This window comes from Marinomonas sp. G8-14, from assembly GCF_055808935.1.
Genome location: NZ_CM147891.1, coordinates 2,494,930 through 2,610,272, shown reverse-complemented (window position 1 = coordinate 2,610,272; position 115,343 = coordinate 2,494,930). Strand labels below are relative to the sequence as shown.

Below are 115,343 nucleotides of genomic sequence, written 5' to 3'. Positions count from 1 at the left end.
AGGTGGGCAAGATCCCGTTGAGTGGATGACGAAATATCGAGATCGTATTTGTGCCGTGCATTTAAAAGACATTGCGCCAGAAGGGGAGTGTTTAGATGAAGACGGTTGGGCGGATTTTACTCATGGCACTTTGCCATGGAAAGAATGGTGGCCTGTGGTGCGTTCCACTCCGGCGAATGCCTTTGTGATGGAGCATGATAACCCTAACGATTTATCACGTTTTGCCACTCGTGCGTTAAGCGGTGCAAAAGCCTTAGTAAAAGGAGCAGCAGCATGAAAACCATTTTGAATGTCGGTCTAATTGGCTGTGGCAATATTTCGGACAGTTATTTGTCTTTAGCACCACAATTTCGTGGTTTCAAAATAGTCGCTTGTGCGGATTTAAACGCTGAATTAGCGGCAGCCAAAGCACAGAAATATGGCATTGAATCGCGCAGTGTGGATGCTTTATTAGCGTCTGAAGATATTGATATTGTTGTTAATTTAACCATTCCAGCTGCGCACTGTGCGGTAAGTATGCAAGCACTGGAAGCGAGTAAGCATGTTTACTCGGAGAAGCCTTTGGTTTTGAGCCTAGAAGAAGGGCAAAAAATGAAAGCGCTTTCACTAAAAAAAGGACTCAAAGTGGGCAGTGCGCCCGATACCTTTATGGGCGGTTCTCACCAGTTTGCTCGACATTTATTAGACAGGGGAGAGATTGGTGAGGTGTATTCGGGTACCTGCCATGTGATGAGTGCAGGCATGGAAAGTTGGCATCCTAACCCGGATTTTTTCTTTAAAGCGGGTGGTGGCCCAATCTTAGATTTAGGGCCGTATTACATTGCCAATTTGATCCAGCTGTTAGGGCCAGTAGCGTCTGTGATTGCCAAAACGTCGATTCCACGTAAGCAACGTAAAATCACCAGTCAGCCAAGGTCTGGCGAGATGATAGAGGTTGAAACACCGACAACGATTCATGGCATTCTGACCTTCCAAAATGGCGCGGTTATTACCTTGGGTGCCAGTTGGGATGTGCACGCTCATCAGCACTCCCATATGGAGTTATATGGCAGCAAGGGTTCTATGTATTTGCCCGACCCTAATTTTTTTGGTGGGAAAGTGTCGTTGATCCAAGAAGGCCGTGAAACCCCTGTGGCAATGTGGAATCACCCATTTGGGACGCCAAATCAAATCCATGGCGAGTTAGCTAAGGCAAATTATCGCACGGCGGGTTTAGCGGAAATGGTGATGGCCATTCATATGGGTCGCGATCACATGTGTTCGCTCGACCGAGCGTTACACGGTGTCGAGGTGATGACGGCTATTTTAGCGTCAGGTGAGAGCGGTCAAGCCATCAATATGACGACTCATTGTGATCGCCCTCGCGCACTTGACCCTGAGGCAGCTAAAGCCTTGCTTGCAGCTTGTTTTTAGGAGGACATTATGAAGACGATAAAAGGACCGGCGATTTTTTTGGCGCAGTTTGTCGGTGATGACGCGCCTTTTAATAGTTTCGATACGATTTGTGGCTGGGTGGCTTCTTTGGGTTACAAGGGGGTACAAGTCCCCACTTGGGACAAACGCCTGATGGATTTAGAACGTGCCGCAAACAGCCAAGAGTATTGTAACGAACTGATCGCAACGGCGGCAAAACATGGCGTGGTGATATCAGAGTTATCAACGCATTTACAAGGTCAACTGGTGGCAGTGCATCCTGCTTATGACGAAGCGTTTGATGGCTTTGCCGATCCGAGTGTGCGGGGGAATCCGAGAACTCGACAGGCTTGGGCCGTTGAACAATTAAAAATGGCCGCTAAGGCGTCAAAACGTCTTGGTCTTAATGCTCATGCGACCTTTTCCGGCGCATTAGCATGGCCGTATTTTTACCCTTGGCCACAGCGCCCAGCGGGCTTAGTTAAAGAAGCGTTTGCAGAGTTGGGTCGACGTTGGAAGCCCATTCTAGATGCTTTTGATGCGGCTGGCGTGGATCTTTGTTATGAAATTCATCCCGGTGAAGACCTTCACGATGGCGTGACTTTTGAGCGTTTTCTAGAGGAAGTCGGTCATCATCCTAGGGCGAATATTCTCTATGATCCGAGCCATTTCGTGCTACAGCATTTGGACTACTTGGCCTTTATTGATCATTACCATGAGCGCATCAAGATGTTCCATGTCAAAGACGCGGAGCTAAATTTGAATGGTAAATGCGGTGTCTATGGTGGTTTTCAAAACTGGGTCGATCGTCCGGGGCGTTTTCGTTCTATTGGTGATGGTCAGGTGGATTTCAAAGCGATTTTCGCCAAGCTTACCGCCTATGATTTTGCGGGTTGGGCGGTATTGGAGTGGGAATGTTGTTTGAAGCATCCTGAAGACGGTGCCCGTGAAGGCGCGCAACATATCCAAGACTTTATTATCCGTGTGACGGACAAAGCCTTTGATGATTTTGCTGACAGTGGCGTTGACGCGCAAGCGAATCGCCGCATGCTGGGATTGGAGTAATACCATGAGTGAAATAACAAAACGTCGCTTACGTCTTGGTATGGTAGGTGGTGGTGAAGGGGCATTTATCGGTGAAGTACATCGCTTTGCGGCGCGTCTAGATGACCATTATGAGCTGGTGGCGGGGGCGTTATCGAGTCAGCATGACAAGGCTGAGCGTTCGGCCAAGGCGCTTGGTATTGCGCGGTCCTACGTGGATTTTGAAGCCATGGCGCAACAAGAAAGCGAGCGTGAAGACGGCATTGAAGTGGTGTCTATTGTGACCCCCAATCATTTGCATGCACCGGTGGCAATGGCGTTTCTACAACGAGACATTCATGTCATTTGCGATAAACCTCTCACAGCAACCCTTGCTGAGGCAAAAGCGTTGTCTCAAGTGGCAGAAGCAAGTCAAGCGCAGTTTTTATTAACTCATAATTATTCTGCCTATCCCATGGTGCGCGAAGCACGTGCCATGGTGAAAGAAGGCAAGCTAGGTAACATTCGTTCTATTCAAGTGGAATATGCGCAGGATTGGTTAACGCATTCATTAGAGCAAACGGGCAACAAGCAAGCGGTTTGGCGTTCGGACCCGGCGCAAGCGGGGTTGGCTGGCTGTGTAGGGGACATTGGTAGTCATGCCTATCAGCTAGCCTGTTTTGTGGCGAATACACAGGCAAAAGAAGTGTTAGCGGACTTATCCAGTTGGGTTGACGGAAGATTGTTGGATGATGAAGCGAATATTCTGCTGCGTTTTGAAAATGGCGCAAAAGGGCATCTTTGGGCCAGCCAAGTCGCACCTGGCAATGAGAATGCGTTGACGCTACGGGTTTATGGCGATCAAGCGGGGATAGAGTGGCATCAGGAGACGCCGAATGAATTGATATATTCTGTGTTAGGAGAACCAAGCCAACGTCTTAGACGCGGCAATGGTTATTTGAGTGACGCGGCGGCGTCGGTGTCGCGTATTCCTTCCGGTCATCCCGAAGGTTATTTAGAGGCGTTCGCGAATCTATATTGTGAATTTGCCGAGCAACTGCTGACCGCCACGACTAATCCCCATTTACCTACTCTGGCGACCGGGTTGCACGGCATGCGCTTTATCACGGCCAGTGTGTATTCGAGCCAAAACAATGGTCTCTGGGTTCCGATTGGTCATTAGGTTTATATGCGGCTTTTCTTAGCTTGCTGTATACTCTCAGTTACATTGCTAATTGAGTCATAGGAACACATTAATATGGTCGGAACACAAGTAAATAACCCTTTGCATGGCGTGAAACTGGAGAAGATAGTGACGGATCTAGTGGCGCATTATGGTTGGGAAGAGCTGGCGATTCGCATCAATATTAATTGTTTTAAAAGTGACCCATCGGTTAAGTCGAGTTTGAAGTTTTTGCGTAAAACGCCGTGGGCGAGAGACAAAGTGGAGGCGCTCTTTCTAGAGACATTTCATTAGAAGCACACTTTGTTTCGGCCTTCGCGCTTGGCTTGATAAAGTTTTTCGTCTGCAGCCCGAAGAAAGTCATTGAACTCCTGTTCGGGTTGCAGTGAACTGATGCCGATACTAACAGTAAGCTTGATGTCTTCTTGGTGGCTATGGAAGGTTTCATCCTCGATCGCTTGCCTTATTTTTTCCGCTTCTTCACTCACTTGTTGATGATCCATGTTTTTCAATAAGATAATAAACTCTTCACCGCCTAGGCGGTAGACTTCTTGGACTTGCTTAGATTGGCCAAGGATGTTCGCTACTGTGATCAGCACGGCGTCACCAATATCATGGCCGAATTTGTCATTGATGTTTTTGAAACGATCAATGTCAATGAGTAGCATATGTATATGGATAAACTGCTTTTGGATGAGAGCAAAGTCGTTTTCGAGTGCGTGACGATTACACACTCCCGTTAAAGCATCTTGTAAGGCAAGAGAGTGCAGAAAAGAACTGACTTTTCGACGTTGTACTTCGTAGAGATGGCACACCAGCCAGATGGCAATGTAGACCAAGCTAAAATTAAACAAAGTTCGATAGGGCATGTAGAGGTTGGTGTCTGCACGTGTAAACAATATTGCTGCCGATAGCGCCATTACAAGCGCACTGAAGTAAAAGCCTTTTCTTAAACCAAATAAACTGTAATACCAGATGGGTAACGCCATACACCAAAAAATAGAGCCCGCAACCAGATCCATCATCGATGCTGAGAGTAAAATATTAACGGTTAATATCACCATTAAGGCGTATCTATGCCAAGATCTGTATTGCTGTTTCAAGGAAGCGTAAAAACAATAACCACCAAATAGCGCAGCAAAAAGCTGAATAACCCCAAGGTCTAGCTTTTGCATTAACAGCATATTGAGCAAAAAATAAACACTGTGCAGTGCACAGAGAAGGGCGCTGAGCCATTTATGTAATACTTCTGGAGGGACTGAAGTGTGTGGGTACTGCCTAGCACTCATGGATAGACTCGTTCAAAAAAGTAGAATTGACAAAGCACTAAATGGCCTCAGTAATACTCATCGATCCATAATGAACTAAATTACGCCCTTTATTTTTTGCCGAGTAAAGGTTTTTATCTGCGGTACGTAAAAATTCTCGGAAAGTCTGTCCTTTTTTAAGCTGAGCGATACCAATGCTGACTGTGATTTTGATATTTTGTTGGTACGTCCTAAATACCGCATTTTCAACACTTTTACGGATGGACTCGGCAAAGTCGAAAGCTTGTGTAGCGGAATGGCCTTTAAGAACAATAAGAAACTCTTCCCCACCAATACGATAAACATTGTGGCTTTGAATACAATCTTGCAGTAATTCGGCAATTTCAACCAATACTTGGTCGCCAATATCATGCCCAAATTCATCGTTTACGCTTTTAAAATGATCGATATCAAGGATTAATAAGCGTGTTTCTTCTTGTTTCGTTTGAAACGAGTCGTCTGATTGTTTATTGAACCCGTCAAAAAAAATCTTTAACGCATGGCGATTTTGTGTGCCAGTTAGAGGGTCTTGAAAAGCCATCTTGTAGAGTAATAAGCTACTTTTTGTGTACTGAGTTTCGTATAAATAGCAAATGGCATAAGAAAAGAAATAGGCAAGTACGAAGTTAAGAACCGAACGATATGGAATATAATTTTCTGTTTCAGATTTTACAAATAGCATCATCAGTATGGGAAACGACAAGAGTATGGTGAAGACTAATCCCTGTTTGGCTCCAACTAATAAGCAGTACAAGGGCGGTAATAGTAGCAGCCAGTAGATGGATCCAGCTCTTAAATCAGCCAAGTAAAAGGTGGAGAATGTTGTCACGGTCAGTGAAAGGATCAGTGAAAAACGGTGCCATTTTTCGATCTTTTTTTGGTGGGCAGCGGCAAAAAAATAAAGACTCAAGGCTCCGAAAATACCATCCACCATACCGATGATGATTTGGTTTAACAGGGCAATGTTCAGAAAACAGAAGAAAAACATGAGACCGCTACTGGTTAGACTTAACCATTTGTGCAGGGTGTCTCTGGTTTCCAACAGTAAGAAGTTTGTTTGAGTCGTCATATTGCCATTTTCTGCATATAAAATAATCAGTAAAGGATTTTGAGCGACATATTCTCTCTCAAAAATATAGACGAGTTAGATTTATTTAAGTAACAATTTGTTACCGATCGGGGTGAACTCATTGGCAGCATGAATCAAAGATTGCGCAGTTAACATTTCAACACCATACACTTCGACTTTGGTGTGATATTTGTCTCTGAGAGTTTTAGCAAGAATGTCAAAATCGCCATCGCCAGACAACAAAACCAATACATCACTATCTTTGCCATACTCTATGCCATCAATAGCGATACCCACATCCCAATCGCCTTTGGCAGAGCCATCAGAGCGCTGGATAAACGGCTTTAATTTTACCTCGAAGCCAATGGCTCTAAGAATGTTTTGAAACTGACGCTGTTTGTCATCTCCTCTATCTATGGCATAGGCGATGGCTTTAGTGACATTTCTTCCTTCCGTCGCCTGTTGCCAAAAAGCGTTGTAGTCAAAAGAGCGCCCAAAGGCTTGTCTTGTTGTGTAATAGACATTTTGAACATCGACTAAAATAGTCACATTGGTCATGGTATTCCTATGGCTGTATGAGTAAAAAAGAGAAGAAAGTAACACGTTACAAGTATTTGTATTGAAAAGAAATCATAAAACGAGATAGGGCAGGGGCGATAAATCTAAAAATATCCCCACTATGCTCATTAGACTCATTTTTATTGAATAACGGAGTGACGCATTATGTCTGGATTTGACCCCGATCATCAGTTTGGGTCCCTTACGCCAAGGGAAGAGAACGCCAAAAGCAATGTGGTGATCGCTTATATTTTTATGCTGTTAGGTATCTTTACTGGTATATTTTGGCTGATTGGTGCTATCTGGGCCATGGTAAAAGTAAGCGACGCTCGCAGCACAAAGTTTGAAGACCATTACGCCAATATTATCAGTACTTTTTGGTGGGGGATTTTCTGGGGGATTATTGGGGTAGTACTCGCCTTATTTTTTATTGGTTACATTATCTTATTTGCTGTCTGGGTTTGGTCGATTTTTAGAATGGTAAAAGGGATTGCCAGAGCCACATCGAATCAGTCATACCGTGACATGTTCAATCCCTTTTAAGCTAAGCGAATCATTGGTGGCTTTGTATGGTGATTCGGCTATTTTTATAAAGCGAGCCTTCGTTTGCCAATAAGGTCAGCTCTTTCACACTGGTGGGAGTAGAAGGCAACAAAGACAGGGTTAGTTGCTTAGGGGTCTCTATAAAAGTTTGTAAAGACGTTGCAATCTGTTTGGCTTCTGGTGAGTTGGCAGGCGCGAATCCTACGGTTTGACTGGCTAATAGCAAGGCATCTTCTAGGTTGATCCGATTTTTTTGATTAGAAGAAGATAGAGAAAACAAGCGATGGATTAAACCAGACTCTTCGTATTTTATATCTAAAGAACGCAATTCAATGGCTTCACCATAAATAATCGGTAGCGCTTCTGGTTGACCCAATGCGAAAGAGGCGAGTATGTCAGAACGAAGGTCTGATAGCGTAAAATGCTGATCTAAAAGTCGAATGTTAGACATTAACGTTAGCTTGCCTGCATCCTTTATATCTAGTTTGAGTTCAGAGACAATGCCTTCGTCTTGAATCGTTGAAGAAAAAGAGCCTTTACCCAATAGCGTGTTCATTCCTGCTGAACGCATTAATGTGCCCGTTTTTCTTGATAGGCTATCAATGGGGCTTTCCTGTATCCAAAAATCTATGTCTAAGTTCGGATGTTTAACAAGGTAGCTATTGAAGGAAATACGCGCGAAGATAAGGAGTGGTGAATCTTCAGCGCCAACTTTAACGCCTTCAAGCGACGGTGTTAGAGTGAAAGGGTTAAAATAGACTTGCTGATAATGCACAAACTCTGTCAGTCCAGAGTGTTCTAATTGTTCCTGGATTTTTTGTTCGGCGTATTGTGCTCCGAAGCGCTGAACCGCATACAGCCCTAGTATTGCAAAACAAGACAGTAAGATAAAATACGTTAGGAACTTGCCTAAAATAGTTTGAAACTTTGAAGTTCTATTCAATGTCATAGTCCAGTCAGAAAGTTAACGGGCGAAGCGGGTCAACCAATCCATGATAGTGATTTGTCGTTAGGCAAGATTCTAACGGAAAATGCGTATCATGGACAAAATTTACTCTTATTTATTCACAAGGAGTGCGTTATTTCATCTTTGATTCCCTCACAAGAGGATTTATGGTTTCTGCCGTTAGGTGGTACGGGCGAGATCGGCATGAACATGAATCTGTATGGCCATGATGGTCAATGGTTAATGGTTGATTGTGGCGTGTCATTTAATGAACCGTTGACCCCTGATGATCTGCGCACATCCGAAATAGTGTGTGCTGATCCGCGTTTTATTAGCGAGCAGAAAGAGCGTTTGGTTGGCATCGTTATTACGCACGCCCATGAAGATCATGTGGGCGCTTTGCCATTTTTGTGGCGACGTTTCAAATGTCCCGTTTATACCACTGCGTTTACGGCCGAAGTGTTGCGACGTAAATTGGTTCAAGTGGGCTTAACGGATCAAGTCCCCATTATTGAAGTGGCAGAAAATGAGAGCAAAAAAATCGGTGTATTCAACGTCAAATGGTTGGGGCTGACTCACTCGATACCAGAACCTTTCGGTATGACGATAGCAACGTCAGCGGGCAAGGTATTTCATACAGGGGATTGGAAGATTGATAAAAAGCCCCTGTTGGGTGACGCTTTCTCCCCCACTGCATTTAAAGCCTTGGCTAAAGATAATATTCTTGCCATGGTCTGTGATTCAACGAATGCTTTAAAAGAAGGCTTTTCGCCCTCTGAAAGTGATTGTTACGATGGCTTGCTAAACACCATCGCCGCAGAAAAGAACCGCGTGGTAGTCGGGTGTTTCAGTAGTAACGTGGCACGTTTGGTCGCACTGGGTCGCGTGGCAAAAGAAACTGGTCGTTATCTTGCCTTAATAGGACGCTCTCTCACCAACATGGTCAGTGCCGCACGTGTCACAGGGCATTGGCCGGATGACTTGCCTATTATCGAGGCGGCTCATCTTGGTTATTTGCCAAAAGAAGAAGTATTGGCGGTGGTGACTGGAAGTCAAGGTGAGCCAAGAGCCACCTTAAATCGTTTGGCAGCAGACAATTGTTTTGATCTAAGCTTGGACGCGGATGACTTGGTGATTTTCAGCGCCATGCGTATTCCCGGTAATGAACAAGCGATCGATAGATTAGTGGCGCAATTCAAGGGGCGAAAAATACGCACATTACAGGCCCATGAAACAAACTTAATGATCCATGTAAGTGGTCATCCATGCCGTGAAGAGCTTAAGCAACTTTATGCTTGGGTTCAGCCACAAATTGCCATTCCAGTCCATGGCGAGCCAAAACATTTGGACGCCAATGCAGACGTGGCGAGACTTAGCCATGTTCCTCAACAGCTTGTTGGTCGCAATGGCGATTTGTATCAACTAGCGCCAAGCGTTAGTGTACGTCGTCAGCAAGTAAAAGTGGGACGTATTGCATTGCTTAGATAGAAGGTGCCTGATTATATTTTCGTGCTGATATCGTGCCAATTATAAAAAAGTTTCTGCCTGGCCTTGGCTTTCGAAAATAGAGGCACCTTGTTCTACCAATAGATTTTTTAGGTTCTTGACGGGCAGAGATAAGTAACTGTCTTTGCGGCTAATGACATTATATTGCCTTTGCATGTTTAGCTCTTTGATTGGGACTTCTTTTAGGTATTGTCCTGATGTATCTGGAAAGCTTAAATTACGTCTTGATATGAAGCTGAGTAGATCTGTTTGCATGATGACGGATGGAATCATCAAGAGTAAATTGGTTTCAATCTGTACTTCTGGTTTGGGTAAGCCGTTTAATTCAAAGGCTCGGTCTAACCATTGCCTACTCATAACAGATGGCGGCGCTAACACCCATTTATGCTGACTGAGTTTATTTAAACTAACTTTTTCTTGAAATACTTTGTGGGAACTATTGGCTACAACAACCATGGTGTCTTGGTAGAAAGGTATCCACTCAAAGTTTTCGTGTAAATCAGCGTTTAGTCCAATCACTAAATCAATTTCGCGTTTTTCTAGTTGTTCATATAGAACGTCTGTTTGTCCTATTACGGCTTTCAACTGCACATCAGGAAAGTTTTTTGTCAGTATTTTGGTGATCGGTAATATGAGGTGGTGTGCTGCGGTAGGCACCACGCCAAGTCTAATTTGTCCATGCTCGTTACTATCGAACTCCTTAATTTCCTTAACGATATCGTTGGCGTTGTTGAGTATTTTGTGGGACCTAAGGAGCAGCAGTTCCCCAGAAGGGCTGAGTTTTATGTTTCTTCCATTTTTAATAAATAGTTGTGTATTTAGGCTTCTTTCTAGGCGACGAATGCTTTCTGTTAAGGCGGGTTGTGTTTTGTGGAGCTGAGCAGCGGCCTTGCCAACATGACCTAATGTCGCAATACATTGAAAGTAATAAAGGTCTCGTAAATCTAATTGATCAAATATATTTATCATTTATTAAAAAATAACGATTAGTATTTATCGATGATATCTAATATTAATTCTTTAAGACAGCTTAAAGAGATATTTCTCTTTACTGTTAAACTTATAAAAATAATGTTTAAAAAGGTCACACCATTATGTCATTGCTTAAAACTGTCCTCACAGGAGCAGTCATTTCGTCTATGTTTGTCTCCTTAGGCGCTAATGCTGTAGATTATCCAACACATCCTATCACTATGGTTGTTCCTTACGGCGCTGGCGGAACTACGGATATTTCTGCCCGTAAGCTTTCCAGTTTGGCGGAAGCCGAATTAGGGCAACCTATCGTTATTGAGAACCGCCCAGGTGGCAGTGGTACTAACGCTATGCGTGCTGTTACTAAAGCCAAAAAAGATGGTTATACGCTGATCGCAACAACCTCTTCTCCTTTGTTTGTTACACCTGCTGTTCGTCCTGTTGGCTATGACTCTGTTAAAGATTTTACACCAATCCTCAATTACTCAGGCCCATATCATGGTGTGTTAGTGCAAGCTGATAGTCCGTACCAATCTTTTGATGAATTAATGGCCGCTGCTAAGTCTGGCACATCTATTAGCTATGGTACGGCTGGCGCTATGGGCGGACCGCATCTGTCCTTTGAATTAATTGCCCGTGAAACCAGAGCCAAACTTAAACATGTCCCTTTTAACGGTGCGGGATCGGCAACAGCCGCATTGCTTGGTGGTCATGTTGATGTGGCACTAGTACCTGCTTATCGGGATCTGGTCTTAGATTCAAAGCTCAGATTGTTAGGTGTGTTAGATGATAGTCGTGACCCAGACTTTGCATCCGTTCCAACTCTAAAAGAGGCTGGATATGATGTCGAGTTTCCGTCTGTGGTTGGTGTGATGGCACCAGCTGGAACAGATCCTAAAATCGTAGCCAAGCTTGAAGCGACGTTTACGAAAGTAGCTAACTCTGACGAATTTAAAGAGTTTATGACGAAGTTAAATCAGCCAGTTAGGGTGATGACGGGTAAGAAACTCGGGGAAACCATTAAGATGAACCTTGAGAATTTTCGTGAAGTTGCTAAAGAGTTGAGTCAGAAGTAATGAATTTGTACATGTCAAAGCTATTGGCAAGAAGTGGATTGCAGTCTCTTATTTGTCTGATGTTAGCTGTTTTCGCTGGGGTTGGACTTTGCTTGCTTGATTCACAAGTGCAAGTCTTTGGCTTTGGTGATTCCTTATTCGATGCGCGGTTTTTTCCGCGCATCGTGCTTGTTTTCATTTTGGTTTTAGCTTTGTTGTCAGGCATGGCTAGAGCGAAAAAAATGGATGAGCCAATTGGCTCTCTTGTTGGATGGGGACGGGTGTTTCTTGTTGTTGGGGTTATTAGCTTGGTATTATGGTTTATGCTGAGTGTTGGTTTTTTACTTAGCTCATTTGTGGTCGCTAGTGTGACAGCGTTTATCCTTGGTGAGCGAGATATTAAGCTATGTGTCGGCCTCCCTCTTCTTATTGCTGCAATCATAACCTTTGGTGCCCAATATGGGCTGATCATTCCTTTACCATAATCCTGTAAGTGGAGTTTTCTTAACATGTTACTTGATGCTTTGAATGCATTAATGGATATCTGGGTATTGGTTGCGGCTGTTGTCGGAATAGTAACGGGTATTATTATTGGCGCGATTCCAGGACTTGGGCCGACAATGGCCATAGCTCTTTTGATTCCAGTTACTTTTACTATGCCTCCCATACCAGCGATTACCTTGTTACTTGGAGTCTATCAAGGCGCCATCTTTGGTGGTTCCATCTCTGCTATTTTGTTAAATGTACCAGGCACACCTTCTTCTGCTGCGACCGCCATTGATGGCCATGCTATGGCCAAAAGAGGTGAGGGCGGACGTGCTTTACGTATTGCGCTTTATGCCAGTGTAGCGGGCAATATATTTAGTTGTCTTGTTTTGATTGTATTGGCGGAGCCACTTGCCTCCATGGCTTTGAACTTTGGCCCAGCTGAAATGGCCGCGCTGATGTTTTTTGCCCTTCTTGTCATTGTCTTGTTTGGTGGTGGGGTTCGTTTAGATGCGGCCTTGATGGTGTTACTAGGCGTGTTTGCTGGCATCGTAGGGTTAGACCCAATTGAAGGTACACCACGTTTTACCTTTGATAGTTTTGCGATGGAGAACGGTTTGCAGCTAATTCCTGTATTGGTTGGGCTGTTTGCTATGTCGGAGGTGTTTCTGAAGTTATTTGAGCGTCGCAGTGCAAATCAAGGGGACATGGACATACCGGAAATCTTGCCAAGCAAGGTGCGCTTTATTGATATGTGGCGCATGCGTGCAACCTTGCTTTGGTCTTCAGTAATAGGAACCTTTGTGGGAATTTTGCCTGGGATAGGTTCAACGGTACCTGCATTTATGAGCTATAGCTTAGCACGAGGCTCGTTCAAAGGAACCGAATAAATTTGGTGAAGGGGCGGACGAAGGTGTTGCGGCTCCAGAAGCAGCCAATAATGCGGTTACGGGTGGTGCGCTGATACCAACATTGGCTTTGGGTATTCCAGGTGATGCAGTGACAGCGGTTATTCTTGGGGCTTTTATGTTGCAAGGGTTGGCGCCAGGACCATTTTTATTCCGTGATTATGGGATTGAAGTGTATGCCATCTTCGAAGCTCTGATCTTGTCTTCAATTCCAACCATTATATTTGGTTTGTTGCTGTTTAAAATTGCCGTGCATGTAATACGAATTCAGCCACGCCATTTGTTTCCAACCATCACCATATTGGCTTTATTGGGCGCCTTTTCCGTGAATAATAGTCTAGTTGATGTTTGGGTTATGTTAGGGGCAGGTTTTGTTGGATTCCTATTGCGTCGAGGTGGTTTTCCATTGCCTCCTCTTCTTATAGGTTTGATTCTTGGTACACCTCTTGAACGGAGTGTTCGTCAGGCATTGCTAACGAGTAATGGTAGTTTGGATATTTTCTGGCACTCAAATATTGCTTTATCAATATTTGGTTTAACCACAATCTGTATAGTGATCAGTGTGGCGATTTCAGTATTTAAAAATAAGCCTCAAAAAGGATCGTCTGATGTCTGATGCTGATTTCATCCTATGCGATAGCCACATGCATGTTTTTAGTCATGACGAAGTGATCCAATCTTCCAAGTATGTCGCACCTGCTAAAGATCTGTCTGATTTCATTGTAGAGGCAACCACAAAAGACATTGGTCGAGCCGTGGTAATACAAGCTTCTATCGATGGGACGGATAATTCTAGGTTACTGGAGACGCTGTTACATCACGATCAGTTGTCGTTACGTGGTGTCGCTATGATTGATGAGCAAAGCGGCGATCTTGAGACACTTGCCCATGCCGGAGTGCGGGCGCTGAGGATTCAGGATAGGACACGGCTTGGTATTAATGATCTAGACCGCTTGCCAGAGCTTGCTGCAAAAGGGGCTGAAGTAGATTGGCATGTGGAGATTAATACCGAACCAGCTCGTTACGAACGCTTGAGATCACTTTTGAACACGCTTCCTACTGGTCAATCGGTCATACTCGATCATTTTGGACATTGCGATCCGTATAACCTCGAGCAACGCATTCAGCTATGTCGTTTGCTAGATACGGGGCGCGTATGGATCAAGCTGGCGCCGACTCGGGTGAGTCAGCAAGTTGGTCACTACCAAGATTTAACCTCCATCGTTCAGACTTTAGCGGGACAGTATACGGAACGTTGTCTGTGGGGCAGTGACTGGCCTCATGTGATGACGGCGGAACCCTTGCCAAAAACCACTGATATGCTGAATTTTTATAAAGATGTGCTGACGACTGAGCAGTTTGTTGCCTGTTTTAGTCGCAATCCAGCAAGGCTTTATCGATTTTAGTCAGCTGAAAGCGCGGTTGCGTTTAAAGGAATCGAATGTCTCATTCTTCTAATTCAACTTATCAAGACAAAATGTTGGAAGCTTGGCAGCAACGAATGTTGGTTAACTCGCCAAACCCTAATCCTAATAAAGAATGGCTGTCACAAGTGGAAGAAGCGCCATTATTTCCTGAATTAGCGATTGTCGATGCGCATCATCATCTATGGGATCGTTCTGGTTTTCGGTATTTATTGGAAGAATACGCGGATGACATTGGTTTTAGTGGCCGCAATGTGGTGGCTTCTGTCTTTGTGCAATGCCGCTCCATGTATCGCCAAGATGGGCCAGAAATGATGAGGCCTGTTGGGGAAGTGGAATTTGTCCGTGGCATAGCAGCGCAAGCTCGCAGTGGATATTACGGCAAAACAAAGGTTGCGGCGGCCATTGTGGGTGGTGCTGATTTGTTATTAGGGCGAGAAGTCGCGTCCGTATTGGATGCCATGCAAGAGGCCGGAGGGCGTTTGTTTAAAGGGGTGCGAACGCCAGTTGCCGCCCACCCTGACCCTGTTATTCGCTCCAACCCTGTGCCAGTGTCCGAAGGGCTTATGCTCACAAAGGCGTTTATTGCAGGGGCGGAGCAGTTAGTACAGCGAGGCCTGTTATTGGATTTGTGGGTGTATCAAACCCAGCTGATGGAAGTGGCTAGGCTAGCACAAGCCCTGCCTAACCTACGGATTGTCATCAACCATGCGGGTGGCCCGTTAGGTCTTGGAGCTTATCAATTTGATCGAGAGCGCCACTTTGCTGATTGGCGAGCCGCTCTTACTGCATTGGCGGATTGCCCTAATGTGTTTATTAAATTAGGTGGGTTCGGTATGCCGATAATGGGATTCGAACTCTACTCAAAATCGCAGCCACCCACTTCTGCTGAGTTGGCTCGTTGTATCTCTCCTTATATCAATACCTGTATTGAGCTGTTTGGTTATGAGCGTTGTATGTTTGAGAGTAATTTTCCTGTTGATAAAGGCAGTTATTCCTATGGCGTGCTGTGGAATGCATTTTGTCGAGTAGCTGAATACTGGACTGCTCAAGATCGCGATCAAGTGTTTCATGCAACGGCAAGTCGCCTGTATCAAATCGATAGGGAAAAGTGACTCAAAAAGTGTTTTGTAACAAGGTAAAACTGCAAAAAAAGGCGTGAATGAAGTCATTTATAGCCTAGTTATTCACATAAAATAAATCTAAAAGGTGAAAAATGAAAAAACGGAAACCAACCTCAATAATCTCTGCAATAGTATTGGCCACCTCGCTCTCTGCATCTTTGAGTGTTGCGAGCGAATACCCTGAAAAATCGGTGGAAGTGATGGTGGGCTATTCTGCTGGCGGTGGAACCGATGTCATGGCACGAACCATTGCTACGCATTTGGAGAGTTATCTTGGCAAAGACGCGGCATTGGTGGTGAAAAATTACCCTGGTGCAGGTGGTCAAATCGGTTTCACAAAAGTGGCGACAGCAGATGCCGATGGTTATACCTTGAGTACGATGAATCTACCGGCGGCATTGGCTCTAACCTATGACCGCAAGGCTGATTACAATGCTGACAGTTTTACTTGGTTGGCGAATCTTGTCTCCGACCCTAATACCTTGGTGGTTAGTAAAGACTCTGGCATCACTTCGGTTGAGCAGTTAATTCAAGTTGCGCAGAAAAAGCAGGGGGCGATGACAGTCGGCTTGGCCGCATTGGGGGGAACGATCATTTTTCAGCAATCCAATTTGCTAAAGCTGCTAACATTAAGTTAACACATGTTCCTTTTAAAGGGGCCGCCATGGCTCGTACTTCGATCATGGGTGAGCATGTGGATATGGGAACCATGGCATTTAGTCAAACGGTGGGTTTTGATGACGAGCTACGTGTATTGGCAATCCTGTCTGATAAGCGTTTGCCTCAAGCACCAAATGTTCCAACAGCTAAGGAACTTGGTTACAACGTGGTCATGGGGTCGTACCGTGGCTTGGTAGCTCCTGCTGGTTTACCAGAAGCTACCCTGAAAAAGTTAAAAGTAGCGCTTGATAAACTTTCAGAGGACCCTGATTTTCTTGAGGATATGAAGAACCGCGGCACGCCTGTTCAGTACAATAGTGGTGTTGCTTATGAATTTTTAGCGCAAGAGCAAAATGAAATCGCTAAAAAGATTTGGCAAGAAACGCCTTGGAAATAATTAACCGTTAAAGCTAGACGAGGGGTTTTATCTAAAGCCCTCGTTGTGCAATTCAGCTCTTTTTTAAGCTGTCCCTTTGACTCGAGGAATGCCATGCGAGCCGCACTGTTCGGCTAGATGATTGTGTAATTCTTCGATAATAACTTTTCGAGGGTTATTGATGCGCTCCACAATGCCTATTTTTCGTGAAATCTGAGGGGAGCCAAACTCAATTTTTTTAGGCTGGCCATTTCTGGTTCCTGAAGAAACATATGTGGAACAATGGTGATGCCTAAGCCGCTACGAACACAGGTTATGAGAGCATTGATAGTATCCACTTCTGCGACATCACTGGTAATGACTCCCAAAGATGAAAGTTCCGTATCAATCACATTTGCTAAGGGAACGGCGCTTTTAAAGCGAATGAAAGGGTACTCATTGAGCATTTCTTTCAGTGGAAGTACTTCCATGTCTTCTGGTAAAACCACCCAAAGCGGTTCATCTAAAAATGGTTGCCAATTTAAATGCTGAGGAATGCTAATGTGCTCAGCGATGATAGCGGCGTCCAAATGTCCTGATGCCACATCCGACACTAATTGTGAAGACAGTCCGATACGCAGGTTTGTTTTTAAATCTGGGTATTTTGAACGCATTTTGACCATAGCACCCGGTACGACATTGACCGCGCTTGAGCGCACAGAGCCAATCATCAAGGTCCCAGAGATTAAATCTCCTCGTAAAGAGAGTTTAGTGTCCTCTTCCAATCGTATGATCTTGTTTGCCATCTCAACCACTTGCAAGCCTTGTGGTGTGAAAGTGGGTGGCCGAGTGCTTCGATCAAATAACTCTGTTCTAAGTTCTTGTTCTAAAGAAACAACTTGTTGTCCAACCGCCGCGGCCGTCAAATTTACTTTCTCTGCAGCTTGAGAAAAAGTGCCGTACTTGTGGATAGCAAGCAAAGTTTTCAGATGTCTTGTGTTCATATATAAAGAAAATCTTTATTAAATGTAAATAATTATTCGATATATTAAAGCAAATCTTTTTTGTAGTCTATTTGTATAAATTTTAAAGCGTTTTTACATAACGTTCTGACGTTTTCTCTAATAGCTTTTCTATACGATGATAAAAACAATATGACAAAGAAAAATATTCTTGTTACAGGTCCTAGCTTGGCGCCTAGTGCGATAAAATTTTTAGAGGAAAAGGGTTATAGCCCTATTCATACTCCTCCTTATGCGGACAGCGAAGTGATTGCTGGTCTACTCCGTGAAACGCAAGCGGTCGGTATTATCTCCCGGATGGGACGACTAGATGCTGATACTCTCGATGCGGGTCTTCCTCACTTAAAAGTCATTGCCAAACATGGTGTCGGTGTAGACAACATCGATATTGAAGCCGCTGCGCAACGCAACATTCCTGTAGTGGTGGCAACGGGGGCAAATGCCGTATCGGTAGCTGAACATACCATCGCCTTAATGTTTTCTACCGTTAAACGCGTGTTGTCTCTTGATAGTAGTCTTCGTGCTGGCCGCTGGGAAAAGCCTGGGTTCTCTGGGGTTGAGCTGGCGAATAAAAACATGGGCTTGTTCGGCATGGGAGCGATTGCTCAAGCGACAGCCAAAATGGCGAAAGGCTTTGGTTTGAACTTATTTGGTTATGACCCATACGCGAGTGATACCGTGTTTGCAGAGTATGGCGTTACTCGTTGCGACAGTATCGAAGCTTTGTTGGCGAAGAGCCATGTGTTAAGTCTACATTGCCCTCTAACCGAGCAAACTCGCGAGATTATTAATGCCGAAAATATTGCTCGTATGCCAAAGGGCAGTTACATCGTGAATACCGCTCGTGGTGGTTTGATTGATGAAGCGGCCTTAGTTGTAGCCATTCAATCAGGTCATCTTGCTGGTGCAGGACTTGATACCTTTGCGGTAGAGCCACCAACAGCTGATCACCCATTCCTAAAAGAAGACACTATAGTTGTGACCCCACATATTGGTGGCGTAACCACGGAAGGTAGTACTCGTGTCAGTGAAGATGCCGTTGCTGGTGTCGTGGCTATTGTTGAAGGTGAGCGCCTACCTGCACATCGCATTATTAACCGCAAATTGTTAGCAGACCCAGCACAGTTTGTGCAGCAAGGAGAATAAAAAATGTCCATTGGTTTTCAAATATTAAAACGCCAACGCAAAGCGTCAGAGGAAATGATTAAAGCCTTTACAGGCCTTCCTGTAGCAAACGTTTCAGACTCAATGAATCGTGTTTTTGCGGCGGGTCCGACACTTCGTCCAATGCACGCGTCTGGTGCCATGATTGGTTCCGCAATTACGGTCAAATCTCGTCCTGGCGATAACTTGATGCTGCATAAAGCCATTGATATGGCAGAACCAGGTGATGTGATTGTTGTGGATGCGGGTGGTGATTTAAGTAATGCCTTAATGGGTGAACTTATGTTGGCACATGCCATTAACCGTGGTGTTGCTGGTTTTGTTTTGAACGGTGCTATTCGTGATTTGGATGCTTTCGTGGCAACCAACCTACCTACATTCGCAGCAGGTGTAACCCACCGTGGGCCGTACAAAGATGGTCCTGGCGAAATCAATGTGCCGATCAGTATTGATGGCATGGTAATTAACCCAGGCGACATCGTGATTGGTGATTGTGATGGTGTTTTAGCGGTGCCACTTGAGCACGCTGAAGCGATTCTAGCCAGCACAATGGAAAAACAAGACAAAGAAGTGAAGCAAATGGCCGCAATCAAAGCGGGTACGAATGATCGTAGCTGGGTTGATGTTGCTCTAAAAGAAAAAGGCTGCAAATTCCCAGAATAAGCAGCAAGTATTTAGCCAGTCGTTTGTATTTAAATGGCTGGTTATCGACGTGTTTGAACTTTAGTCGAGGTTCAAACATACAGGGGGATCGCTCCTAATTAAATTTATAAATCTCGGAGAAGACGCATGTTCAATTATAAAAAGAAAGTTGCGCTTATGGGTGCATTGTTATTCGCATCGGGTGCTGCATTGGCTGATTACCCAGAAAAACCTATCACATTAATCGTTGGTTTTTCTGCGGGTGGTGGCACTGATGTGATGGCCCGTAATATTGCCCCGTACATTGAAAAATATCTTGGAAATGATGCCAGTATTGTCGTTAAAAACGTTCCTGGTGCTAGTGGACAGATTGGTATTACCGAAGTCGCACATTCAGATCCAGATGGTTACACCATAGGTACGTATAATCTTCCAGGTATGATGGCGCGCACATTAGATAGAGAGGCTAAATATTCAGTAGACAGTTTTACTTACCTTGCCAATATCGTTAGCGATCCAAACGTTATCGTGACGTCTAAAAAATCTGGGATTACCAATGCCAATGAATTTATCGAAGCGGCTAAAAAAGCGCCTAAATCTATTACCGTTGGCATGTCAAGTCTAGGGGGTGATGATCATCTTGGTCTAACTAAGTTTCAAAATATCACCGATACAGAATACACCATCATTCCTTTTAAAGGCTCTTCTGGAGCACGTACCGCGGTAATGGGTGGACATGTTGCGGCTGCCGTTTTGAATATTTCTGAAGTGGCGGCTTTTAAAGATGAGTTGAATGTTATTGGTGTTGCTCAGGCAAAACGTTCTGAATTTGCTCCAGATGTTGAAACCTTTAAAGAACAAGGCGTGGAGTTTTTCAACGGCGCATTGCGTGGTTTTGTTGCACCGGCAGGTTTACCAAAAGAGGTAGAGTTAAAACTTCTAGAGGCGTTTAACCGTGCCGCTAACGATCCTGAATTGTTGGCGAAAATGAAGGCAACCGCGAACCCTGTTGAGGCGTCTATCGGATCTGATTTTAAACAGTTAAATGATGAATTGTATAAATTGGCGAAACAAGTGTGGGAAACCACGCCTTGGAAATAACGTACAGAGTGCGGAGGATTGCCTCCGCACCATAATTTACCTAATAGGTAGTGGCTTGTGATGAATAATAACAATACAAATCCATTGTTGCGGCCGATGATAGTAATTGCATTTTGCATTTTTATCGCATCAGCTGCGTTCCTCCTTCCAGCGTTGGAACTGACAGGTAATGCTTCCTTGTTACCCGTTGCTATGCTTATTGCGCTGATGGTGTTGTCGGTTATTTTAGTTATAACAGATATTAAAAAGGCTAGAACGAATAAAGCGCTTACTAAACCTGCTCTTCAATCCCCAGGACGTGTATTTGGTGCACTACTATCGGTTTTTGTATTCGTCGTCAGTGTCGATCTTTTCGGATTTTATTTCGCTACCGCTATTTTTGTTCCTGTGGCAGCGTATCTTTTTGGTTGTCGAAGTCTAAAAGTTTTGGTGGTTGCTGATGTGATCGTTGTAGCCGGTATTTATTTAATCTTTGGCATGGCGATGGCTAAAGATTTTCCTATGGACTCCATTTGGTAGAGGTGACAGATTATGTATATGGATCTAATTTCAGCTCTTCCGAGCGTACTCACGTTTGATAATTTTTTTGCCGTTGTTATTGGTGTGCTATCTGGTATTGCTGTAGGGGCTATGCCAGGCCTTAGTGCAACGATGGCTATCTCTGTTTTGGTGCCTTTTACATTTGGCCTAGATCCATTAGTGGCATTGGGATTGATGGCCGGTATTTACAATGGTGCTATGTACGGTGGTGCGATTCCAGCCGTATTACTGCGTATACCAGGCACACCTGCTGCGGTAGCGACCAGCTTTGATGGATACCCTATGGCTCAACAAGGTCGTGGCGGTTTTGCTTTACAGGTTGCGGTAGTTTCTTCCGCCATTGGTGGTATTGCTAGTGCTCTAGCTTTGATGTTGCTTGCACCACCACTGGCAAAAGTCACATTACTATTTGGGCCATCAGAAGTATTTTGGATCGCTGTGTTCGGTCTATGCAGTATTATCTTTTTGCTAGGTGAAAGCCCAATAAAAGGTTTGATTAGTGCTTGTTTCGGTATTTTTGTCTCCATGGTGGGGGCTGATCCTATTACCAGTGAAGACCGTTTTACTTTCGGGCAGCTTGAGTTGCTAGATGGTATCAACATGGTTATCTTGTTGGTTGGTCTTTATGCTATGCCGCCGGTAATAGATTTGCTTGAGCAGCCATTAGAAACGAAAGAAGCGGGTAAAGCGCTAAAAACAGAGTCCTTGTTACGTAGCTTGCCGAAGATGTTCCGCTTTTGGAAAACTTGGCTTCGTTCCTCTTTCATTGGAATCTGGATTGGTATTTTGCCAGGTGCTGGCGGTTCAATGGCAGCCTTCATGGCTTACAATGAAGCACGCCGTACCAGCAACAATCCAAGCGAGTGGGGACAAGGTGAACCTGAAGGCGTTGCCGCAGCTGAAACGGCGAATAATGCTGATACGGCATCGGCACTTATTCCTGCATTAACGCTAGGTATTCCTGGTACTGCAGTAGCTGCAGTCATGCTCGGTGGTCTATTAGTGCATGGTTTGCAACCTGGACCAATGTTATTCCGCGATAATCCGGATATTGTTTTCGGTTTTATGTGGCAGTTCTTGTTCGGCGCTATTTTGTTGATTTTCCTTGGAGGATCATTAGCAACCAATAGCTTCTCCCATCTATTAAAACTTCCTCGTCCAGTATTGGGATCTATCATCATTGTGTTGATGTTTATCGGAGTGTATTCGATTAACGAACGGATGTTCGATGTCTACCTAATGTTGGGATTTGGCTTAATTGGCTATGTCATGGACAAGTTCAAATTTCCATTACCTCCTGTGGTATTGGGTTTGATCTTAGGTGGCTTTGCTGAAGAAAACCTACGCTTAACTCTGTTGATTGGTCAGGGGCAATGGTCTGCATTATTTGCTAACACTACAAGCTTAGTGTTGGTGGCTATGACTATTGCGGTTGTGGTTGGCCCTATGATCAAACGCCGTCTTGTCAAAAATCGTCAATCTAAGGGGTAATGAACATTGAACTGGTAAGGGCTAGCTTCTAAGTGAGGTAGCCCTTTCTTTAGTAAGTGGTCAAGCACCTTTCCTAGTTTTGTTAACAATAATAAATAGAGCGAAAATGCTACGGAGACTTATATGACTTTAAAAATGATTGTTGCCAGTGCCATTATGGCTTGTACAGTTGTCGTACATGCAACTAGTTGGACTGGTTATACTTATTCTTCAGTATCTACGACGGCAGCGGTGAAAGGTATGTACCGTATTAGTGAGCGCGTTGCTGCCGAAACCAATGGTGATGTAGATATCAAAATTCACCTTGGTAAAACCTTGCAAATTAAATCCTCTGATATTACTCAAGCAGTAGGTGACGGTATTGTTGATTTCGCCGCGGATTTCTTCTTTTCTGGTAACGTACCGATTGCTCGGGTACTGAATCTGCCAATGTTAATTAATAATGATCAAGAGTGGCAAAAAGCCTACGCAGCTATGCAACCTATGCTTGAAGACGCCTTTGCACGGCAAGATGTTGTGTTGTTAGGGGGCTACCGTTATCCACAACAGGTCTTTTTTACCACTTTTCCGGTTAATCAACTGAGTGACATCAAAGGTCATAAAATCCGTGTAACTTCCCCTGAGCAAGGTCACTTTGTTGAGGCCTTTGGTGGTTTACCTATCACGCTTTCTGGTAGTGAAGTACCAACTGCGCTTGAACGTGGTGTGATTGATGGGGTGTTAACGGCCAGTGCTGGTGGGGCGAAGAAGTGGCATGAATTTTTGCCAAACAATTATCGCTTTGCGGTGAACTATGGTAACTCCATGATCATTGCGAACATAGATTCGTTTGAAGATTTAGATAAGAAAGATCAAGCAACACTTCGTGCCATTGTTTCTGAAGAAGGCGAGAATATCTCAGCTGAATTCATTGAAGATGAAAAAGCACAAATGGCTTTTCAGCAATCGAAAGGTATGACCATCGCCATGCCTGCTGAGAGCGATGCTAAAAAGGCCAATGATTTACTTCGCCCTTACTGGTTTGAGTGGGCAAAAGACAATGGTCCTGAATACGAAGAAGCATTGGCATTAGTCCTAAAAGCGATTGGTAAGTAATTATGCACTCTGAGCAACCTTTGAAAGGTGTGGCGCCCGCTGCACCTCTTTTTAATTTTTTGGGTAAAAGCATCGGCGTACTTTCATCCGTTATGTTGTGTGCGTTAGTCACTTTTGTGTCATTAGAAGTTTTCTTGCGATCGGCATTTGGCTACTCACTTGGTTTTGTTGAAGAAGTGACGGGGTATTTAGTGGTTGCACTCACCTTATTTGGGGCGGCAATGGCTGTGCGAGCAAATTCTTTATTCCAAGTACAAGTGGTGTTTGATGTTTTACCGCTTAAGTTAAGAAGGTTGCTTGGCACGCTATTCACTCTCGTTGCCATTGTTATTTGTGTTGTGTTGGCTTGGAAAACCTTTAGCTTAGTCGAAAGCTCTTTTGGTCGTGGGAAGTTTGCGCCAACCGTATTGCGTACGCCTTTATGGATACCACAAACGCTTTTACCTTTAGGTTTTATTGTCATTGGGGTGTTCCTAATGGAGCATCTCCTTATTCTGTTACGCATGAAAGAAGGCCATAACTAATGGAAGGCATTTTAATATTTGGTCTTCTTGTAGGACTTATTATTGGTGGGATGTGGGTGCAGTTTGCTGTTGCCAGTGCTGGGCTTGCATACCTGTGGGCAATAAAGGGCTTTGCTGGTTGGAAAGCTTTAGGCATAGTAAGTTGGGGCTCTGCGAATAGCTTTACTCTTGCTGCTATTCCCTTATTTATTTTAATGGCGGAAATCTTATTAGGGTCAGGATTAAGTTCTCGACTTTACAACGGTGTTTCGCCATTCGTGCGTCGCTTACCTGGTGGTTTGTTGCATACTAATATTGCTGGTAGCGGTATATTCGCTGCCATTTCAGGAGGTAGTGCACCAACAGCGGCGGCGATGTCAACTGTCGCGTTACCAGAGTTGTCATCACGTGGCTATAACGTCCGTTTGGTTTCTGGATCTTTGGCAGCAGGGGGGACCTTAGGGATTTTGATTCCGCCTTCGATCACAATGATCATTTATTCAACCTTTACTGAAACATCCATCGCGCAACTATTTTCCGCAGGTTTATTGCCAGGGATTTTGTTGGCTGTGTTTTATATGGGCTTGATTATGATTCGTTGCATTATGAATCCAAGCTTTGCGCCAGCTGATAAAAGTACGTTAACTTTTAAAGAGCTTTATACCGCCGCGCTGGATGTGCTGCCGTTCTTAATGCTGATCTTTATTGTTTTGGGCAGTATTTATGGTGGTATTGCCACACCAACAGAAGCAGGAGCAGTAGGCGTTTTGGGTGCCATGTTAATTGCGGGCATATACAAACGTTTGAATCTTGCTCTGCTGCAGAATGCGCTATCCCGCACGATCAAAATGAGCGGTAATATCCTGTTCATCGTTTTCACTTCGATGATTTTTGCTTACGCCACAGCCTTGTCTGGAGCGGGTGAAACCTTGGTGAACTACTTACAAGATGCTGATGTTTCACGTATTGCGTTTCTCATTATTGTTATGGTGATCTTTGCTATCTTAGGTTGCTTTATGGAAGGTCTAGGGATGATAGCGATTATTGTACCCGTGATTTTCCCTGCTTTGATCGCATTGGATATTAACCTTATTTGGTTCGGTGTGTTTGTTGTTATTTTGGTAGAGCTGGGGCAGCTCACGCCACCATTGGGGGTGATCTTGTTTGTGGTCGCCAGTTCATCCGAAAAGGTAAAAGTAGAAGATGTCGTTCTAGGGACGCTGCCATTTTTTATTGTGATAGTAGGGTTTCTTTTCCTATTAATGGCGTTTCCTGAGATTGCTTTGTATTTACCCTCATTAACAACAGGTTGATAACATGACGTATCCTCTTCCAGAACCCGCGGTATTTGATGCCGAAGTTTTTACTCAGTTACCTGAATCCTTACGTCGTCCAAATGTGACTTCTTATTGGGCGGCTCGTAATAAACGTGGTGCTACGGTAGATAGTTTCATTGAAGGTCCATCATTTGATCGAGATGGAAATTTATATTTTGTTGATATTCCGTTTGGACGCATTATGCGGGCAGATCTCGCTGGAAATGTTTCGCAAATTGCGGAATACGATGGTCAGCCTAACGGCTTAAAAATCCACAAAGATGGCCGCATTTTTATCGCTGATTTTCAGAATGGCATCATGCAACTTGATCCGAAGACGGGGGACGTTAAGTCTGTCTTGAAGGACTGTGATTCTGAAGGTTTTAAAGGCTGCAATGATTTGCACTTTGGCCCTGATGGTACCCTTTACTTTACGGATCAAGGCCAGACGGGACTGCATGACCCCACTGGTCGAGTATATCGCTGGCAGCCTGATACAGGTGAGTTGACTTGTCTAATTGATACGGCTCCTAGTCCAAATGGCTTGGTATTAGATGTAAACAGTCATGTTTTATATTTGGCGGTAACACGAGCGAATGCTGTATGGCGTTTACCTTTGTCGGAAAGTGGTCGTGTTAACAAAGCAGGCTTATTTTTGCAGTTTAATGGTGGCCGGGCAGGTCCAGATGGTTTAGCTTTGACAGCACAAAATGGTGTCGTTGTTTGTCAAACTGGCATGGGCTTGGTTTGGGTTCACGATAATCTTGGTCGTCCAATTGCCATTGTTCGATCTCCGAAAGGTTTGGGGACGACTAACTGTGCTTTCGGCGGCAAAGATTTACGAACTTTGTTTATTACTGAATCAGATACAGGAACTATCCTGAAAGTGGAGTTTCCACAAGAGTTGAATATTTCAGGACACCCCCTGTATTCAGGTTATATGGGCAGTTAATCATGTGAGCGGTGTGATTTGTACGGGCAAATAACCGTCAAATTGGCCGCTCATGTAGTTGAGCCACCCGTAGGTGATGTTTGGTTTTCATCAAAGATTAAACGTCGGCGCAAATACGGTTTTACCCGGTTTCCCTGGGATCTCTTTGGCGAGCCTTGGCACCAAATAACCTGGTAGTTCTGCGGCGACTTTTCCCATGAGTCGCTGGGCATCTTCGATATGGATATCAAAATGCGCTGCACCTTCTACAGGGTCTAGTGTGAACATGTAGTAGGGCAGAATGCCGGCTGCAAAGACCGTTTCACTTAGATTCACTTGGGCTTCTACTGAGTCGTTGATGCCTTTTAATAGGACACCTTGGTTAAGTAAGGTGACCCCCGCTTGCTTGAGCTTAGCCGCCGCTAGAGTGAGGCTCATGGTCGACTTCATTGGCATGATTGATGTGCCACACCATCACAATATCGAGCCGAGAGGCTTGAATCCAGTCAATCATCTCTGTGCAGACACGCTCAGGAATCACCACAGGTAAACGGGAATGAATACGCAGTCGTTTGATTTGCGGCAAAGCTTCGAGTTTGCGTACTTTGTTAGCGAGCAGTGCGTCTTTCATCATCAAAGGGTCGCCACCACTTAGGATGATCTCGTTGATTTCAGGGTGATGTTTGACGTAGTCAATGACCGATTGCCATTCTGCCTGGGCCAACTGATTGTCGCCATAAGGAAAGTGACGACGGAAGCAATAGCGGCAATTGACTGCACAGGTCCCTGTAGTGATGACTAACAAGCGACGCTTGTATTTATGCACGATGGCTTTTTGCGGGTTATGATCGGCTTCTTCAAGTGGGTCTTTCGTGTATCCGATGACTTTTTGCATTTCAGCAGCGCTGGGTAGAATCTGCAATAGCAGGGGATCCTGAGGATTACCATATTCCATGCGAGACAAATAAGGGCGAGGCACCAATAATTTGAAACTCTGGTGTGCCTCTACGCCTTGTTGAGCAAGACTTTTTGGCAAGCCTAAATGCTCAACCAGCTCGGGTAATGAGGTGAGCGCCTGTGATAGGTGTTGGGACCAGCTTAAATTCTGATTAGTTTGAATGGGTATCACGTCAAATATCTGCAAAATTATGTTCTTTTGGGTTATGATTGCGCCAACTTATTTTGGCCAATTAGGCCAGTGGCTCTCAGAGATCTTTGCAAACTCTCTTTTTATTGCCCATTAGGGCGTTGAAAAGATGCTAAAAAGAAGTTTGCAGAGATCTTGGGACTGACATGATACGCCAGTCAGAGCTTTTTCTCTAAAAATATACTGTGAGGATGTATGGCTAATATTTCTACCAGCGAAATGCGCAGCGGTTCTAAAGTAATGGTCGACGGTGATCCATGTGCGATTATTGACAACGAACACGTTAAACCAGGAAAAGGCCAAGCCTTTAACCGCATTAAGCTGCGTAACCTAAAAACCGGTCGTGTTTGGGAACGTACTTTTAAATCTGGCGACAGCTTAGAAACCGCGGATGTAATGGACACCGATATGGAGTACTTGTACACCGATGGTGAGTTCTGGCACTTCATGGCAGTAGACGGTTCTTTCGAACAACACGCGGCGGATGAAACCGCTGTGGGAGAGGCTATGAAATGGCTTAAAGAGCAAGAAAAATACGTTGTTACATTGTACAACGGTGCGCCATTGGCTGTGTCTGCGCCTAACTTCATTGAGCTTGAAGTAAAAGAAACGGATCCAGGTGTCAAAGGCGATACGGCTAACGGTGGCTCTAAACCAGCTACTTTAGTAACCGGTGCGGTTGTAAAAGTGCCGTTATTTATCAATATTGGTGAAGTATTGCGTATTGATACGCGTACAGGTGAATACGTTTCTCGCGCCACCGGTAAGTAATTCCTAATTTAGCGCCATCAACATAAAAAAACCTCCGACGGGAAACTATCGGAGGTTTTTTTATGTTGAGTGTTAAGAATATTATTGTTTTGTTTTATGTAAAATAAACCAATAAGCTGATAATGTTTAGTTCCTTAAGTATTTTCATTTTGAGGCTTCTGCGTGACGTTGCAAAGAATTCACACCTTCCGAAGTCGAATCACTATATTAACGGGAGGATTGTTACTGTCTCTCAGTTTAGTACTGGTTACCTCTTCTTATTATGTGGCGTCGACACGCCTCTCTAATGCCAGTGGCGAGTATCTGGTTGGCATTAGCCAGTCTATTTCGAACATGCTTACGGCGAATTTAATAGAGCGTGAGCGAGAGATCATTTTGCTTAGTAAGCGGCTTTCCTTATACCAAAGTGACAACCTGAGTGAATTACAGCAGACCATTGACCAAATAAAAAACTCTTATAAACATTATGCTTGGATAGGCTTTGCCAATGCCGATGGGGTTGTATTGGCGTCGAGTGATGGTTTATTGAAAGGGGCGGATGTTAGTCAACGTCCTTGGTTCATCAATGGACGATCTGGTCCTTTTATTGGAGACCTCCATAAAGCATTATTATTAGAAAGTTTGTTACCAAAACCGGAAGATGGTTCAGCCATTCGTTTTGTGGATTTTTCAGCGCCTGTAATCAATGAAGATGGTAAATTAGAAGGCGTTGTGGCCACCCATGCGAATTGGCTCTGGGCAAAAGAAGTGCTGTCTTCTTCTTTTACTGAAGCGTCTAAAACAAAAGAAATTGACATGTACATTGTTAATAATGATGGTGATGTCTTGTATCCAGACAATCATCTAGGTGATATTTCTGTTCCTACAACATTACCTAAAGATGGCCAATTTGAATCACTTATTTGGCAGGATGGAAAAGATTATCTCACCAGCACAGCGTTTGTTGACTCACCTGAATCGACACATCTGGGCTGGCGTATTGTGGTTCGTCAACCTGTCGCTATCGCCATGTCAACGGTTAACGAGTTGCATAAGCTATTACTAACGCTCGGTATTATATCAACTCTATTTTGTATGATTTTGGCGTATCGGTTAGCTGGGATGTTGAGTTTTCCTTTGGAGCGATTGGCTGGAACGGCAAAGCGTATTCAACAAGGTGATAAAAATGTTACCTTTCAAGAAGATAATCAGTTGCATGAAGTCACCAGTTTGAGCCGTTCACTACAAGACATGATGTTGTCGTTATTGGATCGTGAGCAGACACTGTTGCAATTGAACAGTACTTTAGAAGCTAAAGTACAATCTAGAACGGCGCAATTAGAAGCAACCAATCAATCTTTAAAGGCAATTGTGCGTCAGGATCGCCTTACTCAAGTATATAACCGATTAGCATTAGACGAAGAACTGATAAAGCATTATGAATTAGCACGAGAATCAGGTAACCAATTTGCGATTATCATGGTGGATGCGGACCATTTTAAAAAGATAAATGATCAATATGGACACACTATCGGCGATAAAGTACTTAAGAGAATGGCCGCGGTATTGAAAAATTTGGTTGATAATAGCGGAATAGTTGCACGATTTGGTGGAGAAGAATTTACCGTTTTACTGCCTAATACAGATGTTGAAAACGCTCAGAAAATGGCTGAAATACTGCGCGAACATATAGAAAAAACAGAGATGGCAGATGGTTTATACATTACTGCGAGCTTTGGTGTTGCCATGTACAGCGCAGATGATGACCATTATGAGCAAGTATTAAATCGTGCGGATGCAGCACTGTATAAGGCTAAAGAAACAGGGCGAAACAAAGTTGTTTTTAGTTATTGATGTTGTTCATCCTTACTTGATGGCAAAACGCCTCGATATGTTTGTATCGAGGCGTTTTGATTGTTTTGGGAAAAGGTCATCCACATAAGGGTAAGGTGACGCGTTTGCCCCTCTCTTGAGCAAGTGACTATTTAGTAGAAATTACTTTATCAACTGATAAGGCACCTGCACCGCTGAATAGCAAAGATACAGCGATCACCAAAAGCGTTAACGCGTATTCATAACCGTTGTTTGCCATGAACAAGCCATTTGAAAAATGCACAGAGAAAATGGCTATAAGCATAGTAAAAGCAACCACCGCAGCCGCTGGGCGAACCAGCAAACCGATAACGAGTGCTAAGCCGCCAAAGAATTCGGCGCTACCGGCTAAAAGTGCCATCAAGTAACCCGGCTCTAAACCGATAGAGGCCATCCACTGACCAGTGCCCTCCAAACCATAACCGCCAAAAGACCCAAACAATTTTTGTGCGCCATGTGCCATTAGGATTAAACCTACGGGAATACGCAGAATGGTGCTAGCGATGCCAGACGTTGTGTTAGTAGTTTTTTGAATGAAAGATGCCATATTTATTTACCTCGGTGTGAGTGATGCTCTGCTTAAGTTGTGTGTACTATATATAAAAAAAGAAATAGAGTAACGGAGCTTTTTGAGGTAATTGATCAAAAAAATTGAACATTCACTGAAATGCTGCCTCGGATGCGCTTTTTATTGGTAAATCTCCCTATTTGGTTTAGTTATAAGCAAAAAAGTAGCAGAACTTTCCGTGGTTAGAGTGATAGCGTGTTGATACCTTTCAATAACAATAAGCAGGATAAAACATGTCTCAAACATTAACAGGGAAAGTCGCCGTAGTGACGGGTGGCGCATCCGGAATCGGTCTTGCTAGTGCCGAAGCCATGATGGCCGAAGGCGCACAGGTAGTTATTGTTGACCGAGATGAGTCGGCACTAAAGGCGTTGCAAGACAAACATGGCAGTGCGGTTGTGACCTTAGTGGTGGATTTATTGGATCCTGCCGCGTGCGCAGCCTTGATACCAAACATTTTAGCAAAAACCAACGTCATTGATATTTTTCACGCTAATGCGGGCTTGTATGTGGGCGGAGATCTTGTTGATGCCGAAAATGATGCGATAGATCGTATGCTCAATTTAAACATTAACGTGGTGATGAAAAATGTCCGTGATGTTTTGCCGCATATGATGGAACGAGGCGTGGGCGATATATTAGTCACCAGCTCTTTGGCGGGGCACTATCCGACGCCTTGGGAGCCGGTTTATGCGTCATCGAAGTGGGCGATGAATTGCTTCGTGCAAACCGTACGTCGTCAAGTGGGTCAGCATGGTATTCGTGTTGGCTCGGTATCGCCTGGTCCAGTGATCACGTCGTTATTATCTGATTGGCCAGCAGAGAAACTTGCAGAGGCGAAAGCGAAAGGCAGCTTGATGGATGCCAGCGATGTGGCAGAAGCTTTGATCTTTATGTTAACGCGTCCTCGTCATGTGACGATTCGGGATGTGGTGATGTTGCCGTCGCAATTTGACCTATAACTCGCCATTCGGCTTATGACACTGATCTAAAAGAAAAAGGGAATGACCCACTTGGTCATTCCCTTTTTCGTTTTTACGAAACCGCATGCGAGAAAGTTACAGCTTAACGATCAATTTGCCGGTATTTTTCCCTTCAAATAACAGGTTAATGCCAGTGGTGGCGCTTTCAATGCCTTCAATCACATGAGACTCGATATTTTAATTCGCCTTTGCCTAACATAGCGCCCAGTGCTTGGCCGTATTCTGGAATACGATGGAAATGGTCCGGCATGGTGAAGCCTTGAATAGACAAGCGGCGTTTAATAATGCCGACCCAGCTTGGTCCAGGCGCTGGTTCTGCTTTTTGGTAGTCTGCAATCATACCACATACGGCAATACGTCCATGGGCATTCATGCGTTCAAAAATTGGTCCCTGCGCGGCACCGCCAGTGTTTTCGAAGAACAGGTCAATGCCATTTGGTGTGGCTTGGGTCAGTTGTTCGACAAAATCGGCGTCTTTGTAATTAATCGCATGATCAAAGCCCAGCTCTTTGGTCAACCATTGGCATTTTTCATCCGAACCTGCGACACCAACCACGGTTAAACCAAGGTTTTTCGCCATTTGACCAACAAGAGAACCGACAGATCCTGCCGCGGCAGTGACGATCAGCGTTTGCCCCGCTTCTGGTTTAAGTACTTCAAACACACCGTGATAGGCGGTAATGCCGGGTAGAGCAATAACAGATAAAATCGCTTCGGCAGGCAATTCTTTTGGAATGACGTTTAAACCATTGCCATCACTAATGGCATATTCTGTTAACCCCATTAGCCCCATGACACGAGCACCAACGGGGAATTTTTCATTATTGGAGGCAACCACTTCACCTATGCCACTGGCGCGCATGGTATCGCCTAATTTAACGGGTGGAATATAGCTGTTTTCATCTGGGACTCATCCAACCACGCATAGCCGGATCGAGAGAAAGATGGGACAGCTTTACCAAGACTTCGCCTGCTGCTGGGCTTGGGATATCTTGAGTGACCATGTCAAAGATATCGGGTGTTATTTCTAATTCAGGGCGTTTTATTAATTTTACGGAACGATATGACATTGTAACGACTCCTTTTCCTAACCAAGTTAGAACCATGTTTTGGGGTGTTTTTCTTGAACTAAAGGTTAGGATTGAAGGAGTAAATGTGCAATTGCTCCAATCTTATTAAGTCTTTGCTTTTATTAAACGGTTGATTATTTCGCATAAGCTGATCAATTGTTGATAAGTACTGTGTTTATCCCCAGTATTTTCCAACGGCCAACCGCAGTTGATGCGGAAGCAATCGTGGTAGAAGTCATGGGTACTGAAGCACGCGCCGCTGCGGATGTCGATGCCCTGTTTATTGGCTTCTTTTTCAAGCTGTACCGCATTTAGGCTGGGGATTTGCACCCACAGTACGATACCGCCTTGTGGTGCGCTGATTTTGGCTTGTTCAGGTAAATGCTCAATCAAACATTGCTGATAATGGTGGATGTGTTGGTTCAAAACCGTACGAATTTTATTCACATGAGAGCGATATTCGCCAGTGTTAATAAACTCCGCCATGCAGGACTGTATCAGCCCGTTCACCCCAAAGCTGGTTAAGGCGTGTTGTTTGAGATAAGGCGTTAAATATCGTCCCGGAATGCACCAACCAAGTCGCAGGCCTGCCGCTAAGGTTTTTGAAAAAGACCCGCACCAAATCACATAACCTTCCTTGTCCCAATATTTGGCGGGTAGTGTTTGCTGTTTTTGGTGGCTTAATTCGAAATACACATCGTCTTCTATCATAGGCGTTTTGTATTGTGCAGCGAGTTTGGCTAAAGCTTGTTTTTGCTCAACGGGCAGCGTCATACCCGTTGGATTCATATTTGAGGTGCTAAACAGTGAGGCTTTAATCAATCCTTCTTGCATTAAGGTTTCTAGATGGTCCAAATCCAAGCCTTGGTCACTAATAGGAATTTCAATTACGTTGCGAGACAGGGCGCTGAGCAAATCGAGTAAACCACTAAAACAGGGCGAACTAATGGCAATGGTGTCGCCTTCTTTGGTCACGCTTTCTATCGCCAGTCTTACCGCATCGATACAGCCATTGGTAATGACAAAGTCTGCGGCTGAAAAGGCGAGATTGTGATGACGAAAATGCTCGGCTAGCGCACTTCTTAACCCCTTGTCGCCTTGTGTCTCTGGATATTGAAACAGATGTTTTTCGGCTCTTTGGGTGACACGTTTAATGCTGCGTTGCAGTGCGACGCTCGGTTGTAACTCTGGCGCAATCATTGAGGTACCGAGCGGACTAAAAAGCGCCGAGGCTGGGTTATAGCCATTGAGTGGCGCGAAGCGTTTTGGGTCCCGTTGTTCAATACTTCTGATGTCTAGGCTGGGGAATGTTGTGGCTTCGAGTTGATTGGCAACAAAATAGCCAGACTGAGGCTGCGCATAAATCCAACCAGTTTGCTGCAGGTAATCGTAGGTTTTAGTCGCTGTTGTCATGCTCACTTGATGCTGCTTTGCCATGGTTCGTAACGCTGGCAAACGACTTCCGGCAGGCAGTCGTTGTGCTTGTATGTCGTCGATATAATGCTGAGCAAGTGTTTCGTAAAGCGCCATAACCTCTCCAAAAGTGTTTCCCTTCTCTAAATTGTACTCTTATTTTTATGAAAAATTGAATCTGTGTTCTTTTTTGTTTCCTAGTGATACTAGCGGCAATGTTGAGTCAGTGTGGTGCTTCTTCTCGAAACTAGCGCTTACCGCATCGAAACATGGTGTTTATTGGAATGTTGCGATACGCATAATTTACTAGAAAATTTAGGAACGAATGATGAAACTACGAGACTTTGGGTTGCTGTTTGCCTTGATGGCGTTATGGGGATTGAATTTCAGTGTGATCAAGCTGGGTGTGAACAGTGTTCATCCTTTAGTGCTCACTGCGTTAAGATTCAGCTTTGCGGTTTTTCCGCTGATCTTTTTTATTAAAAAGCCAGATGCGCCGTGGCGTTATTTGATCGCTTATGGTTTATCTTTTGGTGTCGGCGTATGGGGATTAACGACCTTATCAATTGGTGCGGGTGTTTCGGCTGGAATGGCGTCTTTGTTATTGGATATGAGTGTTGTCAGTAGCTTGCTGGTGGGTTGGCTATTTTTAAACGAAACCATTACTCGCAATAAGCTACTGGGCGCTGGATTGGCATTACTTGGATTGGCTTTGATTATGCAAGCTGATGGTGGCTCGGTGACAGGTAAAGGTTTGGTGTTGGTATTGATGGCGTCGGTTTTTTGGAGTGTGAATGGCTTGATTGTAAAGCGCGCAAACACCAAAGCGATTTTTGCTTTTAACATCTGGGGAATGGTGTTTGCACCTTTGCCTCTATTGTTTCTGGCAGTAATTTCTGAAGGTGCACACGTGATTACTGAATTGCCGAATCAATTTACATCTTGGACGTTATTTTCGGTGCTGTTCCAAGCTTACCCGACAACATTATTGGGTTACTGGTTTTGGAATAAAATGATCATGACATACTCGGTTTCGAGTGTCGCGCCGATGACATTATTAGTACCTGTGTTTGGTATCTTAGGTGGCTATTGGTTTTACAATGAGCCTATTGAACCGAGTCAGGTAATAGCGGCGGTGTTGATTTTATTGGGGTTGTTTGTGGGGCAAATGGCAATGCCGAAATTGAGTTTCTTGAAAAGACTGAGAGGTGATTCATGCAAGAAATCCACTATGTTTTGATATTAATTGGTGCTTTTGTCGCTATGGCTAGTCCTGGGCCTGCGACCTTGTCGATTGCATCGACATCAATGAATCAAGGGCGATTGCAAGGTTTAGCGTTGGCATCTGGAATACTAACAGGCTCGGTATTTTGGTCTTGTTCAGCGGCCTTTGGTTTAGGTGCTGTGCTGTACGCGAATGTCTGGCTATTCGAAAGCTTACGGTATGTTGGCGCAGTCTATTTATTATTCTTAGCGTACAAATCTTGCCGTTCAGCAATGACGAATAAATCGGATACGAGCAAAATGTTGGCCACGCTAGAAACCAAACCAATGTCTTCGCGCGCTGCTTATTTTCGTGGTTTAGCCATTCATTTAACCAATCCTAAAGCTATTTTGTTTTTAGGATCGCTATTCGCTATGGGAATGCCGAGTTCGGTTTCCACCCAAGGTTTGTTGTCTGTGATTGTCCTATTAACGATTCAAAGTGCCTGCATAAATTTGGGCTACGCTGTGTTGTTTTCGAACCCAAGAATTCGCCAAGGCTATTTCAAAATGAAACGCGGCTTTGATGCTGCCTTCGCGCTGATGTTTGGCACAGCGGGCATTAAAATATTGTTGAGTAAAGTGAATATGTAACACCGTATTTGTTATCATGTACTTTATTTTTCAGAGTGCTTTTCTATGTACGACGCTTCTTTGTGGCAACCCAGCGCGGATCTCTCGATTTTGCAAAAGCGTGCGCAGTTACTAAAAGCCATTCGCGCTTTTTTCGATTCTCGTGAAGTGATGGAGGTGGATACTCAGTGTCTGTCTCTGGGCAGTATTACGGATCCACACATTGAAGTATTAACCAGTCACACGCGTTCCCAAGGTCAAGATCTGACCTATTACCTACAAACCTCGCCGGAGTTCGCGATGAAGCGGTTATTGTGCGCGGGTTCTGGTTCTATTTATCAATTAGGGAAGGTGTTTCGCGCGGAAGAAATCGGCCGCCGCCACAGCATTGAATTTACTATGTTAGAATGGTACCGAGTCGGTTTTGATCATTGGCAGTTGATGGATGAGATCCAAAATCTGCTGTCTGTGTTATTGGGTGATGCTTCGTTGACTTGTGAACGACTCAGTTATCAAATGGCATTTTTACGTCACACGGGATTGGATCCTTTCACCGCGACATTGTTCCAGTTACAAGAATGTGCTCATGAACACACAGAATACGGCTTACAGGAAGATGATCGCGATACCTTGCTTGAGTTACTTTTTTCTAGTGTAGTTGAGCCTGCTATTGGTAAATACGTCCCTTGTTTTATTCACAGTTATCCCGCTTCGCAGGCGGCACTTGCCAAAACTCATTTTGATGAAAAAGGGCAGTTGGTCGCAGCGCGATTTGAACTTTATTGGCAAGGAATGGAGCTGGCAAATGGCTATCATGAACTAACCGATGCTAAAGAGCAGGCAAGACGTTTTGCAGAAGACAAAGCAACACGTCAGGAAATGCGTTTGTCGCCCCGACAGTTTGATGAACGATTGATTACGGCTTTAGGTAAAGGTTTACCGGATTGTGCGGGCGTGGCGTTAGGTGTGGATCGTTTGTTGATGTTAATGTGTCATAAGTCACATATTGCTGAGGTCTTGCCCTTTGCTCACGCGAGAGCCTAATCATGTTGCGACAAGCTGAGAGCGCTAATAACAATAAGGTATTTTAGGTGAGAGTCTTGAAAGAACAGTACGCTTTTAGAATGAGATGGCTTTTTTCATCTAAGCAGTTAATTTGGCTTTATCTAAGTGCTTTTTTGATTGTCGTTTTGTTGATTTGGAAAGGTGGCGAAGCTCTACGTAACCAGCAAATTAAAGCCTTACGTATCGACTCTTTCGAGCAATTGAATCAGCTTGCTAGTGTGCTTGAGAGTGCCATTGCTAAGTATCAGCACATGCCAACTCTGTTGGCCTCGAACGATAGGGTAAAAAAGGCGCTGCGTGATGGCCTGGAATCTGACATTAATCAGCTTAATCGTGAACTTGAGCAAATCAACCGCATCACCGAAGCCTCAGACAGCTATATTTTAAACACAGATGGCTTAACCATTGCGGCGTCGAATTATCGAGAAGAGACCAGCTTTGTTGGCGGCAATTTCTCTTTCCGTCCTTATTTTAAAGACGCTATTCAAGGCAAACCAGGGCGTTATTATGCGCTTGGCACCACGTCTAACCGTCGTGGTTATTATTTTTCTTATCCTGTTTATGAAGGCAGTTCGATCATTGGTATTGCAGTTGTTAAAGTAGATTTAACGCAATTTGAAAAACGTTTTACCAACCAAAACTTCGAGTTTTTACTGTTAGATCCCGACAATATTGTGTTCAGTAGCTCTCGTCCTAATTGGCTGTATCGAGTGTTAGGGGAGCTATCCCACATTGAGTTACAACGTATTGCTGATTCACAGCGTTACTTTGGACAGTCGATTGAAAAGCTAGCCATCGTTTACCAAAAGCCGTTTGATGAAAAGTCACAGATTGTTGATGTGTTGGAAAACACCGTAACGGACGGTAAAGAGGAATTGCAGCGGCTATCTTTTTTAAGAATGAGTCGTCCTATTCGGTTGTTGGATTTCCAAATATCCATTTTGGCGCCGCTGAAAATTATCAACGAGGAAATTTCTCTATGGCGGACGATTTTCGCGGGTGGCGTCACTATTACGGCCTTATTGTTTGGTCTGGCAATGCTGCGTCGTCGAATGCTCAGAGAACGTTCCGATGCCAATGAAATGACACGCCATAACCAAGCGTACATTCGTGAAGTCATCCAAAATACGCAAGCGGGCTTGGTGACCTTGGATGAACATCACAAAATAGAATCTTTTAATCCGGCGGTAGAAAAGTTAGTAGGTCGCCCATTAGCTCCCTTAGTCGGGCAGCCACTGGGGAGATTATTTCAACCTGATGAACAAGATTCTACCGTACTCTCTTCTCATGTAGACTTTTGGGATGCTGCTAATGATTTGGGTATTAAAGTGCTGACTCGGGAAGGACATTTATGCTACTCCGATCAGACCGTTCCTGTGGAAATGACCTTGTGTAAAATGCAGTTACCAAATCGGTTGAGTTATTTGGTCACTTTTCATGATATGACCGAGCGTAAACGGTACGAGCAAGACATTACCCAAGCGCGAATAGAATTAGAAGAGCGAGTAAAAGAACGTACTGTTGAATTAGAGGGGGCCAATACTCGATTGCGACATGAGATAGAAGAGCATAAAGGTACGCAACGGGAGTTGATTCAAACCGCGAAGTTAGCGGTATTAGGACAATTAAGTGCCGGGCTAAATCATGAGTTGAACCAGCCTTTGACGGCGATTCGAGCCTTTGCCGGAAACGGTTTGAAGTTTTTAGATCGTGGTCAATACGAACAAGCCCACACGAATTTGCAGCACATTAGTCAATTAGGTCATCACATGGGAGATATTATCGCGCGTTTTAAAGTCTTTGCGCGCAAAGGTGATGTTCATCAAGGGCCTATTGCTGTGCAAACTGCGATAATGGGCGCATTGAAAATTATGGGTCCACGTTACAAAGAAGTGGGTATCGAGTTGTTGGTGACAGAAGATCAGGGCTTTATCGTCAATGGTGATATGGTTTTTTTAGAGCAAGTCTTAGTGAATTTATTAGCCAATGCCGCTGATGCGATCTTAGAGGCATCGGACAGCCCAAAATGTGTTTGTATCGAGCAAACATGCGAGGAAAACCAAGTTGTTATTTGCGTTCAAGATTCGGGTAACGGTTTGAGTGATGAGGCGATTCGACACCTGTTCGAGTCCTTTTTACGTCTAAATCGTCCGGTTTAGGATTGGGATTAGGCTTGTCGATTAGCCAACGTATTGTTGAAGCAATGGGTGGGCAAATTAGTGCCAAAAATCGAGACTCAGGAGGCGCTGAGTTTTGTGTTAGGCTACCTCGTTTTAATCACCAATCGTCCCAGTCTCTTCCTAGAGAGTGTAAAGAGGAAATCTAATGCCGGACAGCAAGCAAGTACTTTTAATTGATGATGAGCAAGCGGTTCGTATGGCCATTTCTCAGACCTTGCAGCTTGAAGATTTTCAAGTTCTTGAGTTTGCTTCGGCACAAGGTGTGGTGGAAAGGTTGTCTTTAGATTGGTCTGGCGTGATTGTTAGTGATATTAACCTGCCGGGCAAAAGTGGCTTGGAATTGTTTGAAGAAGTTAAAAAGATTGACGCAGAAATCCCTTTTATTTTGATCACAGGTCACGGTGATATTAGCATGGCGGTGAGTGCTATTCGTGATGGCGCTTATGATTTTATTGAAAAGCCCTTTTCCAATGAAGATTTCCTTGAGGTGGTACGTCGCGCTTCAGAAAAACGTCGCTTAACTTTAGAAAACCGTAATTTACGTTTAGAACTGGTGGCGCAGAATGCCCCTGGCCCACGGATTATCGGCAATACACCGGGAATACATCGCTTGCGTCAGGCGCTATTGCATGTGGCGGATACCGGTGCGGATATTTTGATTCAAGGAGAAACGGGTACAGGCAAAGAATTGGTAGCGCGTTACATTCATGAACACAGTTCTCGTCGAGGTCGAACATTTGTGGCAATCAACTGTGGTGCTGTGCCGGATTCGATTATGGAGTCAGAACTCTTTGGTCATGAAAAAGGTGCCTTTACCGACGCTAAAGCCCAACGTATTGGTAAACTTGAGCATGCTAATGGCGGCACGCTTTTCTTAGATGAAATTGAAAGCATGCCCATGTCTATGCAAATTCGTTTATTGCGGGTTTTGGAAGAGCGTCGCTTAGAGCGTTTGGGTTCTAACACAGCGATTGATCTGGACCTGCGCATTTTAGCCGCCACTAAAGTGGATTTAAAACAACTGAGCGAAAGTGGAACGTTTCGTGAAGACTTGTATTACCGGCTTAATGTTGTGCGTGTTGACATTCCTCCTCTACGGGAGCGCAAAGATGATATTTCTCTGTTGTGGCAACATTTCTGTCTGGTCGCTATTGCGCAATACAAACGTGAATCGGAACCACTGTCTGCTGCGCGTATGCACAGTTTGTTAAGTTATGATTGGCCGGGAAATGTGCGGGAGCTACGTAACCTTGCTGAGCGTTATGTGCTGATGGGTGAGGCGGGTTCGTTTGAGTTTGACCAGATCATTATCAATGAAAACAATCCTGGTGTAATGACGCTACCAGAACAGATAGAACGCTTTGAAAAAACCTTATTGGAACAAGAACTGCTGCGTCAAAAAGGCTCCATCAAAGATACTATGGATGCGCTTGGGCTACCGCGCAAAACCCTCTACGATAAAATGCGTAAATACGGTTTGGATAAAGATATTTATAAACAATAATAGACGCTTTGGTATAGTCTATATTACTAAGACTAATGGGCTTGTTGAGATTTCTACGGCCCATTTTGTTATTCTATCAGCCGCCCCATTTTGCTGACTTTTTTGCCGATTGTATGACTTTATCTGCGCTATTGTTTGAGCAAGTATCGCCACCTATCTTTTTTCTTCTTGTTCTTGTTTCTGGAATGACCTCTTTTTTTACGGCGAGCTTTGGTGCTGGTGGTGGGGTGATGTTACTAGGGGTAATGGCGCAGGTCTTGCCACCGCAATTCATTATTCCTCTGCATGGTGTCGCGCAGTTAGGATCGAACGCTGGACGCGCTGCCATGAGTTGGCGGCATATTGATTGGAAGCTGATAGGGGCTTTTTTACCTGGTGCCTTGCTGGGAGCTTTTATTGGCAGCTTGGTTTTAGTAGCGTTACCCGCCGCCATCATGTATTTGACCATTGCCTTATTTATTCTGTATCTGTGTTGGGGACCTAAGTTGCCTAAGATGGTGTTGGGAACATGGGGAAGCATGATTGCGGGTAGTGTGACGACCTTTATTACGCTTTTTGCTGGAGCAACAGGGCCTTTAGTCGCAGCGTTTGTTAAACAAATTCACGCGGATCGCTTTCGGACTGTGGCAACGTTTGCCATGGCGATGTCGTTACAGCATATTTTAAAGGTCGCCGTGTTTGAAGCTGCTGGTTTTCCTCTTGGTGCGTGGTTACCTCTATTAGCTTGTATGATTCTGAGTGGCGCTTTGGGTACTTGGATCGGGCTGAAATTACTAAAACGCATGCCTGATCGTTATTTTCATCGTATTTTTAATCTAGTGTTGACGCTCATGGCGTTAAGGTTAATCTGGCAGTCCTTTGCCTTAATGATATAACGAGCTTAGTGCTAATCTCCTGGTGCTCAATCTCCCAGTACTAGGCCTTCTCGTCTTGGGTCGGCGCCGCCGAGCAAGGTATTATTATCGATGACGATTCCTTGTATCCCAGAGTTCAAATCTTGTATCGATACTTTGAAGCCCATATCGGTAAGGGGGTTTTCTAACGCCGTCGCTTGAGTACCCTTTTCAAGATTGAAGGTGCCAAATTGATTAAGCATATTAGGCAGTGAAATCGCTTCTTGTATGTCCATTCCCCATTCAAGGTGTGCGATCAATGTTTTAGCCACGTAACCTATTATGCGAGAACCGCCGGGAGAACCAACGACCAAGTAAGGTTTATCATCTTTCATGACTATGGTAGGAGACATGGAAGAACGAGGGCGTTTACCAGGTTCCAAACGGTTGGCAATGGGATAGCCATCTTGGTAGGTTTTAAAAGAAAAATCGGTTAATTCGTTGTTTAGCAAAAAGCCGTTTGCCATCAGATGGGAGCCAAAACCATTTTCAATGGTGGTTGTGACGGAGACCGCGTTGCCTTCTTTGTCGACAATAGAAATATGACTGGTTGAAGGCAACTCAAGCGATATATCGTCTGCTTGTTTAATAGGGTGTCGCCATTCAGGCTCCCCAGCAGACACAGAGGTTAAGGCTTTTCCTGGGGTGATTAATTTCGCCCGTTCGGCAAGGTAGCTTTTATCTAATAAACCTTGTGGCATGGGCACAAAATCAGTGTCTGCTATGTAACGGCCACGATCGGCAAAGGCAAGACGAGAGGCATCGCCGATAATCTGCCACGCTTCAGGCGAATTGGCCCCTAATTTAGCAAGATCAAATTGCTCGGTAATCCCCAATATTTGCCCAACCGTTAAGGCGCCGGAACTTGGTGGTCCCATGCCGCAAATGTCATACTCTTTGTAAGGCAAGCACACTGGAGCACGCTCTTTTACGCGATAGCTGGTAAAGTCTTTTTCTGATAACACACCGGGATTATCTAAAGCCCCGCGCACTTGAGAAATAATATTTTGGGCAATTTGTCCATTATAAAACTCATCAGCACCATAGGTGGCTAAGGTCCGTAAAGTTGTATAGTACTGGGTGTTTTGTAAACGGCTACCTGCTTCGACAGGTGTATCATCAAGATTAAAGAAATACGCTTTGGTTTCTGGGTAGCGTGATAAGCGCTCTGCACTTTCTTTGATGGCACCGGCTAAGCGTGGTGAGACAATAAAGCCTTCTTGAGCGAGTTTTTCCGCTGGGGCCAGCAGATCAGCCCATGGCATTTTGCCATAGCGAGTGTGAAGTTCTCCCATCAGTTTGACTGTACCAGGAGTTCCGACAGAACGACCACCTACAACCGCGTCGTAGAATGCAAGTGGTTTACCGTTTTCATCTTGAAAAAGCTCTGGTGTCGCTTCTTGTGGTGCAGTTTCTCGACCATCAAAGGTGGTGAGTTTTTTATTTGCCGCATCATAATAAACGACAAACGCGCCGCCGCCCAAGCCTGAAGATTGAGACTCGACTAGCCCTAGTACCATTTGTACAGCAACCAATGCATCAATTGCTGAGCCTCCTGCTTTTAGTACGTCGTAACCCGCTTTACTTGCCTCTGGATTGGCTGTGGCGACCATGAACTCTTTCGCTTTGGTCAGTGTTTTCTCTTCTATTCCACTGGCGCTCTCCGGGGCCATTGGGTCGACTGCCTGTGCCTCAGCAAGCAGGTCTTGGCTTGCTATAAAAAGAGGGATTGAGCATAAGATGTGTAACCAGCGTTTCTTAGGCGTCATAAAAATCCTTATTGATGAGAATGAAAGATAAATAGCGTATTTTCATCAGAACAAAAAAATTCAACTTAGTGAAGCCATAAAATCAATAGTGCTGTGATTTTAGCGAAAAGAAAGCGAAATGTTCGCGTATCTACGAGTCTGTAAAGCAAAAAAAACGCCCCGAAGGGCGCTAAACTTTGTAAGCTTTTCGCGTACATTACGAAGTACGCTGAGAAATTCAGAGAGGTTTATTGAATAATCTCTGGTCCCATTATGCTGTATGGCAGAGCGGTAGACAGTGCTGGAATGTAAGTGACCATTATCAAGAATACCATCAAGACCAACACGAACGGCATAGCGGCTTTTACTACGCGAGCTAAACTCATGCCGGTGATACTCGAGGTCACAAATAGGTTTAGACCAATAGGTGGCGTGATCATACCGATTTCCATGTTTACCACCATGATGATACCTAGATGAATAGGGTCTACGCCTAGCTCCATCGCAATCGGGAAGACGATAGGGGCCACGATAACCAATAGGCCTGACGGCTCCATGAACTGACCACCAATTAACAACAAGATGTTAACGGCGATTAGGAAGGTAAACCAGTTAAAGCCAACGTCGAGCATCCACTCAGTGATGGCTTGCGGAATACGTTCTGCTGATAAGGTGTGGGCAAACAACAAGGCGTTAGCGATGATAAACATCAGCATCACAGTTGTTTTTGTGCCTTCAAGCATGACTTTACGAGATTCTTCACCGAACAAAGAAGGGAAAAAACCACGTAGCATCATAGACAAGTTACGTCCCCAAATTGGCGTTCCAGCGGCCAAACAAGCTCCGACTGATTCTTCCAATTTGCTGGAGCGTTTGTAGACATAAAAAATCGCGATGATAACGGACATAATCGCGCCCCAAAGTGCCCGGTCACCACCTGTCACGGTTTCACTGCTTGCGAACGCAAAGAAAGACATGATTTCCCACACTAGGAAGAAAGATACCCCATAGACCATGCCGTTAAAGCCAACACGTGCATGAGGAGCGTCTTCGTCGTTCGTCCACGTTTTACCTTTCAATGGTCCCATGTCGCGATAAACAAACAAAGCGATAAACATGGAATAAACAGCAGCCACAACAGCGGCTTCTGTTGGTGTAAAGACACCACCGTAAATACCACCCATGATAATCACAACTAGGAATAAGCCCCAGCCTGCTTCTTTGCCACCTTTAACGATATGACTGAAGCCTTTCCATTCTTCTGCTGGTAGATTTTTTATGCGAGCGACTACATAAATTGCCAGCATCAGCATACCGCCTGCGATTAGGCCTGGAATCACCCCTGCTAAGAACATACGTCCAACAGAAACGTTAACAGACGCCGCATAAACCACCATAACGATAGAGGGCGGAATCAAAATCCCTAATGTACCCGCGTTGGCAATAATACCGGCCGCAAAGTCTTTTGAGTAACCCACTTGTACCATGCCTGCGATGGCAATGGTACCAATGGCAACCACTGTGGCTGGAGAAGAGCCAGATAAGGCTGCGAACATCATACAAGCCAATACCGACGCCATGGCTAAACCACCGCGGAAGTGACCAACGCTGGCGATTGCAAAGTTGATGAGTCGCTTAGCCACGCCCCCCGTCGACATATAAGACGAGGCAATGATGAAAAACGGGATAGCCAACAAGGTATAATGCTGACCAACCCCAAACAGAGAAATTGCTACGGATGACAGTGAATCGTGTGAGAAAAAAGCAATAAATAGTATGGACGATAAGCCCAATGAGATACCAACCGGCAAGCCGATAAACAGCAGGACGATTACCAATAAAAAGAGAATAAGTGATTCCACAATGAAGCTCCTGCGCTAGTCTTTCAAGACGTTTTGGTTTTCTTTAACAAGATCTTGTGCCTCATGGCCACTGATCAGCATGCTGCGTTTGTCTCGCGCAATATCAATAAATGCTTGTAAAGAACGATAAGAAAGTAACGCTAAACTGATAGGCAGAACAACCAGCACAAGCCAACGATGTACGCGAGGTCGCAAACCAAATAACTCTTGTACGAACTCTGGATAACGCAACTCCTCAGAGCCTATGCCAATTTTGAACATCTTCAACCAGTATTCGATAGCGCCACCGCTAACATTGACGCCAAGCATTGCCAACCAAGTTGAATCAAGCAGGATTAAGCCATATAGCATCGCAGCTGCAGCACCGATTAAAGACAAAGTTTTTGCTGTACGCTTAGGAACAGCATTCAGCACAATGTCGACACCAAGGTGAAGATTGGTTTTGATGCCGTAACTCATGCCTAATAAAATGAGCCAAGAGAAAGCCACCATATTAAATTCTAACGCAGCATCCCAGCCGGTATTAAACCCATAACGAGCAATGACCTGGCCAAAAGAGACAGCCATAATAGACGAAATCACTAGGACCAAAAGGTTTTCTTCTGCTCGTTCCATGACTTTGGGGAAGCGTTTTTCTAGTACCCAAAGAATGAATATAAAAATAAGTAAATAAAGGTGCGGCCAATATGCCATGGGGGTCTCCTAGTATTAAGTGGACCAGTACAAAATAGTAAGCAGTGTGTTGGTGTGCTTTGCGTCAGCGTTGGCTAGCGATAGGTATTTAAAAGTACGCAACACAACCACAAAAGCTGACCCGTTAGGGTCAGCTGGATTGCTGGAAAAAAGTGATTATGCGCCGGCAGCAGCGTCGATCAAATCTTTACCAATGTAGCTTTCAAATTGTTGCCAAACAGGTTTCATCGTGTTCACCCACTCTTGGCGTTGCTCAGGCGTTAAGTAGTTAATTTTACCGCCAGCTTTAACGATATTATCGCGATTTTCTTCTTCTGCCGCTTTCACACTTAGGTTTGCTTCTTGAGTGACTTCGTCCGCAATTTGCACGAATTGCTCACGGTCTTCAGGAGAAAGGCTCTTTAGGAATTCAGAGGACGTCATAAATAAGTAAGCAAGCAACTGATGGTTTGTATCGGTTGTGCTGTCTTGTACTTCATAGAACTTTTGTGTGTAGATATTTGACCAAGTGTTCTCTTGACCATCTACAACACCAGTTTGTAACGCGCCGTATACTTCTGAAAATGCCATCGCTTGTGGTGATGCGCCCATTGCCGCAATCATTTGCTTCGCAACATCAGAGGTTTGTACACGGAACTTCATGCCTTTCGCGTCGCTAGGAACCAATAGAGGCTTCTTAGCGGAGAAATATTTCATGCCTGACATCCAGTAACCCAAACCAACAAAACCCGCATACTCGTCCATTTCGGTTAATAGCGCTTTGCCTTCTTTGGTTTTTGTAAAGCGAATGGCATGGTCCATGTCTTTAAAAATAAACGGAAGATCGAATACACCGTATTTGTCTGTATAAGAACCGAATTTAGAAAGAGAAGGGGCAAGCAGTTGTACGTCGCCTAATAGTAGGGCTTCCAATTCTTTAGAGTCACCAAATAGTGTGGAGTTCGGGAAAACTTCAACACACAATTTGCCATTCATTTCTTTGTTTACGCGGTCTGCGAAATTATTTGCAGCAACCACTTTAGGGTGAGTTGTACCGCCAGTTACATGGCTGAATTTTACAACGCGTTCACCTGGATCGCAGTTTGCAATTGCAGTACTAGCAGAAAGTGCAAGTGCCAAAGAGGTAAGAGCAAGGCTGATTTTTTTCATTGTTATGAGACTCCAAAAACTGAATTATTATTGTTTACCTGGTTTTTAGCCTGATATTCATCTCACTTTTTACGTAAGAAACAGGCAGAGCAAAACAGGTGACGCTAACCATACTCTTTACACAATCTATGCCAAGTCTTTATTTTTTTGTAGGCTAATGATTTTTATGGTTATTTTATTTTATTTTGGATATTTTTATTACTGTGAAGTCATTAAGTAGGTGGAATTACGCACATGATAGAAAAACGAATGGGTGGAATATCGCCTATTTTTAAAACAGTTTCTTTTGTAAAAGGCTTTTGAAGCTTTGGTGCATGGCTTTTTTGCCTGATAATTGCGCATTTTGCAGCGTTGGTTTGGTTTCACGTCCTAACGCCACTTCTAGAGCCAGTTTTTCGGTTGGGTTATTAGGGCTGAGTAGACCCTTAAGGGTAAGAAACAGCATTGCTTTTAGAAAAACGGCACGAATGCTATCGAATGGACGATGGTGCTCTACAAATAGCACAATATCCTGTAAATCCTGTTCTGATAGTTGGGCTAAAGCGGGAAGGTTTTCCCGTAAGTCACATTTTGGGGTCAAAATAAGCATGATCAAATTCGTTGCTAGGTCAGAATACTGCAGCAATAAATTAAGTAAGAAATGTTCAATGAAGCGAGCCCGCCAAGCAATGGCTAGCTTACTGGCTTGTTCTGTTATTGGCTTTACCATCATTAAAGAATAGCAGCCACTGGCCTTGTCTTTTGCTGTGCCGAGACGAACTGGAACATAGCCATTTTTGAGCCAAAAAGACACCACATCATAGCTTGCGGCAAAGCTAGTGCAAAGAAAGTCACAACCTTCACTGGCGCTATTTTCCACATAAGTAAGTAATTGACTGGCTAGGCCTTTGTTTTGCTGAGTTTGCTCTGTGGCGATACGACTAATGCGCCAATAGCGGTATTGTCCTGCGTTATTAATGCCTTCATGGGCTAGTAAAGATTGCGCTACTAAATGGCCTCTCGGTCGACGTTTTCCTTGCATGACCTCTTGGCTAAGTGCGGCTGGTAAATCCCCTTCTTCGGTAATAATGGCAACACTTTGGACTTGGTCTTTATCGAGCAAAAGGTAAGTTGACACAGAAGGGTCGTCTAATATCCAGCGCAGGTTATCAGGTGATGTTTGATAGTGAGCGCTTACCAGTAGGTTAAAGGTATCAGCGAGCTTGTCTGAGTGCGTTAACCAATTTTCACCAGTGAGGCGTTTGAATTCTGTTGCTGGTTTGGTTGTGTTTTCATCAATACTATCGATAGTGTGTGAGTCGGTAGCGGCTAGAAAAAAGCAATCATTGATCCAATTTTCCAGTGGGTCATTTCCCCCATCGAATGGGCTGATTTAATGTGAGCCTCCTGTAGCGCTAAGTTTTGTGTGGTTTTTTGCACGGATAAGTCGTGACAAAACCGTATGCCAAAACCTTTGCCAGCGCCTTCATAGCCATAATTCGTTGTGCTAAATAAGCAATGTGTGGCTTTTTTATTTAAGGCCATGAGCATAGGTAAAGGAATCATGGCTGCTTCGTCGATAAAGAGAAAATCCCACTCAGTAGGGGCATTGATGAGGGCATCAGGCGCGAAAAAAGGCAGTTCATACTCTATGCCGATTTGGCTCAGAGTGCTTTCGAAACGAGATCGCAGAGAGAGGATCGCCTCTTGGTTCGGCGCGGTAATGGCTACACGTCTGCCACGTCCTAACAGCTTGGCTAAGCTGTCGCCTAATAAGGTCGATTTTCCTCGACCTCGGGGAGCAATTAATACATAGGATTTGGCCAGTTCTGCCAATAAACACGACTGAGCTTCCGCTTGTTCTTGGGTTAGCGGCGCGTTAGGTTCTATTGGTTTTAAAGCCGGTAACGGGTTTACGCTATGTTTTTTGTTCTTACTAGAGCGTAATAGTGTAAAAGGTGATGTCTCGTCTTGTAATTTATTCAGCAGGTAATGCTTAAAATACGATGTGACCTGTTCTGGTTCATAAGGCCAAGGTAAATATCTCGATAAGTCTTGATCTGCCATTGACAACCACTCGTCATTAGGCAGTGCAATGGCAAAGAGGCCATTGCCTCGAACCGTACCAGACAAAATAGCCAATGCACTCGCCGATACACCATGAGTCAAATCCACCAAAATAGCCTCATGACTGCGACCAAGCTGCTGGAGAGCTTGTTTAAAGGAGCAGGTTATAAAAGGGGTGGTAGAAGACAGGAGTGCCGTATCGTACTGGCTAACATCATACGCCGCGACCAAGGGAGTAGAAAAATGTTTACTAAGAGTCAGAAAGTCAGACAACACCTCGTTGGGCGAGCCTTTTAAGAGAAAACAATGGCGATGGTGGTCAGACATATCAATAAAATTTCCTTGTGGTCGCATTATCATACTGTGACCACAAGGCAGAGCCAATGAATGTTTGCAGGATAAATACGCTTACGCGATGACAAATAAATCCATGAAGCGGTTTACCGCAGTGTTTTCAAGGGCTTTTTGATCCTTGCAAAGGGCAAAAATGTTTTGGCATTGATGACTTGGGAAGCGCGTTGCTAGGTTGTTTTTAAACTTCTGCTCTAATAACGGGATGCCTTCTTCACGACGACGACGGTGTCCGACTGGGTATTCTACCACCACTTCTTCGGTGCTACTGCCATCTTTAAAGAACACCTGAATGGCATTGGCAATCGAACGTTTGTCGGCTTCTAGATATTCGGCTGTGAAGCGTTTGTCTTCGACGATTTCCATTTTGTTACGCAGCTCATCGATGATGGGATTGGCCGCATGAAAGTCATCCTCGTAATGTTCAGCGATCAAGTTACCAAAGGCCAGTGGCACAGCAGCCATGTATTGCAAGCAATGATCGCGGTCGGCGGCATTCGCCAAAGGACCGGATTTGGAAATAATACGAATCGCCGATTCATGAGTACGAATCACGATCTTGTCGATGTCGGCTAAACGGTCTTTCACCAAAGGATGCAAGGTCACCGCGGCTTCGGCTGCTGTTTGGGCATGGAATTCGGCTGGGAATGAGATCTTAAACAAGACGTTTTCCATCACATAAGTGCCGTAATCTTGCGAGAAAGAAAACTGACGTTTGTCATTCGGCTTAATGGCTTGGTCTTTGTTGGTTTTTGAGAAAGATACGTCATAAAAGCCCCATTGATCAGCCGTTAGTACACCAGGAATGCCCATTTCACCTCGCATCGACATGTCCGCTAAGCGCACCGCGCGGGACGTGGCATCACCCGCTGCCCAAGATTTACGTGAGCCAGCGTTTGGCGCATGACGATAAGTACGTAAAGCCGAGCCATCGACCCAAGCTTGAGAAATTGCCGCCATGATTTGCTCCCTGTCGCCTCCCATCATTTTGGTAACGACCGCCGTAGAAGCGACTCGTACTAAGAGCACGTGGCACAGACCAACACGATTGAACGAGTTTTCAAGCGCAATAACACCTTGTATTTCATGGGCCATGACCATGGCTTCTAGCACTTCGCGCATGGTCATTGGGCTGTCGCCCTTTGATAGTCGAACTTGTGACAGATGATCGGCTACCGACAAAATGCCACCTAAGTTATCGGAAGGATGCCCCCATTCTGCTGCTAACCAAGTGTCGTTGTAATCTAACCAGCGAATAATACAACCAATGTCCCACGCCGCTTTTACTGGATCGAGAGACAAAGACGTGCCCGGTACACGAGCACCATTTGGTACGACAGTACCTTGTACAATTGGGCCAAGGTGCTTGGTACATTCTGGGAAGCGTAGGGCGAGTAAGCCGCAGCCGAGCGTATCCATTAAACAGTTACGGGCTGTGTCGAGGGCTTCTTGGCTTTCTACTTTAAAGTTCAGTACATAATCTGCGATGTCTTGAATGACTTGGTCGTAATCCGGGCGGTTGTTTAAATCTACGTTAGCACTCATTTCTTTTCCTTAATCGTTAAATTTTAATGCTGATGTTGGCTCAATGACGGTCGTCGATGTCTATCCACTCAGAATGATCTGGTCCAATATAATCGGCGCTGGGACGAATAATGCGGTTGTTCGACCGTTGTTCCATTACGTGAGCTGCCCAGCCAGTCACGCGGGAGCATACGAAAATCGGTGTGAACAACTTGGTTGGAATTCCCATAAAGCGATAGGCGCTGGCGTGAAAAAAATCGGCGTTACAGAAGAGTTTTTTCTCGCGCCACATCACGGCTTCGCAACGTTCTGACACAGCATATAAATGGTCGTCGCCGACGTCTTCGCTGAGCTTTTTGGCCCACTTTTTAATGATGTCATTGCGTGGATCGCGCTCACTGTAAATAGCGTGACCAAAGCCCATGACTTTTTCTTTATTGGCGAGTTTTTGCATCAAGGCCGCTTCGGCATCGTCTGGGGTTTTCCATGGTTCTATCATGTCCATCGCGGCTTCATTTGCACCACCGTGAAGGGGGCCGCGTAAGCTACCAATACCGCCAGTGACGCAAGAATACATATCAGACAAGGTGGAAGCACAAACGCGGGCGGTAAAGGTGGACGCGTTGAATTCGTGCTCTGCGTACAAGATCAAAGACGCATTCATCACTTGCGTATGAAGAGCACTTGGCTCTTTGTCATGCAGCATAGTGAGGAAATGACCAGCCAAAGAAGGCACGTTGGCATTGTGTGTATTAACGCGTACGCCATCGTGGGTGAAACGATACCAATAAACGACCATAGCCGGCAGCGTCGCGACCAATCGATCCGCGGTATGCAGCGCTAGCGAAGGTTGCTTTTCAAACGGCAGCTCGGGCTCCAGATTACCTAAAAAGGAGCAGCCAGTGCGCATCACATCCATTGGGTGTGCACTGGCCGGGATAAGTTCTAAGACCGCTTTTAGTTCTTCAGGCAAACTGCGTAAACTCATCAGTCTTTGCTCGTAATCGTGCAGTTGTGTGCGATTAGGTAATTTGCCGTACAGCAAGAGATACGCGACCTCTTCAAAACTCGCTTTGTCCGCTAAGACATCAATGTCGTAGCCGCGATAGGTTAATCCGGAGGCCGCTTTGCCAACGGTACAGAGTGCGGTTTCGCCTGCGCTTTGACCACGTAGGCCGGCGCCAGAAAGTACTTTAGCCATTTTTCTACTCCTTTCATTTATTGTTATTTCTTGGAGAAAAGTGCGTCTAATTTGTCTTCGTATTCATGGTAGTTGAGAAACTCATAAAGCTCATTACGGGTTTGCATACTGTCGACCACATTGCGCTGGTGACCGTCATGTAATAAATGTTGGTACACGTTAAGTGCGGCTTTGTTCATGGCACGAAACGCACTCAGCGGATAAAGCACCAAATCTACGCCAGCACTGGCCAATTCCTCTTTGCTGAACAGCGGCGTTGCGCCAAATTCGGTGATGTTTGCCAAGACAGGTACTTTTACGGCAGCGACAAATTCTTTGTATTGGCCCAAGGTGATCATGGCTTCTGGGAAAATCATATCGGCACCGGCTTCAACACAAGCAATGGCTCGCTCGATGGCCGATTCCATGCCTTCCACCGCCAAGGCATCAGTGCGCGCCATGATGACAAAGTTGCTATCCACACGAGCGTCTACGCAGGCTTTCACGCGATCGACCATTTCGTCTTGGCTGACAATGGCTTTGTTGGGGCGATGACCACAGCGCTTTTGCTGAACTTGATCTTCAATATGCACGGCCGCCGCGCCCGCTTTTTCCATTTGTTGAATGGTTCTGGTGATGTTGAAAGCGCCACCAAAGCCAGTATCGATATCGACTAATAAGGGCAAGTTTGACGCTGAGGTAATGCGACGAACGTCCTCTAAGACATCGTGTAAATCTGTCATGCCAAGATCTGGCAAACCATAAGAAGCGTTCGCAACCCCGCCGCCTGATAAGTAAATGGCATGATGTCCCGTTTGTTCTGCCATCATAGCGCAATAGGCATTTACGGCTCCTACCACTTGCAAAGGTGATTGAGTGGCAACCGCGTGCCTAAAACGGGCGCCTGCTGAAAGTCTTGTCATGCTTGTCTCCTCTTATTCTTGTTAATGTTTGGCTAACGTGAGGCTGCCGATGCCGCTTGGTGCATCGCTTGTTCGAGTAATTTACTGGCGCGGCTAATGTGGCGACGCATCAATAGTTCAGCCAGATCGCCTTCGTGATTGGCAATCGCGTCGAGAATGGCTTTGTGCTCGCGCAATGCTTGGCGTGGATCACTGCGTTGATCCGACGTATGGCGGCGATACATACGAATCACCGCATACAGTTCTTCTGTTAATAAACGAATCAGCTTGGCGTTGCCGCTGGCGTGGATGATGCGAAGGTGGAAGTCATCATTGCCGCCTTGTTGCACATAGTGTTCGTCTTGGTTGGCATCAAGGTGGGCTTGGTGTTTATCGAGTAATGCGTACAGACTGTGTATTTCATCCGCTGGCATCATGGTGGCCGCCAATCGTGCCGCCATGCCTTCTAGCGCCTCGCGCATGGTGAAGGTATCCAGCATGTCTTGTGTATTCAGTTGGATAACACGAGCACCCACATTGGCGGTGCGTGTTACTAGACCAAGCCCTTCTAATTTTACAATGGCTTCTCTGAGCGGGCCGCGAGAAATGCCATATTGCTTGGCAAGTTCTGGTTCTGAGATTTTGCTGCCTTGGGGAATGTGACCCTGCACTATGGCATTGGTGAGTTGCTGAGCGATGTCTTCAGACAGGGTGGCGGACTTGATAGAAATAAGGTTGTTCATAAAAGACAAATCGCTTTATTGTTGACAATATGTCTATTTATAGTGGGTTGTTTGGGTTTTATCAAGTTAGATTGTCGACAATTTTTCGTTTTTTCTCTTATCCTTTGGTCGTATGTCGCTTCTTTTTAATCTGTGTCATAGGTTGATAACGTGATGTTTATTAAGCATTTTTAGGTATTTTTTAATGGTATGCTGGGCGGGAGATAAAAAGCTGCTAGAGTTTAGTTGTCGACATAACTGTTGATTTATCGGAAAAACAGATAGGGTAAAACCATGAAAAAAATTAAAAATGAAGCCGCGTTAAGTAAAAAAGCCATCCAAGTGGGTGAGAACTACGCGTTGAAACGTGGTTACAATGGCTTTTCCGCGACCATGTCAGCGAATGAAAAAACCGAGGCCATTTATCGTTTACTGGTACTGGATAAGTTGATCGTAGGTTTGCCTGCTGACAAAGAGGATCTGCCTAGTATGAAGCATAAACTGGCGTTGTGGATTCAAAAGCATTTACCAAAAGATGATCCATTGCTTAAGTAGATTTTTTATTCAGCGAGGCTTTATTTTAAATATGTTATAACATATCATTTTTTATTTTGGTTGTTTATAACATTGGAGAATAGAGCCGTGAGTTTGAATTTACAGAAGATCCCACAATCGGTTGATTTAAAAGATGCTGTGTTAACACTTATTGATGGTGGGTCTGTAAATGAAAATGCGACCGACAAAATACCAAGTTTATTTGGCGTGGTGAAATCGACTCATCAAGACGTGCTGGCAGACATTTATCAAAACAATATCAGTATGGCGATATGGCAGCGTCAACTCGGTATTTTATCGCGGTATGCGCAGTCAGTATTAATATTAACCCCTAATTTAACGCTTAAACTTCAGGGCGATTCCCAGTATATGGTCGCTTTGATGGCACGTCTTTTACCGGATGCACCAGGTAAAAAGGAATTTATAGAGGACGTGTCATTATTGACCGACATGTTTGCTTGTTTGTTTGATCTCAAAGAAGTGGGGCTGCGTCTGAGTGTGCTGTCTAGTGCGATGTGTCCACGTTTCCACGTAGATAAAATTCCTTGCCGTCTTGTTTCTACTTATATCGGTGCGGGCAGTGAATGGTTGCACGATGCTCATGTGGTCAGAGACAAATTAGGTCGTGGTGGTCATATCAAAGACTATAACAGCGGGTTACACGAGCAGGGTCGTATTAATCAGTTAAACGTGGGGGATGTCGCGGTAATGAAAGGAGACGAGTGGCCAACGTCTTTAGGGCGCGGAGTCGTACATCGTTCACCTTCAGCAAGCGCTGAAGATAAACGACTGTTTTTAAGTTTGGATATAATTTGACTTCACCACTCAATAGTTTGGTTATTCCAGTCAAGATACGCGGCTTTGTTGTCCATTGTGATGCCTTCCATAATAGACAGCAATTGCGTAGCGACAAACTCCGCTGTAAAAAGTTTGTCTTGTGGGACAGAGCGCTGAAAAGGTTTGGATAGCGGCGTGTCTGTTGTGCCAGGGTGAAAAGCGATTAGCTTAACATTCTTAGCTCTTCTGGCGTATTCCACGGAACTGGTTTGAATCAGCATATTCAATGCTGCTTTTGACGCTCGATAACTGTACCAACCACCGGTTTTATTATCTGAGATACTACCTATCCGGGCGCTAAATAGGGCCACTTGAGTTGGTTGTTCCCCTTGTAGAATAGGCAGTAGTTTACTTAGCCAAAGCATAGGAATGATGGTGTTTACATGAAAAACAGCCTCCAGTTGCGATGCACTGATTTCTTCTAATTTTCTTTCTGGCATTATGCTTTCGTCATGCAGCATACCATTACAGATCAATACCTTAGTGATTTTTCCCGCATGGAGTGCCAAGCGTTTGCAAATTTGATTAATACTGCTTTCACTATAATCTGATTCTAACCACAGGGTTTTAGCGTTGTTTGATGTTTTGGGTAGGCAACGGCTGACAGCAAACACGCCAAGGCAATGTTGGTCAGTTTCAAATTTTTGTATGCTAGCTTGAGCAATAGCACTGCTTGCGCCAACCACAAGTGCGTAGAAAGAAGACATATCAAGACTCCGACAATAGACGTCGATTAATCAAAGGTCACAGCGATCTTTTAAACAGCTAGCGCAACGCGGTTTACCTGTAATAAAGGAAGAAATTTGATGGCGGTAACGGGCAAAAAACTTATAACCTAGATCAGCAAAAAAACGAATCAATGGCCAGCGAAGTATTTGTATCCACTGGTGCTTTTCAACCAGTTTCCAAGCAAGACAAGTGACGTCTAAACCGGTAATAATTTTTCCATCGGCAAGTTGTCCATGTAGCAATTTATCCGCCTTGATTGGATCAATGTGTGGAAACTTTTTCTTAAAATTGTCGTTATGAATGTCTTCTAACTGCAGTCTATTGTGAATGTCCAGAGACCGTAATGTTTGCATTTCAGCAGCACAAAGTGGGCAGTATCCATCATAGAAAATTGTAAGCATACATCATTACTCAATAGTGTCATCATTAAGTAACAATACGCAGCAAGGAGTGGGTTAGATCACATTTATTAGAATTATATTAATAGTGCGGATATAAGACGAGCAGATGCATGATGCATACCACGGAGGTTAAACCAAAATGCATAGACATGTAGGGTTTGTTTGCGTTGGACGGTTTTAACCAACGAGCTTCAACCCAATAAATGCTGACAAAACCAAGCAAAAGCAAGGCAACAGACAGCTCCGGCGTATTCATGAGCAAAGAAACCCAAGAGGCTCAATAAGATCACATTACAAGAAACAAGTAGCTTTCTGCCATGCTTGCTTTCAGGAAGTTCTATGATACGACCCCAAATAATACCACTCAACAAGCTCAGAACAACGGCACCGTAAGTCGCAAACAAGGTCACGCCTGCTTTGCCAAAAAGAGAGGTATTGGCAAGGCTAAAATAGGTCGCTAACACAAAAGGAAGTATGCTCAACGTAGCCACTGTCATCACTACGGGCTTATAAGAACGCATGTCTATACCTACACTAAATAAATAAGAATATGTAAACAATACGCATTATCTAACAAAATGGACTTTAAAACAGTAATTAATTTCCTTGTTTTGTTCTATTTTTTGGCATAAAAGTGTAAATTTTCTCCTGTTTTGTGTCTTGCAAAAGTGATTGTTTCTTTGTTTTGCGTTAGCAAAGACTTATTCACACCTTGCGTCGAATCGCCATTGAGCAGAATACGGTCAAAGAGTACAATGGACGGCTATTATGTCTTGAACGTGGTACCACTTTGGTTCTCATGTCCTTATTAAACAAATTTGCTTAAGGTGTGTTTAGAAATGCCAGCTAAAACAATGGATGAACTCGTCTCCCTGTGTAAACGTCGCGGATTTATTTTCCAAGGCAGTGAAATCTACGGTGGTATGCAAGGTGCTTACGATTACGGTCCGCTAGGTATTGAGTTGAAAAACAACCTAAAAGCCGCTTGGTGGCGTTCAATGGTGTATGAGCGCGATGATGTTGAAGGCTTAGATGCGGCGATCATCCAAAATAAACATGTTTACAAATATTCTGGTCACGAAGATACCTTCACAGACCCAATGGTTGATTGCCACGAGTGTAAATCTCGTATGCGCGCCGATCACATGAAAGACATCAAGGTGTGTGACAATTGTGGCTCAACCAATGTGACCCCACCACGTGATTTTAACCTGATGTTTAAAACCAACGTTGGTCCAATGGTGAACGAAGAGTCTTATACTTATCTTCGTCCTGAAACGGCACAAGGTATTTTTACCAATTTTAAAAATGTGGTGGACTCTACTTCTCGTACCTTACCATTTGGTATTGCGCAGATTGGGAAATCCTTCCGTAACGAAATTACGCCACGTAACTTCATTTTCCGTGTTCGTGAATTCGAACAAATGGAGCTGGAATTCTTCTGTAAGCCTGGCGAAGATGAAAAATGGCATGAATTCTGGGTTAATGCTCGTAAACAATGGTGGTTGGATCAAGGTCTGACAGAAGAGAATATCCAGTTTGAATATGTAACTGGGGATGACCTAGCGCATTACTCTAAATCGACTGTGGATATTTTGTACAAGTTTCCACATGGCTTTGAAGAGCTGGAAGGCGTTGCCAACCGTACTGACTACGATTTGGGTTCACACACGAAAGCGCAAGAAGAATTTGGTTTGTCTGCTAAAGTGAAGAAAAACGAGCATTCAACGTCTAAGTTGGCGATTCGTGATCTGGATGAAAACAAATGGGAAGTGCCTTTCTGCATCGAGCCTTCTGCCGGCCTTGACCGCGGTCTATTGGCTGTTATGACAGAAGCTTATACAGAAGAAGAATTACCAAACGGCACGTCTCGTACGGTACTTAAGTTCAAACCGCATCTAGCGCCGATCAAAGTGGCTATCATGCCGCTTAAAAAGAACAAGCCAGAAATCGTTGCCCTTGCTAAAGAATTGAAAAACAAGCTGCAGAAGCTTGGCTTGGGTCGTATTCTTTATGAAAACACGGGTAACGTAGGTAAAGGTTACCGTCGTCATGACGAAGTAGGCACGCCAATCTGTGTGACGGTTGATTTCGATTCTATTGAGAAAGAAGGCGCACCAGTGACGGTTCGTGATCGTGACACGATGGAGCAAATTGTTGTTAACGCAGCGGACTTGCCAGCGTACGTGATTAACTATTTCATCAATCAAAACTAATTTTTGCTGGTGACCTAAAGAACCACGATTCTCATTTCAGAGTCGTGGTTTTTTTATGTTTGGGGGGAGCTTTTGTCAAAATACAAACAAAAAAAGACCGCAAACAGAGTGCAGTCTTTGCGTGCGAATAAGCACTAAGGGAAAAATTGACTTTTATTTGATGCTAAAAACGGCTTGTTAATCCCATGTAATAAGTACGTGGACTGCCATCGCCATGATCGTCACCCGTTCTAACAATAGTGCCAGTTAGGTTTTCAACGCCAGCTCGCAAACTAACACTCTTATTAACTTCGAAAGTCGTACCGACGTCCAATGTGGTGTAGGCTTTTGCAAAACGTATTTCATCTTCAGTATTGTAGGCTTGCTTGCCTAAGTACTGCACTTTGGCAAAAGTATTCCATTGCTCATTCACATCCCAGTACAGACCAACATTAGCCGTTACTTCTGGAACCAATAATAATGGCTCATTATTGTCTTTTCTTTCTGATTCAATAATATAAGTCAAGTTACCTTTTAGGGTGACTGTGCTAACGACCGGTGCGGCAAAAGTGGTTTCAATGCCACTGGTTGTTGCTGCACCGACGTTTCGTTGAATGGTGTACCACTGACCATCAATGATTCCATATAAATTATTTTGGATTAGATCGTCAATGTCGGTATAGAAATAGGTTACGTCAAGTTGATAACCTGCATCTTCAAAGATGAAGCCGACTTCGTAGTTGGTGCTAACCTCAGGCTCTAGGTCTGGGTTACCTAACATAGTACAGCCACCACCAGTGTAGCCCAATGCTACCAATGAGGTGCAACCGTTGCCGCGTGAGAACGTTCCAGAACTAGGTGAGCGCTCAAGTAACGTCGGTGCTCTAAACCCTTGCGAAATCCCCCCTTTCACTGTCCAAATATTGGAAGGATGATAGACCAAATAGGCTCTAGGACTGAGATGTGCATCAAAGCCGTCTGTTTTGTCGAGTCGTGCTCCCAACGTCAGTGTTAAGTTATCCTTCAAATACAATTGATCTTCCGCAAACAATGAGCCAGACCAGCCGTCTGGGTTTAGTTCGGGGGTAATGGGGTTACCATCTTTATCTTCGCTTAAGTTGCCAATGATCGAACGGTTATAAATATCTTCGGTTTTGTATTGCAGACCAAGGGTTAGATCCTGATCTACGCCTAACGACATTGGGATATTGGTTTTTGCGTCAAGTACGGTTTCGTTGGCCTCAGAATCACCAGTACTGTATCCACCACGTCCATTTGGTAACGATTGGTCGTTATTATTGTATTGATTATGGTACAAGTTGATGGTGTTTTTTACGCTTCCTAAATACCCTTCATACCCAATTCCGTAGCCATGATGTTCTAGTTCACCGACACGATATTGTTCGTACTCCGCATCTGGCGCAGAGTCCGATTCTTGCAAACCGTAGTTAAAGTCAAATTTTAGTGTGTGCTTCTTATTGACTTGCCAATTCAATGCTGTATTTACACTATTATTCTCAAAACCAGAACTTCCTCGCGCATTGGTATCCGCATCTCGTTCAGTTTTATTTAACCCAATTTTTAGTCCCACACTGTCGCTTAGTGGTCCTGCCATGTTTGCTCCCAATTGGGTGGTATCACCGAACGAGCCACTGTCAGGTTTTTGATAGTTTGTAGATACTGATCCTCCCCATTTCGCTGGAATTTTACGAGTAATGATGTTTACAACACCGCCCATGGCTTCTGAACCATACAGTGTCGACATAGGTCCACGAACTATCTCTATGCGTTCTATCATCTCAGGCGATATCCAGTCTAGATCTTGCCCTACAAGATCGGCACGATAACCTGTTAGTGATGAACCTCCAACACGTTTGCCATCAACCATAATTAAAGTGTATTGGCTTGGCATACCGCGAAACGAAATTTTAGAGCCTGCTCCTGCATTGCTGTAGCCACCTGTAATGCCTGGTAGTTCACCGAGTAGTTCAGACAGACTTGTGGCTGGTGTTCTCTCTATGTCTTCACGAGTAATAATGCTGATAGAGGCGGGTGCATCTTTTATATCAATATCATTCCCAGATGCTGTCACAACTAGCTGGTCTAGGTTGACGGAATCTTCCGCAAGCAGTATGGAAGAATGAGCGGCAGCACTAATTAGAGTAGCTAAGACAGTAAGTTTATAATGACGAGGTGAAGGGGCCATTGTGAACATTTTCTCCTTGGTTATGGACGAACTTATTTCGTATCATATTGTCAGTAAATTGTAGTGAGAATCTTTATCATTTGTATTATCTAGCAATATTGCTTTGTTGTGGTGATACGTGTTGTTCCTCTTTTTGCAACATTGCAGATGTTGAAAGTCGTGATACATTCCGTGGAAAATATAAGGTGCGTTAACAATGAAATTTAAAGGACGTCAATGGGTTATGTCATACGCAAGATTAGGAGAGCATGAATGTACGATCTTAATGAAGTGAAGACTTTTGTGTCTGTCATGGAAACGGGCAGTTTAAAAGACAGTGCTCATAAGCTTGGGGTGTCAAAATCTACTTTGAGTCGTCGTATAAGTAATTTAGAAAGTGCCTTAAACCAACCCTTATTACGCCGCCAAGCGAATCGGCTTATCGCCAATGAGGCGGGGCTTAAATTTTTGCCTTTCGCGCGAAAAATGCTAAATGTGGCTGATGAAGGCCATAAAGCGGTTGAAGAATTAAAAGAAGAAGTTAGTGGGTCATTAGTTGTTTATGTACACACTACTTTAGTGCGAGGCTGGTTTTCAGCATTGATGTTTGATTTCTTGGAGGAATTTCCTCAGGTTAATATAGATGTCCGTACAGGCAATCAGCTATACCAAGAGATAAAAAGCAACGACGTGTGTGTGTGGGTTGGTGAACCTGCAAACGATCAATTACGTTCTGAACGGATTGGACAGTTAAGCCAAGGCTTGTACGCCAGTGCCAATTATTTAGAACGAATTGGCATGCTGAACCACCCTAGTGAGCTGAGCCAGCATGCTTGGGTTGATACGCTAAAAAGCGAGCAAAATAGCATAGTGTTGGAGCATGAAACTCAAGGCGACGTGTCTTTTGATTTGCCTAAATCACGACTTACCGTGGATCAATACATATTGCATGCCGAGGCTATCATTCGAGGTAAAGGCGTAGGCTTACTACCACATTACTTTGCTGAAAAACATTTGGCTCGCCATCCTGAGGTATTTGTACCTTGCTTGCCAGAGTGGAAAGGTAAGTCACAGCCAGTCTACCTGCAATACCCTTTCGGCCATTTACCAAGGAAAATGCACGCTTTGATTCAATATTTAAGAGATGAAGCCAAAGCGTTTTATTGATTCCAATGTATTTGTCTTGTTATCGCTCAGACTTCCACCAGAGTGTTAGCGGTGGAAGTTTGTTGATCGAAAAAATGTGTCCAAACTGAGGTGTGCTTAATATCACATTTCGGTTCGCAGACTCAGTCACCACACGATCAAATGGATCATGCCAAGTGTGGAATGCGAGGTCAAACGTGCCATTATGAATGGGCATCATAACTTTTCCTTTCAGATCGATATGCGCTTGAACGCTTTCTTCTGGCTTCATATGGATGTCAGCCCAGTCTGCATCGTACGCACCAGTTTCTATCATGGTGAGGTCAAAGGGGCCATACTTGTCGCCCGTTTCCTTAAAGCCCTGAAAATAACCAGAGTCACCGCTAAAGAAAATACTGTCTTGTGGTGTTTTAATCACCCAAGCCCCCCATAAAGTCGCATTACCATCGCCCATGCCACGGCCAGAGAAATGCTGAGTGGGTGTGAAGACGACTAAGCCTTGGCTTGTTTTCAGCTCTTGCCACCAATCAAACGTAGTGATTGTGTTGGCCTGAATGCCCCAATTTATGAGATCACCATCCACGCCTTTTGGTACTAAAAACTGTTGTGTTTTGGTGCGTAAAATCTTGATGCTCGCCTTATCCAGATGATCGTAATGGTTATGAGAAATCAATACTTTATCAATAGGCGGTAAGTCTTCTAGACTGATAGGGGGCTGGTGGAATCGTTTGGGGCCAGCAAACTGAAAGGGTGATGCTCGATCCGAGAAAACAGGATCAATTAGCCAGTACTCACCATATATCTTTAATAAAATAGAAGAGTGCCCAAGCTTAACTAGGTGCAAGGTGTCATTGCTTAGTGCGTCCAAATCGGCTCGACTTACGCGGCTAACTGGAATGTTGATATCTGGCGTCGTATTCACTTTCTTTTCCGTGAAAAAACGCACCCATAGGGCAGCAGTATCGCTAAACGTCATAGGCTGGCGCGGTGCCGTATTATGAAATTTAGCGTCTTTATAAGGTGCAGAAGTGACCTCTGTAATAGGAGGAACTTTAGATTTAATATTCAGATTAACGATATAAATCACTAGAGCGAGCGCAATAACCAAGGCAACAAAGAGTTTGATCACAAACATAGATAATCACTTTTGGGTTAGATGGTAGCTTATAATTTGGGCGGATGGATAAAACACAATCATAGAATTGTGCCAATAATAAGCAAGTATTGAGACTTCAGGTCTGTATGGTAGTTGAGTAAACTGAACCAAACTTTTGATTAAGCTAGAAAGGAGCCAATGTGATTCACATTGAAAAAATGACGACTCGGCATTTAGCTGATGTTCTATTGCTAAGCGTTGCAGACGAACAGCAGAGATTTGTTGGCAGTATCGAGGAAATATTAAAAAGCGCTAATGCGCAAATTCGTCCTCATGTGATCCTTGTAGAGGGGATCGTTGTTGGCTTTTTTTAATTGATACCATTTATGCAAAACACTTTGATTTTGCTAAAAAACACAGTCTAGGACTGCGTAGTTTTTTTATCAGTAAAGAGTTCCAAGGCAGAGGCTTCGCCAAGCAAGCCATCTCGGCATTGCCCCATTATCTTAAAGAAGCTTTTCCAACGTATTCGATTATTTACTTAACCGTAAACTGCCAAAACCCTGTTGCCAAAGAACTTTATTTAAAGGGCGGCTTTGAAGATACCAACAACCTTTACCATGGTGGGCCAGCGAGCTCACAGCATATTATGATGAAAGCGATTGAATCCAGCATTGGAGCTGAGAGCGAATGAAAAACATGTCTATACAACCCATTTCGCAAACTATGTGGGATGAAATACTCCAGATCCAAGCCGAAGCTTACTCAGAAATCGAACCTGAAAGCCTAGAAGTATTACAGAGTAAATGGCAACAATCGCCAGCGTGTTGTTTTGCCTACCTTGAAGAAAAAAGAGCGCTAGAAGAACAAAATGGGCCAGAAGATAAAGAAGAAGCACAAGGCATATTGGGGTACTTATTGGCTCATGCTTGGCACAGTGAAACGCCGCCCAAACTCTATCAAACTTTATCGGAAAGCAGCCATGGCTCGATCTTATTTTTGCATGACTTAGCGCTGTCAAAACGGGCTTTGGGTAGGGGCATTGGTTCTCAAATGGTCAAACATTTATTGGAAACAGCTACTCTATTAGGGTTTAACAGCGTTTTACTGGTTTCCGTGCAAGACTCAGTACCATTTTGGCAGAAGCACGGCTTTAATGAAGTAACGAATCAACAGGCCAGCGACAGCTACGGTGAAGACGCCAAAATCATGAGGAGACGGTTGACTTAAAAAAGGCGTTTGTCATCAAGTCTCTCTTGCTTATCTGATAATAGAGTGGATCTTCTTATTCTCTTATAAGGAACACAGACGCTAATTCACATTAGAGTCTGCGCAGTCCCCACATGAGATATAGGCCACCGATAATAGACGCCACCATGCCGGCTGGAATTTCCTGAGGATAAAGCCATTGCCTGCCGAGCCAATCAGACAGCAGCATTAGGAGCCCACCCACAAGTGCTGACGCAATAAGATGTTCTTTCGCTTTGCTGAAACCGAGTAGACGAGCCAAGTGAGGAGCCATCAGACCAATAAAACTGAGGGGGCCAACAACCAATGTGGCGGCAACAGTTAAGCAAGCGGCAAGAAGCAGTAATAAGAGTCTTGCGCGAGACACCTTCATGCCTAATGATTGGGCTGTAGATTGACCAAGTGGCAAAATATCTAACCATTTACTCACTACAAAGCCAAGTCCAACAAAGACAAGCGTCGCGACAGCCAAAGGCAATAGGGTATTCGTTGTTACGTAATAAGTTGAGCCGGATAACCAAGCAAGAAACGCATAACTACGGGGATCACCACCCGCCAAAATAAGCGTTTGTACCGCATTCATTAACGCCGTGATGGCCACACCAGTCAGCAGCACTTGCTCTGGTTGAAAGCCAGATTTGTGGTTCAACAGTATGATCAAGCCCATGGTTAAGAGAGCACCAATCAAACCGCCCAAGTAAAGCCCTATTGTGCTGGAAGCAAGACCTGCATAAATAGTAACAATAAGGCCAATCGCAATACCAGAGCTAATGCCAATGACTTCAGGGCTGGCCATTGGGTTACCACTTAAACGTTGAATAATCGTACCAGCAACCGCCAGCATGATGCCTGCTAACAGGGCTGCAACCAATCGCGGAATCCGCCACTCCAACATCGACCAATCGCCATTGAGAACTAACCATTGCCAACCATCGGTTTGCACTGACAGCGTGGCAAACAAACAAAAGCCAATTACTAAGGCGCTACCAGTCCACAAAATGGATGACCTGTTGAGTCGACTAATATGATGGTGGTGTCGTGTTAGTACGGTTTGTGTTTGATGACGAATGGCTAATTTGGGCAGCAACCACAGCATTAATGGGGCGCCTAGCGCAGCGGTTGCCGCGCCTGTTTGTATTACCATGCCCAGCATGCCGGGGAGTAATTGAATCAGTAAATCGGTTAGGGTTAACAGCAACGCCCCGAGAATCATGGATATGACGAGCTTAGGGACCAATCGACGTACACCCATTAAGCGCGTAATGGCGGGGGCGGCAAGACCGATAAAGCCAATAATGCCGACACTGGCAACCACCCAAGAGGTGAGTAACACCGCCAGACCAAGGCAGATAAAGCGTAATTTGGTCAATGACACGCCTAAGCTTTTTGCACCAGATTCAGTCAGTTCTAATAAACTCAAAGGCTTTAGAAACACAAAAGCAATAAGTACGGCAGTCAAAATGCGTGGCCATAGATACTGGACATTTCCCCATCCCGTTTGCGCTAAAGAGCCAGCGCCCCAGATCATTAAGCCGGAGAGTTTTTCTTGGTTTAACATGAGCAAAACAGTGCTGAAGGCACTGAAATACAAATTGATAACCAATCCCGCAATCACTACGATGGTGGGTGATAAAGCACGCTGCCATGACAAAGCAAACACCAATCCCATAGACACAATGCCGCCTATTAAAGCCACCAAACTGTGTGAAAAACTAATCAGCCAAGGCGCGTAAAGTGTCGCGAGCATCAAGCTAAAGCTAGCACCGCTTGCGATGCCAAGGGTCGAAGGTGATGCGATTGGGTTGCGCAGTACCTGTTGCATCAGCACGCCTGCAACCGCCAAGGCCGCACCACAAAGTAGAGTGCTGAATACGCGAGGCCACCAGGTTAATGTCAATTCGACAGAGAGACTAGATTGCCAATTCGTTGTAAACGGGTTGATAAATTGACTATGTAACGCCCCAAGATTCGCCAAATGGGAACCCATTAATACAGCGGTTAAGACAATGAGTGTGAGTATTAGAGTCGTCGGAAGAGCGCGCATTATTTTGCTTCCTCATTAAGAGCAGAGGTTAATAAGGTAGCAAAACGTACCGTAGAGGGGATGGCGCCAAAGCTCCATACCGCTGGAATGGTCAACACTGGGTGACCTGATTGTTTTACTACATATTGCCAAAATGCATCCTGTTGCAAATGCTGTTTTACCCCTGCTGGTAAGGGTTCTATCACGACAATCTGTGCTTTTAGGCCAATGAGTTTGTCGATACTGACTAAAGAAAATCCCCAGCTATTGGTATCGCCTTGCCAAGCGTTTTTCAAACCGATTTTATCGACGGCTATTTTATACATGCTATTGTTGCCGAAGACTCGAACATGACGGGCATCCATAAATTGCACCAACAATAACGGTGCTGCCTCCATAGGGACTTGTTTCGACAATGTGGCTAAAGTGTCTCGAGCCGATTGAATTAGGGTGTCAGCTGCGTCTTCTCTGTGTGTGTGTTTGGCAATGATTCGGGTATAGGTTTCTAGCGCTTGCCAAGAGACCTCGTCTTTTTTGTACAAGGTAATGTTCTTGATGGGAGCGATTCGAGACAGTTGTTGTGTCAGTGATTGAAACATGGGGGAAATAAAAATTTGATCAGGTTTTAATTCCGACAGTCGCTCCATATTAGGTTGGGTACGAAGACCTAGATCGACGGTGCCTTCAGGAATCTCTGGTGCTTTTACCCAAGCGTTGTAATCGGCTATTTGCGCTGCGCCAATAGGTTTAACTCCCAAAGCCAACAGTGTTTCGGTTTGCGTCCAGTCAATGACGACCACTCTTAGGTCCTGTTCTTGAGCAAGGGAAATAGGAGACGCCAAAGTGATGACTAACATCAACAGATAAGAAAAAATTCGTTTCATGACATTCCACTTAGCTAATAGGGCATGGCAACCGGATACCCTGCAGGGTGATTCAGGATGTGCATGTGTATACCGTAAATATCTTGCAATGTCTGAGGGGTAAAAAGACTCTCGACAGAGCCAGAAGCAATCATTTTTCCACTATGAAGTGCCACGATATGGTCGCAGAAGCGTGCAGCCATATTAATATCATGAATAACAATAATGACACCTAGGTTTAGTTCTCGGCTGAGCTTTTTGATCAGCTTTAGCATGTCTACCTGATGGGCAATGTCTAAGGCAGAAAGAGGTTCATCGAGCAATAAATATTGCGAGCGTTGTGCCAAAAGCATTGCCAACCAAAGACGCTGGCGTTCACCACCAGATAAGGTGTCGACCAAGCGATCTGCATAATCCATTGTGTCAGTTAATGCCATAGCTTCGTCTATATATTGCTTGTCTTGCTTGTTTAAGCGGTCCAGTAAGCCGTGCCAAGGGTAACGACCAAAACTGACGAGATCTTTGCCTGATAAACTGTCCGTTGTGGGCGTTTGCTGAGGCAGATAAGCAACCTGCTGGGCGAATTTTTTAGGCGACCAAGCTACAATAGCTTGATCATTCAAGAAAAGTTGACCACTTGTCGGTTTTTGCTGCTGGGCGAGTAATTTAAGCAGTGTGGATTTACCAGAACCATTGTGTCCCACTAATGCGTAAACCTTTCCAGCTTCAAAAGTCATTGAAACATCTGTTAGCAATACTCGGCCATCAACGCTAAACCCTAGTTTTTTCGACTCTATCATGCTACCAATCCGTCATGTTTTATATTGTGCGTCGTCTATTTTAAGGCGATACATTTTATAGGTTGGTAATATTAATACAAATCATTTCTATTTGTTGTGGTTTTATTGCATGCATCGTCGCTTTTCGTAGGCCGGATGAATCGAGGAACGAAGATGTAATCCGGCGATGAAAGATTAGCCGAGGTACGAGGCGCTTTACTTGAAAATGAAAGTGATGGTTGAAGATTAACGTGACGTACACCAACGCCTCCGTGTACGAAATTACCAAAATCATGAAGCGAGCGCTTTAACGCGTTCGTAAAAGCGTTCGTATTGTTCTTAATTCACTCGACCATAAAAGGTTTTGCTTGCCGCTTCTGATAGGGCAATTCCAGGTTGTGAATTATAGGCGAGAACCGCCAGCATACGAGTGGTATTACCTTGTGTTGGTGTGACTCGGTGAATGGCATTTCGACCACGGAAAAGCACCAAAGCGCCGGGTTCGATTGCTAATTCTTTGACTTTTTTCTGTCCCGCGAGAACCTCACTGACTCCGCTGTAATTCATCTCGCCAGCATCAGCATCACGCATGTTTTCAATGTATTCAAACACACCGCCACCCTCAGGCTTTTGAATTAACAAAGTAATGGCAAATGACGAGTTATCGAAGTGCCAACCTAACTCTTGGCCTTCGCTGGCGTAATGCAAATTGATAGAAGAAAGATTATCAGCGTAGTTATACAGTGCATCTTCTTCCAACACACTGGCAAGAAAGGCTCGAAATACTTCCGAATTATAAAGCTGGCGTAGTGGTGAATCGTCATCGATTTGATCGTCCGTGATGCAGCCTTTGGACGAAATGACCTGCTTGTTTCTCGCATGATCTGCGTCATAATTTGGATCGACATTCGTTAAGTAAACGTTATGGGTGGACTTGGTATACCAAGCGAGATCTTTTTTCGCCTCGCCTTCCTTAATAACAGCTCGAATTGCCTTATGATTGAGGAAGTCAGGCAAAACCAACGCCCCGTTTTCTGCCAACGTCTTTTTACAATTCTCTCTAAAGCCATTATCTTCAATAGGGTAAGTGGTCTCATTAATAATATTGCATAACGACATTAGTGTTCCCCTTTAGGTTTTGATCTTTTATATTGCCAGCGGTACCCTCTAGATTAGTGACGTTAGCAACACAGTTAAATCAATATTTTATACACCTATCATTCATTTTTACTTAACAATAATGTTAATAAGTGATCCCGTTTTGCACAGCCTTCATTCTACGAGAGCATCATGTTAAAACTGCCTAACCTGAACGGCTTAATCACCTTTATAAACGCAGCGCACACTGGCAACTTTGCGAAAACGGCAAAAGCCTTGTGTATAACGCCAGCGGCCGTCAGCCAACAAATAAAACAGCTGGAATCTCATCTAGACACAACACTGTTTGAACGCTCAAAACTTGGTGTGGAACTGACTCAAGCAGGTCAGCAATACTTATACTTTGCCAACCAAGCGATTGAAAGCCTGCAACGTGGACAAGCCAGCTTAGACCAATTAAAGCAGCAAACGATTTTTACCTTACACACATTACCGTCAGTGGCGAGCTTGTGGTTAATGCCCAAAGTACTGCGCATAATGGAACAACACCCAGACCTAGAAATACGAGTGGAAGCCAGCCATGCAGCGGTCGACTTCAACTTGAGCCGCTGTGATGCAAGCATCAGCTTTGGTAAACAAGACAAATCACTAAACCACGATTTTTTATTCCAAGACGAAGTACACCTCGTCGCCAGTCCATCACTCGTTAACGGAATAGCACAGGGGGATTTAGACGCATTACTGGAAAAACCAATGATCCATATAGACTGGGGCGACGAGAATCCATATCTACCCAACTGGCAAGACTGGCTAACTGCCGCAGGTTACCACAACCGAAAATCCAACAAAGGCCCACAATTCAACCTCTCCAGCATGGCGATCGACGCCGCCATACAAGGCAAAGGCCTACTACTCGGCCAAGGACTTTTCATCCAAAATGCACTGAAAACAGGGCAACTCATCACACTAAGCCCAATCACACTGCCACTAAGAAAAGCCTACTACCTCATCTATCCAGATAGAACCAAGAATAAAGACGGAGCAATGGGATTGATAGAGTGGTTGAAAGAGGCTGATTTCTAAGATTAAGGTGTTGGCATTGTTGGTGAACTTTAATAGAAAGGGCATTTAATTAGCATGAATTAGTCCGTTCTAATAAAAAGCAAGTTGACCAAGCTCTTAGTACTGGTTAGCTTTTATAGAACATATTTTAAGCATGGATAGTTCATGGAAAACCAAGATAAGAACGAAGCAAATATTTCTGTAGATTTAACTTTCGATCAAGTGATAGAAGAGGCTCACTACATTCGAGGCCTTTTTTACAGATAAAGACAGTGTGAAGCTGTTAGCTGAGTGGTTACATGAAGATTATGGAATTAACAAAGCCGCCTCACGACTTGCTTTAAAATATATTATTCCTTTTGTACTAAACAGACTATCTCAACTTGGTAAAGTGGTAGCTCAGTCTTGGATAAATAAATTACATGATAATTTATCCCACAGACCCTTGTATGAAAAATTGAGCCGCACGTTACTCGATACCTTGAAAACTCATACAGATAAGACTTATCAAAGCGCTATGCAGGTAGCCGATTCTGAACAGTTAAAGCTGCTACAAGCAACACCAAGTTGGATTCAACTTAATGCTGAACAACAAGGTCTAGTGCATCTACTTTTGGCACAAGAAAAAAACCATCAGCAACAACTTGGTATTAGTAATGATCTACATCACCTCATTGATTTGCTTTCATTTGATTTAGATTTGAAGTCCGTTGAGCAGCTCAAATCCCAAGCTGAAAACGTAGAAAAAGGCAGTGCTATTTGGTTGACCTACTTTAAGCAACATTCCGATTTAATTGGCCGTGATGCTCAGCTGAATCGACTCGACGAATTTTATGATCAAGAAACCATGTTTAGCTGGTGGGCCATATCTGGTGCAGGCGGCATAGGTAAAAGTCGTTTAGCTTTAGAATCCATTGCTCGTCATGATTACCTTTGGGATGCGGGTTTTTTACACGCCTCAAAACTCGATGTACCTGATGCTTTGCATAAATGGATGCCGTTACAACCCACGATTATAGTTATTGATTATGCGGCTTCATATAGTAAACAAATTGCTAATTGGTTAGACCATATAATTCGACATAAAGACAATTATCTCTGTCCTGTGCGAATTTTAATATTAGAAAGGGAATACAAAAAACAAGATTGGTGGGAGCACCTAACCACAGGGTCTAGCGCAGCCTTAGTCCGCAAAAATGCTTTTTATACACAAGCTGATCCACTTGAACTTATGCCGTTGAACAAAACGGACCAACAAACAGCGCTCGCCAGTTTTTTATCTAGCTTAGATGCTAATGGCAAACTTCCTGAAAAAGACAGCGCGATTTGGGAAACAATCCATGAACTCACCACAAAAGGCAGTCCATTATTTTTAGGCATGGTTGCCATCGTATTGGCGCATAATGAACTTGCGGATATTCGTCAATGGCAACATCTAGACCTTCTGGACAATATATACAGTAGAGAAAAGCAAGCATGGCAACGCCAATTAGCAGACCTATCTAAACAGCAGCAAGAGCAAACCATTAACCTATTAGCCTTTTCTACTTTCATTGGTGGCTTTGATTGGGACAATCATAAAGAGGAAAGTATCCAAACTTTGCTTGCTTGCGAGTTAATCGACTCAAAAAGAGATATAACAAAAGTTCGCCAAAGAATGACATTACTAACCGGTCATGAAGCAGGTTATCTCCAGCCTGACCTAATTGGAGAATACTTCCTTTTACATCATGATTTATTTGAAGACGACGATGTACTAAAGCATGCCTTCTCACTCTCCCAAAACATCACTCTACAAAACCTCATTCGTTGTGCAACCGATTACCCTGAAAATAAAAAATCTTTTATATGGTGGAAAAAATTATTATCTACAGCCAAAGAAAAAGATAAAACTGAGATATTATATGAAACTGCTTTTCGCATAGTAAGTAGACTAATCATAAAAGCAATTTATAAAGTTTCATTGGATGTTTGGTTGCCAGCCCTTAAAAAAATAGATGATAAGAAAATTCATGCTCGTGTCCTAACTACCATAGGGAGGGTTTATTATTGGATGTCTAATTACGGAATGGCATCTGATTACTGGAAACGATCCTTATCAATTCAAAAAGAAATCGGTGATAAAAAAGGAGAAGGTGCAACTTTAAATAATATATCGTTGATATTCCAAATGAAAAGTGAATATGAAACAGCATTACAGTATCAAAAAGACTCATTGGCTATTCAAAAAGAAATTGGTGATGAGACTGGGGTTGGTATAACTCTAAACAATATGGCAATTAATGCAAAAGCTCAAGGTGATTACGACTTGGCAATGAACTATTTACAGGAGTCTATAGTTACTCCCATGGACAAGTTAGGTGAAAGTGTAACTCTAAATAGTATGGCTGCTATCGCTCATGCCAGAGGTAATAGTGATGTAGCACTAGAACTCCTCGAGAAGTCTTTGAAGACTTTAGATGGAGTTGGGAATAAGCTAGGGATCGGCTCAATATTAAATAACATTTCACAAATTTATAGTATCAGAGGAGATGTTGATACTGCATTAATTTATTTGAAAAAATCCTTAATGATAAGAGAGGAAATTAAGGATATATTTGGGTTGGGGACAACACTAAATAATATTGCTAATGTTTATCAAGCCAGAGGAGAATATGATATGGCATTGAAATGTTTGCATAGATCTTTGGTGATAAGGAATGAGATTAATGATAGATTAGGAAAAGGAGTGACATTAAATAATATGGCATCTGTCTATAATAGCAAAGGTGATTATAGTGCTTCATTATGTTATTCGAAAGAGGCTTTATGTATTCAAAGGGAGGTTGGGGATAAAGAAGGTATTTGTGCAACTTTATTTAATTTAGGACATTTTTATTATCAAAATAGCCAAAAAGAAGATGCTATAACTGCTTGGCTAGAAGTTTATCAAATAGCTTCATCAATGGGGTTGAAACAAGCATTGGATTCGCTAGAAGAATTGGCTAATTATTTGAATTTATCTGGGGGAGTGTATGCATGGAAAGCATTATTAGATAAAAGAAATAGTCAAAGTTAGAATAGTGGAACGTTTAAATTCTAGTTGTTGCTTGTTAGGTCTTGTTTTTTCTATATCTGGGTTAGCTATTTCTTGATCTGACCCCACGGCATTGGATGAAACCCACCAAAGCCGATCTACACTTTCTGAACTCATACCACGGAAGAACGAACTTCGACGCAATCCTGATTGCGCGACCCTATGGAGTTTCAGGGGCAGTTAAAGATATCCTTTCTCACAACAGCGAAAACAATCTATGCCTTACGATATAACGAGCGTAGGAAGCAATCATGCACCTATGAAAAGAATCAGGCATTAAAGATCTTAAAGAGACCTTTTGGTTACTTTTGCGGCTCTGGGCAAAAGTTAAACGCCCAGCAGGGCGGAATAAAGGCTGTGATTACAAAGCGTTCGAATGGAAACAGTCAAAACCATAACCCCTCCCTAACCCTCCCCTTGAAGAAAGGGGAGGGAACAAAACCGCTATATACGTCAAATGACGTATACGCCTAAGTCATTTCGCGCATACCTTTCCAACGGTGTTTTTTTAATACTGGCTTTGCGGATTTGAGGTGTTAACACCTCGTCTAAAAAATCAACAATATTATAAATCACAATAGGACGGCTCCAACTATGAAAATCAAAACGCTTACTTCTGCGATTGTGCTCTCTGGTGCAACGCTTATTGCGCTTCCTTCACTGGCGGCAGACACAATCAAGGTCGGTGTGTTGCACTCCTTGTCTGGCACCATGGCGATTTCTGAAACCACGCTAAAAGACACTGTCTTGATGATGGTGGATGAGCAAAACAAAAAGGGTGGTTTGTTAGGTAAGAAGATCGAAGCTGTGGTGGTTGACCCAGCATCAAACTGGCCATTGTTTGCAGAGAAAGGACGCGAGTTATTAACCAAAGACAAAGTGGATGTGATTTTTGGTAGTTGGACATCGGTTTCTCGTAAATCGGTATTGCCAGTATTGGAAGAGTTGAACGGTTTGATGTTCTACCCAGTTCAGTACGAAGGCGAAGAGTCGTCTAAAAACGTGTTCTACACAGGGGCTGCGCCAAACCAACAGGCGATTCCTGCGGTGGATTATTTGATGAATGATCTTGGCGTAGAGCGTTTTGTGCTAGCCGGAACTGACTATGTTTATCCTCGTACCACCAACAAAATTCTTGAAGCCTATCTAAAAGGCAAAGGCGTTGCTGAACAAGACATCATGATCAACTACACGCCATTTGGTCATTCGGATTGGCAATCGATAGTGTCGGATATCAAAAAATTCGGCAGTGAAGGTAAGAAAACAGCCGTGGTTTCTACCATCAATGGTGATGCCAACGTGCCTTTTTACAAAGAGTTGGGTAACCAAGGTGTGTCTTCTGAAGACATCCCAGTGGTGGCGTTCTCTGTGGGTGAAGAAGAGCTTTCTGGTTTAGACACGAAACCATTAGTTGGTCACTTGGCGGCTTGGAACTACTTCCAAAGTGTGGAAACACCAGAAAACGAAGCTTTTATCAAAGCATGGCATGAGTACACCAAGAATCCTGACCGTGTCACCAATGACCCAATGGAAGCGACTTACATCGGTTTCAAAATGTGGGCTAACGCCGTAACGAAAGCCGGTACCACAGACGTTGATGCGGTGGAACAAGCCATGATAGGACAAACCGTGCCTAACTTAACGGGCGGTGTGGCGGTGATGAATAAAAACCACCACTTGAGTAAGCCGGTACTGATTGGCGAGATCCAAGACGACGGTCAATTTGAAGTGGTTTGGGAAACCGATGGCGTGGTGGCGGGTGATGCTTGGTCTGATTTCTTGCCAGGTTCTAAAGACCTGATTTCAGATTGGACGGCGCCAATCAAGTGCGGCAACTACAACACCAAAACTAAGACATGTTCTGGTCAGAATTACTAATTTGACCCATTCCCGGGGTAACCTCGACTCTCTGTCTAGCAGGCTAATAAGCGAGTTAGCCAGAGAGTCACTTTTTACCTTCGAGCAAGCTTCTGATTTCTTTCTTAGCGTTGTGTTTCTGAATGCTAGCGTAATAAACCTACGACACTTGGAGTATGACCTTGAGACGTATCACCTTGAGACATTGCATTGCGCTTTGTTGCTGTCTTTTTGGGCTATTTTCCCTTTCTACTCATGCGGCTGAACCGACTTCTTTGGATCCTTTGCTGGCAGAGTTGGGCGAAGCCAAAATCAAAGATATGGAGCCTATTCTAGTCAGAATCGAAGCCGTATCCGATGAAACCGTTCTACCGCTTTTGCGTACTTTATTAAACGGTAACTTGTATTACATCAAGGCAGAAAAAAAGGTCATTGGTGAATTCGAAACCAACGGCGAAACCTATTACAAAGACGTATTTACTGATGAAATTAACGCTGGCATTAATAAGCGTGATGTTGAAAAAATCCGTGTGAACAATAACTTACGTGGCTATTTGCGTAATGCTATTGCCCGTATTCAGCTGACGTCCAAATCGCCAAGCGTTCGAGAAAGTGCAGTACGTTCCTTATTGTCTAATCTCGATCAAGATACAGTCGCGACGTTAGAGCGCTTGTATTCCAATGAAACCCATAAAAAAGTCAAAGAAGCTATGGCGTTAGCATTGGCAATGCATACCGCCTCGCAAACGCAATTGGCGCCGTCTAATCGCATTGCGGCGATTGACACCCTGTCTACCAGCTTAGAAAGCGATGTACGAAATCTACTAACGCAATTGACTCGTGACGACAATGCCGCGGTGGTAAGTGCGGCAAATATTGCCTTAGAAAAAATTGCGCAACGGGTGAATCGTTTTGCCTTTGTCGATCAGTTATTTTTTGGTTTGAGTCTTGGTTCAGTATTGCTGTTAGCCTCTATTGGTTTGGCGATTACCTTTGGGGTGATGGGCGTGATCAATATGGCCCATGGCGAAATGATTATGCTGGGCGCTTACACGACCTACGTGGTGCAGTTAATCATGCCGAATTACATCGATTATTCGATTTGGGTGGCGATCCCAGCGGCCTTTTTGGTGTCTGGCTTGATGGGCGTATTGATTGAACGCTTAGTGATTTGCCGTTTGCATGGCCGACCACTAGAAACCTTGCTCGCGACCTTTGGTATCAGTCTGATTTTGCAGCAATTGGTGCGGACGATTTTCTCGCCGCTTAACCGTCAAGTGTCTACGCCTAGCTGGATGAGCGGTTCTTGGGAAATAAACCCTGTGCTGTCTTTAACGTGGAACCGTTTGTACATTCTGGCCTTTGCCTTGTTGGTGTTCATCGTCTTGGTGATTGTATTGAAGAAAACCTCTCTTGGTCTAAACGTGCGTGCGGTATCGCAAAATCGCAACATGGCCAAAGCCATGGGGGTGAAAACCCATTGGGTGGATGCAATGACCTTCGGTCTGGGTTCTGGTATCGCGGGTATTGCCGGTGTGGCTTTGAGCCAATTAACCAACGTTGGGCCAAATTTAGGCCAGTCTTACATTATCGATTCTTTCATGGTGGTGGTGTTTGGTGGCGTTGGTAACTTGCTGGGCACTTTGGTAGCAGCCTTTACTTTGGGTATCGCGACGAAGTTTCTTGAACCAACTACGGGCGCGGTTCTCGCAGCGATTCTGGTGTTGGTGTTTATTATTCTCTTTATCCAAAAACGTCCTAAGGGACTCTTTCCACAAAAAGGGAGGGCGGCAGAATGACACGTCTTACAGCTTGGTTTTCTGAAGGGCGCTCGACGGGCAAACACACTTTGCCATTTGTGGTGATTTTATTAGGTGTGACGATTTTGGCGTCGGCCGCGAATCTGTTTTTACCCGCTGATTCGGCTTTCTATGTCAGCACTTACACCATTACTTTGCTGGGTAAATATTTGTGCTACGCCATGTTGGCGTTAGCGGTGGATATTATTTGGGGATATTGCGGTATTTTGAGTTTAGGCCACGGGGCGTTTTTCGCCTTAGGCGGTTACGCGATGGGCATGTATTTAATGCGTCAAATCGGGGATCGCGGGGTGTACGGTAATCCTTTACTGCCTGACTTTATGGTGTTTTTGGATTGGAAAGAGTTGCCATGGTTTTGGTTGGGCATGGATCAGTTCTGGTTCGCTATGTTAATGGCGGTGCTGGTGCCAGGGTTGTTGGCTTTTGTGTTTGGTTGGTTGGCGTTTCGCTCTCGTGTTACCGGCGTGTATCTTTCCATCATGACGCAAGCCTTAACTTATGCCTTGTTGCTGGCGTTCTTCCGCAACGAAATGGGCTTTGGCGGCAACAATGGTCTGACCGATTTTAAAGAAATCCTTGGCTTTAATTTGCAAGCGGATAGCACACGCGTTGCGTTGTTTTTGATCACCGCGATTCTACTGGCGGTGATCTTCGTGGTCAGTCAGAAAATCTTGTCCTCTCGTCTCGGTAAGGTGGTGTTGGCGATTCGTGACTCGGAATCTCGCTCACGTTTTATTGGTTATCGTACCGATAGATACAAAGTGTGGCTGTTTGTTTATTCCGCTGTGATTGCTGGCATTGCAGGCGCCTTGTATGTACCACAAGTCGGCATTATCAACCCTGGCGAGTTTTCCCCTATCAACTCTATCGAGATGGTGATTTGGGTAGCGGTGGGTGGTCGTGGCACCTTGATTGGTGCGGTGATTGGGGCCTTATTGGTGAACTACGCGAAAACCCGTTTTACCGCGATTATGCCTGATGCTTGGTTGTTCGCCTTGGGTGCCATGTTTGTGCTGGTGACCTTGTATTTACCAAAAGGCTTGATGGGCTTGTATGGGCAGCTAAAGGCCAAGCGAAATACTGTTATGAATAAGGAGTCGCAAGCATGAGCACTTTAGATAGTACGCGTGAATTTTTCCGCCGTGATCAGGTTTGGCCTTTTCTGGCGCCAGAACAAGCCGCTGTTAATGTCGACAATCAGGTGATTCTGTATGTAGAAGGTTTGAATCTGAGCTTCGATGGCTTTAAGGCTTTAAATAATCTCAACCTTTATGTGAACGATGGCGAATTACGTTGTTTGATCGGTGCCAATGGTGCGGGCAAAACCACCTTGATGGATGTGATTACCGGTAAAACTCAGTGTGATTCCGGCACAGTGTTCTTTGGGCAAAACCACAACTTATTGAACAAAGACGAAGCCGAAATTGCTCAGCTTGGCATCGGTCGTAAATTTCAAAAGCCAACCGTATTTGAAGAGCAAACCGTGTTCGACAATTTGGAGTTGTCCCTTAAAACCGACAAGCGCGTTTTGCCGACCTTGTTCTCGCGTTTAACACCGACACAAATCGACCGCATTGATGAGGTATTAAAAACCATAGGTTTGGCTAAGCATAGATTCATGCTGGCGGGTGCCTTGTCTCACGGTCAAAAACAATGGTTAGAAATCGGCATGCTGCTCGCGGCCGATCCAAGGCTGTTATTGATCGATGAACCCGTGGCGGGCATGACAGCACAAGAAACCGAACGTACGGCGGAGTTGTTAACGTCTTTAGCTGGAGAGCGAACGGTGATTGTCGTGGAACACGATATGGAGTTTGTGCGCAGCATTGCGCGCACGGTAACGGTATTGCACCAAGGTTCTGTGTTGGCCGAAGGCACGATGGATCAGATACAAAGTAATAAAGACGTGATTGAAGTGTACCTTGGTGAAGAAGCCGCAAGCGAGAAAGCGCAAACAAGAACCAAAGCGCAAAAAGGAGCGTCAGAATGATTTCAATTAACAAGGTTGATCAACTTTACGGTGGCACGCAAATTCTTTGGGGCTTGGATTTAGAGATAGTCCCTGGCTCCATTACTTGCATCATGGGACGCAACGGTGTGGGTAAAACCACCTTGCTAAAAGCCATCATGGGCTTATTGCCGATCACAAAAGGCGAGATCACCATGGAAGGCGACGTACTGAATAAACAAAGCGCTGAAAAACGTGCGTATTCGGGAATTGGCTACGTTCCCCAAGGGCGAGACATTTTCCCCATGCTCACCGTGGAAGAAAATTTGCGCATTGGTTTGCCAGTGCGAAGTAAACGTACCAAAGACAGTCCGAAAGAAATCCCAGAGAAAATCTTCGAACTTTTCCCTGTATTGAAAGACATGTTGCATCGTCGTGGTGGTGATTTATCTGGCGGGCAGCAACAGCAGCTTGCGATCGGCCGTGCCTTGGTATTAGAACCAAAAGTCTTGATTTTGGACGAGCCAAACGAAGGCATTCAGCCCAACATTGTTAAACAGATCGGCGATGTGATTTTAAAGCTGAACGAAGAAGAAGGTTTGACCGTTATCTTGGTGGAACAAAAGCTCGGTTTCGCCCGTCGTGTGGGTAAAGAATTTCGTTTGATGGAAAAGGGACGCATTGTGGCGGCGGATAAAATGGAGAACCTTAACGACACGCTGATAAAACAATACTTGGCGGTCTGATTTTTGCATTCGCTCAATGCGCAGAGTTGTTTGGCAAAACAAAATTTTAATCCAGTAGACCAGCCGTCAGGATGACGGTAAAGGCCCAACCGGCACAGGGATGTGCCGTATGGGCCGGGTCGGAGGATGAATTTTGTTGGAGCCACTATACAACCAAGAAAACAATGTCTGTCGCCATGTGTGAAGACGCTTATAGGGCATCAATGAATAATAAACATAATCTTGCTTTGGCAGAACAATACGACCAAAAGCCGCTGCCAGAAACAAACATGCCAGTGACGGGACAAGCTTCACACTGGCATGCGTTTCTGACCTTAGGCTTTTGTCAAACCACTCGCGGTACCGTGTTGAAAACCTGCGATCACAAAGGGCCTTTGTACGTACAAAAGCCTTTTTATCCTGAAGGTCGAGACACGGCGCACGTGTATTTATTGCATCCACCGGGCGGATTGGTGTCGGGTGATCGCCTCACGATTACGGCAAACTTAGCCGAAAATACTCACGTTTTAATCACTACGCCGGGAGCTGGTCGTGTCTATCGTGCTCGTAAAGACAAGACTCTACAGCATCAAATTACCCAGTTGAACGTCGCTGAAAACAGCTTAATGGAATGGTTACCGCAAGAAACCATTCTTTATCCGAATGCCCATACTCGCCTTGAAAACTGCATTGACCTTGCGGATAACGCTAAGTTCATTGGTTGGGAAATCACTTGCTTTGGTTTGCCAGCCAATAAAGAAGATTTTGGCGAAGGCCACGCAGAGCAAGGCTTTCAGATCCGTCAGAACGGTCGTCTTAAAGTACGAGAACGCTTGGTGATAGACGATAACAGCCGAGCCATTTTTACCGCCAAAGCCGGACTGGATGGCAAGCCAATCAATGGTTTGATGATCGCTGGGCCGTTTGATTCAGCCAATCAGGACGATTTGATCGATTCTTTACGTCAGCATTGTACCCAACATGGGTCACTAAGTGGCGTAAGCATGGTCGGCGAGTACATCTTAGTTCGTAGCCTTCATGATGATTCAGAACAAGTAAAACAGCTATTTATTCAGTGCTGGCGCGATATTCGTCCCGCATTAATCAACAAAGAATCCAATGAACCGAGAATTTGGTCGACCTAAAACGGGGCGTGTGATCCATTTTGGTTCATATAAATCTATTTAAGAGTGACATGAAGAGGCATTAAATAAAAATGGAACTACTCCCAAGAGAAAAAGACAAGCTGCTGGTATTTACCGCCGCCTTGCTTGCCGAACGTCGTTTGAATCGCGGTCTTAAATTGAATTACCCCGAAGCCATGGCGTACATCACCATGGAAATTATCGAGGGCGCTCGCGATGGTAAAACCGTGGCGGAGTTGATGGCTTATGGCAAAACGGTATTAAGCGCGGAACAAGTGATGGATGGCGTAGTGGAGTTAATCCATGAAGTGCAGGTGGAAGCGACGTTTCCTGATGGGACTAAGCTAGTCACTGTTCATAATCCCATTAATTAATGACTACTCGTTACGTCATTAAAAGTATGTGTTCTTGTTTAAAAGGAAAACATCATGATTCCAGGTGAAATACAGGTTGCCGCGGGTGATATTGAACTCAATGTGGGCCGCAAAACGGTGAAAGTTCGTGTCGAAAATACCGGTGATCGTCCTGTGCAAATTGGCTCCCATTATCATTTTTACGAAGTGAATCCTGCTTTGTCTTTTGATCGTGCAGTGACGAAAGGCTTTCGTTTGAATATCGCGTCTGGCACCGCGGTGCGTTTTGAACCTCGCCAAGGCCGAGAAGTGGAGTTGGTCGAATACGCGGGCACGAAAACCATTTATGGCTTCCGTGGTGACGTCATGGGCACATTGGCTGGAGCAGAATAATGGCGACGATGGACAGACAAAGTTACGCGCAAATGTTCGGTCCAACCACGGGCGACCGCGTGCGTTTAGGCGATACCGATATTTGGATTCAGGTGGAAAAAGATTTCACCGTGTATGGCGACGAAGTGAAATTCGGCGGCGGCAAGGTCATACGCGACGGTATGGGACAAAGCCAAGTGACCAATGATGTTGCTGTAGATTTGGTGATTACCAATGCCTTGGTGTTGGATCATTGGGGCATTGTGAAGGGCGACGTTGGCATCAAAGACGGCCGCATTTTTAAAGTCGGCAAAGCGGGCAACCCAGATGTGCAAGATAACGTCGATATTGTGGTTGGGCCGGGAACAGAAGTGATCGCTGGCGAAGGGTCTATTTTGACTGCGGGGGGCATTGATGCGCACATTCACTTTATTTGTCCGCAGCAAATTGAAGAGGCTTTGACCTCTGGCGTCACCACCATGATTGGCGGTGGTACAGGGCCTGCAACAGGAACCAAAGCGACCACTTGTACACCTGGGCCTTGGTATCTTGGCAAGATGTTACAAGCCACCGACAGCATGCCGATGAACTTGGGCTTTTTGGGCAAAGGCAACGCCAGTCTGCCAGAAGCCTTAGAAGAACAGCTAGAGGCGGGCGCTTGTGGTCTGAAACTGCACGAAGATTGGGGTACCACGCCCGCGTCGATTGATTGTTGTTTGAGTGTCGCGGAAAAATACGACGTACAAGTGGCGATTCACACCGATACCTTGAATGAATCCGGCTTTGTCGATAGCACCATTGATGCCTTTAAAGATCGCGTAATTCACACCTACCATACCGAAGGCGCGGGCGGCGGTCATGCGCCGGATATTATTCGTGCGGCGGGTAATCCGAATGTTTTACCATCGTCGACTAATCCAACGCGCCCTTATACTCGCAACACGGTAGACGAGCATTTAGACATGCTGATGGTGTGTCACCATTTGGACAGCAATATTCCAGAAGACGTGGCCTTTGCCGATTCGCGTATTCGCAAAGAAACCATTGCTGCGGAAGACATTCTTCATGATCGTGGCGCGTTCAGTATGATTTCGTCCGATTCCCAAGCCATGGGGCGAGTAGGCGAAGTCGTGACGCGTACGTGGCAAACGGCTCACAAGATGAAGCAGCAGTTTGGCTTATTGCCAGAAGACCAAGAGCTTGGTGCGGACAACTTTCGGGACTCGTCGCTACATTGCCAAGTACACCATTAACCCAGCGATTGCCCATGGAATTAGTCATGAAGTGGGTTCGATTGAACCAGGCAAACTGGCGGATTTGGTGTTGTGGAAGCCCGCCTTTTTTGCGGTGAAGCCTTCGATGATTATCAAGGGTGGCATGATCGCCAGCGCGCCAATGGGTGACCCAAATGCCTCTATTCCGACACCTCAGCCAGTGCATTATCGTCCTATGTTTGGTTCGTTCGGTAAGGCTGCTGCGGCGACGTCTGTGACCTTTGTTTCTCAGGCAGCACTGAACAATGGCCTGAAAGAATCACTCGGTTTGGATCGTACTTTGGTGGCCTGTAAAAACACACGCAATATTTCCAAGCTTGACATGATTCACAACGACTGGCTGCCGAACATTACCGTCGATCCGCAAACCTATGAAGTGCGCGCCGATGGCGAATTATTAACTTGTGAGCCTGCGGAAGTCTTGCCCTTGGCTCAGCTTTATACTCTCTTTTAGAGACGTTTATTTTAGGAACATACCATGCTAGATATTTACGAAAGATTAGGCACCCATTGTCACGACCCAGTCCACACCACAGTAACCTTAACTCACGAACAGCGTGATCGTGGGCGTTTGAAACTGATAGGTGACAATAACGAAGAAGTTCGCGTTTTCCTTGAGCGTGGTAAACCGCTGTTAGTCGGTGAATTTTTGAAATCGGAATGCGGCAAGATAGTGCAAGTGAATGGCGCGGTGGAAGACGTGGCTCATGCTAGCTGTGAAGATTGGGAAGCTTTTTCCAAAGCCTGTTACCACTTGGGCAATCGCCACACCAAAATTCAAATTGGCGAACGCTGGCTGCGCATCAAGCCTGACCATGTATTAGAAGACATGCTGCACATGCTTGGCTTGATTGTCACTCATGAAGAAGCCGTGTTCGTCCCAGAATCTGGAGCTTACAGTCATGGACATAGCCACCACTGACATCAGCTTATTACGGTTTTTGCAATTAAGCAGCGTCGCTTTGCCCGTAGGTGGTTTTGCCTTTTCCCAAGGCATGGAATACGCCATTGATCAAGGCTGGGTGAAAAACAAAGCCGAGGTATCCGATTGGATTGGTTTACAGCTGCAGCAATCTGTGGCGCGAATCGACTTGCCCGTATTGCAGCGTTGCATGGTGGCGGCAAAACTCAATGATGCCGAGCGACTGTTTGAGCTAAATGACTTGGTTTTGGCCTGCCGAGAAACCAAAGAGCTGCGTTTAAACGACACCGCCATGGGTGAAGCCTTGTTTCGTTTAATGGGCAGTTTGCAAATAGACACGCCGTTTAAGCGTTTAGATGAAATGAGTTTTGTCACCTTGTTTGCCATTGCTGCGAGTCATTGGAACCTGAAAGCGGATCTTGCGTCGTTGGGCTTTGCTTGGTCTTGGTTAGAAAATCAAATCGCCGCCGCGACCAAGCTAGTTCCCCTTGGGCAAACCCAAGCACAAGAATTGTTAGGGGAATTACAGACAGACATTCGACAGGCCATTGTCTTGTCGTTAACGATTGAGGAAGACCGCATTGGCGCTGGGTTACCTGCTATTGCCATTGCCAGTGCTCAGCACGAAACACAATATTCGCGGCTGTTTCGGTCTTAGGTGAAGCGGTCAATTTAGACTTATCAACCCTAACGAGGGATTGGGTTTTGTAGGTCGCGGCTTTAGCCCGACAAGACGTGAAGTGTTGTGGTGAGTTTTTTGTCGGCATAAATGCCGACCTACAAGTGATTGGTCTAACCATAAGATTTCTAATGTATTTTTAAAAGGAACCTAGTATGAAAAAACAAACGTTACGAATTGGTGTGGGTGGTCCAGTAGGATCAGGTAAAACGGCGTTGCTGCGTTCTTTATGCAGCGCGATGCGCGATCATTACAACATTGCCGTAGTGACCAATGATATTTACACCCAAGAAGACGCGAAGTTCTTAACTCAGCATGAAGCCTTGGATGCGGATCGTATTATCGGTGTCGAGACCGGCGGTTGCCCACATACGGCGATTCGTGAAGATGCATCGATGAACCTAGCGGCAATTGATCAATTATTAGAACGTCATGGTGCCTTGGATCTGGTGTTTGTAGAAAGTGGTGGCGATAACTTAAGTGCGACTTTTAGTCCTGAATTGTCGGATTTGACTCTCTATGTGATTGACGTGTCTGCAGGGGATAAGATTCCTCGTAAAGGTGGCCCAGGTATTACCAAATCCGATTTGTTGATTATTAACAAAACCGACTTAGCCCCTTTGGTTGGTGCTTCTTTAGATATCATGGCACATGATGCCAAGATTCAACGGGGCGAGCGTCCGTTTATTTTTTCGAATCTTAAAAAAGCCCAAGGCTTGGACGACATCATTAAATTTATTGTGTCGGAAGGCATGTTGGAAGCAAAAGAGTTACCAGCGGCGAAAGCGGTTGTTTAGTTCAGATTGATTCAGTATTTGGAGAAAGATTATGAAGGCATTGAAAACAAAAGGGTTATTGGTAGCGGCTTTGCTATTGGCGTCAGGTGCTGTTCTGGCTCATCCGGGGCATGAACAGGCTTCTAGCTTTATGACGGGTTTTGCTCACCCAATGGGTGGTTTGGACCATCTTTTAGCTATGGTGGCGATTGGTCTTTGGGCGGCGAGCATAGGTGGTCGCGCTTTGTGGGCGATTCCGGCCGCGTTTGTTATGACTATGTTGTTAGGTGGTGGCTTAGCCGTGGCCGGTTTGACTGTGCCATTTGTTGAGCAAGGAATTCTGTTGTCTGTCATCGTATTGGGGGCTTTGGTGTTGTTTGCTAAGCGTTTACCAACGACGGTTTGCGTGGCAATTGCCGGTGGTTTTGCGTTGTTTCACGGTGCCGCTCACGGAATGGAAATGCCGTTGAATGCTAATGGTCTGCAATATGCGCTGGGCTTTGCTTTGGCAACGGCTGGCTTGCATGTGGTTGGTCTGGGTTTTGGTCAGTTAATGGCGAAAATCGGCACGCCTTTGGCGACGCGTATTAGTGGTTCTGTGATTGCTGTTGCAGGCTTGGTGCTTGCTCTTGTATAAGCCTATGAGCGGTATGTTATGGCCTAAGCGTGAGACTCTATGACGGCGGCGCAAAAGATCTTTAAAGTGCGACGCCACTATAATAAGTGGGTCGCTGACCAAACCATGGAAGATTACGCTCTGCGTTATACCTCTAGGTATGATAGTAGCTCCAAACAAGGTCACAGTCACACCATGAGCATCGAGCGCGTCGGTCATACGGCGCTCGGTGCCACGGCGTTTTTGGCTCTAGAGGGATTGGCCGCTGTTATTACTCTGGCGTACGGTTTTACCAATGCAGTGGCGGCGATTCTCATTGTGTTGGCGGTATTTTTTATCACCGGTTTCCCCATTGCTTATTATTCCGCTAAGCATGGTTTGGACATAGATTTATTGACCCGAGGTGCCGGTTTCGGCTATCTCGGATCGACCATTACTTCGCTGATTTACGCATCGTTCACCTTTATTTTTTTCGCTATTGAAGCGGCTATTTTGGCCTCGGCGATGGAAGTTCTGTTAGGCATTCCCTTGGCATTGGGTTATGCGCTCTCGGCCATTTTTGTTATTCCCATTGTGACACACGGTATTCGCGCTATCAGTCGTTTTCAAAACGGCACCCAATGGGTTTGGTTAGTGTTACAGGTCGCGGCTATCGGTGTGGTAGTTACGCAAGAATACCAAAACTTTGAAGGCTGGACGCAATACGCGCCAGTGGATGTACCGAACAGTACGCATTTTGATTGGGTTTTGTTTGGTGCGGCGGCATCTGTGTTGTTTGCCTTGATGGCGCAGATTGGCGAGCAGGTCGATTATTTACGGTTTTTTCCAATTAAGACCCAACAAAACCGCCGCCGCTGGTGGTTTTGGCTGATTTTAGCGGGTCCAGGTTGGGTGTTTATTGGCGCAATTAAAATGCTATTGGGACTCGTTTTTGGCTTATTTGGCCATTTCCGATGGTGCTACTGACATCCAAGCTACTGATCCAACTTATTTGTATCAGCGCATCTTTTTCTTTTTAACCACGTCGCCTACTACTGCTTTGATTTTAGCGGCGGTGTTTGTGTTTATCTGTCAGATGAAAATCAATTTAACCAACGCCTATGCGGGTTCCATTGCTTGGTCGAATTTCTTTTCACGCTTAACGCATTCCCATCCGGGGCGTGTAGTTTGGTTGGTGTTTAACGTGACCATTGCCTTATTGCTGATGGAATTAGGCATTTATCAAGCCTTGGGTGCGATTTTAGGCGTGTTTGCCATCGCCGCGGTGAGCTGGCTGGGCAGTTTGTCGGCGGATTTATTGATCAATAAGCCCTTGGGACTAAGCCCTAACTATGTCGAGTTCAAACGCGCGCACCTATACGACATTAATCCGGTCGGAACTGGGTCGATGTTGATCGCAACTACGTTAGGGTTAGTGAGTTATTTAGGTGTCTTTGGCGACGTGGCGAAAAGCTTATGCCACTTTATTTCGTTGGGTTCTTGTTTCGTCTTTGTGCCGCTAATCGCTTGGATCACCAAGGGCAAATACTACCTTGCGCGCCAAAGCCCTGAGCTGATTCCGATGATAGAGTTAGCAAAGCAGCGCAACCCTAAATATGTCACCTTGACCTGCGGGATTTGTGAGAATGCGTTCGAAACGGAAGACATGAGTTTTTGTTCGGCCTACATGCAGCCGATTTGTTCTTTGTGTTGTTCCTTGGATGTGCGCTGTTTAGATAGCTGCAAGCCGCAGGCAAGTATTGGTCAGCAGAGCGATTATTTCTTAAAGTTGTTTTTACCCAAAGGTTTGGTGAAAGCTCTGAGTTCGCGTTTTGGTCGTTTTGCGTCTTTGTTGTTGGTGATTAATATCATTAACGCGGCACTGATGATGCTGATTTATCGGCAGATGGCACCGAGTTCGTTGAGTGAAGAAGCTTTGTTAAAAGACACCATGTTGGCGCTGTTTTTTACCTTGTTGATTGTATCTGGCGTGTTGTCATGGTTATTTGTGTTGGCTCATGAAAGTCGCGTGGTGGCGCAGAAAGAGTCGAACCGTCAAACGCGAAAATTGATTCGTGAGATTGATGCTCACCAAGAAACCGACAAAGCCTTACAGCATGCCAAAGAGCAAGCCGAACGAGCAAATGAGGCGAAAAGTCGTTATCTCACCGGTATTAGTCACGAATTACGTACGCCACTGCAATCTATTATTGGTTATGCACAACTTTTATCTGAGAAAGCCAATACGCCCTCTGGACATCAGAATGGTTTGGATATTATTCATCGCAGCGGGTTGTATTTGGCAGATTTGATCGAAGGTTTGTTGGATATCTCTAAGATAGAAGCGGGGCGTTTTGACCTGTATCGCAATACGGTGGATTTGCCCAAACTGATCGACCAACTCAACAGTATGTTTGCTATGCAGGCGCGCAGTAAAGGGGTGCAATTTCAGGCAAAAATTCTGGCGCCTTTACCACAACATGTTATTACGGATGAAAAGCGCTTACGACAGATTTTGATCAATTTGTTGTCAAATGCAGTGAAATATACGCCAAAAGGTTCGGTTTTGTTTGAAGTGAATTATCGTAATCAAGTAGCGGAATTTATCATTCGAGATACGGGCATTGGTATAAAAGAAGGCCATTTAAAACGTATTTTCGATCCTTTTGAGCGAGTCCGTGATGTTAGCACTGGGAATTTACCCGGTACGGGCTTGGGATTGACCATAGTGAAGTTATTGACTGAAATTATGGGAGGAGATTTGCAAGCGCGTTCCGTGATTGGAGAAGGGAGTGAGTTTCGAGTGAGCTTGATGTTGCCTTGGGTTAGTCAAGGAGATGGCTCTGCTTATGAATACAAACGTATCGTGAGTTATCGGGGTTATCAGCGCACCTTGATGGTGGTGGATGATGATCCTGTAGTACGTGGTTTATTATCGGATATTCTTGTACCGCTTGGTTTTAATGTGTTGGAAGCTGCCGATGCTGAAAGCTGTTTGGATGAGCTGGAATCCTGCTCGCCAGATTTATTTGTCCTAGATGTGTCGATGCCTGGAATGGATGGCTTGAGCTTGGCTAAGCTGTTACGGGATCGCGCTTACAGTGCGCCGATTATTATGCTGTCCGCTGATGCTAAAGAGAATCAGCGCAAGCCAGATGAGCAAGCGGCGTTTAATCAATATTTGGTTAAACCGGTGAACAACAGTGCCTTATTGGATGCTATCAAACACTGGCTAGTATTGGAGTGGGTGTATCAAGAAACAGAATTGGATACCTTAGCACTAACGGCTCTTAAGAAGACGGTTAGCGGTAACGAAGAACCTTACCAAGACGTGCTAGAAGATCCATCCGTTGCCACGATTCCAGACCATGAAAGTGTTCGAGAGCTGATGGCGTTTGCTGAAATGGGTTATAAAAAAGGCGTGCGTGGCGTGTTGGATCAGCTGGCCAAAAAAGACGTGATTGCCCAGACTCATTTACAGCAATTGGAAAGTTTGTATCAAGGTTTTCAGTTTGATGCGATTGCTCAATATATACAAACAAACTCACAGTTAATGTGTGAGGTCAGTGAGAAACCGAATGATGAACCCCAGTAGTAAAAGTGACATTGTCTTAGTGGTCGACGATTCGCCTGATGCGTTGAGTCTGATTCATGACACTTTGGAAGCGGCTCATATGGATGTTTTGGTCGCTCTGGAGGGACGACAGGCGTTAACCATTGCGAAACGGATTCGACCTGACATCATTTTGCTTGATGCCATCATGCCAAATATGGACGGTTTTGACACCTGTCGAGCATTAAAAGCCGACCAAAGTTTGGCGTCGATTCCGGTTATCTTTATGACGGGATTAAGCGACACGGACGATATTGTGCGCGGTTTAGAAGCAGGTGGGGTAGATTATCTCACCAAGCCGATTCAGCCCAATGAACTGATTGCTCGTATGCGGGTACATTTGTCGAATGCACGCTTGAGCAACAACGCGCAATCGGCCCTTGATAGCATGGGGCAATATTTAATGACAACCAATCACGCTGGTGAAATTACTTGGGCCACACCACAAACTTACGCGTTACTTGCCAAAGCGCGGGCTAATAGTGAGTGGCAAAGCACACACTTAGCATTGCAAATACGTCTTTGGTTGGCTCATCAACCTGTGATAGGTAACCTGTTGAAACTCAGCGATTTGGACTATCCGCTAGCGCTGAAAATGATGGGCGTCACGGAACAGAAAGAAGTGTTGTTAAGATTGGAAGATGGTGATAAACCCACAGGCCCTGCGCTATTAAAGAAAGAGCTGGATCTTACCGATCGGGAGTCAGAAGTGTTGCACTGGATTGCCAATGGTAAAACCAACCGCGAAATCGCGGAAATTCTCGATATGAGTTCCACGAACGGTCAACAAACACCTAGAACAAATCTTCCCCAAGCTCGGTGTCGAAAACCGTACTTCCGCCGCAGGGGTGGCATTGCGCATTTTATCGGCCGATCGTTAATAAATATCTTTTGAAAATAGCTTGGTCATTCAGACTTAACTTAAGGTAAGCATTTACATATTTTATCCGTATAAAAATTACTCTATGCTGGTTTTTTATTGCATCGTAAAAGGTGTTTATCGTATGTCTATTCAGTACAAGGTTAATCAGTCTATTACCTCTGCTCAATTCATTGAGCCTCTTGTCTAAAACCTCCCTTGGTGCGCGTCGTCCCATTGATAATACTGAGACCATTGAAGCCATGTTAAAACACGCTAATCTGCTGATTACCGCATGGCAGGGTGAGGCGCTTGTTGGTGTGGCGCGTTCGGTGACAGATTTTGCCTTTTGCTGCTATTTATCAGACTTAGCGGTGGATGAATCTGTACAGGCATCGGGGATCGGTAAAACCCTGATTCGAATGACCAAGGAAGCCTTACAGCCCAAGTGCTCTTTGATTTTATTGTCTGCGCCGCAAGCCGTAGCGTATTACCCTAAAATTGGCTTTACCCAACACAACAGTGCATGGGTGCTGACGAATATTGATGACTTAAAATAAGGAGTCTATTAGGCAAGTAACCAACTGAATTATATAGGGTTTTGTAGGTCGTGGCTTCAGCCCGACAAAACGTGATTTGTCGTCACGAGTTTTTTTGTCGGCCTAAAGGCTCGACCTACAAGCAAGCTATCCTCTTGAAGAAAGGCTGCTTAGATCTGGAATTGACCCACTTCATTGTCTACTTGTTGTGCAAGTAGGCTAAGCCGTTTCGATTGTTCCACACCGGTTTGGCTTTCTGAGGCTAAGTCCGCAGCGACTTGACGAATGATCTCGCTGTTTTGGCTGATTTCATTGGTGACAGCGGTTTGCTCTTCTGCGGCAGTGGCGATTTGTGTCGCCATGTCAGAAATACTAACAATGGCGTTAGCGATTTCTTCTAGACTTTGTGTGGCGGCATCGGCATCGGCTACGCTGGTTTGAGCTTTTGCACTGCTGTTTTGCATCGACACAACAGCTCTCGATGTTTGTTCTTGCAGTAACTCGATCATTTTTTGAATTTCTTCCGTCGAGGCATGGGTGCGCTGTGACAAGGTACGAACTTCGTCGGCGACCACAGCAAAGCCACGACCATGTTCACCGGCACGTGCGGCTTCAATGGCGGCGTTTAATGCCAATAAGTTGGTCTGCTCCGCAATGCCTATAATGGTAGCGAGAATGCCGCTGATTTGTTGGGCATGCTTATCTAGATCGGCTATCTGTTGTGTAGCGGCGCTGACTTCGTTGGCCAGTTCATAGGTAGAATGACGGCTTTTTTGTACTTGCGCACTGCCTTTATTTCCCAGTTCCACAGAGTGACCCGCGGCTTTAGCGGTTTGCTCTGCATTGCCAGCGATCTCGTGGGTTGCCGCTGCCATTTCAGTTACTGCAGACGCCACCATGTCGATTTCTTGTTGCTGAGTCGCCACACGCGAGGCGCTTTGTGTTGAAGAATTCGATACTTTGTGTGCTTCGTCTGCCACATCTTTGGACAGCGTTTTTAGTCGTTCAACCACACCGTGCATATGGCCCACAAAATCGTTAAAGCCTTGTGCCAATACACCAATTTCATCGTCGCGTTTTACTGGGATGCGAGCGCGTAAATCGCCTTTACCTTTAGAGATATCTTGTAACGCATTAGAAACTCGATTTAGGTCACTAAAGAGGACTTTGAACAACCAGTATAAAAAGCAAATAAAACCGATTAAGAGAAGTAAAGCGGTGACGATTTGGCGAATCAAGACTTTATAGACAGGTGCCATTAGTTCACTTTTGTCCATAGTAAAGATCAATGACCAATCCGTGCCTGGAATGGCTTGTCCATAAGCAAATACCTCTTTTCCATTTAGGGTTTCTTCCGCTAACTTGTCTTCCTTGATCAAATTAGACAGAAGTTTAGGGGCAAAAATCGAAGAGATAGACTCGGCTTTTTTCATCACCATGTCTCTGTCTGGATGGGCAATAATGTCGTTGTTCGACGCCACCATCATGGCAAAGCCTGACCCTGGGACGTTAAGCTCGCCAACTTGTTTAGACAGCTGATCCAAACTGAGGTTAGCGCCAACCATGCCAAATGTTTGTCCATTTCGGTTAACAGGATTCGTTAGAATTATCACTAAATCTTTGGTGGTGGAGCTGAGATTTGGTCCAAGTATGCTGGCTTTACCTTTGCTCATGGCCTCTCGGTACCAGTGTTGTTCGCGGGGATCATAGTCAGGTCGTTTGGCATCGAGTGCGGGATCTTGGCGATACATATTGCCGTCGTTGTTGCCGTAATAAGTTAGCGCAAATTGGCCGCTATCGAAGGCTTGTTTGATCGCGATATAGGGCGATTGTTCTGGTGCGCGTTCTAAGGTATTGGCAAGCGAGGTGGCAATGACTTTACGGCTATTTAACCATTCACTGGTATTGTCACCATAGGCACCAGCAAAGTGACGCACGTCTTTCAATAAAGAGTCACGCATTTGCTGGGTGAGCGACAAGGTCGTTTCGGTAATGAGGTAAGCTGTCGTTATGACGACCGCTAAAATACTGACACTCAATAAACGAGTGCGCAGAGAAAGAGTCATTCAGATATCTCCAATAAAAAAAGGGCGTAGCATTGTAGTAATGCTTACGCCCAAAGAGGTTTAAGGTACGCTAAAGCACGAAGGTGATTAGCAGGTTAAATAATAAAGCGGCGGCAAATCCCAATGGTGCGGCACGGAATAGGAGTTGTGGAAAGAGCTTGGTGCGGCTTTCCTCTGTTGGGCAAGCGCCCAGCATCAAACTACCACCTGAAGAGAAAGGCGAAATTGCCGTGGCTTGTGCACCGACAACAATACAGATGAACAGCATCATAGGATCCAATGACAAGCTTTGTGCAATGGACGGTACGATTGGGAAAAGCGCAGGTGTTACGACGCCTAAGGTACTGGCAAACAGAGACATAAATGCGGCAACAATCCCAAATACAACAGGAACAAATACCGCAGGGATAGAGGTGCCAATCCACGAGGCAAGGTCGTCGATGGTGCCGGCTTTGATAGCAACCGAGATCAACATACCCACACCACAAATCATAATAAGCGTAGACCAAGGCACAGAAGCAATGGCTTTGCGTTCATCGCCTAGTTTCAACAACAGCGCAATGACAGAGAACACACTGGCAATTAAGCCAATGTCCATTTTTGAATTGATGAAGCTAATCGTCTGATTATCAGGGAATACTAGGTGTGAAATTGGCGCAAGCAATACTAAGCCCATCATAACCAGCGTTAGTATGAGTGTTTGGCGTTGTTCTTTATTAAACGCCGTGGGCGCTTCTATTTGAAAGCCGCCTTTGGCGATCGTGCTACGGTGTTTGGTGAAGAAAATCAGCGCCGTAATCACGATGAAAGGTATGATAGCTGAGCTTAGAAAAATACCAATAGAGTTGATAAAGGCTTGGTTTTCTGTGATACCGGCGTTTGTCATGATACCGCGGAAAATAATGCCGCTCTGACTAGACATAAAGTTCGCCCCCGTTAGTGCCCCATAACCTACCGACATCGAGCCAATTACCATACTCATGCCAGTACGCTGGCAAAGCAGTAGGGTAATAGGCGCCATAAAGGCTAATACCGTGTAGTAGCCTGCGCCCAAAGCCGAAATAATCGTTGTGGTAATGAAAATGGCGTAAGGCAACAGATGGGGGAAATGGCGGCAACGATACATGAGATGCTCGGCCAGCTTTTCCAAGGTGCCATTGATGATGGCGAAGCTATAAAACAAAGACACAGAGAAGATAATAAAGAAGATCTTCAGAGGCCACATTTTAATGATGTCGTTTGGGCTTAGTCCCAGTGCAAAGCTGCCAATCAAGTAGGCAAAGGCAATGGCAAACAGTCCGATATTAATACGAGTTTTATAGCCGAGAATGATGGAGAGTAGTATGGCTCCAACAACAAGTAGACTCATTTTGATGGTTCCTTTTCACACTGCCTGGTTGGCAATTAAAATTTAAATAGCTTGCTTGGGTTCGTTATCAGGATCTGCTTGCGTTCATCCATGTTTGGCAGTAATGCTTCCATAAACTGGTATTGTTCTGGGTAATCGGTTTGTGATTCGAACTGGGTATGTGGCCAGTCACTGCCCCACAATAAAAGTTCTGAGTGTCCATAAGCTGAGCGCAAAGTGGCTAACATGGTTTGTGCTTGCTCGAGGTTGGCATCACAGCGATAGGCTGCTGATACCTTAGTCCAGATAGGCGCACCGCTGCTTAATAAATCTAAGAAGTCTTGATGGGCAGGATTGGATACTTGAATGCCCGTTGAAGTCCGTCCAAAGTGATCGACAATAATCTCTACGCCTGATTCTAAAATAGCCGGTAGAAAACTGGCTAAATCGTCGATTTCTCGCTGAATTTCTACCACCCAGTTGCGCTGTGCCAATTTACTGAAAAAGCTCTGCCACAGCGGTGCTGTGTAATCTTCCAGCGGCTTTTTAATAAGATTAAGACGAATGCCAACCACGCCGGCTGCGTTCAAATCGTCCAGCTCTGTATCACTGATGCTAGGATCGACAACTGCAATGCCTTTTAACTGTGTTGCGTGTTCGCGCAGCGCAGCCAGCATAAAGTGGTTGTCTGTGCCCAAAAAGCTTGGTTGAACCAACACGCCATGAGACACATTGTGTTTGGCTAAGTGATCTAAAAAATCTTCGGCCAGTGCATTGTATTCTGGTGCATATCGACGCTGTTCGGCCATAGGAAGGTCAGTGCGAAATAGATGCGCATGAGTATCGATGCCTGTTATTAATGGTGATAGATGCGTTATTTGAGAATCGTGTTTTGTCATTTTTTATTATTCAATGTGAAAGATTAGTGTAATTTTTTGTAATTCATATATATGAATATATGTCTATATGATTGGTAAGTCAACAATCGTGGATCTTCTGTTACCTGAGTATTAGAATAGGCCCTACTAAAAAGAGCCTCACCAATTAAGGGCTCGCTAACAAACGCTTATAAATAAGAGATGATAATGACTTTTTTCAAGCATGGGCGGGATAAACGTTTGCCGCTGTATCAACAGGTACGTGATGAATTGCTAGAGAACATCAGCGCGGGGATTTGGTTGCCGGAGAAGCCTATCCCGACAGAAAGTGAATTAACCAAAAGCTATGGCGTAGCCATTGGTACGATCCGTAAGGCCGTGGATACGCTAGTGAATGATGGTTTGCTTTATCGAAGCCAAGGTCGTGGTACTTTTGTGCGTCGACCAGATTTCAACGCTTCGTTGTTTCGATTTTTTCGTCAGATGTCTGCGGATGGACGTTTTGTCATGCCGAAAAGTCAGCTGTTATCAAAAACCATGAAACAACCGTCTAAGCACATTGCTGATGCGTTAAACCTTAAGATAAAGGATCGCGCCATTTGCCTTGAACGTCTGCGCTTTTTGGAAGATCGCGTGGTGCTAACGGAAGAAATTTGGCTGCCTGCGTCGTTATTTAGCCGTCTGATTGATCTCGAATTGTCCGAGTTTGGTAATTTGCTTTATCCATTTTATGAGCAAGAATGCGGTCAGCTTATCGCGTCAGCAAAAGAAACCTTAACGATCCAATCGGCCAATACCCGCATTGCAGGAGCATTAAACATCGCTGAAAACAGCCCCGTTGCGGTGATTGAACGAGTGGCTTATGGTTACGATAAAACGCCCTTGGAGTACCGCATTTCCCATGGTGCTGCAGAGACGTTTTGTTATCAAATAGAGATTACTTAAACCGTTAAGATAGTGCTTGACCAACGCCGCTTGCTAACGCTTACTACTCGTTATGTTATGCCGTGCAAATGAGCGGTATTTTGTAATGAATAGAAGGACTTTAAGGCGTTAATATGAAGATTACTGATTTACCCTTTGGTGTTACCGATTGGCAAGGCGTGGAGAAAACCACCCACAAAGGTGAAAGTGGCTTTGCCTACTGGCAGACCAAACAATTTGGCGATATTCGTGTACGGATCGTGACTTATTCGGCGGGTTATTTAGCCGACCATTGGTGTACCAAAGGTCACATTCTTTTTTGTATGAGTGGCGAGCTGAAAACAGTCTTAAAAGATGGCCGTACTTTTGTTCTGTCTGCAGGCATGAGCTATCAAGTGGCCGACGATGCCGAACCGCATCGTTCTTCCACAACAGAAGGCGCAACCCTGTTTATTGTTGACTGATAGTTGTAGATTGAGCACGACTAATAGATTGAAAAAAGCAAAACCACGTAGGTGATTTTGCTTTTATACTTTATGCTCCTCAATCGCTTAATTGGCTGTTATAGAAGACACAAAACGTTGCCGAAAAGCGCTGGGCGTTAGCCCCATAATTTTTTGAAAGGCTTTACGGCAACTTCCCACATCGTCATACCCTACTTGCAAAGCGATGCTTTCGAACGGCAGTGTCGTTTCCTCCAACTTGTCGCAAGCGGCTTGAATACGAAGTCGCTGCACATATTCATTTGGGTTGAATTCAGTGCATTTGGCAAAACGTCTTAAAAAGGTTCTCGGTGTGAGTTTGGCGAGAGCGGCCATGCTTTCGGTGCGTTGCAGTTCGGCAAAATGCCCTTGTAAATGATGTTGAACCGCCAGAATCGCCGCATCGCCATGGTCGAAATTTGGCTGGAATTGCTGATAATAGCGTTGTTCTCTTTTGCCGGTATCAATGACTAACGTTTTGCCTAGCTGACGAACAATATTGGCATTCATCAAGGCTTGTACCAGCTCCATCGCCAAATCCACCCAAGACATCATGCCACCGGCGCTGATCACATCGCCTTGGTTAATCAATATCTTCGACGTGTCCATTGCTTGTTGAGGAAAACGTTCTTTAAACAAACCTTCTAGCGCCCAGTGTGTTGTCATCAGTCGTTTATCCGTAATGCCTGTGTAAGCCAAGAAAAACGCTCCAGCGCAGGCACTGCAAAGCATGGCACCTTGTCGATGTTGTGCGATTAAAAAATCATTGATGCTGGCATTTTTCTCGCTGTAACTGGCTTTCTCCAAACTGGGAGGCAATAACACCGCGTGATAAGGTTGTTGGGTTGCTTGTTTGTTGAGCAGGTTGGCTTCATACAAAATATGCGTTGTGATGCGAACTTCTAAGCCTGCTTCTTCACAGGCTTCATTGGCAAGCTCGAACGTCTCGGCAAAACCATAAACCGCCGACAAGAGACAATGAGGATAAGCAAGCACAGCGATTTGATAATGTTTCAAGGGAAATACTCATTTTGTCAATTTTGGCTTTTAATATGGCAAATTTGACACTGTAATGGAACCCATCGTTTTGCGATGCTAGGGTTCTTGATAACGATCTTTGCAAACAACAGAATAGGAGTCGACCATGAGCCGCACCGCATTATTAGTCATCGATGTACAAAACGATTATTTCGACAATGGAAGCTTTCCTTTATGGAACACAAAGCAGGCTTTAAAAGAAATCCTTAACGCCATTCAAACCGCGAAAGAGCAAGATGCCGCTGTAGTCCTGGTGCAACATGTGGCTGAAAGTGAATCACCACTATTTGCTGAAGGCAGCGAAGGGGTTAAATTACATCAAGCCATTTTAGACGCTGCACCAGATGCGCCTATCGTCACAAAAACACACGCTGATGCGTTTCAAGAGACAAACCTGACGCAAGTGCTAGAAGAACTGGAAGTAGACCGCTTGGTTATCTGCGGCATGATGACGCAAAACTGCGTGACACACACGGCGATTTCAGATGCTGCTGATCCTTACCAAGTCAGCATCCTGCCAGACGCTTGTACCACCCGTGAAGAACTGCTGCATTTTATTGCCCTAGAAGCGATTCAAGCAAAAGTGACCTATACCGATATTCAGCACGCTTTTGAGCGAGTTTAAATCAGTCGCTAACGATAAATAAAAAACGAGTAAAACGCATAAAACTAGAGGGCTGAGTAATTGGTTGGTTAAAAAACGTCAGATAATCAACCACTTTCGAAAAATTATTACATATAAATGGCATCGACTTCTTGGCAAGCGGCAATCATGTCGATATAATCTGCAACGCTTTTAGGGCCTGTAGCTCAGTTGGTTAGAGCATCCGACTCATAATCGGCAGGTCCCCAGTTCAAGTCTGGGCAGGCCCACCATATAAAATAAGCCCCGATAGGTTAGTGAAAACTGACTTATCGGGGCTTTTTTATTGCCTGCGATTTGTGGGGCTTTAGCCAATGATGTTCTCTCTAAGTTAGGTCTGTTTCTTCAGTTCTAGTTGGTTTGCCCGATGATGTTTTTTAATACTGTGGGTATTAAAATGTCCTCCAAGATAAACTGTTTGGTAAGATCTCGCGTTTTTTGTTTAGTGCTGTGAGTGCTGGCGTTAGAGTTTTAGACCGAGTGGTCGTGTTTTTATCTGACCAGCGCTACGCTCTTGATTTGCGCCCAGAGTGTCTTTCCTGTCACCAAGACTAAGTGATCAACGGATCGGTAGGTCAGCCTTGCAATAAGCGTGTTTTGCTCTGTCTGTAAGCGGACTAACGCCATGGCTGGGTCTTTGTCGGCAACAATATCTAGCACGGTGACGAGCAGTTTGTTTAATATACTGGAGTCGTCATGGGGCGAGAGCGTTAGGCTGACGTCGGTAGCGAGTATGCGTACTCGAATGGTTTTTCCTATGTCGTCGCCATTGTTGCGAATCCATAATTCGCTTCCAGCGCAATTGACCTTTGATAAGTGCCAGCGATTGTCTTGTTCAATAATCTGGCCTTGCCAGAGGACGCTGGTGTCATTATTCATTAGCAGTGGCGATTTAAGCTGTGCAAACACCTCCTCGATCGCGCCTTGTGTTGCGACCTTTCCATCCTGCATTAGCACCACGTGATCCGCCAGACGCATGACTTCTTCGACCGAATGGCTGACGTATAAAATCGGTGTTTTAAGGGTGGATTTAAGCTTTTCGAGGTAAGGCAAAATCTCTTGTTTTCTGGCGTTATCTAACGAAGCCAACGGTTCATCCATGAGTAACAATGTCGGTTGAATCAATAATGCGCGCGCAATGGCAACCCGTTGTTTTTCTCCGCCAGACAGCTGTTGTGAATTATTCGCCAGTACGGATTCGATGCCCATTAAGTCGATGATTTGGTCATATAAACCCGCTGGTAAGGGAATGCCGCTGCGTTTAATGGCGTACTCTAAATTGCCCTTCGCGGTTAGGTGAGGAAAGAGGCTCGGTTCTTGAAACACATAACCTAATGGTCGTTTATGAGTCGGCAAGAAAACAGTGTCGCTTTGCCATGTTTCGCCCTTCATCACAAAATGCCCTTGCTGTGCTCGTTCTAGCCCTGCAATACAGCGTAGCAGGGTGGTTTTGCCTGAGCCTGACTCGCCAAAAATCGCCGTTACGCCACTGTCTGGAAGGATGAGGTCGACATTTAAGGCAAAGCGAGAGTGTGGGTGTTGTAAGTGAAATTTGGCGTACAGCCCTTGTTCTGTCTTGTTTGTTTTTTCTAGGCTGTTGGTGTTTTGTGTAGTCGTACTTTGTTTCAGCATTGTTATTTCGCTCCCCATAGAGTGTTTTTCCGTTGGAAGCTATACAGGCTGAGCAACACCAGAAAAGAAAAAATGATCATGATGGCGGCGAGTTTATGAGCTTGATCATATTCCAAGGCCTCAACGTGGTCGTAGATTTGCACAGACACAACGCGAGTTTGACCAGGGATATTGCCACCTATCATTAAGACAACGCCAAATTCGCCGACCGTATGGGTAAAACCTAAGATGGCTGCGGTAATAAAACCCGGTTTGGCGAGTGGTAAAACAATGGTAAAAAATCGATCCCAACTGTTGGCGCGTAAGGTAGCGGCGACTTCTAGTGGACGCTCTCCAATGGCTTCAATGGCGTTTTGTATGGGCTGTACGACAAAGGGCAGGGAATAAAATACCGAGGCTACGATCAGTCCCCAGAAGGTAAAAGGCAGGGTGCCGATGCCGAGTTCTTGAGTTAATTGACCAATGAAACCGTTTGGGCCCATAGCGATCAGTAGATAAAAGCCTAATACGGTGGGAGGTAATACCAGAGGTAAGGCAACAATGGCACTGATTGGCCCTTTCAAACGTGAGTGGGTACGTGCCAGCCACCAAGCGATTGGCGTGCCAATTAGTAATAGAATAATCGTGACCGTGGTCGCCACTCTAATAGTGAGCCAAATGGCTTCTAAGTCTGACGCAGAAAGCATGTTGTGATGTTATTCCGTTTTATAGCCGTAGGAGTGAATGATGCGACGGGCTTTGTCACTGCGTAAATAGTCAAGTAAATCTTGTGCAGCAGCGCTGCTTGCGGCGCTTTTTAATAAGACGGCATCTTGGCGTATTGGACTGTATTGATTCGCGGGGATGATCCAGCTTGAGCCTGATTTAATATGCCCTTGGCTCATAATTTGTGACAATGCCACGAATCCTAGGTCTGTATTCCCTGTGCTAACAAATTGATAGGTTTGCGAAATGTTTTCGCCCATGACCCATTTTGGTTGGGTGGCCGTGGTTAGACCAAGACCTTCCAGCACTTCCATGGCGGCCACGCCATAAGGCGCCAGTTTTGGGTTGGCTAATGCGACTTTATTAAAGTCACCGTTTTTTAAACGGTCCTCATTATTATGAATGAAATCCGCTTTGGCTGACCACAAGGCCAGCGCACCAATGGCGTAAGTAAAACGACTGTTTGGAACGACCAGTCCGGCTTTCTCTAAAGCATCCGGTTTGTTTTGGTCGGCGGATAAAAACACCTGAAAAGGCGCGCCGTGTTGAATTTGAGCGACGAATTTACCTGAGGAGCCAAAGGTGAGTGCCACTTTGTTGCCTGACTCTGCCTCGTATTGTTTGGCAATGTCTTTCATGGCGTCTGTGAAATTGGAAGCGACAGCAACATACACTATTTCCGCGTAGAGGGAAGGGCTGACCAGTAAGCCGCCAAACAGTAGAGCGCTGAATAGACGCAAGAAGCGCATGAAGGCATCCTTATCGAATTGTCGTGGATAGGGCTGATATTGATGCGTTGTATATTGCGTTATACAGTCAGGTGGCGCAAGTCTGCGGTATTTTCTATTTATCTTCTCTCTGTTTATTTTCTAAATAGGCCTCGATATCGATGTCGTCTATTTGGCTGTCTGGTAAAAATTTCTGTGCGTATTTTAAATAGGTTTTACTGGTTAAAAAGAAACGGAACATCTGTAGGTCAAGGTGACCTTCTTGGCACATTTTGTACATGATATCGATGGTAACACTGATGGGGTTGCCTGTTTTGTAGGGGCGATCTGACGCTGTGAGTGCTTCGAATACATCGGCGATCATCAGTACTCTGTCTGGAATACTCAGTTGTTCTGCGCTGAGTTTGCGTGGGTAGCCTTGGCCGTCCATTCTTTCGTGGTGAGTGGAAGCGTAATGAGGGACTCGACTGAGGCTCGGGTGGAAAGGGCAGACTTTCAAGCATGGTGATGGTGCTGATGATGTGTTCATTGATTTTAAATCGATCTTCTTTGGTCAGTGTGCCTTTGGGTATGGTGAGATTGTAGATCTCACCTTGGTTATATTGGTGTTCTGGTACAGCCATTTTTATGCCTAATAATGGATCAAATGTCATTTCTTTGAAACGTGGAATAATGTGCTCAGGTTTATCCGATAATAGATTTTCTGTTATGCCTTGCTGTGCTCTCTCTTCATGATTTAGATCGACTGTTTGGGTTTGTGTGGTTCGCATGGTTTCTTCTGCGGGCGATAAGCCTAAGCGGTCGCTAAAGTGTCGTGTCCATGTCTGTGTGCCAATGTCTCTGACTTTTTGTTGGTCTGCTTCACTCATGAACTCGCTACCAAGGTTGGCTTTGGCAATAAAAGCAAATTGTTCCTGTAAGGCGGTTTGACGTTCTTGCCAGACTTTTAAAGCCGCCTCTGGGTTTTGTTTTTCCATGTGCACTGCATGTAAATACGCTATTTCGGCATCCCGCCATAGGACCTCAAAACGAGTGCGGATTTCATGAATACGATTATAGAGGCATTCCAGTTTGGAGCCCTTGTCCATAATGTGTTCAGGCATGGTGATTTTTCCGCAATCGTGCAGCCAAGCCGCAATGCGAAACTCTAAGCGTTCATTGGCATTGGCGAATTGGAAATCTTTATAAGAGCCTCTTGGGTTTGTTCCAGGGCCTCAGACAGCATTAATCCCAGTTCTGGTACTCGATAACAATGACCGCCTGTATGAGCCGATTTATTATCAATAGCTGTAGCAATCAGGCGGATTAAGGCCTCTAAAAATTCTTTTAAGCTCTCCTCATGTTGTTTGATATCTTGTGACATGGCGACAAAGGCGTTAGACAGTTGCCAGATTTCTTTGATGTGTGAATCGGTGAATGTGACATCGTCAAATTGACGTTGTTTTATCTTCTCGGTTTCGCGTTGTAATTGTCTAATAGGGCGCACGATGGGAGCGCTGAATAGCCAGATAATAGGCAATAGAACGACCATGACCAGAGCACTAAACAGTGCGGAATGGAGTGCTTCTTCGGTGGCGTGTTGAAACAATAGGTCTTTAGGCAAAAGCATGGCTAGGTATTGTCGATTCAATATGTCATTACCGATGGCGGTGACAAACACATAATATTGCTGATTGTCTTCTTTTTCGATCAGCATGGGTTGTTGTGCATTTGGGTCATTGGCTAGGTCGATTAAACGTTTGAGGGAAGTACCAAGGTAATCCTGTAAAGATGGAATAGGAGGTGTTTTGTCTGAGTCATGGAGTCTACTATTTGAGGCGAGAATGTTGCCATTTTGGTTAAACAAGACCGCTTGCTCTTGGCCATTTAAAAACGTTGATGAAGACAACGTCAGTTGATCTGATAGGGAAGAGAGCAGTATGTCTAAGCCAACGACCTGTTCGGTATTGCGGATTCTTTTGGCATAGGTCTGCCCCGATATTTGTAAGTGCTGAAAAAGATAGGCCTCCGTTTTATATATGTGGTTTTGCTCTGATGCCACAAACCATGGTCGTTTTGTGGGGAAGAAATGGCTGTTTTCAGTCTTTTGATGATTTAAACGCAAGGTATCAGAATAGTAATAAGTGCGGCGTAGCCGTTGTTCTCCGAGGCCTGAAATATCGACCGCGGCCCAACGGTCATCCGTTTGAGCTCCCATTCGTTGTCTTATGTCTTTGGCTGAGTCCAAGTTAACGATTTGAAAAAAGTTCTCTTGTTTGTCACCAATATAAAGGCTGTATAGCTCTGGCCGTTCTCGTAAAAATGCGCTTAATAGGCTAGTTTTGTCTTCAATAGTGGCGCCTGATAAGTCTGAAACGATGAGTTCTGCTAGTAGGTTAACGGTTTGTGTGGCGTCTTTCTCTAGGCCGTGAACACTATCTCTCATATGAGCTGACAGTAAATTCATATTAGACAGCATGTGAGTAACGGCTATATTTTTACTGGCATTGTATTGTAGCGAAATAGCGATACCTGCGGTAATCACAATGGCCATCAGGAACATATTGGCAACGAGTATTTTGATAGGGAAGCGTCTGAACGTAGGCTTTTTAATCGTCACTATTTTCTTCCATGGTCTATGGGTTGAGTTGGTGTAAACGGGACGCTGTCGTCTTTTAATAGAAGTTGAACTTGAGGTTTTTTGCAAATGTTTAGCTAGTATAATGGACGTTTTTTACGGGTTTATGAAAAGAAAGGTTTCTTATTCGTTTTTCTTATATAAGTTAATGATTTTTCCGTCTTATCCATTTGGTCAGCATTTTGTTAAGATGGCCCTAACGTATCGATTTTCTGTTTCTAGGTAGCAGGAAAGACGATGTTCTATAAGTGATTTTTTAAGGTTTTCCTCCATGTTGTATCCCATTCTTAACTTAGCGGTGTTCGCTTTGTTAATCGCGTTGTTGTTTAAATTACAAAAAGCCAAAAAGACCTTATCCACGCAAGTATTTACTGGTTTGGGTTTGGGTGTGGTGTTTGGTGCGGCGTTGCAATTCATCTATGGTGTTGACAGTGCAGCTAATAATGAGACGTTAGAGTACGTGAGCATTGTTGGCTATGGCTATGTTAGCTTGCTAAAGATGATCATTATGCCGTTGATTTTGGTGTCGATTATTGGTGCCATTGTGAAGGTAAAAGACACGGGCTTCTTTGGGCAAAATGTCTGGCTCTATCATTGGTATTTTGCTGGCGACGACAGCAGTGTCGGCTTTAATCGGCGTGTTTGTGAGTAACCTATTTGGTTTGTCTGCAGAAGGTATCGTACAAGGCGCTCGTGAAATGGCACGAGGCGCGGCGTTAGAAACTCGTTTAGAAGGGTTGGCTAGTGTATCCTTTGCTGACATGATTACCTCTTTCTTTCCAGGTAATCCTTTTGCTGATTTAGCGGGAAGTCGTCCTACTTCTACTATTGCTGTGGTTATTTTTGCTGCTTTTGTGGGTGTGGCTGGTGTGACTGTTGCGCGTAAAGAGCCAGAGTTAGGAGCAAGTTTCGAACGTTTTGTTGATGTAGCTCAATCTATCGTTAGAACCTTGGTGCGTATGGTGCTAAGCCTTACGCCATACGGTATTCTTGCTTTGATGACCAAGGTGGTTGCTGGGTCCAATGTGTCTGATATTTTGACCTTGTTAAACTTTGTCGTAGCGTCTTATGTGGGCTTGGCACTTATTTTAGTGATGCATCTATGCTTGTTGGCGTTTAACGGCATTTCACCCCTTCGTTACTTTAAGAAAGTTCTACCGGTATTGTTGTTTGCTTTTACGTCTCGCTCAAGTGCAGGAACGATTCCGCTGAATATCGATACTCAGGTGAAGCGTCTTGGAAACGGTGAAGGTGAATCGAATTTTTCGGCTTCATTTGGTGCCACTATGGGGCAAAATGGTTGCGCAGGTTTGTATCCAGCCATGCTCGCTGTGATGATTGCACCAACAGTGGGGATTAACCCATTAGATCCGAGTTTCATTATTTCATTGATTGCTATTGTGACTATCAGCTCATTTGGTATCGCAGGTATTGGTGGGGGCGCGACATTTGCAGCCTTGATCGTGCTGTCTGCCTTAGATATGCCAGTTGCGTTAGCTGGTTTATTAATATCTATCGAACCTTTGATCGATATGGGGCGTACTGCTGTGAACGTTAATGGTGCAATGACAGCCGGGACTATTACGTCGAAGTGGTTAGGACATTCAGACGCAGGTTTGTTTGCACGCGATGAAGAGCCAGAGTTAGAGCTGAAAAACAGTTAGTTCCATTTCAGACTGTAAAGCATAAAAAACCACCTAAGCGGTGGTTTTTTTATGCTGTTTACTTAGTTTTTACGCGATGAGTAACGACTAATTGTCGCTGCTTGGTTTGCGGTTACGGCGAGCAGGGGCTAGCGGTTTACTGCGCAGTCCTGGACCTGGTGTCACTTCGGCTTTCGGCGCTGGGCGACGATTACCTGACTTGGGCGCATTGCCTTGTCTTGCGCCACCTTGTTGATCGCGTGGTGCTTTGGGTTTTTTCGGCTTGTTTGGTTTAATTGGACGTGTATCTAGTGTTGTATCTGGCAACATGTGCGTTGGTATGAAGTCGTCTTCGTAACGGCGTTCAATAAGCTTCTGAGTCAAACGCTCAATAGCGCGTAATTGATCTAACTCGTCAGCAGCAACTAATGAAATCGCTTTTCCTGTCGCGCCAGCGCGTCCTGTACGGCCAATACGGTGAACGTAATCTTCTGCTACATCTGGTAAGTCAAAGTTGACCACGTGAGGCAGTTGTTCAATATCCAATCCACGTGCCGCGATGTCTGTCGCCACAAGAATGCGAATGCGGCCTTCTTTAAAGTCAGATAGGCACTCGAGTACGTGCGCCTTGGCTTTTGTTGCCGTGAATGGCGCTGGCACGAATGCCAGCGTCTTCGAGTTGTTTGGTGATCTTATTGGCGCCGTGTTTGGTGCGTGAGAACACCAAGGCTTGGTCCCAACGTCCCTCGGAAATCAATTGAATCAATAGTTCCGTTTTGCGTTTCTTATCGACAGGGTGCAACCACTGTTCAACAGACACGGCCGTGGCATTGCGCGGCGTCACAGAAATCTCGATAGGGTTGTTTACCAAGCCCTTAGCAAGTTGACGAATTTCAGGTGAAAAGGTCGCAGAAAACAAAAGGTTCTGGCGTTTCTTCGGCAGAATCGCAAGGATTTTTTTAATGTCATGAATAAAGCCCATGTCGAGCATGCGATCTGCTTCATCCAATACCAGTATTTCGAGCTTGTCGAATTTCACCGCGTTTTGGTTGTATAGATCCATCATACGACCAGGCGTAGCGATCAAAATGTCCGCGCCGCGACGCAGTGCCATCATTTGTGGATTGATCTTCACGCCACCAAAAACCACAGTAGATTTTAGAGCAAGATGACGTCCGTAATCTTTTACACTTTCCGCCACTTGGGCTGCCAGTTCTCGCGTTGGTGTTAAGACCAATGCACGAACTTGATTGCCTTGTGCGTGTTCGCCTTTGCTAAGCAGTTCAAGCAAGGGTAAGGTAAATCCAGCTGTTTTACCTGTGCCGGTTTGAGCTGCGGCCATCACATCTTGACCTTCAAGGATAGCGGGTATAGCCTGAGCTTGTATTGCAGATGGCTCAGTATAGCCTTGGTCTTCAATGGCTTTTAAGATGGGGGCAGAAAGCCCAAGTTTGTTGAAACTCATAGATGTTCTCATGTTATATCAAAGGCAGGCGCAAAGCTGAATGGTCAGGTTATGCAAGAATTGTGCGAAGCTTACCTTATATCTGATGCACATGCTATGTACTATCAAGTCAAACTCTTCTAACGTCCACTGAGACCGCTAATTGTTGGGAGCCGCCGCCCTCAAAAATGACGCCTTGCAATGGCGTGACATCCGAATAGTCTCTGCCCCATGCGGTAACGATATGCTGTTCATTTGGCATTAGATCGTTCGTAGGATCAAATTCTACCCAGCCAAAATCCGGTGTGAATATTGCGAACCAAGCGTGAGAAGCGTCTGCACCGACCAGTTTTTCTTGCCCCGGTGGGGGCAAGGTTTCTAAGTAACCACTCATGTAGCGAGCTGGAATGCCAACCGAGCGCAAGCAGCCGATGGCTAAATGGGCAAAGTCTTGACACACACCACTGCGTTGCTTTAGCACTTGTTCGAGAGGAGTGGCAACGGTTGTGGTGCTAGGGTCGAATTTAAATTCGCTGAAAATTTTGTGAGTAAACGCCATCGCGGCTTGTAAAACAGGCTCATTATCGGCAAATGTGCTTTGAGCGTACGCTTTTAAATCCTCTGAACGGCGAATTTGTGGTGAATCTAATAAGTATTCTTTCGCCATCCGCAGTTCTGGCGTGTTGGGTGCGTTTAACATGGCCCGTAACTCACCGCAACTGAGCGTACTTTGTGTTTGCCATTCGAGCACGTTAAGTGACGTGATTTCAAAGTCGGTTGTGACGTCAATTACCAGTTTTTTATGTGCTTCTTGAATCGAAAAATAGAAAGTTTGATTACCAAAATAATCCTCCCCATCGTTTTGATACACGGGGGGCGGATTAATCTGTATTTTCTGATGAAGACAGCGTTGGTTTCGGGTGTCGCGCGGCAGTAGATGTGCCATGTTATAGCACAAGCTGACAGGCGCACCGTAAGTGTATTCTGTAATATGGCGAACGCGATATCTCATAGGCGAGTTCCTTTGATTGCGTCGGTCAATGATTGAGGGCCAGCAGTATGATCAAAATACTTGTCACTAATGAGTACCGTGAATTGCTCTAGTTGTTCTAGAAGCTCGGTCATTAAGGCTTCTAATTTGACACGGCTTTGTGCTTTTTCATCGACTTTAGCAAGGTCTTCTAAATCGGCAAGTTGAATGTCGTTTAACGACTTGATGATAATTTTATGCTCAGGGCTGGTTCTCGCAGTTGCACTGTTGTTACGTGGTAATTCGATAATGTACTTGCGTAATTGATCTACTTGATACAATAAAGAGCGTGGGTTGGTGCCGTCAATCATCAGCAAATCCAGTCCGTAGGCAACCCGAGGCTCTGTTACGGTAGCGGCGACGGAAGGAAATAAGGGCTTCCACACTTAATAAAACCGATTCTAAAATTTGTTGCTGAGGTGCTGACGGTAGTGGTTTGGTCAGGGCGGAACGAAGCAGGGTTGCGGTTTGAAGCGCGCGCTCTGTGCGGCGACCAATTTCTTGGAAAGTCCAATCGAGACCACGCAACATACTTTCATGATTTAAACCAGACAATGCTAATAGTGAGGTAACAAGGCTGTCTAGAGATTCTTCTGGTGCAGAAGGTAAGCCATTGGTGTAGGCGCGATCCAATTCATGAATGTGATCACGCAACTCGTTAATAATGATACGAGTGTCCGCAGACAGCATTTCTTTGACTTGTTCACTGCAGCTAAGCATGGCTTGTAGGTTGGCTTTTACGGAACCTGCTCTACTGCCATCGGTGATAATAGATACTAATTCGGCTTCAGGGTGAGCAAGCATGTCATCATCAGCTTCCATGAAACCCGGTAAACAGCTGGTTTGCGTAGAGGCCATTTCCAGCAAAGTGCGTTGGCTTTCTTTGGGGAGAGGATCTACGCCGTTCATTTGCTTAAAAATGGTACGCAGCAAACGCATGCTGATTTCAGCACGTTCGGCGTAGCGTCCCATCCAGAATAAGTTTTCAATTACTCGACTAGGTAGGTTGGACTGTAATGCTTCATCGTGTAGAAGAACCTGTTCGATTTGATGAGAGGTTTGTTCTTCTGGCTCGGCTGCCAGTATCCAAGTGTCTTTACTTTTTGAGCGACTAATATTCGAGACAATGGCTTCTTGAGACGATTCGCCAGTGCGTGATAACCCTCCAGGCATCACCGTGTATCCCGTTGGGTTAGACACAGTAAAAGCACGCAAAATACTCGGACGAGCTTGTATTTTGCCGTCTAACCAAATGGGGGACATGGACCCGGGGACATAGCTTTGCGCCACATAAAAGTGAGGATGTTTTTTGATCTTTTCTATCAGGCTAAGCTTTTGTTTTTCTGTCAGCGTGTGACCATAGGCACTGCTACTGTCATGGCGACGAATGGCCGGTTTAATAATTAAACTTTGTATGTTGGCAAGGACGTAATGGAAATCGTCATGGTCACCGCACCACCATGTCGCCACGGAAGGAATAGTTAGTTGCTCTCCCATCAAGAATTCACTGATGGCCGGTAAAAATTTAATTAAAGCAGGAGCTTCTAAAATGCCACTGCCTAACGGGTTGGCTAACACGACGTTGCCTGCTCTAACTACTTCTAGTAAGCCTGGTACGCCAAGAAAGGAGTCTGCTCTTAGTTCTGCTTGATCGCAATAGGCGTCATCTACACGACGTAAGATAACATCGACACGTGCCAAGCCGTTGAGCGACTTCATCCATACAGCGCCATTACGTACCGTTAAGTCACTGCCTTGAACAAGGGAAAAGCCTAGGTAGTTTGCAAGATACGCTTGTTCGAAATAGGTACTGCTTAATGCTCCAGGGCTGAGTACAACGATACGTGGCGTGTCTGTCCATTGGCTTGCTAACGACGATAACATGCTTTTGAAAGATAAAAAGAAGCCAGCAAGTCGACGTACTTGGCTGTCTCGGAAACTGTTAGGAATCACACGTGAGACGACAGCACGGTTTTCCAACGCATAACCCGCACCATTAGGTGCTTGGGTTCTGTCCCCAATGGCTTGAAACTGTCCACTTGGATCACGTACCAAATCTACTGCGTGTAGCAATAGTTGGTGAGCACCAGGTACAGTTACGCCATGGCATTGGCGTAAAAAGCCCGGATGACTAAAAATGATTTCAGAAGGAATGATGCCGTTTTTCAGTAACTCTTGTGAACCATAAAGATCTTTTAATAAGAGATCGAACAAGGTTGAGCGCTGTGCTAAACCTTGTTCGATAGTAAGCCATTCTTCGGTTTGAATAATATTCGGAATAAGATCCAGCGACCAAACACTGGGAGTGAGTGGGTCGCTGCTTAAATTATAGGTGGCGCCATCTTCACGAAGGATACGCTGGGCACGACGCTGTCTATCCAGCATTTCCTCATTGGTAAGACTTTCCATGTGACTCATGATGGATTCCCAATGAGGGCGAGGTTGGCGATCTTCCGTGAAGGCCTCATCATAAGCATGCATAGGAGTATCATAGGCGGAAGATAACGTCGGTTTCTCATCGATTACCGACGTTAAAAAAGTACCTGTTTGAAATTGCATAATGTGCTTGAGCCTAAAAAAATTAATTATTAGAGAACATTATACTGCTTCCTTAGATCTAATGTATGCGGATATTCATTCATTGGCTCTTCTGCTGGTGGTGACATGGCACGAGGCACGTCGCCATTCGGGTAAAAAGAGCGCAATGCACTGAAGGCTGGCGGTGGAGATAGCGTGCCTTGAGTGAAGCCATGATCCCAGAAACGGTTAACGCGACGGGCTTCCGCTTCATTGCTATTGACCGGTACATTGTCATAGGTGCGTCCACCTGGGTGAGACACATGGTACGTACAACCGCCCACAGATAAACCATTCCATGTATCGATCAAATCAAATATGAGTGGCGTATCGGTTCCGAGTGTTGGGTGCAACGCAGATGGTGGCGCCCAAGCCTTGTAACGTACAGCACCCACATATTCGCCTTTACGACCTGTAGCGCGAATCGGCACGCGACGGCCATTACAGCTCAGTACATAGCGTCCATCGGTTAAGCCAGATAACTTCACCTGTAAACGTTCAACAGAAGAATCTACATAACGAGCGGTGCCCGAGCCGGTAATTTCTTCCCCTAGAACGTGCCAAGGCTCAATTGCCCAACGAAGCTCGATTTCCATGTCATCGATTTTTTGACGACCATAATGAGGGAAACGAAACTCTTCAAACGGTGCTAACCATTCTAATTTGAATGGGAAACCATGGCGCTGAAGATCTTCGACCACTTCTTTGACGTCTTGCCAAACAAAATGTGGCAGCATGAATTTGTCATGCAAGCTGGTGCCCCAACGAACCAAAGGTTTTTTGTACGGTTCTTTCCAGAAACGTGCGACTAAACAGCGCAACAACAGCATTTGCACGAGAGACATGTGCGGATGCGGCGGCATTTCAAAGCCACGGAATTCCAATAAACCTTGTCTACCACTGGCGCTGCCCGCTGCGTAAAGTTTATCGATACAAAATTCAGAGCGATGTGTGTTACCTGTGATATCGACCAGCAAGTTACGCATCAAGCGATCTACTAACCAAGGTTCTTCAACAAAACCAGAAGGCATGTTTTGGAAAGCGATTTCCATTTCATACAAGGCTTCATCGCGACCTTCATCTGGACGTGGTGCTTGACTGGTTGGGCCTATGAACATACCAGAGAAAAGATAAGACAAGCCGGGATGATGCTGCCAGAAGGTGACCAAACTTTGCAGTAACTCAGGGCGACGTAGCAGCGGACTGTCTGCCGGTGTACGGCCACCAAGCGTTACGTGATTACCACCGCCTGTGCCAGTATGACGACCATCCAGCATGAACTTCTCTGCACCTAGGCGAGAAAGATAGGCTTGGTGATACAGGGTTTCGGTATTGTGAACCAACTCTTTCCAGCTGGCTGCGGGGTGAATATTCACCTCGATAACGCCTGGGTCAGGAGTGATCAGAAATTTTTGCAGGCGTGGATCTTTTGGTGGTTCATAACCTTCGATCACAATAGGCAAATCCAGCGTTTTTGCTACGTCTTCAAGCTGTCCAAGTACATCAACAAAATGCTCAAGATGCGTCATTGGCGGCATGAAAATATGCAAGCGGCCATCACGCGGTTCGATACACAAGGTAGTGCGAATCACGTTTTTCAACGTTTTTTCTGGCGCTAAAGCAGGCTCGACAGCTGGTTTTTTAGCAAAATGCTGTTTGGCTACGCTGTCTAATACTGGGTTGTCTTTTTTGTTCGCCAAAGGTTGGCGAGGATCAAAGGGGTCTCGCTCAGGAATACGATCTTCTTCGGCTTGCGCTGGCAAAGAATTCAGTGGTAAACGATAACCCATTGGGCTGTCGCCAGGAATCAAGGTGATCACATCACTGCGCATTGGCCAGAGGGAGCTGTTCCAGCTATTTTGATAGCTATCAAACTCCAGCGGTAAGATAAAGCCTGTTGTCGTACTTAATCCTCGGCTCAGTAGCTTAGCGAGACGGCGTCGTTCTAAATCGTCTTTTAAATCGGCTTTGGTTGGATCCGCGTCCACAGGAAGGGATTGTTCCATCCATAAATAGTAAAGCGTGTCTTCATAAGTGCTTTGTAGATATTGCTTATCTAGGGCGAGCTTTTCACACAACAATTCCCCAAAGGCTTGCGCGTCTTTGATGGTGTGTTTGTAGTCTTTGTCTACGCGAGCCAAATATTTGGGGTCATTCCATAAGGCTTGGCCGTCGGTGCGCCAGAAACAACCCAGCGCCCAACGTGGCACTTCTTCACCCGGATACCATTTGCCTTGCCCATAATGGAGTAGGCCGTTAGCACCGAATTCTTGCTTCATTTTGATCAGTAAGTCTTTGGCTAACTTAAGTTTTTCTGCGCCCAATGCACCAGTGTTCCATTGTTCTGAATCCATGTCATCAATGGAGACAAAGGTTGGTTCACCGCCCATTGTTAAACGAACGTCGCCATCTTCAAGCTCTTTGTCGACCGCAAAACCAAGTGCCTTGATGGTTTCCCATTCACCTTCAGCGTACGGTTTGGTTACGCGCGGATCTTCGTGGATTCGCGTCACAATGTTGCTGTAACTAAATTCGCATTCACATTTATCTACAAAGCCGGTAATGGGCGCAGCGGATGCTGGCTCTGGTGTACAAGCTAGAGGAATGTGACCTTCGCCAGCAAATAAGCCAGAGGTTGGATCTAAGCCAACCCAGCCAGCGCCTGGCAAGAAAACTTCACACCAAGCATGTAAGTCGGTGAAATCTTCTTCTGGTCCGGATGGGCCATCGAGTGCTTTTACATCGGCCGTGAGCTGTACTAAATAGCCTGAGGCAAATCGAGCGGCTAAGCCTAAACTGCGCAGTATTTGAACCAGTAACCAAGAGGTATCACGGCAAGAACCTTTCTTTAAGGTTAGTGTTTCTTCGCAAGTTTGAACACCTGGCTCTAAACGAATTCCATAGCCAATTTCGGCCGCTAAACGGCTGTTGATGGAAACAAGAAAGTCATTAATTGGCACACTTTTGCGATCAACAGTGGATAGCCATTTGTCTAATAATGGACAGGATTCAGTAACTTGCAAATAGGGATCAAGTTCTTTTTTGAGTTCTTTTTTATAAGCAAACGGAAAGGTTTCCGCGTAGCTTTCAACAAAGAAATCAAACGGATTGATGACCGTCATGTCAGCAATCACTTCCACATAAAACTCTAATTTATTGGTTTTTTCAGGAAATACCAAGCGAGTTTGAAAGTTACCAAATGGGTCTTGTTGCACATTGATAAAATGCGTTTCAGGCAAGACTTTCAGAGAGTAGGCGTGAATTTTAGTGCGCGAATGGGCCGCAGGCTTTAGTCGTAAAACGTGGGGGGCCACGTTTACAAAGCGGTCAAACTCATAAGTAGTCTTGTGCTGTATTGCGACTCTAATGGTCATGCAGCGTCTCCTTGCCGAAAATGAAACCAGTTTTCGGTGATCTGGTGATTTATTTCAATGATGGCGATCTGTAGATCATTCAAATGATTGTGGAAATCCTCATCCAAATCTTCCGAACTAACCAGTGGATAATCGAATTCAAGAATTTTATCCACTTTGGCGGTAAGTAACCCTGCTCGTGGCAACTTTGTTGCGGCTTCGCCTATTTGTTTAAAGCAATACGCTAAGGTGCGTGGGAAGCAGGGATCGTTCATCAAAAACGTGGCGGCTTTTGCACCATTGATGGATGTTCTTACGGTGCGGCGATAATCCAAATAAGCACTCTGCGATTTGAGCACTTTTGACCAGGTCACTTGCCCGAGTTGTGTTCTCGCTTCCGGTTCGGATTTCAGCATCAGCGAAACGGCCGCATCAAGAATACGAGTGCCCATGTCAGCACGTTCTAAATAGCGTCCCATAATAAGAAAGTGCCAGCCAGAATCACGGCTCATGGCGCCAGCAAAGAGGCCGATGATTTTTTGGCAGCCCTCGATGATGGTATTTAAGAACAGATGACGTTCCGAACGGTTAATGCCTTGTTTAATGTTTTGCTGAGCATACAGATCGAGTTCGTTAATCAATTCCCATGTTTCTTTGGGTACCACATCGCGGGTTGTGCGAATGTTTTCGCGGACCATTTTTAATGATGACAGCATAGAGCTGGCATTTGTGTCATCCGCTAACAGGAATTTCACTACGTTGCGTTCGTCTTTTACTTTGTAGCGTTGTTCGAAAATTTCTTCGCCACTTAAAATCTCAATAAGATTGTACCAAGATACTTCTATGTCTTTTGGAAGATCGAAAAGTAGATCGTCATACACACTGACCAAACGGGCGGTGTTTTCAACGCGCTCCAAGTATCGGGCGCTCCAATATAAGCGTTCTGCGACTCTAGATAACATGATTACTGCCCCTTTGTTTCTACGATCCAAGTATCTTTACTACCACCACCTTGTGACGAATTAACGACCAAGGAACCTTTTTTCATGGCCACACGTGTGAGGCCGCCAGTGGTGACGTAGGTCTCCTTGGCTTGCAGGATAAAAGGACGCAGATCTAAGTGGCGAGGTTCTAAGACACCTTTGGAAACCAGTGTTGGTGCGGTGGATAATTTTAGTGTTGGCTGAGCAATATAATTACGAGGGTTTTTCGTAATCAATTCGGCAAACAAGGCTTGTTCTTTTTTGGTGGAATGTGGGCCAACTAGCATACCGTAGCCGCCGGATTCGTTGGCTGGTTTAACGACTAATTTATCAAGATTTTCTAACACATAAGCCCGCTGTTCTGGGTCATCGCACAAGAAGGTTTTGACATTCTTTAGAATTGGCTCTTCGTTTAGGTAGTAGCGGATAATTGCAGGTACATACGCGTATACGACTTTGTCATCGGCCACACCGGCGCCTGGTGCGTTAGCCAATGCCACATTGCCTGCTCGCCATGCGCGCATCAAACCTGCCACACCCAACACAGATTCAGGATCAAAGGCTTCAGGGTCGATAAATAAGTCGTCTATGCGACGATAAATGACATCCACACGTTCTGGACCGTCGATGGTTTTCATATAAACACAATCGTCGCTGTCGACAAACAGATCGCTGCCTTCGACCAAC

Annotated in this window: 104 protein-coding genes, 1 tRNA gene and 7 pseudogenes (2 of these 112 only partly in view); 64 read left to right on the top strand and 48 right to left on the bottom strand. The window is 44.9% G+C overall.

Annotated features, from left to right (window positions below):
* The 5 genes from AC0L6V_RS13335 to AC0L6V_RS13315 all read left to right on the top strand — a co-directional run.
* Positions 1 to 277, top strand: the 3' end of a protein-coding gene (locus AC0L6V_RS13335; protein ID WP_265218254.1) for a sugar phosphate isomerase/epimerase family protein. It extends 488 nt beyond the left edge of the window; 277 of the gene's 765 nt are visible here — the last part of the coding sequence; its start codon lies beyond the left edge, outside the window; its stop codon occupies positions 275 to 277.
* On the top strand, positions 274 to 1,413 hold the full coding sequence (locus tag AC0L6V_RS13330) for a Gfo/Idh/MocA family protein (protein WP_265218255.1): 1,140 nt from the start codon (positions 274 to 276) through the stop codon (positions 1,411 to 1,413). The genes AC0L6V_RS13335 and AC0L6V_RS13330 overlap by 4 nt, the downstream gene beginning before the upstream one ends.
* Positions 1,414 to 1,422: 9 nt before the next feature.
* Positions 1,423 to 2,478 carry a sugar phosphate isomerase/epimerase family protein gene (locus tag AC0L6V_RS13325; protein ID WP_265218256.1) on the top strand — a complete coding sequence of 352 codons (1,056 nt, stop codon included), beginning with the start codon at positions 1,423 to 1,425 and terminating at the stop codon, positions 2,476 to 2,478.
* Positions 2,479 to 2,482: 4 nt separating this feature from the next.
* On the top strand, positions 2,483 to 3,619 hold the full coding sequence (locus tag AC0L6V_RS13320) for a Gfo/Idh/MocA family protein (RefSeq protein ID WP_265218257.1): 1,137 nt from the start codon (positions 2,483 to 2,485) through the stop codon (positions 3,617 to 3,619).
* A 75-nt stretch (positions 3,620 to 3,694) separates the two neighbouring features.
* Positions 3,695 to 3,913 carry a VF530 family protein gene (locus AC0L6V_RS13315; protein ID WP_265218258.1) on the top strand — a complete coding sequence of 73 codons (219 nt, stop codon included), beginning with the start codon at positions 3,695 to 3,697 and terminating at the stop codon, positions 3,911 to 3,913.
* On the opposite strand, the gene AC0L6V_RS13310 is transcribed toward AC0L6V_RS13315, so the two are convergent.
* The 3 genes from AC0L6V_RS13310 to AC0L6V_RS13300 form a co-directional block, all read right to left on the bottom strand.
* Positions 3,910 to 4,908 carry a GGDEF domain-containing protein gene (locus AC0L6V_RS13310; protein WP_409418645.1) on the bottom strand — a complete coding sequence of 333 codons (999 nt, stop codon included), beginning with the start codon at positions 4,906 to 4,908 and terminating at the stop codon, positions 3,910 to 3,912. The genes AC0L6V_RS13315 and AC0L6V_RS13310 overlap by 4 nt on opposite strands.
* Positions 4,909 to 4,945: 37 nt before the next feature.
* Positions 4,946 to 5,995 carry a GGDEF domain-containing protein gene (locus tag AC0L6V_RS13305; RefSeq protein WP_409418644.1) on the bottom strand — a complete coding sequence of 350 codons (1,050 nt, stop codon included), beginning with the start codon at positions 5,993 to 5,995 and terminating at the stop codon, positions 4,946 to 4,948.
* An 81-nt stretch (positions 5,996 to 6,076) separates the two neighbouring features.
* Entirely contained in the window at positions 6,077 to 6,553 is a 477-nt protein-coding gene (locus AC0L6V_RS13300; protein ID WP_265218260.1) for an NYN domain-containing protein, read from the bottom strand.
* A 165-nt stretch (positions 6,554 to 6,718) separates the two neighbouring features.
* Between AC0L6V_RS13300 and AC0L6V_RS13295 the strand changes: the two genes are divergently transcribed.
* A complete protein-coding gene (locus tag AC0L6V_RS13295; RefSeq protein ID WP_265218261.1) occupies positions 6,719 to 7,096 on the top strand; it encodes a DUF4870 family protein in 378 nt (125 codons plus the stop codon).
* Positions 7,097 to 7,106: 10 nt separating this feature from the next.
* Here AC0L6V_RS13295 and AC0L6V_RS13290 read toward each other — a convergent pair whose 3' ends face one another.
* Complete coding sequence (locus AC0L6V_RS13290) at positions 7,107 to 8,039, bottom strand: hypothetical protein (protein ID WP_265218262.1); 933 nt, start codon at positions 8,037 to 8,039, stop codon at positions 7,107 to 7,109.
* Between the two features lie 60 nt (positions 8,040 to 8,099).
* On the opposite strand from AC0L6V_RS13290, the gene AC0L6V_RS13285 reads away from it, so the two are divergent.
* Positions 8,100 to 9,530 (top strand): ribonuclease J, encoded by a 1,431-nt coding sequence (locus AC0L6V_RS13285; protein ID WP_265218263.1) that lies wholly within the window; start codon positions 8,100 to 8,102, stop codon positions 9,528 to 9,530.
* Between the two features lie 39 nt (positions 9,531 to 9,569).
* Here the strand turns inward: AC0L6V_RS13285 and AC0L6V_RS13280 are convergent, their stop codons facing one another.
* A complete protein-coding gene (locus AC0L6V_RS13280) occupies positions 9,570 to 10,517 on the bottom strand; it encodes a LysR family transcriptional regulator (protein ID WP_265218264.1) in 948 nt (315 codons plus the stop codon).
* Positions 10,518 to 10,687: 170 nt separating this feature from the next.
* On the opposite strand from AC0L6V_RS13280, the gene AC0L6V_RS13275 reads away from it, so the two are divergent.
* The 8 genes and pseudogenes from AC0L6V_RS13275 (at position 10,688) to AC0L6V_RS13240 (ending at position 16,574) form a co-directional block, all read left to right on the top strand.
* Positions 10,688 to 11,596, top strand: coding sequence for a tripartite tricarboxylate transporter substrate binding protein (locus AC0L6V_RS13275; RefSeq protein WP_418138345.1), 909 nt, complete (start codon positions 10,688 to 10,690; stop codon positions 11,594 to 11,596).
* Positions 11,597 to 11,607: 11 nt separating this feature from the next.
* A complete protein-coding gene (locus tag AC0L6V_RS13270; protein ID WP_409418642.1) occupies positions 11,608 to 12,060 on the top strand; it encodes a tripartite tricarboxylate transporter TctB family protein in 453 nt (150 codons plus the stop codon).
* Positions 12,061 to 12,084: 24 nt separating this feature from the next.
* Positions 12,085 to 12,951 carry a tripartite tricarboxylate transporter permease gene (locus tag AC0L6V_RS13265; protein ID WP_418138344.1) on the top strand — a complete coding sequence of 289 codons (867 nt, stop codon included), beginning with the start codon at positions 12,085 to 12,087 and terminating at the stop codon, positions 12,949 to 12,951.
* Between the two features lie 43 nt (positions 12,952 to 12,994).
* Positions 12,995 to 13,585, top strand: a pseudogene (locus tag AC0L6V_RS13260) (tripartite tricarboxylate transporter permease); the annotation flags it as partial.
* Complete coding sequence (locus tag AC0L6V_RS13255) at positions 13,578 to 14,375, top strand: amidohydrolase family protein (RefSeq protein WP_265218268.1); 798 nt, start codon at positions 13,578 to 13,580, stop codon at positions 14,373 to 14,375. The pseudogene AC0L6V_RS13260 and the gene AC0L6V_RS13255, both read left to right, overlap by 8 nt.
* A 35-nt stretch (positions 14,376 to 14,410) precedes the next feature.
* Entirely contained in the window at positions 14,411 to 15,508 is a 1,098-nt protein-coding gene (locus AC0L6V_RS13250) for an amidohydrolase family protein (RefSeq protein ID WP_265218269.1), read from the top strand.
* A 101-nt stretch (positions 15,509 to 15,609) separates the two neighbouring features.
* Positions 15,610 to 16,155, top strand: coding sequence for a Bug family tripartite tricarboxylate transporter substrate binding protein (locus tag AC0L6V_RS13245; RefSeq protein WP_418138343.1), 546 nt, complete (start codon positions 15,610 to 15,612; stop codon positions 16,153 to 16,155).
* Positions 16,095 to 16,574 carry a tripartite tricarboxylate transporter substrate-binding protein gene (locus AC0L6V_RS13240; protein ID WP_418139092.1) on the top strand — a complete coding sequence of 160 codons (480 nt, stop codon included), beginning with the start codon at positions 16,095 to 16,097 and terminating at the stop codon, positions 16,572 to 16,574. Before AC0L6V_RS13245 ends, AC0L6V_RS13240 begins: the two co-directional genes overlap by 61 nt.
* 176 nt (positions 16,575 to 16,750) lie before the next feature.
* On the opposite strand, the gene AC0L6V_RS13235 is transcribed toward AC0L6V_RS13240, so the two are convergent.
* Positions 16,751 to 17,536 (bottom strand): LysR substrate-binding domain-containing protein, encoded by a 786-nt coding sequence (locus AC0L6V_RS13235; protein ID WP_418138342.1) that lies wholly within the window; start codon positions 17,534 to 17,536, stop codon positions 16,751 to 16,753.
* Between the two features lie 150 nt (positions 17,537 to 17,686).
* Here AC0L6V_RS13235 and AC0L6V_RS13230 point away from each other — a divergent pair, with 150 nt between their 5' ends.
* The 9 genes from AC0L6V_RS13230 (at position 17,687) to AC0L6V_RS13190 (ending at position 26,358) form a co-directional block, all read left to right on the top strand.
* Positions 17,687 to 18,700 carry a hydroxyacid dehydrogenase gene (locus tag AC0L6V_RS13230; RefSeq protein ID WP_265218271.1) on the top strand — a complete coding sequence of 338 codons (1,014 nt, stop codon included), beginning with the start codon at positions 17,687 to 17,689 and terminating at the stop codon, positions 18,698 to 18,700.
* Between the two features lie 3 nt (positions 18,701 to 18,703).
* The gene (locus tag AC0L6V_RS13225) at positions 18,704 to 19,381 is read left to right on the top strand and encodes an RraA family protein (RefSeq protein ID WP_265218272.1); all 678 of its coding nucleotides are present in this window, start codon (positions 18,704 to 18,706) and stop codon (positions 19,379 to 19,381) included.
* A 126-nt stretch (positions 19,382 to 19,507) separates the two neighbouring features.
* Positions 19,508 to 20,461, top strand: coding sequence for a Bug family tripartite tricarboxylate transporter substrate binding protein (locus tag AC0L6V_RS13220; protein ID WP_265218273.1), 954 nt, complete (start codon positions 19,508 to 19,510; stop codon positions 20,459 to 20,461).
* A gap of 60 nt (positions 20,462 to 20,521) precedes the next feature.
* A complete protein-coding gene (locus AC0L6V_RS13215; protein ID WP_418139091.1) occupies positions 20,522 to 20,980 on the top strand; it encodes a tripartite tricarboxylate transporter TctB family protein in 459 nt (152 codons plus the stop codon).
* Positions 20,981 to 20,992: 12 nt separating this feature from the next.
* Positions 20,993 to 22,492 (top strand): tripartite tricarboxylate transporter permease, encoded by a 1,500-nt coding sequence (locus tag AC0L6V_RS13210; RefSeq protein ID WP_265218274.1) that lies wholly within the window; start codon positions 20,993 to 20,995, stop codon positions 22,490 to 22,492.
* 123 nt (positions 22,493 to 22,615) lie between these two features.
* The gene (dctP, locus tag AC0L6V_RS13205) at positions 22,616 to 23,587 is read left to right on the top strand and encodes a TRAP transporter substrate-binding protein DctP (RefSeq protein WP_265218275.1); all 972 of its coding nucleotides are present in this window, start codon (positions 22,616 to 22,618) and stop codon (positions 23,585 to 23,587) included.
* 2 nt (positions 23,588 to 23,589) lie between these two features.
* A complete protein-coding gene (locus tag AC0L6V_RS13200) occupies positions 23,590 to 24,111 on the top strand; it encodes a TRAP transporter small permease (protein ID WP_265218276.1) in 522 nt (173 codons plus the stop codon).
* Entirely contained in the window at positions 24,111 to 25,403 is a 1,293-nt protein-coding gene (locus AC0L6V_RS13195) for a TRAP transporter large permease (RefSeq protein ID WP_409418639.1), read from the top strand. The genes AC0L6V_RS13200 and AC0L6V_RS13195 overlap by 1 nt, the downstream gene beginning before the upstream one ends.
* Before the next feature lie 4 nt (positions 25,404 to 25,407).
* Entirely contained in the window at positions 25,408 to 26,358 is a 951-nt protein-coding gene (locus AC0L6V_RS13190) for an SMP-30/gluconolactonase/LRE family protein (RefSeq protein WP_409418638.1), read from the top strand.
* Between the two features lie 90 nt (positions 26,359 to 26,448).
* On the opposite strand, the gene AC0L6V_RS13185 is transcribed toward AC0L6V_RS13190, so the two are convergent.
* Together AC0L6V_RS13185 and AC0L6V_RS13180 are read right to left on the bottom strand one after the other, a co-directional pair.
* Positions 26,449 to 26,775 carry a hypothetical protein gene (locus tag AC0L6V_RS13185; protein ID WP_418138341.1) on the bottom strand — a complete coding sequence of 109 codons (327 nt, stop codon included), beginning with the start codon at positions 26,773 to 26,775 and terminating at the stop codon, positions 26,449 to 26,451.
* Complete coding sequence (locus AC0L6V_RS13180; RefSeq protein ID WP_418138340.1) at positions 26,750 to 27,481, bottom strand: KamA family radical SAM protein; 732 nt, start codon at positions 27,479 to 27,481, stop codon at positions 26,750 to 26,752. The genes AC0L6V_RS13185 and AC0L6V_RS13180 overlap by 26 nt, the downstream gene beginning before the upstream one ends.
* 198 nt (positions 27,482 to 27,679) lie before the next feature.
* Between AC0L6V_RS13180 and efp the strand changes: the two genes are divergently transcribed.
* Both efp and AC0L6V_RS13170 read left to right on the top strand, forming a co-directional pair.
* A complete protein-coding gene (gene efp / locus AC0L6V_RS13175; protein WP_265218280.1) occupies positions 27,680 to 28,255 on the top strand; it encodes an elongation factor P in 576 nt (191 codons plus the stop codon).
* A gap of 162 nt (positions 28,256 to 28,417) precedes the next feature.
* Positions 28,418 to 30,088 carry a diguanylate cyclase gene (locus tag AC0L6V_RS13170; protein ID WP_265218281.1) on the top strand — a complete coding sequence of 557 codons (1,671 nt, stop codon included), beginning with the start codon at positions 28,418 to 28,420 and terminating at the stop codon, positions 30,086 to 30,088.
* 127 nt (positions 30,089 to 30,215) lie between these two features.
* On the opposite strand, the gene AC0L6V_RS13165 is transcribed toward AC0L6V_RS13170, so the two are convergent.
* On the bottom strand, positions 30,216 to 30,653 hold the full coding sequence (locus AC0L6V_RS13165) for a DoxX family protein (RefSeq protein ID WP_265218282.1): 438 nt from the start codon (positions 30,651 to 30,653) through the stop codon (positions 30,216 to 30,218).
* Positions 30,654 to 30,907: 254 nt separating this feature from the next.
* Here AC0L6V_RS13165 and AC0L6V_RS13160 point away from each other — a divergent pair, with 254 nt between their 5' ends.
* Positions 30,908 to 31,636 carry an SDR family oxidoreductase gene (locus AC0L6V_RS13160; RefSeq protein WP_111607087.1) on the top strand — a complete coding sequence of 243 codons (729 nt, stop codon included), beginning with the start codon at positions 30,908 to 30,910 and terminating at the stop codon, positions 31,634 to 31,636.
* A gap of 175 nt (positions 31,637 to 31,811) precedes the next feature.
* Here the strand turns inward: AC0L6V_RS13160 and AC0L6V_RS13155 are convergent, their stop codons facing one another.
* From AC0L6V_RS13155 to AC0L6V_RS13145, 3 genes are all read right to left on the bottom strand, one after another.
* On the bottom strand, positions 31,812 to 32,519 hold the full coding sequence (locus AC0L6V_RS13155; RefSeq protein ID WP_321160292.1) for an NADP-dependent oxidoreductase: 708 nt from the start codon (positions 32,517 to 32,519) through the stop codon (positions 31,812 to 31,814).
* A gap of 37 nt (positions 32,520 to 32,556) precedes the next feature.
* Positions 32,557 to 32,727 carry a hypothetical protein gene (locus AC0L6V_RS13150; RefSeq protein WP_418138339.1) on the bottom strand — a complete coding sequence of 57 codons (171 nt, stop codon included), beginning with the start codon at positions 32,725 to 32,727 and terminating at the stop codon, positions 32,557 to 32,559.
* A gap of 105 nt (positions 32,728 to 32,832) precedes the next feature.
* Entirely contained in the window at positions 32,833 to 34,257 is a 1,425-nt protein-coding gene (locus AC0L6V_RS13145; protein ID WP_265218283.1) for an aminotransferase-like domain-containing protein, read from the bottom strand.
* Positions 34,258 to 34,468: 211 nt separating this feature from the next.
* Here AC0L6V_RS13145 and AC0L6V_RS13140 point away from each other — a divergent pair, with 211 nt between their 5' ends.
* From AC0L6V_RS13140 to AC0L6V_RS13115, 6 genes and pseudogenes are all read left to right on the top strand, one after another.
* Positions 34,469 to 35,380 carry an EamA family transporter gene (locus tag AC0L6V_RS13140; RefSeq protein ID WP_409418636.1) on the top strand — a complete coding sequence of 304 codons (912 nt, stop codon included), beginning with the start codon at positions 34,469 to 34,471 and terminating at the stop codon, positions 35,378 to 35,380.
* On the top strand, positions 35,356 to 35,997 hold the full coding sequence (locus AC0L6V_RS13135) for a LysE family translocator (RefSeq protein ID WP_265218285.1): 642 nt from the start codon (positions 35,356 to 35,358) through the stop codon (positions 35,995 to 35,997). The genes AC0L6V_RS13140 and AC0L6V_RS13135 overlap by 25 nt, the downstream gene beginning before the upstream one ends.
* A 45-nt stretch (positions 35,998 to 36,042) precedes the next feature.
* Positions 36,043 to 37,020 carry an EF-P lysine aminoacylase EpmA gene (epmA, locus tag AC0L6V_RS13130; RefSeq protein ID WP_265218286.1) on the top strand — a complete coding sequence of 326 codons (978 nt, stop codon included), beginning with the start codon at positions 36,043 to 36,045 and terminating at the stop codon, positions 37,018 to 37,020.
* Between the two features lie 80 nt (positions 37,021 to 37,100).
* Positions 37,101 to 39,367 (top strand): annotated as a pseudogene (locus tag AC0L6V_RS13125) (ATP-binding protein).
* The gene (locus AC0L6V_RS13120) at positions 39,367 to 40,725 is read left to right on the top strand and encodes a sigma-54-dependent transcriptional regulator (RefSeq protein ID WP_111638879.1); all 1,359 of its coding nucleotides are present in this window, start codon (positions 39,367 to 39,369) and stop codon (positions 40,723 to 40,725) included. Before AC0L6V_RS13125 ends, AC0L6V_RS13120 begins: the two are co-directional and overlap by 1 nt.
* Positions 40,726 to 40,838: 113 nt before the next feature.
* Entirely contained in the window at positions 40,839 to 41,600 is a 762-nt protein-coding gene (locus AC0L6V_RS13115; protein ID WP_409418634.1) for a sulfite exporter TauE/SafE family protein, read from the top strand.
* A gap of 26 nt (positions 41,601 to 41,626) precedes the next feature.
* On the opposite strand, the gene ggt is transcribed toward AC0L6V_RS13115, so the two are convergent.
* From ggt to AC0L6V_RS13065, 10 genes are all read right to left on the bottom strand, one after another.
* Positions 41,627 to 43,387, bottom strand: a complete 1,761-nt coding sequence (ggt, locus tag AC0L6V_RS13110; RefSeq protein ID WP_418138338.1) for a gamma-glutamyltransferase — start codon at positions 43,385 to 43,387, stop codon at positions 41,627 to 41,629.
* Positions 43,388 to 43,614: 227 nt separating this feature from the next.
* On the bottom strand, positions 43,615 to 45,228 hold the full coding sequence (locus AC0L6V_RS13105) for a TRAP transporter large permease (RefSeq protein ID WP_265218289.1): 1,614 nt from the start codon (positions 45,226 to 45,228) through the stop codon (positions 43,615 to 43,617).
* Between the two features lie 15 nt (positions 45,229 to 45,243).
* Positions 45,244 to 45,921: a TRAP transporter small permease gene (locus AC0L6V_RS13100; protein WP_265218290.1), complete on the bottom strand. Its 678-nt coding sequence runs from the start codon at positions 45,919 to 45,921 to the stop codon at positions 45,244 to 45,246.
* 156 nt (positions 45,922 to 46,077) lie between these two features.
* Entirely contained in the window at positions 46,078 to 47,070 is a 993-nt protein-coding gene (locus AC0L6V_RS13095; RefSeq protein ID WP_265218291.1) for a TRAP transporter substrate-binding protein, read from the bottom strand.
* A 271-nt stretch (positions 47,071 to 47,341) separates the two neighbouring features.
* Positions 47,342 to 48,205, bottom strand: a complete 864-nt coding sequence (locus AC0L6V_RS13090) for a GNAT family N-acetyltransferase (protein ID WP_418139090.1) — start codon at positions 48,203 to 48,205, stop codon at positions 47,342 to 47,344.
* 173 nt (positions 48,206 to 48,378) lie between these two features.
* The gene (locus tag AC0L6V_RS13085; protein WP_418138337.1) at positions 48,379 to 49,443 is read right to left on the bottom strand and encodes a tRNA(Met) cytidine acetyltransferase TmcA domain-containing protein; all 1,065 of its coding nucleotides are present in this window, start codon (positions 49,441 to 49,443) and stop codon (positions 48,379 to 48,381) included.
* Between the two features lie 81 nt (positions 49,444 to 49,524).
* The gene (gene prpD / locus AC0L6V_RS13080) at positions 49,525 to 51,012 is read right to left on the bottom strand and encodes a 2-methylcitrate dehydratase (protein ID WP_265218295.1); all 1,488 of its coding nucleotides are present in this window, start codon (positions 51,010 to 51,012) and stop codon (positions 49,525 to 49,527) included.
* A 40-nt stretch (positions 51,013 to 51,052) separates the two neighbouring features.
* Complete coding sequence (prpC, locus tag AC0L6V_RS13075) at positions 51,053 to 52,192, bottom strand: bifunctional 2-methylcitrate synthase/citrate synthase (RefSeq protein ID WP_409418631.1); 1,140 nt, start codon at positions 52,190 to 52,192, stop codon at positions 51,053 to 51,055.
* Positions 52,193 to 52,215: 23 nt separating this feature from the next.
* Positions 52,216 to 53,094 (bottom strand): methylisocitrate lyase, encoded by an 879-nt coding sequence (prpB, locus tag AC0L6V_RS13070; RefSeq protein ID WP_265218296.1) that lies wholly within the window; start codon positions 53,092 to 53,094, stop codon positions 52,216 to 52,218.
* Between the two features lie 32 nt (positions 53,095 to 53,126).
* Positions 53,127 to 53,816, bottom strand: a complete 690-nt coding sequence (locus AC0L6V_RS13065; RefSeq protein ID WP_265218297.1) for a GntR family transcriptional regulator — start codon at positions 53,814 to 53,816, stop codon at positions 53,127 to 53,129.
* Between the two features lie 273 nt (positions 53,817 to 54,089).
* On the opposite strand from AC0L6V_RS13065, the gene AC0L6V_RS13060 reads away from it, so the two are divergent.
* The gene (locus tag AC0L6V_RS13060) at positions 54,090 to 54,350 is read left to right on the top strand and encodes a DUF5062 family protein (RefSeq protein ID WP_111607061.1); all 261 of its coding nucleotides are present in this window, start codon (positions 54,090 to 54,092) and stop codon (positions 54,348 to 54,350) included.
* Between the two features lie 87 nt (positions 54,351 to 54,437).
* Positions 54,438 to 55,166 carry a DUF1826 domain-containing protein gene (locus tag AC0L6V_RS13055; RefSeq protein ID WP_265218298.1) on the top strand — a complete coding sequence of 243 codons (729 nt, stop codon included), beginning with the start codon at positions 54,438 to 54,440 and terminating at the stop codon, positions 55,164 to 55,166.
* A 2-nt stretch (positions 55,167 to 55,168) separates the two neighbouring features.
* Here the strand turns inward: AC0L6V_RS13055 and AC0L6V_RS13050 are convergent, their stop codons facing one another.
* From AC0L6V_RS13050 to AC0L6V_RS13040, 3 genes are all read right to left on the bottom strand, one after another.
* Positions 55,169 to 55,894: an SDR family NAD(P)-dependent oxidoreductase gene (locus AC0L6V_RS13050; RefSeq protein ID WP_265218299.1), complete on the bottom strand. Its 726-nt coding sequence runs from the start codon at positions 55,892 to 55,894 to the stop codon at positions 55,169 to 55,171.
* Positions 55,895 to 55,924: 30 nt separating this feature from the next.
* The gene (locus AC0L6V_RS13045) at positions 55,925 to 56,317 is read right to left on the bottom strand and encodes a thiol-disulfide oxidoreductase DCC family protein (RefSeq protein WP_265218300.1); all 393 of its coding nucleotides are present in this window, start codon (positions 56,315 to 56,317) and stop codon (positions 55,925 to 55,927) included.
* Positions 56,318 to 56,508: 191 nt separating this feature from the next.
* Complete coding sequence (locus AC0L6V_RS13040) at positions 56,509 to 56,838, bottom strand: hypothetical protein (protein ID WP_418138336.1); 330 nt, start codon at positions 56,836 to 56,838, stop codon at positions 56,509 to 56,511.
* A 318-nt stretch (positions 56,839 to 57,156) separates the two neighbouring features.
* Between AC0L6V_RS13040 and AC0L6V_RS13035 the strand changes: the two genes are divergently transcribed.
* Positions 57,157 to 58,533: a glycine--tRNA ligase gene (locus AC0L6V_RS13035; RefSeq protein WP_265218302.1), complete on the top strand. Its 1,377-nt coding sequence runs from the start codon at positions 57,157 to 57,159 to the stop codon at positions 58,531 to 58,533.
* A gap of 163 nt (positions 58,534 to 58,696) precedes the next feature.
* Here the strand turns inward: AC0L6V_RS13035 and AC0L6V_RS13030 are convergent, their stop codons facing one another.
* A complete protein-coding gene (locus AC0L6V_RS13030; RefSeq protein WP_409418629.1) occupies positions 58,697 to 60,718 on the bottom strand; it encodes a TonB-dependent receptor domain-containing protein in 2,022 nt (673 codons plus the stop codon).
* A gap of 252 nt (positions 60,719 to 60,970) precedes the next feature.
* Between AC0L6V_RS13030 and AC0L6V_RS13025 the strand changes: the two genes are divergently transcribed.
* Complete coding sequence (locus AC0L6V_RS13025; protein ID WP_265218304.1) at positions 60,971 to 61,864, top strand: LysR family transcriptional regulator; 894 nt, start codon at positions 60,971 to 60,973, stop codon at positions 61,862 to 61,864.
* A gap of 19 nt (positions 61,865 to 61,883) precedes the next feature.
* Here the strand turns inward: AC0L6V_RS13025 and AC0L6V_RS13020 are convergent, their stop codons facing one another.
* Positions 61,884 to 62,978 (bottom strand): MBL fold metallo-hydrolase, encoded by a 1,095-nt coding sequence (locus AC0L6V_RS13020; protein ID WP_265218305.1) that lies wholly within the window; start codon positions 62,976 to 62,978, stop codon positions 61,884 to 61,886.
* A 161-nt stretch (positions 62,979 to 63,139) separates the two neighbouring features.
* Between AC0L6V_RS13020 and AC0L6V_RS13015 the strand changes: the two genes are divergently transcribed.
* The 3 genes from AC0L6V_RS13015 to AC0L6V_RS13005 are packed head-to-tail and all read left to right on the top strand — an operon-like array spanning position 63,140 to position 64,169.
* Positions 63,140 to 63,313: a hypothetical protein gene (locus AC0L6V_RS13015; RefSeq protein WP_265218306.1), complete on the top strand. Its 174-nt coding sequence runs from the start codon at positions 63,140 to 63,142 to the stop codon at positions 63,311 to 63,313.
* Positions 63,313 to 63,633, top strand: a complete 321-nt coding sequence (locus tag AC0L6V_RS13010) for a GNAT family N-acetyltransferase (RefSeq protein WP_418139089.1) — start codon at positions 63,313 to 63,315, stop codon at positions 63,631 to 63,633. The genes AC0L6V_RS13015 and AC0L6V_RS13010 overlap by 1 nt, the downstream gene beginning before the upstream one ends.
* Positions 63,630 to 64,169, top strand: a complete 540-nt coding sequence (locus AC0L6V_RS13005; protein ID WP_265218307.1) for a GNAT family N-acetyltransferase — start codon at positions 63,630 to 63,632, stop codon at positions 64,167 to 64,169. The genes AC0L6V_RS13010 and AC0L6V_RS13005 overlap by 4 nt, the downstream gene beginning before the upstream one ends.
* 91 nt (positions 64,170 to 64,260) lie before the next feature.
* Here AC0L6V_RS13005 and fhuB read toward each other — a convergent pair whose 3' ends face one another.
* From fhuB to AC0L6V_RS12985, 4 genes are all read right to left on the bottom strand, one after another.
* Positions 64,261 to 66,231, bottom strand: coding sequence for a Fe(3+)-hydroxamate ABC transporter permease FhuB (gene fhuB, locus AC0L6V_RS13000; protein WP_409418627.1), 1,971 nt, complete (start codon positions 66,229 to 66,231; stop codon positions 64,261 to 64,263).
* On the bottom strand, positions 66,231 to 67,094 hold the full coding sequence (locus AC0L6V_RS12995; protein ID WP_265218310.1) for an ABC transporter substrate-binding protein: 864 nt from the start codon (positions 67,092 to 67,094) through the stop codon (positions 66,231 to 66,233). Before AC0L6V_RS12995 ends, fhuB begins: the two co-directional genes overlap by 1 nt.
* Before the next feature lie 14 nt (positions 67,095 to 67,108).
* The gene (locus AC0L6V_RS12990) at positions 67,109 to 67,873 is read right to left on the bottom strand and encodes an ABC transporter ATP-binding protein (protein WP_265218311.1); all 765 of its coding nucleotides are present in this window, start codon (positions 67,871 to 67,873) and stop codon (positions 67,109 to 67,111) included.
* A 318-nt stretch (positions 67,874 to 68,191) separates the two neighbouring features.
* On the bottom strand, positions 68,192 to 68,971 hold the full coding sequence (locus tag AC0L6V_RS12985) for a HalD/BesD family halogenase (RefSeq protein ID WP_409418626.1): 780 nt from the start codon (positions 68,969 to 68,971) through the stop codon (positions 68,192 to 68,194).
* 171 nt (positions 68,972 to 69,142) lie between these two features.
* Between AC0L6V_RS12985 and AC0L6V_RS12980 the strand changes: the two genes are divergently transcribed.
* The 18 genes and pseudogenes from AC0L6V_RS12980 to AC0L6V_RS12895 all read left to right on the top strand — a co-directional run bounded on the left by AC0L6V_RS12980 (position 69,143) and on the right by AC0L6V_RS12895 (position 90,586).
* Positions 69,143 to 70,033, top strand: a complete 891-nt coding sequence (locus tag AC0L6V_RS12980; RefSeq protein ID WP_265218313.1) for a LysR substrate-binding domain-containing protein — start codon at positions 69,143 to 69,145, stop codon at positions 70,031 to 70,033.
* Positions 70,034 to 70,286: 253 nt separating this feature from the next.
* The gene (locus AC0L6V_RS12975) at positions 70,287 to 73,070 is read left to right on the top strand and encodes a tetratricopeptide repeat protein (RefSeq protein WP_265218314.1); all 2,784 of its coding nucleotides are present in this window, start codon (positions 70,287 to 70,289) and stop codon (positions 73,068 to 73,070) included.
* Positions 73,071 to 73,682: 612 nt separating this feature from the next.
* Positions 73,683 to 74,966: an urea ABC transporter substrate-binding protein gene (urtA, locus tag AC0L6V_RS12970; protein ID WP_265218315.1), complete on the top strand. Its 1,284-nt coding sequence runs from the start codon at positions 73,683 to 73,685 to the stop codon at positions 74,964 to 74,966.
* 155 nt (positions 74,967 to 75,121) lie between these two features.
* Entirely contained in the window at positions 75,122 to 76,744 is a 1,623-nt protein-coding gene (urtB, locus tag AC0L6V_RS12965; protein ID WP_265218316.1) for an urea ABC transporter permease subunit UrtB, read from the top strand.
* Positions 76,741 to 77,874, top strand: coding sequence for an urea ABC transporter permease subunit UrtC (gene urtC, locus AC0L6V_RS12960; RefSeq protein ID WP_265218317.1), 1,134 nt, complete (start codon positions 76,741 to 76,743; stop codon positions 77,872 to 77,874). Before urtB ends, urtC begins: the two co-directional genes overlap by 4 nt.
* Positions 77,871 to 78,755 (top strand): urea ABC transporter ATP-binding protein UrtD, encoded by an 885-nt coding sequence (gene urtD / locus AC0L6V_RS12955; protein WP_265218318.1) that lies wholly within the window; start codon positions 77,871 to 77,873, stop codon positions 78,753 to 78,755. The genes urtC and urtD overlap by 4 nt, the downstream gene beginning before the upstream one ends.
* Positions 78,752 to 79,459, top strand: coding sequence for an urea ABC transporter ATP-binding subunit UrtE (urtE, locus tag AC0L6V_RS12950; protein ID WP_265218319.1), 708 nt, complete (start codon positions 78,752 to 78,754; stop codon positions 79,457 to 79,459). Before urtD ends, urtE begins: the two co-directional genes overlap by 4 nt.
* 203 nt (positions 79,460 to 79,662) lie before the next feature.
* Complete coding sequence (locus tag AC0L6V_RS12945) at positions 79,663 to 80,583, top strand: urease accessory protein UreD (RefSeq protein ID WP_265218320.1); 921 nt, start codon at positions 79,663 to 79,665, stop codon at positions 80,581 to 80,583.
* Between the two features lie 71 nt (positions 80,584 to 80,654).
* Positions 80,655 to 80,957, top strand: a complete 303-nt coding sequence (locus AC0L6V_RS12940; RefSeq protein WP_072840219.1) for an urease subunit gamma — start codon at positions 80,655 to 80,657, stop codon at positions 80,955 to 80,957.
* A gap of 54 nt (positions 80,958 to 81,011) precedes the next feature.
* Complete coding sequence (locus AC0L6V_RS12935; protein ID WP_418138334.1) at positions 81,012 to 81,329, top strand: urease subunit beta; 318 nt, start codon at positions 81,012 to 81,014, stop codon at positions 81,327 to 81,329.
* A pseudogene (gene ureC / locus AC0L6V_RS12930) lies at positions 81,329 to 83,036 on the top strand (urease subunit alpha). Before AC0L6V_RS12935 ends, ureC begins: the two are co-directional and overlap by 1 nt.
* A 24-nt stretch (positions 83,037 to 83,060) precedes the next feature.
* Positions 83,061 to 83,504, top strand: a complete 444-nt coding sequence (locus AC0L6V_RS12925; RefSeq protein WP_265218322.1) for an urease accessory protein UreE — start codon at positions 83,061 to 83,063, stop codon at positions 83,502 to 83,504.
* On the top strand, positions 83,485 to 84,162 hold the full coding sequence (locus AC0L6V_RS12920; protein WP_265218323.1) for an urease accessory protein UreF: 678 nt from the start codon (positions 83,485 to 83,487) through the stop codon (positions 84,160 to 84,162). The genes AC0L6V_RS12925 and AC0L6V_RS12920 overlap by 20 nt, the downstream gene beginning before the upstream one ends.
* A gap of 176 nt (positions 84,163 to 84,338) precedes the next feature.
* The gene (ureG, locus tag AC0L6V_RS12915) at positions 84,339 to 84,980 is read left to right on the top strand and encodes an urease accessory protein UreG (RefSeq protein ID WP_265218324.1); all 642 of its coding nucleotides are present in this window, start codon (positions 84,339 to 84,341) and stop codon (positions 84,978 to 84,980) included.
* A gap of 31 nt (positions 84,981 to 85,011) precedes the next feature.
* On the top strand, positions 85,012 to 85,596 hold the full coding sequence (locus AC0L6V_RS12910; RefSeq protein ID WP_265218325.1) for a HupE/UreJ family protein: 585 nt from the start codon (positions 85,012 to 85,014) through the stop codon (positions 85,594 to 85,596).
* A 39-nt stretch (positions 85,597 to 85,635) separates the two neighbouring features.
* Positions 85,636 to 89,149, top strand: a pseudogene (locus AC0L6V_RS12905) (hybrid sensor histidine kinase/response regulator).
* Positions 89,133 to 90,048: pseudogene (locus AC0L6V_RS12900) on the top strand (response regulator). Before AC0L6V_RS12905 ends, AC0L6V_RS12900 begins: the two co-directional pseudogenes overlap by 17 nt.
* 181 nt (positions 90,049 to 90,229) lie before the next feature.
* Positions 90,230 to 90,586, top strand: a complete 357-nt coding sequence (locus AC0L6V_RS12895; protein WP_265218329.1) for a GNAT family N-acetyltransferase — start codon at positions 90,230 to 90,232, stop codon at positions 90,584 to 90,586.
* 149 nt (positions 90,587 to 90,735) lie between these two features.
* On the opposite strand, the gene AC0L6V_RS12890 is transcribed toward AC0L6V_RS12895, so the two are convergent.
* The 3 genes from AC0L6V_RS12890 to AC0L6V_RS12880 all read right to left on the bottom strand — a co-directional run bounded on the left by AC0L6V_RS12890 (position 90,736) and on the right by AC0L6V_RS12880 (position 94,878).
* Positions 90,736 to 92,631, bottom strand: a complete 1,896-nt coding sequence (locus AC0L6V_RS12890) for a methyl-accepting chemotaxis protein (RefSeq protein ID WP_409418619.1) — start codon at positions 92,629 to 92,631, stop codon at positions 90,736 to 90,738.
* A gap of 70 nt (positions 92,632 to 92,701) precedes the next feature.
* Positions 92,702 to 94,000, bottom strand: coding sequence for an SLC13 family permease (locus AC0L6V_RS12885; protein WP_265218332.1), 1,299 nt, complete (start codon positions 93,998 to 94,000; stop codon positions 92,702 to 92,704).
* Between the two features lie 35 nt (positions 94,001 to 94,035).
* Positions 94,036 to 94,878 carry an amidohydrolase family protein gene (locus AC0L6V_RS12880; RefSeq protein WP_265218333.1) on the bottom strand — a complete coding sequence of 281 codons (843 nt, stop codon included), beginning with the start codon at positions 94,876 to 94,878 and terminating at the stop codon, positions 94,036 to 94,038.
* Positions 94,879 to 95,064: 186 nt separating this feature from the next.
* Here AC0L6V_RS12880 and AC0L6V_RS12875 point away from each other — a divergent pair, with 186 nt between their 5' ends.
* Both AC0L6V_RS12875 and AC0L6V_RS12870 read left to right on the top strand, forming a co-directional pair.
* Positions 95,065 to 95,802 carry a GntR family transcriptional regulator gene (locus tag AC0L6V_RS12875; RefSeq protein WP_265218334.1) on the top strand — a complete coding sequence of 246 codons (738 nt, stop codon included), beginning with the start codon at positions 95,065 to 95,067 and terminating at the stop codon, positions 95,800 to 95,802.
* Positions 95,803 to 95,915: 113 nt separating this feature from the next.
* The gene (locus AC0L6V_RS12870) at positions 95,916 to 96,245 is read left to right on the top strand and encodes a DHCW motif cupin fold protein (protein ID WP_111608850.1); all 330 of its coding nucleotides are present in this window, start codon (positions 95,916 to 95,918) and stop codon (positions 96,243 to 96,245) included.
* 87 nt (positions 96,246 to 96,332) lie between these two features.
* Here AC0L6V_RS12870 and AC0L6V_RS12865 read toward each other — a convergent pair whose 3' ends face one another.
* Positions 96,333 to 97,280 carry a GlxA family transcriptional regulator gene (locus AC0L6V_RS12865; protein ID WP_265218335.1) on the bottom strand — a complete coding sequence of 316 codons (948 nt, stop codon included), beginning with the start codon at positions 97,278 to 97,280 and terminating at the stop codon, positions 96,333 to 96,335.
* A 127-nt stretch (positions 97,281 to 97,407) separates the two neighbouring features.
* On the opposite strand from AC0L6V_RS12865, the gene AC0L6V_RS12860 reads away from it, so the two are divergent.
* Complete coding sequence (locus AC0L6V_RS12860) at positions 97,408 to 97,926, top strand: cysteine hydrolase family protein (RefSeq protein WP_265218336.1); 519 nt, start codon at positions 97,408 to 97,410, stop codon at positions 97,924 to 97,926.
* Positions 97,927 to 98,100: 174 nt separating this feature from the next.
* Positions 98,101 to 98,177: transfer RNA gene (locus AC0L6V_RS12855), tRNA-Ile, on the top strand.
* 259 nt (positions 98,178 to 98,436) lie between these two features.
* Here AC0L6V_RS12855 and modC read toward each other — a convergent pair.
* The 6 genes and pseudogenes from modC to AC0L6V_RS12825 form a co-directional block, all read right to left on the bottom strand.
* Positions 98,437 to 99,576 carry a molybdenum ABC transporter ATP-binding protein gene (gene modC, locus AC0L6V_RS12850; protein ID WP_265218337.1) on the bottom strand — a complete coding sequence of 380 codons (1,140 nt, stop codon included), beginning with the start codon at positions 99,574 to 99,576 and terminating at the stop codon, positions 98,437 to 98,439.
* Positions 99,577 to 99,578: 2 nt separating this feature from the next.
* Positions 99,579 to 100,262 (bottom strand): molybdate ABC transporter permease subunit, encoded by a 684-nt coding sequence (gene modB, locus AC0L6V_RS12845; protein WP_265218338.1) that lies wholly within the window; start codon positions 100,260 to 100,262, stop codon positions 99,579 to 99,581.
* Positions 100,263 to 100,271: 9 nt separating this feature from the next.
* Positions 100,272 to 101,030, bottom strand: coding sequence for a molybdate ABC transporter substrate-binding protein (gene modA / locus AC0L6V_RS12840; protein WP_265218339.1), 759 nt, complete (start codon positions 101,028 to 101,030; stop codon positions 100,272 to 100,274).
* A 94-nt stretch (positions 101,031 to 101,124) separates the two neighbouring features.
* A complete protein-coding gene (locus AC0L6V_RS12835; RefSeq protein WP_418138333.1) occupies positions 101,125 to 101,439 on the bottom strand; it encodes an HD-GYP domain-containing protein in 315 nt (104 codons plus the stop codon).
* 115 nt (positions 101,440 to 101,554) lie between these two features.
* Positions 101,555 to 101,662 (bottom strand): annotated as a pseudogene (locus AC0L6V_RS12830) (hypothetical protein); the annotation flags it as partial.
* Between the two features lie 494 nt (positions 101,663 to 102,156).
* Positions 102,157 to 103,608: a hypothetical protein gene (locus tag AC0L6V_RS12825; protein WP_418138332.1), complete on the bottom strand. Its 1,452-nt coding sequence runs from the start codon at positions 103,606 to 103,608 to the stop codon at positions 102,157 to 102,159.
* 289 nt (positions 103,609 to 103,897) lie between these two features.
* Between AC0L6V_RS12825 and AC0L6V_RS12820 the strand changes: the two genes are divergently transcribed.
* Positions 103,898 to 104,278 (top strand): cation:dicarboxylate symporter family transporter, encoded by a 381-nt coding sequence (locus tag AC0L6V_RS12820; protein WP_418138331.1) that lies wholly within the window; start codon positions 103,898 to 103,900, stop codon positions 104,276 to 104,278.
* Positions 104,205 to 105,290, top strand: a complete 1,086-nt coding sequence (locus tag AC0L6V_RS12815) for a cation:dicarboxylate symporter family transporter (protein ID WP_265218344.1) — start codon at positions 104,205 to 104,207, stop codon at positions 105,288 to 105,290. Before AC0L6V_RS12820 ends, AC0L6V_RS12815 begins: the two co-directional genes overlap by 74 nt.
* A gap of 87 nt (positions 105,291 to 105,377) precedes the next feature.
* On the opposite strand, the pseudogene AC0L6V_RS12810 reads toward AC0L6V_RS12815, so the two are convergent.
* The 7 genes and pseudogenes from AC0L6V_RS12810 to AC0L6V_RS12780 all read right to left on the bottom strand — a co-directional run.
* Positions 105,378 to 106,734: pseudogene (locus AC0L6V_RS12810) on the bottom strand (DEAD/DEAH box helicase).
* A gap of 109 nt (positions 106,735 to 106,843) precedes the next feature.
* A complete protein-coding gene (locus AC0L6V_RS12805) occupies positions 106,844 to 107,725 on the bottom strand; it encodes a transglutaminase family protein (protein WP_265218346.1) in 882 nt (293 codons plus the stop codon).
* Entirely contained in the window at positions 107,722 to 108,054 is a 333-nt protein-coding gene (locus AC0L6V_RS12800) for an alpha-E domain-containing protein (protein ID WP_418138330.1), read from the bottom strand. The genes AC0L6V_RS12805 and AC0L6V_RS12800 overlap by 4 nt, the downstream gene beginning before the upstream one ends.
* Positions 108,047 to 110,302, bottom strand: a complete 2,256-nt coding sequence (locus AC0L6V_RS12795) for a circularly permuted type 2 ATP-grasp protein (RefSeq protein ID WP_418138329.1) — start codon at positions 110,300 to 110,302, stop codon at positions 108,047 to 108,049. Before AC0L6V_RS12795 ends, AC0L6V_RS12800 begins: the two co-directional genes overlap by 8 nt.
* Positions 110,303 to 110,331: 29 nt before the next feature.
* Positions 110,332 to 113,694: a transglutaminase family protein gene (locus AC0L6V_RS12790; protein WP_418138328.1), complete on the bottom strand. Its 3,363-nt coding sequence runs from the start codon at positions 113,692 to 113,694 to the stop codon at positions 110,332 to 110,334.
* Positions 113,691 to 114,635 (bottom strand): alpha-E domain-containing protein, encoded by a 945-nt coding sequence (locus AC0L6V_RS12785; protein WP_265218349.1) that lies wholly within the window; start codon positions 114,633 to 114,635, stop codon positions 113,691 to 113,693. The genes AC0L6V_RS12790 and AC0L6V_RS12785 overlap by 4 nt, the downstream gene beginning before the upstream one ends.
* 2 nt (positions 114,636 to 114,637) lie before the next feature.
* Positions 114,638 to 115,343, bottom strand: partial view of a circularly permuted type 2 ATP-grasp protein gene (locus tag AC0L6V_RS12780; RefSeq protein WP_265218350.1) — the 3' portion only. The gene runs 749 nt beyond the window's last position; 706 of the gene's 1,455 nt are visible here — the last part of the coding sequence; its start codon lies off the right edge, out of view; the stop codon is at positions 114,638 to 114,640.

Excerpts from the sequence above, each read along its gene's own strand:
- AC0L6V_RS13330 (WP_265218255.1), top strand. The coding sequence starts at position 274 with ATGAAAACCATTTTGAATGTCGGTCTAATTGGCTGTGGCAATATTTCG.
- AC0L6V_RS13325 (WP_265218256.1), top strand. The coding sequence starts at position 1,423 with ATGAAGACGATAAAAGGACCGGCGATTTTTTTGGCGCAGTTTGTCGGT.
- AC0L6V_RS13320 (WP_265218257.1), top strand. The coding sequence starts at position 2,483 with ATGAGTGAAATAACAAAACGTCGCTTACGTCTTGGTATGGTAGGTGGT.
- AC0L6V_RS13315 (WP_265218258.1), top strand. The coding sequence starts at position 3,695 with ATGGTCGGAACACAAGTAAATAACCCTTTGCATGGCGTGAAACTGGAG.
- AC0L6V_RS13310 (WP_409418645.1), bottom strand. The coding sequence starts at position 4,908 with ATGAGTGCTAGGCAGTACCCACACACTTCAGTCCCTCCAGAAGTATTA.
- AC0L6V_RS13305 (WP_409418644.1), bottom strand. The coding sequence starts at position 5,995 with ATGACGACTCAAACAAACTTCTTACTGTTGGAAACCAGAGACACCCTG.
- AC0L6V_RS13300 (WP_265218260.1), bottom strand. The coding sequence starts at position 6,553 with ATGACCAATGTGACTATTTTAGTCGATGTTCAAAATGTCTATTACACA.
- AC0L6V_RS13295 (WP_265218261.1), top strand. The coding sequence starts at position 6,719 with ATGTCTGGATTTGACCCCGATCATCAGTTTGGGTCCCTTACGCCAAGG.
- AC0L6V_RS13280 (WP_265218264.1), bottom strand. The coding sequence starts at position 10,517 with ATGATAAATATATTTGATCAATTAGATTTACGAGACCTTTATTACTTT.
- AC0L6V_RS13275 (WP_418138345.1), top strand. The coding sequence starts at position 10,688 with ATGTTTGTCTCCTTAGGCGCTAATGCTGTAGATTATCCAACACATCCT.
- AC0L6V_RS13270 (WP_409418642.1), top strand. The coding sequence starts at position 11,608 with ATGTCAAAGCTATTGGCAAGAAGTGGATTGCAGTCTCTTATTTGTCTG.
- AC0L6V_RS13265 (WP_418138344.1), top strand. The coding sequence starts at position 12,085 with ATGTTACTTGATGCTTTGAATGCATTAATGGATATCTGGGTATTGGTT.
- AC0L6V_RS13255 (WP_265218268.1), top strand. The coding sequence starts at position 13,578 with ATGTCTGATGCTGATTTCATCCTATGCGATAGCCACATGCATGTTTTT.
- AC0L6V_RS13250 (WP_265218269.1), top strand. The coding sequence starts at position 14,411 with ATGTCTCATTCTTCTAATTCAACTTATCAAGACAAAATGTTGGAAGCT.
- AC0L6V_RS13245 (WP_418138343.1), top strand. The coding sequence starts at position 15,610 with ATGAAAAAACGGAAACCAACCTCAATAATCTCTGCAATAGTATTGGCC.
- AC0L6V_RS13235 (WP_418138342.1), bottom strand. The coding sequence starts at position 17,536 with ATGAACACAAGACATCTGAAAACTTTGCTTGCTATCCACAAGTACGGC.
- AC0L6V_RS13230 (WP_265218271.1), top strand. The coding sequence starts at position 17,687 with ATGACAAAGAAAAATATTCTTGTTACAGGTCCTAGCTTGGCGCCTAGT.
- AC0L6V_RS13225 (WP_265218272.1), top strand. The coding sequence starts at position 18,704 with ATGTCCATTGGTTTTCAAATATTAAAACGCCAACGCAAAGCGTCAGAG.
- AC0L6V_RS13220 (WP_265218273.1), top strand. The coding sequence starts at position 19,508 with ATGTTCAATTATAAAAAGAAAGTTGCGCTTATGGGTGCATTGTTATTC.
- AC0L6V_RS13215 (WP_418139091.1), top strand. The coding sequence starts at position 20,522 with ATGAATAATAACAATACAAATCCATTGTTGCGGCCGATGATAGTAATT.
- AC0L6V_RS13210 (WP_265218274.1), top strand. The coding sequence starts at position 20,993 with ATGTATATGGATCTAATTTCAGCTCTTCCGAGCGTACTCACGTTTGAT.
- dctP (WP_265218275.1), top strand. The coding sequence starts at position 22,616 with ATGACTTTAAAAATGATTGTTGCCAGTGCCATTATGGCTTGTACAGTT.
- AC0L6V_RS13200 (WP_265218276.1), top strand. The coding sequence starts at position 23,590 with ATGCACTCTGAGCAACCTTTGAAAGGTGTGGCGCCCGCTGCACCTCTT.
- AC0L6V_RS13195 (WP_409418639.1), top strand. The coding sequence starts at position 24,111 with ATGGAAGGCATTTTAATATTTGGTCTTCTTGTAGGACTTATTATTGGT.
- AC0L6V_RS13190 (WP_409418638.1), top strand. The coding sequence starts at position 25,408 with ATGACGTATCCTCTTCCAGAACCCGCGGTATTTGATGCCGAAGTTTTT.
- AC0L6V_RS13185 (WP_418138341.1), bottom strand. The coding sequence starts at position 26,775 with ATGAGCCTCACTCTAGCGGCGGCTAAGCTCAAGCAAGCGGGGGTCACC.
- efp (WP_265218280.1), top strand. The coding sequence starts at position 27,680 with ATGGCTAATATTTCTACCAGCGAAATGCGCAGCGGTTCTAAAGTAATG.
- AC0L6V_RS13165 (WP_265218282.1), bottom strand. The coding sequence starts at position 30,653 with ATGGCATCTTTCATTCAAAAAACTACTAACACAACGTCTGGCATCGCT.
- AC0L6V_RS13160 (WP_111607087.1), top strand. The coding sequence starts at position 30,908 with ATGTCTCAAACATTAACAGGGAAAGTCGCCGTAGTGACGGGTGGCGCA.
- AC0L6V_RS13155 (WP_321160292.1), bottom strand. The coding sequence starts at position 32,519 with ATGCGCGCCAGTGGCATAGGTGAAGTGGTTGCCTCCAATAATGAAAAA.
- AC0L6V_RS13150 (WP_418138339.1), bottom strand. The coding sequence starts at position 32,727 with ATGTCATATCGTTCCGTAAAATTAATAAAACGCCCTGAATTAGAAATA.
- AC0L6V_RS13145 (WP_265218283.1), bottom strand. The coding sequence starts at position 34,257 with ATGGCGCTTTACGAAACACTTGCTCAGCATTATATCGACGACATACAA.
- AC0L6V_RS13140 (WP_409418636.1), top strand. The coding sequence starts at position 34,469 with ATGAAACTACGAGACTTTGGGTTGCTGTTTGCCTTGATGGCGTTATGG.
- AC0L6V_RS13135 (WP_265218285.1), top strand. The coding sequence starts at position 35,356 with ATGCAAGAAATCCACTATGTTTTGATATTAATTGGTGCTTTTGTCGCT.
- epmA (WP_265218286.1), top strand. The coding sequence starts at position 36,043 with ATGTACGACGCTTCTTTGTGGCAACCCAGCGCGGATCTCTCGATTTTG.
- AC0L6V_RS13120 (WP_111638879.1), top strand. The coding sequence starts at position 39,367 with ATGCCGGACAGCAAGCAAGTACTTTTAATTGATGATGAGCAAGCGGTT.
- AC0L6V_RS13115 (WP_409418634.1), top strand. The coding sequence starts at position 40,839 with ATGACTTTATCTGCGCTATTGTTTGAGCAAGTATCGCCACCTATCTTT.
- ggt (WP_418138338.1), bottom strand. The coding sequence starts at position 43,387 with ATGACGCCTAAGAAACGCTGGTTACACATCTTATGCTCAATCCCTCTT.
- AC0L6V_RS13100 (WP_265218290.1), bottom strand. The coding sequence starts at position 45,921 with ATGGCATATTGGCCGCACCTTTATTTACTTATTTTTATATTCATTCTT.
- AC0L6V_RS13095 (WP_265218291.1), bottom strand. The coding sequence starts at position 47,070 with ATGAAAAAAATCAGCCTTGCTCTTACCTCTTTGGCACTTGCACTTTCT.
- AC0L6V_RS13085 (WP_418138337.1), bottom strand. The coding sequence starts at position 49,443 with ATGTCTGACCACCATCGCCATTGTTTTCTCTTAAAAGGCTCGCCCAAC.
- prpD (WP_265218295.1), bottom strand. The coding sequence starts at position 51,012 with ATGAGTGCTAACGTAGATTTAAACAACCGCCCGGATTACGACCAAGTC.
- prpC (WP_409418631.1), bottom strand. The coding sequence starts at position 52,192 with ATGGCTAAAGTACTTTCTGGCGCCGGCCTACGTGGTCAAAGCGCAGGC.
- prpB (WP_265218296.1), bottom strand. The coding sequence starts at position 53,094 with ATGACAAGACTTTCAGCAGGCGCCCGTTTTAGGCACGCGGTTGCCACT.
- AC0L6V_RS13065 (WP_265218297.1), bottom strand. The coding sequence starts at position 53,816 with ATGAACAACCTTATTTCTATCAAGTCCGCCACCCTGTCTGAAGACATC.
- AC0L6V_RS13060 (WP_111607061.1), top strand. The coding sequence starts at position 54,090 with ATGAAAAAAATTAAAAATGAAGCCGCGTTAAGTAAAAAAGCCATCCAA.
- AC0L6V_RS13050 (WP_265218299.1), bottom strand. The coding sequence starts at position 55,894 with ATGTCTTCTTTCTACGCACTTGTGGTTGGCGCAAGCAGTGCTATTGCT.
- AC0L6V_RS13045 (WP_265218300.1), bottom strand. The coding sequence starts at position 56,317 with ATGCTTACAATTTTCTATGATGGATACTGCCCACTTTGTGCTGCTGAA.
- AC0L6V_RS13040 (WP_418138336.1), bottom strand. The coding sequence starts at position 56,838 with ATGCGTTCTTATAAGCCCGTAGTGATGACAGTGGCTACGTTGAGCATA.
- AC0L6V_RS13035 (WP_265218302.1), top strand. The coding sequence starts at position 57,157 with ATGCCAGCTAAAACAATGGATGAACTCGTCTCCCTGTGTAAACGTCGC.
- AC0L6V_RS13030 (WP_409418629.1), bottom strand. The coding sequence starts at position 60,718 with ATGGCCCCTTCACCTCGTCATTATAAACTTACTGTCTTAGCTACTCTA.
- AC0L6V_RS13025 (WP_265218304.1), top strand. The coding sequence starts at position 60,971 with ATGTACGATCTTAATGAAGTGAAGACTTTTGTGTCTGTCATGGAAACG.
- AC0L6V_RS13020 (WP_265218305.1), bottom strand. The coding sequence starts at position 62,978 with ATGTTTGTGATCAAACTCTTTGTTGCCTTGGTTATTGCGCTCGCTCTA.
- AC0L6V_RS13005 (WP_265218307.1), top strand. The coding sequence starts at position 63,630 with ATGAAAAACATGTCTATACAACCCATTTCGCAAACTATGTGGGATGAA.
- fhuB (WP_409418627.1), bottom strand. The coding sequence starts at position 66,231 with ATGCGCGCTCTTCCGACGACTCTAATACTCACACTCATTGTCTTAACC.
- AC0L6V_RS12995 (WP_265218310.1), bottom strand. The coding sequence starts at position 67,094 with ATGAAACGAATTTTTTCTTATCTGTTGATGTTAGTCATCACTTTGGCG.
- AC0L6V_RS12990 (WP_265218311.1), bottom strand. The coding sequence starts at position 67,873 with ATGATAGAGTCGAAAAAACTAGGGTTTAGCGTTGATGGCCGAGTATTG.
- AC0L6V_RS12985 (WP_409418626.1), bottom strand. The coding sequence starts at position 68,971 with ATGTCGTTATGCAATATTATTAATGAGACCACTTACCCTATTGAAGAT.
- AC0L6V_RS12980 (WP_265218313.1), top strand. The coding sequence starts at position 69,143 with ATGTTAAAACTGCCTAACCTGAACGGCTTAATCACCTTTATAAACGCA.
- urtA (WP_265218315.1), top strand. The coding sequence starts at position 73,683 with ATGAAAATCAAAACGCTTACTTCTGCGATTGTGCTCTCTGGTGCAACG.
- urtB (WP_265218316.1), top strand. The coding sequence starts at position 75,122 with ATGACCTTGAGACGTATCACCTTGAGACATTGCATTGCGCTTTGTTGC.
- urtC (WP_265218317.1), top strand. The coding sequence starts at position 76,741 with ATGACACGTCTTACAGCTTGGTTTTCTGAAGGGCGCTCGACGGGCAAA.
- urtD (WP_265218318.1), top strand. The coding sequence starts at position 77,871 with ATGAGCACTTTAGATAGTACGCGTGAATTTTTCCGCCGTGATCAGGTT.
- urtE (WP_265218319.1), top strand. The coding sequence starts at position 78,752 with ATGATTTCAATTAACAAGGTTGATCAACTTTACGGTGGCACGCAAATT.
- AC0L6V_RS12945 (WP_265218320.1), top strand. The coding sequence starts at position 79,663 with ATGAATAATAAACATAATCTTGCTTTGGCAGAACAATACGACCAAAAG.
- AC0L6V_RS12940 (WP_072840219.1), top strand. The coding sequence starts at position 80,655 with ATGGAACTACTCCCAAGAGAAAAAGACAAGCTGCTGGTATTTACCGCC.
- AC0L6V_RS12935 (WP_418138334.1), top strand. The coding sequence starts at position 81,012 with ATGATTCCAGGTGAAATACAGGTTGCCGCGGGTGATATTGAACTCAAT.
- AC0L6V_RS12925 (WP_265218322.1), top strand. The coding sequence starts at position 83,061 with ATGCTAGATATTTACGAAAGATTAGGCACCCATTGTCACGACCCAGTC.
- AC0L6V_RS12920 (WP_265218323.1), top strand. The coding sequence starts at position 83,485 with ATGGACATAGCCACCACTGACATCAGCTTATTACGGTTTTTGCAATTA.
- ureG (WP_265218324.1), top strand. The coding sequence starts at position 84,339 with ATGAAAAAACAAACGTTACGAATTGGTGTGGGTGGTCCAGTAGGATCA.
- AC0L6V_RS12910 (WP_265218325.1), top strand. The coding sequence starts at position 85,012 with ATGAAGGCATTGAAAACAAAAGGGTTATTGGTAGCGGCTTTGCTATTG.
- AC0L6V_RS12890 (WP_409418619.1), bottom strand. The coding sequence starts at position 92,631 with ATGACTCTTTCTCTGCGCACTCGTTTATTGAGTGTCAGTATTTTAGCG.
- AC0L6V_RS12885 (WP_265218332.1), bottom strand. The coding sequence starts at position 94,000 with ATGAGTCTACTTGTTGTTGGAGCCATACTACTCTCCATCATTCTCGGC.
- AC0L6V_RS12880 (WP_265218333.1), bottom strand. The coding sequence starts at position 94,878 with ATGACAAAACACGATTCTCAAATAACGCATCTATCACCATTAATAACA.
- AC0L6V_RS12875 (WP_265218334.1), top strand. The coding sequence starts at position 95,065 with ATGACTTTTTTCAAGCATGGGCGGGATAAACGTTTGCCGCTGTATCAA.
- AC0L6V_RS12870 (WP_111608850.1), top strand. The coding sequence starts at position 95,916 with ATGAAGATTACTGATTTACCCTTTGGTGTTACCGATTGGCAAGGCGTG.
- AC0L6V_RS12860 (WP_265218336.1), top strand. The coding sequence starts at position 97,408 with ATGAGCCGCACCGCATTATTAGTCATCGATGTACAAAACGATTATTTC.
- modC (WP_265218337.1), bottom strand. The coding sequence starts at position 99,576 with ATGCTGAAACAAAGTACGACTACACAAAACACCAACAGCCTAGAAAAA.
- modB (WP_265218338.1), bottom strand. The coding sequence starts at position 100,262 with ATGCTTTCTGCGTCAGACTTAGAAGCCATTTGGCTCACTATTAGAGTG.
- modA (WP_265218339.1), bottom strand. The coding sequence starts at position 101,030 with ATGCGCTTCTTGCGTCTATTCAGCGCTCTACTGTTTGGCGGCTTACTG.
- AC0L6V_RS12835 (WP_418138333.1), bottom strand. The coding sequence starts at position 101,439 with ATGGACGGCCAAGGCTACCCACGCAAACTCAGCGCAGAACAACTGAGT.
- AC0L6V_RS12820 (WP_418138331.1), top strand. The coding sequence starts at position 103,898 with ATGTTGTATCCCATTCTTAACTTAGCGGTGTTCGCTTTGTTAATCGCG.
- AC0L6V_RS12815 (WP_265218344.1), top strand. The coding sequence starts at position 104,205 with ATGTCTGGCTCTATCATTGGTATTTTGCTGGCGACGACAGCAGTGTCG.
- AC0L6V_RS12805 (WP_265218346.1), bottom strand. The coding sequence starts at position 107,725 with ATGAGATATCGCGTTCGCCATATTACAGAATACACTTACGGTGCGCCT.
- AC0L6V_RS12800 (WP_418138330.1), bottom strand. The coding sequence starts at position 108,054 with ATGATTGACGGCACCAACCCACGCTCTTTATTGTATCAAGTAGATCAA.
- AC0L6V_RS12795 (WP_418138329.1), bottom strand. The coding sequence starts at position 110,302 with ATGCAATTTCAAACAGGTACTTTTTTAACGTCGGTAATCGATGAGAAA.
- AC0L6V_RS12790 (WP_418138328.1), bottom strand. The coding sequence starts at position 113,694 with ATGACCATTAGAGTCGCAATACAGCACAAGACTACTTATGAGTTTGAC.
- AC0L6V_RS12785 (WP_265218349.1), bottom strand. The coding sequence starts at position 114,635 with ATGTTATCTAGAGTCGCAGAACGCTTATATTGGAGCGCCCGATACTTG.